The organism is Pseudomonas sp. AC211 (assembly GCF_979258055.1).
Map to the genome: position 1 here is coordinate 4,928,873 of NZ_OZ409830.1, position 115,343 is coordinate 5,044,215.

Below are 115,343 nucleotides of genomic sequence, written 5' to 3' on the forward strand. Positions count from 1 at the left end.
CAGGTCGGCAGGCACGCTGGCCTTGTCGTCCGGATTGGTGCCGACCTGTGTTTCGTAGTCGTTGGAGATGCCGTCGCCATCGCGGTCGGCATCTTTGTTGTCGCCGATACCGTCGCCGTCCTGGTCGCGGGTTTCGCTTGGGTCGTCGGGCAGTGCGTCTTGCTCGTTGGCTACGCCATCACCGTCACGGTCGCTGTCGAGCGCGTCGGGAATGCCGTCTTTGTCGAGGTCGGCCGGCACGCTGGTTTTATCGTCGGGATTGGTGCCCAGCTGAATTTCGTAGTCGTTGGAAATACCATCGCCGTCGCGGTCGGTATCGGCGTTGTCGCCAATGCCGTCGCCGTCCTGGTCTTTTGCTTCGGCCGGGTTGTCTGGGAACAGGTCGTCTGGGTTGCGCACGCCGTCGCCGTCGCGGTCATCGTCGAGGCTGTCAGGAATGCCGTCTTTGTCCAAGTCTGGCGGCGTGCTGGTTTTGTCGTTCGGGTCGGTGCCGGCCTGGGTTTCGTAGTCGTTGGAAATACCGTCGCCGTCGCGGTCGGTGTCGGCGTTGTCGCCAATGCCGTCGCCGTCGAGGTCACGGCTTTCGCTGGCGTTGTCCGGGAATGCGTCGGCCTCGTTGGCCACGCCGTCGCCGTCACGGTCGCTGTCGAGGCTGTCCGGGATGCCATCTTTGTCGAGGTCGGCGGGCACGCTGGCTTTGTCGTTCGGGTCTGTGCCGACCTGCGTTTCGTAGTCGTTGGAAATGCCATCGCCATCGCGGTCGGTGTCGGCGTTGTCACCAATGCCGTCGCCGTCGAGGTCGCGGCTCTCGGCTGCATCGTTGGGGAACGCGTCTGCGTCGTTGGCCACGCCGTCGCCATCGCGGTCGTCATCCAGCGCATCGGGAATGCCGTCTTTGTCGAGGTCGGCCGGCACGCTGGCTTTGTCGTCCGGGTTGGTGCCCAGCTGGGTTTCGTAGTCGTTGGACACGCCGTCGCCATCGCGGTCGGCGTCTTTGTTGTCGCCGATGCCGTCGCCGTCGAGGTCTTTGCTTTCGCTCGGGTCATTCGGGAACGCGTCGACAGTGTTGGCCACGCCGTCACCGTCGCGGTCGTCGTCCACGGCGTCGGGAATGCCGTCTTTGTCGAGGTCGGCGGGCACGCTGGTTTTGTCGTCAGGGTCTGTGCCGGCTTGCACTTCGTAGTCGTTGGAAATGCCGTCGCCGTCGCGGTCCGGGTCTTTGCCGTCGCCGATGCCGTCGCCGTCGAGGTCTTTGCTTTCAGTCGGGTCGTTGGGGAAGGCATCGACGTCGTTAGCTCACGCCGTCGCCGTCACGGTCGCTGTCGAGGCTGTCGGGAATGCCGTCTTTGTCGAGGTCGGCAGGCACGCTGGTCCGGTCGTCCGGGTTGCTGCCGGCCTGCACTTCGTAGTCGTTGGAGATGCCGTCGCCATCGCGGTCGAGGTCGGCGTTGTCGCCAATGCCGTCGCCGTCCAGGTCGCGGCTTTCGCGCGGGTCGTTGGGGAAGGCGTCTTTGTCGTTGTCTACGCCGTCGCCGTCGCGGTCGAAGTCGAGCGGGTCAGGAATGCCGTCGCGGTCGAGGTCCGGCGGCACGCTGGCTTTGTCGTTCGGATCGGTGCCCAGTTGGGTTTCGTAGGCGTTGGAAATACCGTCGCCGTCACGGTCGAGGTCGGCGTTGTCGCCAATGCCGTCGCCGTCGAGGTCTTTGCTTTCGGCCGCATCGTTGGGGAACGCATCAATGTCGTTGGCCACGCCATCGCCGTCACGGTCGCTGTCCAGCGCGTCGGGAGTACCGTCGCGGTCCAGATCCGGCGGCACGCTGGCCTTGTCGTTGGGGTCTGTGCCCAACTGGGTTTCGTAGTCGTTGGAAATGCCGTCGCCGTCGCGGTCGGCATCTTTGTTGTCGCCGATTCCGTCGCCATCGAGGTCTTTGCTTTCGCTGGGGTCATTCGGGAAGGCGTCAACGTCATTCGCCGCGCCGTCGCCGTCACGGTCGCTGTCCACAGCGTCGGGAATGCCGTCGCGGTCCATGTCAGGCGGCACGCTACTGGCGTCGTTGGGGTTGGTGCCAACTTGCTCTTCGTACTCGTTGGAAATGCCGTCGCCGTCGCGGTCCGGATCGGTGTTGTCGCCGATACCGTCGCCGTCCAGGTCGCACAGCAAGCCGAAGTCGACCTTGCTCAGTTGCGCCGCGTTATGGGTGGTGCGCGCCAGGGTGTCGAGCGTGACAGTGCTGGCGACCGCGCCGCCATAAAGCCGCGAAGCGTATTGCTGGGTGACGCTGCCCTTGGCGTAGACGAAACCGGCCAGGGTGGCGTTGGAGCCAAGGGTGACGTTGCCTTCGGCCAGCACCAGCAGGCGCGAGGCATCGCCGGGGGCTTCGTAAGCCGTGGCGTTCATCAACGCCAGCCACGGCAGTTCGAGGTTCTTCAGCACGTGCAGGCGCACGGTGCCGTTACCAATGGGCGTAATTTTCGACTCGCTGCCCAGGGTCAGTTTGTCGATCCAGTAATCGCCAGGTGCCAGTTCCAGGGTGCTGCGGTAGCCCAGTTCCAGCTCTTTGAGCAGGTATTCACCGGCCACATTGAAACGCACCTTGGCGGTGCCGTTGACGTTAAGGCGTTGCCACTCCTTGCGGCTGCCGTCGAGGGTCAGGTTGCCGGCGTAGACGACGTCTTGCTTGAAGGTGCTGCTGGTGGCACGGAAGCTCGGCATGGCCGGCACTGGCGCGGGGCTGAAGCTCGCTTGGCAATCTTGCGTGCCGCAGCTGCGCACGCTGGAGGCAAAGCTGTTATCGACGCGGTTGGTGGCCAGGTACGCCGACGGCGCATCGCGCAATTGGGCGTTCAGGGCAAAGCTGATACGCCCGCCGCTGCCGTGGGTTTGCAGGCCTTTGGCAAAGGACGCCACGCACAGGCTCGGCTGCACGGCCGGCGGCGCCACGGTGGGAATACTTTGCGCATTGAGCGGGTTACTGCCAGCGACGCGCTCGCGTTCGTCGTCGTAGCTGTCGCCGTCGGTGTCGTCGTCGAGCAGGTCGAGGATGCCGTCGCCATCGAGGTCCGCGCGTTCCTGGCACTGGGTATTCCAGCTGGCGCTGTTGATGGCGGCCATGCGCGTTTCGATGCGCGCGGCACTGCCAACGTCAACGCTGCGGGCATTCAGGGCGCCGGTCAGCCGTGCGGCAAACGCCGAGCGGTATTCGCCCTCGGCATACACCAGGCCGTTGATAACGCTGGCCGATTCCTGCACCACGTTGCCACGCACAAACAGTTGCAGCCCTTCCGGGCGCCCGCTGCCGTCGTCACCCGCGTTGATGCGCGCCTGATATGGCAGGTTCACGGCGCTGCCGACCATAATTTTTGCGGTGCCGCTGGCCACGCGCAGTTGGCTGTTGCTGGCCATGTCCAGCTGACCGATCCAATAACGGCCCGGTGCCAGGGTGACCTTGGCGCCATAGCCAAGGCTCAGACGCTCGATGTAATAGGCCTGATGACGCGGGTTAAAGCTGAGGGTGGCGGCGCTTTCCAGCTCGATGGTGCGGTAGCGGTTTACTTCGTCGCCGCCGGCTTCGCCATTGCCCAAGTAGCCCAGACGCAGGTCGTACTGGCCGCTGACGGCGGGCAATTTCAGGGTGAGCAAATCGCCGGCCGCCTGGCCGCTAGCCGTGCAGTTTTTGCTGCCGCAGCTGGGCGAGGCGAACGCGCTTTGAACTTTGAGGCTGTCTAGCGAAAGGCCGGGGTTGTCGGCGAGCTGGCCGCCCCACTGGAAGTTGATGCCCCCAGTGCCGTGGGTTTGCAGACCGGAGGTAAACACCGCCCGGCACGAGTCGGCGGCGTGCGCAGCGGCCGCGCTCAGGCACAGCAGGCCAACCAACAGTCGGCCACTTGCGCGCTTGCCCCCGAGCATCCCCATAACGTTCATCCTTGCCTACCGCTGTCCTTGAAAGTTGCCGGCTACGCGCCCGGCCCAGGTGTTGCTCGTCTAGTGCGAGCTGTACTGCACATCCACGCCTTCCAACGCCTCGCTGCTCAGGCTTTTAACGGCCTGTTTCAGCGCTTGCGGTGCCAGTTTTTCGCGAATCGCCCCGCTCACCTCAGCCAGCGGTTTTGCCGGCAACTGCTGCACGGCGGTCACGCGCACCAGCATCAGCTGGCCGTCTACATACAACGGCGCAATGCTGCCCGCCGCGGTGGGTTCCACCAGGCTGCGCAGCGGTTGTTCGAGCAGGTCGAGCTTCAGGCGGCTTTGCCGGTATTGCAGCGGCTTGCCGGCCTGACGCCAGTCGGCCACCAGTTTCTGCCAATCTTTGCTCTGCACCTGCGTGCCGCTAAGCAAGGTGATCAGCTCGGTACGCTGTGCCGGTTCCAGCTCCTGATCGCTGGCGATAATTTCGAAGCTTTTCTCGACGCCGCCACCAAACTCGTCCTGGTGACGGTTGTAGTAATCGGCCACCTGCTCATTGGTGACCGGCTGCGGATCGGCATGGGCTTGCAGGTAATTGCGCACCAGCAATTCTTCGCGATACGCCTGGGTTTTCAGCTCCAGTTGCTCACGCTCGCTGGCATCCAGCTCACGCTCGGCGAGCAAGGCCATGGCCCGGCTGCTAACCAGGCTTTCAAGAATCTTGCGTTCCACTTCTTCGTTGGCATACAGCGGCGCCGACTCGCCGAGCGTGCGCTCGATGGTCAGCTCCAGCTGGGCGCGGGTGATCGGGGTTTTATCCACGGTCACCAGCGTGGCCGACGGCTCGACCGGCACCTCGCTGAGTGCCTGTTTGCTGTCGTCGTTACAGCCGGCCAGCAGCACGGCAAGCGCCAGAGCGGCGCCGGCGTACTTAGCTGGATGCACGGTTTTCACCTGCTGGCTTGTCCGCTTCAGCGGCTTTCGGCGCTTCAGGTGCGTCTTTCTTCTCGATTTTCGCGGCAGCTTTCAAGCGCTCCAGCTCGGCGGCTTTGGCCTCCTGGCGCAGGCGATAACGAATGTCCCCCGCCACGCTTTCGAACGGCTGCTTGATCACCTGCGGGCCTTCCAACACCTTGACGATATGGAAGCCAAACGGGGTAACCACCGGCTCCGACAACTCGCCCGCTTTCATGGCGAAAATGCGTGTGCTGAACGCCGGATCGATAGCGCCTTCCTGCAACCAACCCAGGTCGCCGCCGTGCTGGGCAGAAAGCTGGTCTTCGGAATACTCCTTGGCCAGGGCAGTGAAATCTTCCTGGGAATTGGCCTTGGTATAAATGGCGCTGGCTTTGGTCAGCAGCGCCTGGCGCTCCGACTCGCTCAAGCCCGGATTGGTACGCACCAGAATGTGGGCGACGTGAATTTTCTTGGCCTGGAACTGATCAGGGTTAGTGGCGTAGTAATTACGTACCGCCTCGTCCGTCACGCGCTCTTTCAGGAACTCCTCAAAGTAGCGGCCGATCAGCATCTGCTTACGGAACTCCGCCACCTCGGCTTCCACCTGCTCGGCAGGCAACAGCTTCTGTTCTTCAATCTGCCCAGCCAGGCCCTCGCGCTCCAGATACTCATCCAGCTCACGGTTCACCAACTCGGCATTTTGCGTGGGCACGCGCTTGAACTTCAGGTACGCATCGAAGCGCTCCTGCGTCACCGGCTTGCCGTTCACTTCGGCAATCGAATCGCCACCCGAATCACATCCAGTCAAAGCCACGGCCACTACAGCAGTCACGAGGACCAGGCGTTGGAACTGCTTCATTCAAATCACCATTGTGTAAGGTCAAATTCCATTTATCGCGGTGTGCGATATACAGGGCAGCCACGCAAGGGGGCGTGAACTGGCTCACAAATCAGGTCTGCGGGACCTCAAAGGGCCACTTTGGTTCATTCTGGAAATCTTTAAACTTCACCGCCAGGCCTTTCGCATTAGCCGGCATGGCGCTCAAGCGCGTGACGTTGCCCGTTTTCATATCGATGAGGCCGAGGCTGCGACGGGTGATGCCGTCGAGCGTGTCTTCGATGAGGGCTAGGACGGCGTTGATTTGCGGCGCGGCGTCGAGGGCCAGGACTTTGGGTTGGGTGGCGAAGTCGGTGGAGAAGCTCAGGTTCACCAGCGGCACGAAGTCGCTGGTGGTATGCGAGTCGAAGCGGCTCAAGGTGCAGCCGTTAAGTACCAGAGGCAGACCGTTCCATTCGCTCAAGCCCGCGCCGCAGCGCAGATCTGCAGGCCGTTCCGCGTAATTGTTGGTTCCCCATTGGGTGCGATTTCCCAGAGACAGCACCTGAATCGGGTCGGCGCCTTCTTCCATCTCCCGCTCGACCAAGCGCAGCCAGTTCGACTGCTGTTCAATCACAGCGCTATCGAGCAATTCACCTTCGGCCTCGACAGTTTCTTCAACGTTCAGCGTCAAGCTGTCGAGGTCGAACGAACGAGCAGACAGCGTCTCGCTGTCGCTATCTACCAGCCACATGCCCGCATGGTTGTCGAAATCGACGCCCGCAAAGCGCTCATAGAAAGTCGTCACCTGGCTGCGCGTGCCCTGGAAGCCGTTTTGGCGCATGAATTTGATCTGGTCGCCGGAGTCGGCAAACGTATAGATGTCCATCAGCGGCATCGACTGCGCGTCAGTTGGGTCGCTTCCCAGGCGAACTTCCAGTTCGTCGTTGAAATGGTCGGCGTCGGTGTCCGGGTTGTTCAGTTGGGTACCGGCCTGCTGCTCGGCGCTGTCGCATAACCCGTCACTGTCCGCATCGGCGCACAGGGTGAAGTTGACGATGCGCGAGCGGTCTTCAGCGGCGATACCGTGCAAGCTGTTTTCGCCAAGGCTTTGTAGCACTTGGGTGGTGTTTTGCTGGGGACTATCCGGGTTCTCGAGCGCGTAGAAGTTCATCACCACGCGGTGATCGTTAGCTGGCACGTCAAAGCGGTAGCCGATAGTCCAGTTTGTGTAACTGTTGCTGGACACGATGTCGGCGTTCAAGCGTTGACGTCCCGCCGCATCGGCAAACACGTTGATTAGCGAGATTGGGCCAGGCTCGGCTTCATAGTTATTTTTGCGCTGGCGCAGCCAGGTGTCGGTGACGTCCAGCTGGTTGTCGCCGCTTGAGGTTTGCTGTTCGTAAGCCTGGCTCGAATAAACGTTGTCGCTGGTCAGGCGCTGTTCCGTGGTAATGACGTGGTCGGTCACGTTGTAAAACTTGTCCAGCACTCGCACAAAACCACGTCCGGAAGTGGGCACATAGAACTCGCGGCTGACTAGTAAGCCGCTGTCCAGCGCCACCAGCGAACTCCGCCAGATCGACTCGCCTGCTAGCTGAGTCAAACCACGCGGCATTTCGATGAATTGTGGATCGTAGTTTTCGCTGCTTTCAAACCTGTAGCCGGCCAGGCTCGCGGCGTTTTGCACCAAGAGCGGTCCGTTTTCAGGCTCGTTAAAGCTGAACTCACCTGTGCGACTAATGCGCACCTTCAGACCTGCTTCAGTCCTAGGCTCTGCGTAATAACCGTTGTAAATCTGTTGGGCGTCATCATTAGAGTTTTCGAGATCCGTCCCGTCCACGAACAGTTCGTCACCGTCACCGCGACCGCCGCCATCGCTGTCGAACGTTCTGGCTGCTTCAGCACCAAACGTGGCGATCTCGAACTGGTCCGGCAGGCCATCGTTATCGGTGTCCAGACGACGGGGGTGGGTGCCGTTGCGGAACTCTTCCACGTTGTCGACACCGTCGCCATCCGGGTCACTGTTAGCATCGCCAACGTCGTAGTCGATCTCGAACTTGTCGGACATGCCGTCATCGTCCGAGTCTGCTTTGGCCGGGTTGGTGTAGTAGCGGTTGACCTCGTCGAAATCAAACAAACCGTCGCCGTCTGAGTCGAGCTTCAGCGGGTCGCTGCCCAGTTCGACTTCTTGGCCATCGGTAAGGCCATCGCCATCACTGTCCGCCAACGTCGGGTTGGTGTGGTGCTCCTGCACTTCGGCGGCATCGGACAAGCCATCGCCGTCGGTGTCGCGGTTATGCGGATCCGTCCCCAGTCCCTGCTCTTGCAGGTTGGTCAGGCCATCTTCATCCGGATCCTGGCCTGCGATACCTTCTTCGGCGGTCAGGGGATCGAACTCGCTGTAAAGCTCGAAGCCATCCCACAGTTGGTCACCGTCGGTATCCGCCGCGTTCGGATCGGTGCCGAGGAAGATTTCGTTGAGGTCGGACAGACCATCACCATCGCTATCGGTACGGCCTGGCAGGTGCCCAAGTTGCACTTGGTACGTGCCGATTTCGGTCGGTACGTAGGTGATGGTCATTCCACCCAGATCTGGACGTCCTTCAAAACTTTCGCTGATCTGCTGGCCCAGGAACACTTGGTGCCCATTCGCCTCGCTCCAATCCACGCTGTAACTGCTTGGGTAAATACGCGACCACGTGAAGGTGACATCGCTGTAACCCCAACCACGCTCAGGCAGATTGTAGTAACGCGTTTCGATGCGACCATCGGCGTAGAACGTGACCTGCATATCCACCAGACCCGGCTCTTCAGACCCTTCCTCATACAACAACATGCCTATCCAAGAGAACATGAGGCGGTCGGCCTGTTGATCAACCAGGAAGCTGCTGGATTCGCCGAGGTAGGCGTTACTGCGAAGAGGCACGATGGCCACGCCATCACTCATGCGAATCTCATCGCCCTGCACTACCACACTTTGACCAGAACCAGGCACTGTGAAAATCGATTGGTTCGAGGGGTCATACGCAACGCCCTGGGCCTGAATCGGCTGCACCCAACTCTCATCAACCTTCAGCTCATACTCGCCAAGCTCGTAGCTACCAGCCCCCTCGATCGACACCGGAACAACCACTTCAACGGTTTCATCGAGCGCCGTTTTCTGAATGCGCACGAACCAGCTCGAACCCTGCTGCGGATCGATCTCTTGCGTTTCGAAGCGGCCGTCAGCATCGGTCACGACTGCGTTGCCGAAGTCCGTTTCCCAATGATCCAGACGCGTTTCAACGGTGACGCCTGCCATCGGTTTACCCAACTGGTTAACCACACGACCGGTAAACAGTGTCGGTGGCGCGTCATCGATATCGAGCTGCAGCGCCTTGCGAGCAGTATTGCCGTTGGTGTCAGTAGCCCGCAGCTCAAGCGTGGTGGAGCTGACGCCAGACGGAACGGTTACGCTGTAACTCAATTGGCCGCCTTGAGAGCTCTGCTCTACCAATGCGCCGTCTTGCCACAATTCGACCCGCGCGACGCGCCCATTGTCAGTAACGGACGCTGTGAGGTTCAGGCTGTAATTAGGGTAGTAAGGCCCTTCGGAACTGCTGAGTTCGATAACCGGCGCCGTAACATCCGCCACCTTCGGCTCATCATCCTGCCCATCCGGAATACCGTCGTTATCCCAATCGCCGTTGCTCGGATCGAGGCCCAGCGGGATTTCTTCGGCGTCTGGAAGGCCGTCGTTGTCGCTGTCCACCAGGCTCTGCCAGTTGATTAACTGGGCATGCTCTTCGACGGTCAGGCCAGTTTCTTCGAACGTGGTCGCGCTCAGTTCATTGAGCACACGCTGGGTTTCGGCACGGCTGTAGTTTTGCACGGCGTAGTGCATTAGCACCTGACGACTATGTGGCTGCAGGGTGAGGCTGTAGCTCATGCTGTAGTTATCGCCGCTCAAGCCGACCGAAACCGGTTTCACTTTGGCGTCGGACGAACCGAACAGGTGGCCCATGGCCGGGTCGCCACCGTTGTCGCCGTCGTCGGTGAGCAGGTAGTAGTCATCTGTGTTGAATACCCGGTCGCCGGACGAGGTATTGACCAACTGGGTGCCGCTGTCCGAACCGAGGTTGCCACTGATGGTGACAGGCACGGTCATGACGTTGTCAGTCGGGTTCTCGATCAATTCGAGGAAGCGCGCGTAGAGCTTGTCCGCCGGGATATAAACCTTGCGGCTCACGCGAATACCACCGTTCACGGTTTGCGCCGGCAATGTGACTTCGCGGCCGTTGAGACGCAGCTGGCCCTGCCCAACGCTTGGCATGCTTTGGTTGTTAACGCTCAGGTTCTGGCCACCGTCGTAGGCGTCGGACGTGCCGTCGCCAATGCTGCCGGTGCTGGTGACATCCCACCAATAGTTACCGCTGTACAGCACGTAACTGAAGCTGGTGCTCCCTTCATAGGTCAGCTGGCTCTCCGGAATCAGCCCCGTTGCTCGGCGCCCTTCCGCTTCCAGCACCAACGCCGGAACGTTCACCGACTCGCTGTCGGCCGGAATATCGACCTGTTTGCTGGCCAGCATCCGCTGAGCGCCGAACATCGCCGATGCGCTGACGTCCATGCGCGTGTCGCGACTCAGCACGCCGCTCAGGCGGTAGTGGCCGGTGCTATCGGTGGTGGCTTGAGTGGTCTTCACCTGCACGGTGGCGCCCGCTACCGGATTGCCGAGCTTGTCGAGCACTTGGCCGCTGAAGGTCAGGTCGGGCACCACGTTGACATCTACGGTGAGGTCAACCGTGCGCACGTTGTTATGGCTGTCGGTGGCGCGTACTTGCAGCAGTGTGTTTGCGGCATTCGGCAGCAGCACGGTGAAGGTTTGGCGACCGCCTGCGCTGCGGGTTTCGCGTAGCTCGCCGTCTTGCAGCAGCTCGACCTTGGTGACGATGCCGTTGTCGTTGACCAGTGCGGTCACGTCCAGCGGTTCACCGGCGTAACGGCGCACCACAGGCAGCGGTTCGAAGCTGACGTTGGGCGCGGTGGCGTCCGCTACCAGCGGCTCGCTGTCCTGGCCGTCCGGAATGCCGTCGGCGTCGCTGTCCGGGTTGTTGCTGTCGGTGCCAAGACGGGTTTCATCGGCGTCGCTCAAGCCGTCTTCGTCTTTGTCGTAGAAGGCGAAGAAGTTCACCACTTTGCCGGCCACGGTCGGGTCGAGGTTATCCAGACCCAGACCCTTGAGGCTTTGCAGTTTCGCGGCAGTCGCGAGGGCGGCGTCGGTGGAGCCTTCCAGGGTGGCGAAGTGCATGATCACGCGGCGCTCGCCGGCCGGGATGCGCAGTTGGTAATCGGCCTGCCAAAGGCGTCCGGCCTGATTCACGTAGCTGGTGCCTTGGCGACGCTGGGCGTTACCGGCCAGTACGTGCAGCAGAACAGGACGGCTGGCGTTGGCGGTATCGCGCAGGGCCAGGAAGTCATCGCTGGTGGTCAGTTGTGCGTCGCCGCTGCTGGTGACCACGGCTACCTGGCTGTCGTAGTCGGCGCCGTAGTAAGACTGCAGGCGCACGTTGGTGACCTGCTCCTGGCCCGTCGGGTTATCGATGATTTCCAGGTAGCGCACATACGCGCCGCCGGCACTTGGCACCAGCACGCGACGACTGACGACCAGGTTGTTTATGCGGCGTGCTTCGTAGTGGTACTCGCGACCGTTGGCGGATGTAGTGGCTTGCAGGTAGCGGTAGTTGTAATAGGCGTTGTCGACAATCAACTGGAACGCCCGGTTGCTGTTGATCGCGTTACCCGTGCTGGAATAACCGTCGCCGTTCTCGGCGAACGTGAAGCTGCGGTTGTTCTCGTCGTTCACGGACCGATATGGGTAAACCGTTGGACGGTCATCACCGGCTACCTTCGGATTGGTGCCGTCAACATAACGCTCATTGATGTCCTGACGGCCGCCCGCGTCGGTGTCCACCACCAACGGACTACTCGCGACGTTACCCGACACTTCCCAGCCGTCGAGCAATTCGTCGTTATCGCTGTCCGGATTACGCGGATTGGTGCCGGCCAGGAACTCGCCCAGGTTATTCAACCCGTCGTTGTCTGTGTCGGCGGCGGCGTCGATGCTTTGCAGGTTGTTATCGACCTCGAACTTGTCGGACATGCCGTCATCGTCGCTATCCACTTTCAGCGGATCGGTGCCGTGCACATTGACTTCAGCGGCATCGCTCAGGCCATCGCCGTCTGTGTCGATCAGCGTCGGGTTGGTGCCACGGCCGATTTCGTCGGCATCGTAGAGGCCGTCCAGATCCGTATCGGCGGTCAGCGGATTGGTGTGGTGAATGAGCACTTCATCGCCGTCGCTCAAGCCATCGCCATCGGTATCGGCTTGGCGCGGATGAGTGCCTGCTTCCTGCTCCTGCAGGTTGCTCAAGCCGTCGCCTTCGGTATCTACCTGCGCCTGGCCATCGCTGGCCTCGGCGTTGAAGCCATAGCGCTGTTCGAAGCCGTCGTTCAAGCCATCGTTGTCGCTATCGGCGTTGAGCGGATCGAGGCCCAATAGCACTTCGTCCAAGTCGACAATGCCGTCGAGGTCGCTGTCCACCAACGTGGTCCAGTTGGCGATGTCGCGCTGTTCTTCAACGCTCAGGTTCGGCTCTTGGTAATCGGCAGCCGACAGCTGATCGAGAATGCGCTTGGCTTCGGCACGGCTGTTGTTCTGCACGGCGTAATGCAGGATCGCCTTACGGCTGTGAGCCGGCACGGTGAGCCAATAGGTAACGGAGTAGCCGTTGGCATCACCCGTGAAGGCCATTGGCTGCACCGGGGCGACCTGACCACCGAACAACACACCCGAGGCCGGACGACCACCGTTGTCGGTGGCATCGTCGGACACCAGATAACGGTCCTGAGTATCCACCACGGTATCGCCGGACGAGGTCGCAGTAATACGGCGGCTGTCGTTGTAGAACTGACCATAGATACGCACCGGCACACTGATGGCGGTGTCAGTGGGGTTCTCGAACAGGTCGAGATACCGGGCATATGCCTCGTTCTGCGGCACATACAGCTTGCGGCTGACCTGCAGAGAATTCATCGCGCGGGCAGGTAGGGTCAACTCACGCCCGTTCTGGCGCATTAGGTACGGGTACGGCGCGTCGTTGGTGTAGTAGTTGCCGTTCACCAGCATGTATTGAGCGTTACTGAAGCTGTAGTTGGTGCCGTACTGCACGTTGCCGTAATAGGTGTAGAAGTCCCAGGTGTACTGGTTGGTTAGCGTCTTGCCTGAGCTCTGCTCGCGGCTGTCATGGGCCTGATGACGGCCTTCGATCGGCTCAAGCGCACGGCGACCTTGGGCGCTGAGCACCAGATCGGCAACGCTACTGGTGCCGCCGCGTACCGGTTCGAACACCGCGCTGATGGCGGTGACCGATTGGTTACCAAACACAGCCGTGGCCTTGACCTGCGGATCCAGCAAGGTGGTCACGGCGTTCAGCGTGTAACGGCCCTGGCTGTCGGTAGTGGCGGTATTGGCATCAGTTGAACCGCCACCACTGGCGTTGGCGAAATCGATTTCATCGACGAATATCCAGCTGCCGGTGCCTTTCAAGGCAACACGCACATAACGGCTCTGGATGTTCAGGCCCGACACATCTAGCCAACGGTGCGGGCCGGTTGCGGTGTTGCTGTTGTCGTTGCTGGAGCTCGGCGGCACAGTCAGCGTGCCGGCACTGACCCACGCATCGCCCAAGCGCTGGAACACTTCAACCGAGGGCAGCACCACGTTGTTCAGGTAATCCTGAGTCGCCCCTACGCTGATGCTGTCGATCAGCACCGAGCGGCCAAAGTCGTAATCGACGTTCACCACTTGGGTATTCCAGCCCAACCACTCATAAGCAGTGCCTTGGCCGAGGTCGATGTTGAAGCCGGCGCGGCCGAGCTGGTCATCGTTCAGTTGACGAGCGGTGTCATCGGCATAGGACGAATGCGCAACCTTGTCGAAGCTGTACGAAACCGGCACAACCGGGCCACGTGCAAAGTCGTTGACCAGGCGCACCTTGGCACCCGCCACTGGCGTGCCGTTGCCATCCACCACGCGGCCAGACACCTGCGTACCCGCATCGGCGCTGATGCTGAAACGCTGCACGGCGGTGCGGCTTTCGTTGCCGTTGGTGTCACGAGCGCTGACTTCTACCGTCAGCTCACTGCCCTGCTCCGGCACCACGATCACGTGTTCGTACGGACCTTTGGCGTAGCTGCCCGCTTCGGCGCCGTTTACGTAGAAGGTCACCGCTGTGACGCGTCCATTATCGGTAGCGCCGGCAACCAGGCGCAATTGCTGGCCATGCACCAGGCTGGAACCTGCAGCCGGCGCTGTCAGCGCAACCTGCGGTGGCAACAGGTCTTTGGCTTGTGGTTCGGCATCTTCACCATCCAGCAGGCCATCTTTGTCCATGTCGGCATCGAGCGGGTTGAGGCCTGCTTGCACTTCGGCGCCGTCGCTTAGGCCGTCGTTGTCGCTGTCCTTGATCTTAGGATTGGTCAGGGTGTCGAGAATCTCCTGCTTGGTGCTCAGGCCGTCCTGATCGTAATCCTGGGCCGCGTCGGCGGTGTTGCGTGGGTCGAGAATGTCTTCGTACGGGCCTTTGGTTTCGATGAAGTCAGAGAGCCCATCGTTATCGGTGTCGGGGTTGCCCGGCAGCGTGCCGTAGGTATTGATTTCTTCGTAATCGCTGATGCCATCGTCATCGCTGTCGGCTTTGCGCGGGTTAGCACCGTTGCTGATTTCCACGGCATCAGGCACGCGGTCCAGGTCCGTGTCTTCGCTCAGCGGATCGCTGTTGTGCTGGCTAACTTCAAGGCCGTCGTTAAGACCGTCTTCATCGCTATCAGCCTGACGAGGGTGAGTACCCAGCTCTTGCTCGCGCAGGTTGCTCAGGCCATCGCCATCGGTGTCGAGGTTCTGCTCGCCAGCCACCAGCGGGTTGAAGCCGTATTTAACTTCGAAACCGTCGAGCAGGCCGTCACCGTCGCGATCCGGGTTAAAGGCGCTGGTGCCATTGGCGTATTCGTAAACGTCTTTGAGGCCGTCGTTGTCGCTGTCTTTGAGGGTCAGCTCATGCATCAGCATCAGAATGTTCGGCTGCGCAACGGTGAACAGCGCATCGGTCTCGCCTGGACGCCAGCCATAGGTGGGCTGATAACCGAAGTAGACGTGACCTTGGCCATAGGCGTAACGCACGGAGGTGATGCGCTTGTCACCACGCGCCCCGCTGAAGGTCAGCGGCACCAGGTTTTGCGCAAGGCTGTCCAGGCGCATGTATGAGAAGCCGCCATAGGTGTTATTGCGGTATGGCCACCACGAACCGGCTTTGCCCTCGCTGAGCTCTGACCAGCGATACATCGGCACCTGGTTTTGGTAACCACCGACCCAAACAGTCTCCGCCACAGGCTGCCCCGGCACGTCGACCATCTCGCCGCTCGGGTTGTATTCCTCGTTGAAAATCAGCACCCCGCCGTTTTGCACGAAGGTGAAGACCTTGTTGCGGTAAGTCGAATAGCTGGTGTTGCCGTAGTACTGGCGCGAGCTGTCGATCATCAGCATGTCGATGGTCGACATGTCCAAGTTGGCGATGCTGGTCACCAGCACCGGCTCGTAACCGGCGCGTTCGATAATCTGTTCCTGCGAAGCCGAGCCGGTATTTTGCGAGGCATTGAAATACCCCACCCGCACCTTCGGCGACACCAGGGTAATCACACCCACATCCGTCGTACCGCCCCACACCGGCTCCACATCGGCGGACGTCGCGGTCACGCCCTGGCTGCCGAGAATGCCGTTGGCAATAACCTGCACATGGCCCGGCGCTACCGGTACGCCGGTAATCACAAAGCTGCCGTCATCGGCCGTGCTCGCGGTGATGCCCAGCGCTTCAACCTGCGCGCTGGCAATTGGCTGGTTGCTGCTGCCCAATACGCGGCCGATCACGGTGGTCAGCGGGTCGGTTACCAGGGCGAACGTGTGCTCGCCGCTGCTGCCCTGGTTGTTGTTGGTGTCGGTGGCGATCAGTTCCAGGCGCAGGCTGTCGGCATCGGCCGGCAGGGCCATGGCGTAGGTGAACGGCGCGCTGGTGAGCAGGGCAATCTGCGCACCGTTGAGGCGTACCGACACTTTGGTCACACGGCCGTTGTCTTGCAGGCTCGGAGTGATGACCAGGTTGAGGCCTTTGATCAGCTGTTTGCCCGGCGCCGGATTCACCAACGCAACGGTTGGCGCCTGGGTGTCTTTGACCAGCGGCTGGCTGTCTTCGTCGTCGCGCAGGCCGTCTGCGTCGGTGTCGGCTTTCAGCGGGTCGGTGTGCAGTTGATCGACTTCGGCGCCGTCTTTAAGGGTGTCGCCGTCGGTGTCCGGGTTGTTGATCAGGGTGCCGAGCAGCACTTCGCGGGCGTTGCTCAGGCCATCGCTGTCTTTGTCGCCGGTGCCGTCGTTGGCATCGCTCGGGTTGAGGCCCATGTCGATTTCCAGCTTGTCCGGAATGCCGTCGTTGTCGGTGTCTTTCTTCAGCGGCGAAGAGGCTGGAATGTTGCTGACTTCCTGGCCGTCGGTCATGCCGTCGTCGTCGGTGTCGGCGTTCAGCGGATCGGTGCGGTGGGTGCGCACTTCGGCGCCGTCAGACAAACCGTCGCCGTCGGTGTCGATCACGCGCAGTTTGGTGCCGGCGGTTTGCTCGTCAAGGTTGGTCAGGCCGTCGCCGTCGAAGTCTTCGGCGCCGTCTTCGATGCCATTGCCATTGCTGTCGGTCAGCGTTGGATCGAGGCCGACGGTTTCCAGTTCGAGCTTGTTCAGCAGACCGTCGCCGTCGAAGTCTGTCAGCGGGTCGAATACCTGAATCTCCAGCGCGTTGCCGATGACTACCGGCTTGGCCGGCGTGCCTGGCAACGTGCCGCTCAGGGTCAGCGGGAGCAGCGCACCGTCAACCACCGCACTGTTACCCTGGGTGAAGAACTCAGGCACGGTCACGGTACGGGTCGGGCCGTAATACCAGTTGAAACCCTGGCTCTGGCCGCCCAGCTCGGCGCGGCCGTTACTGATGGTCCACCAGTTGAGGTTGTCGGCCAGCAGCATCGGCACGGCATAGCTCTGGCCGGCCAGCAGTTTTACGGGTTCGCTGAGGTTGAATAGCGCATGCGGCGCGCACAGCTCGCCGCCCTGCTCGCGCACTTCGTCGTTGCGGGCGATGCCACGCAGGCCGGAGTCGCTGGTGTCGAAGTTGTAGCAACGGCCCAGTTGCAGCACAGGCTGCGCTACGAATGTGAGGCTGCGGCCATCGCTGCTAAGCGTGGCGGTGCCGTTACGCACGCCGGTGCCTTCGAGCAGTTTGATCGCGCTGCCGCTGTCCAGACGCACCGGTTCGTCGTAGTCGAAATAGGCGCGCAACGTAGTGCCATCGCGCGCTTCGATTACGCTGCGAATGATTTCCGGCGGCTGCAGGGTGAAGTTGATGCGGAACTGGCTGTCCAGATTCAGCTGCGGCAACACCGTAACCGGGGTGCTCAGGCTGACGGTGACTTCTTCGTAGGTTTCATCACTAATCGCCAGCCAGGCTTGACCCTGCACCAGCTCGACGGTAGCGGTGCCGGCCTGGCCGTTGATGGCCGCGGCGCCGGTTACTCGCGCTTGCACGCTGAGATTGGCCGGCTGGCCGTCAAGTTGAGTGATGGCGTTGCCGAAACGATCTTGCAGCAGCACTTGCAGGCGCACGTCCTGCTTCACGCCACGGGCGAGCACGTCGCCGCTGGCTTGTACACGGCCCTGGTCGTTGGCCAGACGCAGGTGGCTGGCGGCGGCCGGCAGTACGTCGAGCGTCAGCGCCGACACGTTATTGCTGATGCTGCCGCCGGCGTTATAGGTATAGCGAATCTGGTTACCGCTGCTGCTCACCGGCAGGTTGAAACGGCCGACGCTCTGGCCGGCTTGCAGGTTCAACTGGGCACGACCGTCTTTCAGGGTTACACGTACCAGCTCGACGGTCTGGCCGTTGGCGCTGGTGCTGGAAATCTGGATACCGGCGCCTGGCAGCACGTGGAAGTCGCTGGCCGGCAAGGTGAGCTGGAACACGCTTGCCTGGTCATTGCTCACGCTGTTCAACGCGTTGTCCTGCGCCTGCAGGCTCAGGCTCACGGTGCTGCCAGCCGCCATGGCGGGCAGGTAGCTGAGTAGCACGTGGCGGGTCGGACCGGCTACCACGCTGATGGCCTTCTCGGCACGGGCAATCTGGCTGAACTGCGGCAGGTCCGCCCACAGCTGGTACTCGCCGACGCTGCGGTCGGTGCCGAGTGGCAGGCTGGCATAGCCGCTGGCATCGCTGGTGCTGCTAGCGAGGTTTTCCACCGTGCCGTCGCTCAGGCGGCGCAGGCGCCATTGCACGGGCTGGTCTGGCACAGGGCGCGCGGCGGCGTCGAGCACTTGCACGCGGTACAGCGCTTGGCTTTGCACGGCGACGGTGGCTGGGTTGTCGCTGCCCTGTAGAGTCTGGAAGCGCACCAGGTTCGGCGACTGGGTCAGGGCCACGCTGTAATCTTGGCTCAGCACTTGCTGGCCCATGCGGTCGGTCAGTTCCACCTGAATGCGGAACTGGTCGTTGGCCAGCGCGGTATCCGGCATGCGCAGGTCGCGGGCGTAGCTGTTCCAGTAATCGCCGTTGGCGCAGCGGAAGTAATCATTAGCGCCGCGCAGGCAGCTAAACAGTTCCTGACGCACGTCGCCGACGCGCTGCACCACGCGCAGGGCCAGGCCGCCGGTGTCATCCAGCGCGTTGAGATTGCCCAGGTTCAAGCGCACCAGGCCGCCGTAAACGCCACGGGCCGGCAGGGTTACTTGCAGGGCTTGCGCATTCGGCGCTTGGTCGCGAATCACGCGCAGCGTTTGCGGCTGCGATTCGCTGACTTGGCCACGGCTGTCGGTGAGCAGCACTTTGAATGGCTGAGTCAGGGTCGTAGCCACGCGCTCGGTACGCTTGTCCTGCACGCTGAAGCTGCGGCCGTTAATAGCCAGGCCACTCACATCGTAGTGATCGGTAAAGCCATTCCAGACCAGATCCACTGCTTTCAGGCCGACGTCGTCCTTGGCCGACAGCTGCACGTTAAAGGTGCTGCGCTCGATGATTTCCCCTGGCAGAACGAGGCCGGTTACTTCGGCGAAGGCGTCATCAATCACCGTCACCCGCAACTCAGCACTGCTGGCATTGCCCGCCTGATCGCGCACTTCAATGTTGTACACCTGCTCGCCCACGGCGCTGGCGGCGTCCTGGTAGGTGAGTTGGTTTTTGCCGAAGGCCACGGCAACCACTTGGCCGTTGCGCAGCAGGGTGGCTTTGTCGAGGGCGCCGTCGGTGTCGGCCATTTGCGCTTTGACGGTGAACGGGTAGCCACGCACGGCTTTCTTGCTGTCGATAAAGACGGCGCTGCCTTCGTAGCTCAGGGTTACGGTCGGTGCTTTGTTGTCTTGGTGGCGGTAGAAGCGTTTGGCCGCCGACTCGGCGCTGTTGCCGAATACGTCGACGGCGCGGGCTTTGAGGTACTGGCCGCTGAAGCTGGTGTCCAGTGCCACGCTGGCTTGGAACGGTTCGGCTTTGCGCACTGCTAGGCGTTGCCATGGGCCATTGACGTTGGCCGAGAGCAGGAATTCCACTTGCGCCAGCGGCTGTTGGCTGTCGGTAATTTGCGCGCTGACGGCCAATGGCAGAGGCAGCCAGGAATGTTCGTCGGCGGTGAGGCTGACGCTGAATGGGTTGGCCACGCCGTCGCCTGGCATCAGGAACAGGTCGCGGGCAGTGGATTCGCGCAGCACGCCGTAGACGTCTTCGGTGCGCAGGGTCAGGGCAAAGCCTTGGCCGCCCGGCAGGCTGGCGGGCAGGCGCAGGCTGGTGGTGGTCAGGCCTTGCTTCAGCGCGCCGACTGGCTGGCCGTTGATGCTGAAGGCGGCGCCACGCAGGGCGTCGGTGTTCAGGCCGATTGCCAGCGCTTGCGCCGGGGTCAGGCGGCTGCTGCCCAGTGGCGACAGCACGGCGGCATCGGCAGCGCCCAGGCCGTAGGGCAGTTGGAACAGCTGCACGCCCTGGGCGCCTTGGCCGACGGCCAGGCGGTTGTTTTCCACGCTGAGGGCGGTGGTGCGCTGGGCCAGCAGCAAGGTGCTGTTGGCGACAACGGCGCCGGTGCCCGGCTCGATGGCATCCAGACGCACACCATGGGTTTGCGGTTGTTCCAGCCACAGCAGGTTGCCACCCAGGTACAGCTGGCTGACGGTGGCGCCGATCAGCAGTTGGCTGCGTTGCTGGCTGCGCAGGTCGTAGCGCCAGGCGCTGTCGCCGAGCAGGTAGAACAGGGTGTCGCCATTGAAGGCCAATTGACGCACTTCACCGCCCAGTTGCCCGCTCAGTTCACTTACTGGCTGCTGCGCGTCGCTGCGTAGGTCAACGAGGAATACGCGTCCGCTTTCGCTGAGCACGGCGGCTTGTTGGCCACGGGCGGAAAGCTGACGCAGGTTCTCTTGAGCGGTGATCGACAGGCTGCGTTTGCTGTCCAGGTTGCTCAGGGACGCCAGCTGCAGGCTGCCGCCGCTGGCGATGATCAGGTAATCGCTGGACACCGCCAGGTCGCTGGCGGCAATGCCGGTAGACACGGTGCGCGCGGCCAGGGTGCTGCGGTTCAGGGCCTGCACTTGTTGTTGCTGGTCTTGCAGCACAAACCAGGTGTTGCCGGCGGCTGCCACTTTGCTGGCTGCTCGGGTAAAGGCGGTTTCCGGGTAGAGGCTGGATTGCCAGGTGCCGGCGGCGTCCTGACGCAACACCTGGGCGCCGAAGTTATCGGCGGCCACCAGCAACTGGCCGTCGCGCAGGGCCAGGCTCTCTACGCTGCCACGGGTTGGCGTCGTGGCGCTGCGGCTGTCATACAGGCTGACGAAACCGTCGCTGCCGCGAACCGGGTTCAGCACCTGGCCTTCGCTGCCGCCGAGCCACAGCTTGCCGCTGGCCCACTGCGCGGCGTCGACCGAGGCGGCCACCAGCGACCAGTTGCCGACGCGCTGTTGGGTGGCGGTGTCGATCAGTTGGATGCGTTGCGGCGACAGCGCCAGCACCTGACCTGGCAGAGCGAACAGGCGCTTGGCACCCGCGCCGATCTGTGTGGCGCTGCCTTTCAGGCTGGCGTCCAGGCGCCACAGGCGGCCGGCGTTATCCAGCACCTGCAGGTGGTCACCGGCGCGCACCACGTTGAGCAGGCCTTCGCCGGTAAAGGTGGCGAGGGTCTGGCCGCTGGCGGACAGGCGCAGCAGTTGGCCGCTGGTGAGCACCAGGAAGCCGTCGCCATCGGCGAGCAGGCCGCGCACTTCGGCGCTAACGGTCTGGGTGCCGGCAGCTTTCAGTTGATTGCCGAGGGCGTCGAACCAGTAGAGGTCACGGGCGCTGGCAGCGAGTATGCGTTCGCCCTGCACGGCCAGGTGTTGCAGCGGTGCGGCAACGGCGACGGTGCCGGCGGTTTGCAGGCCGTCGGTTGGGTCGAGCAGGGTCAGGCCGAAGCCTTTAACGCTAAGCAGCAGGTATTGCTGCAGGTAATCCATGGCGGCGATGTCGCCTCCCAGGCGCTGACGCAAGCCTTGGGCGTCATGCAAGTCGGCACCGCGCGCCAGCCAGTAACCGCCCACTTGCGGCAACAGCACGTCGAACGGCACGCGCACGGCATCGCTTTGCAGGTGCCAGGCGTCAATCACCGGCTCGCTCCAGCGCTGCTCTTGCTGGTTGCCCAGTTCGTCGTTGATCAGCGCGCGCACGCGCAGCTCTTTCAGATTGGCTGGCAGGCGTAGGCTGAGGCTGTCACTGCCGCTGGCGAGCAACTGGTCGCTGCCGTTCAGGGCTTCCAGGCTCAGGCGATAACGCGCGGCATCGACGCCGCTGAGGCGCAGCTCAACCTGGCTGCCGGCGTACAGCACGCTCGGCAGGCCGCTCAGCACCGGTTGCGGCAACTGCTGGGCCGGCGCCACGCGCAAGTTCAGTTGCTGCTCGCTGAAGTGGAAGTCGCCGCCGAAGTAGGCACGGGCGCGCAGGCTGAAACTTTCCTGCACGCTGACTTGCGGCAGACGCAGGCTGAACTGGCCTTGCTGGCCGGCGATCAGCAGGCGTTGCAGCGGCTGGCCGTTGAAGCTGAGCAGTTGCACCTCGACCCACGCCGGCACTTCACCCACTTGGTAGCCGAGGTTGAGCGTGCTGCCTTCAGCGAAAATCTGGTTATTGCCGGCGCCGCTCAGGGTCAGGCTAGCGCCCGGCTGGTTGGCTTGGGTAAGTAAATTGACGGCGCGGCTACCGGCGGCGTCTTGCCATTGCAGGCTGGCGGTGTCGGTGCTCGGCAGGCTCAGCCAATGGAAACTGTGGCGCAGGCCGGTGACGGCGCGTTGTGCTTCGCCGTTGGCGCTCAGGCCGGACGCGGAACCGTCACTGCCGGCTGCAAAGTGCGCGGCCAATGGCAGGCGGGCGCCAGCGGTCAGCAGCGCACCGTCGTCCGGGCTCAGGCTGGCGGTTTGGGCGGTGTTGGCGGCCACAGTCAGGTCGAGCTGCTGGTTGCCGGCGTGATCGTTGAGGTTCAGCTGGAGCTGGGTGGCGCTGCTCGCCACGATCCACGCGCGGCCTTTGGCAAACGGTTGCGCCAGGTAGCTGTCCAGCTCGCCTTGATACACATACGGCTGCGCCGCCAGCAGTTGGCCCTGGCTGTCGCGGAAGCTGACGTCAGCGCCGCCCAGCGCCGCCTCGGCAGCGGCCGGCAACCCACCGACCAACACGCCGAACGGCAGGCGCACGGCCTTGGCAGTGAGTGCGGCGCGCGACGGTGCGGCGACGGCCAGCGGCTCGACCGCCAGTTGCTGGATGTCGTCGCGCTGTTGCAGGGAAATCAGGCGACCGGCCACAAAGGCCATGGCCTCGCGCTCGTTGCTCAAGGCGCCGACGCGCTCGGTGCCGCGCCAGGCTTGCCAGGCGTTGCCGTAGAGGTCTTCGCGTACGTTCAGCCAGCTCAGCTCGCCGTCGAAGAGCACCTGGCTGACCGCGCCACCCACTGGCAATACGGTGGCCGCGCCGAGGGTGTCGCCGCTGACGGTCTGGCTGCTGACTTGCGTGGCGGTCCAGCTCAGCAGGCGCTCGCCTTGCAGGGCGAAGCCCGTACGGTCGGCCAGTGCCACGCGGGCGCTGCGCACCAGTTGCGGCAGGTTGCTGTCGTCCAGTTGCAGCCATTCCAGGCCTTTGTTGGTGAGCACTACCAAGCGCTGACCGTCGACCTGAACCTGGCGAATTTCATCGCTGAAGCTCACGCCAATTACATCGGCGAAGCCGGCGCTGCCCACCGAATAGGCGCCCACTTGCTGGCCATGACGGACGAACAGCAGTTCGCCGCTGCCGCCCAGCAGGGTGCCGGCAATGGCTTGCTCGGTGCCGGTCTGCCAGGCGTTGGCCTGCCAGCGCCAGACGCGCAAGTAATCCTGACCGTCGCGGCGTACCTGAGCGGCGAGCAGCGCGCCGGTGTAGGTGAGCTGGCGAATCTGGCCGCTGTCACGACTTTCCACCAGGCCATCGAGGGTGCGAATGCGGTAGCCGTCGCGCTGCTGGTTTTCGGCCCATACCGCGCCTTCGACATGGCCCGGCAACGCGGTCAGGAAGCTGGCGCGGTAGCCGGTGTCGATCGCGTCGCGACGGTTTTCGGCTTGCAGGTAAGCAAGTTTTTCTAGGGTGCGGCTGGCGTTTTTCTCGTGGCCGGAACGGTCACGCAGCACAGCGTCAAGGCGCAGCGCGGTGCCTTGCAAGCGGCTGTTCCACACCTGGCGCGCGGCGCTGAACGCCAGCACGGCCGGGCTGGTGGCATCGCTTGGGTCGAACAGGTTCAGCTGCGAGGTGCTGTTGAAGTCGCCCATGGTGGCCGGAGGCGGCACTTGCAGCCACAGCTGCGAGCCGGCCAGCAAGGTGGCGGATGGTTGCAGGTCGACGCCGATTTCTTCGCTGATGCCGGTGTCGGCATGCAAGTTGAGAATGCGTTGGCTACGCAGCGTTTGACCCTGCCAGGTGGCTTGCAGACGCAGCACCAGCACGCCATCGGCGGCCACGGCTGGCATCGGCACGCTGAGCTCGATTACTTCGTCGCCCGTAGCCGTGCGGCTGATGCTGCGTGGGGCTGGGTTGCTCGCGTTCTGCGGGTCGCCGGCGATGTCGAGGTACAGCGTGGCCTGTTCCAGTTTGCGCAACCGCACACGCACCGGCACGGTTTCGCCGGCTTGCACGTGCTGACCGTCAGCAGGCACCAGGAAGCCCAGCTCCGGCGCGCCGGTCTGGCTGTCATACGGTTGCAGCGTGACGGTAGCCGGCGCGCTGGCCAGGCCGTTGAGGTCGATGGCGCGGGCAACGATACGCAGCGGCTGCGTGGCATCGCTGGCCACCGGCACACGCAGACCGTTCGGGTCGGTGAGGCGCTGGCAGGCGGCGGCATCGCTGAATACGTCCGGCGCCTGGCTGTTGATGCACGCTTCAACGTGGTCGATGCCGTAGCGGTCGTAGCTGCGCAGCAGCACCTCGGTCACTTCACCACGCGGCACGAACTCGCCATCCAGCGGCGCGATGATCGACAACTGCGGTGGCGTGCGGTCGCTGAGCAAGTCGTAGCTAACCGGGAAGTAGCGGTAGCTTTCCTGGCCGGTGAGGCCAAAGCCCACGCGCAGTTCGGCGGTGAGGCTGGCTTGGTCTTTTGGCGCGCCTGGCAGTTCGCTCAAGCGTGGGTGCAGGTAGTTGAGGCTGACCAAACCGGTGCTGCGGTCGAAGCTGGCGGCGGCGTAACGGCCGTCGAGCACGCGAATTTCGGCACTGCGTACCAGGTCCAGGTCGCCCACAATCTGGAAGCGCAGGTCGGCTGGCGTGCTCTCTTCAACCGGCGTTGGCACGGTGCTGAACTGGCCGAGGGTGAGGTCGGGCGCGCTCACTTGCGCATCGAAACGGCGCTCGCTGGTGTTGCGGCCGTCACTGGCACGCAGCAGCAGAGCGAAGCCTTGGTACTGGCCTTGGATGTCGAGGTTGAACTGGCCTTTCTGGATGCTGATCCAGTCGGTTTTCCAGGTCTGGCCGCCGTCGGCCGACACGCGATAGGCAAAGCCCAGTTTGTCGCTGGCCTGCACGTTGTCCACGGCGCTGACGCTCAGGGCGTAACGGCTGCCGAGTTTCAGTTGGGTGGCGGCGGTCAGCGGCTGGCCGCCAATGTTCACAGCCAGCGAATCCTGACGCGGCGCCAGGCGGTCTTCGGCCTGGTAGCTGCCGCTGTAGGTGCCGGCCTGAATCAGGGTGTTGTCGCGGGCCACGTTGCCGGCCGCGTCGCGAACGCCGGTCAGGGTCACTTGATAGAGGGCGTTGGCTTCCAACACGGCGTCGGCGCGCAGGCGCAGTTCCAGGCGATTGCCCTGACGAATCACCGCACCAAAGCGGCTGCTGATGTCTTCGCTTGGCTGCGCGTGGGTGTCGTAGTCCTTGAACACTTTGCTGACGCTGAAGCCCTGCACGTTCAGCGGCTCGTCGGCTTCCAGCACCAGCGCTTGCGAGGCACCCAGGGCGCTGATCAGGCGCACGCTTGGCGCGGTGTCGTCGATAGCGGTCAGCCATTGGCTGGCGACGCTGTCCACGCGCTCGCCGCTGGCTTCGCGCACTACCGCAATCTGGTACTGCCAGCCCGGCTGGCTGCGCGGGGTGACGAAGTTCAGCACGTTGTCGCCGAGGGTGAACGGCACTTTGTTGCTGGCGCTTGGGATGATGCCCTGGCCGGCCGGGAACCAATGCACGCTCAAGCCTTCCGACAGGCCCTGAGCCTGCACGGTAATCGGCGTGCCGCCAGCATCGCTAACGACCTGGCCCTGCACATGTGCCGACACCACGCTGTCGATGGCCAGCGGTGTCACCACCGACAACGCCGTCGGCAAGACCGCGCGCTGCTGGCCGAAGCGCACGTTCACGCTGTACAGACCGGCCTGGTCCATTTGCAGGCTGAAGCTCAACTGGTCGCCGGCTGCGTTCACTTGCAGCTGCTCGCGGCCGAGCACGCGCTCGCCCACCTGCAGTTCATCGATCAAGTTCAGCTGACGGCCGCGCAGCACGTAGGTACGGGCCACGCCGGTAACGCTGCGGTTCGGTTGCAGACCATCGAGGCGCACTTGCGCGGCGCCGAAGAAGTCCACGGCATCCACCAGCCACGGCAGGTCGATGTGCACTTCAGCGCCTTTGAGCCAGTCCAGCGGCGCCTGGCTGACTTGCAGGCGATACAGACCGGCCGGCTGGTAAGCGGCTTGTTGGCTGATGGCGCGCAGTTCACGGCCCAGCACCTGGGTGCTGGTGGCCACGGTGTCGCCGGCCAGACCGGTAACGGCCACTTGTGCTTCGCGCCAGGCGTAGTCGGCGCCGGTAAAGCGCAGGCCCACCGGTTCATCGGCAACGGCCAGGGTGTCTGGGTTCAGCGCCCAGGTGTTGTTCAGCGGGATGGCGGCGTTGAGGTAGTTACCGGCGTTGCGCCATTCCAGCAGGTCGCCATGCAATTCCAGCTGCGCCAGGCTGCCGACTTCCGTGCTGCCGACGGCCAGGCTCGCCACTTCACGGGCGCTGAGCTGACGCTGGGCGTCGAGATCGAGGTCGAACACTTGCACGCGGCCAGCGTCCAGCCAGGCCAGCAACTCGCCTTGTGCCGTCAGTTGGCTGATACGGCTCGGCAGGTCGAATTCGCCGAGCACCGGCTCGCCACGGCCGCGCAACAGCGCCGCGCGTTGCAGCACTTGCAGGGTGTCGCCGCCTTGCAGATAAACACGGCTGCCATCGAGCCACAGGCGTTTAACGGTGCTAAGGCCATGGCTGTGGGTGCCAAGCAACTGGCTGCCGTCACGGGCGCTGCGCACTTCCAGACGGTCGCCGAACAGCAGGTAAGCGGCGCGCGAATCGAGGGCGATATCCACGAGGCCAGCCGGATTTTCCAGCGTCAGCTCACGCAGTTCAGGCCCTTGCACCTGGCCCTGGAATACACGGTTGCCGGCTTTGAGCAGCAGCACATCGGCGGCCAGGCGCACGCTCTGGAAATCAATCTGACGGGTGTTGGTCAAGGCCGGCAGCGCTTGTGGCGCGTACAGGTTGCTGAGGTCGAACACCTGCACCTGCGCGTTGCTGCCCAGCAGCGCGGCGTAGCTGTCGCTCAGGGCGATGTCGCGCAATTCGCCAGCGGCTTGCCACTTGGCCAGCAGCTGCGGCGTGCTGCCATCGCGCAGGCTGGAAAGCTGCACGTCACGGCCATTGGCGGTGAGCAACAGGTCGCCGGCGCGGCGGTAGAACGCCACGTTGTTCAGTTGTTTTTGCACCGGCAATTCAATGCGCAGGCTCGCGTCGCTGGCCACGTCACCGCTAAAGCCGAGGTTGCTGACTTCCACCAACAGCGGGCCGAGGTGATCTTGCGGCACGCTGAAGCTCAGCAGGTCCGCACGCTCCAGGCGCACCTGGGCGACCTGCCGGCCATTCACCCGCACCACCGTGGCTTCGCCGAAGCCGCGACCTTGTACGCCAATCACTTCGCCGGCGTTGTAGATAAAGCGTTTGCTCTGCGCCGCCAGGCTGCCGCTCAGGCGGTCGTACAGACCAACCTGGTCGATACGCGGATCGGCCACATAGGTAATTGCCGCGCCCCGGAACAGCGACTGCTGGCCTTGTTGCAGGCGCACGCCGACCGGACGGTTGCTGTCCGGGCTGGCCAGCAGACCCGGCAGGCGGAAGCGAATCAGGCTGTCGTCGCGGTACAGAATGTCGCCGGCCGCCACACGCTGGCCGCCCACTTCGATGGTGGCGGTGGTGCTGAAGTCGTGGCCACTCAGGCTGATTTCGGTACCGCCGCGCCAGCTCGCCTGCCGCGGCGAAATGCTCACCAGCTCCGGTTGCAGTTGGTCGTCGCTGACGAAGCCAAAGCGGTAATCGGCGCCCAGGGTTTTGCCTTGCTGGTCGCGCAGGTCGCCGCTCAGGTTGACCTGATACTGCTTGCCGCTTTGCAGCGCGGCGGTCGGACGCAACACCAGACGGCCAACGCCCACTTGCGCCACCTGGCTCGGCACCGGCGCACCGTCGAGCAGCAGTTGCACCAGCTGGTTGCCCTGGTCGCGCAGCTGCGCGTTGTCGAGCAGGCGGTTGAATTGCACTTCAATGCCGGCGTCTTTGGCCAGGCGGCCAGAGGGCTGCGGCTGCTGGCTGAGAATGGTCAGCGTCTGGTACGCCAGGGTGTTGAGGCTACCGCCCAGGTAACTGGCGGCGTCGAGACTTGGCAGCGGGTTCTCTTCAGGCGTGCCGTCGATGTAAACGAAGGCGCTGCCGGCGTACAACGCCTGGCTGCCCAGCGACAGGCTGTTGACGTTGCCGACCACGCTGAAATAGTCGCGCAGGCCAATGGTTTCCTGGGTGCGACCATTGAGCCACGACGATACGTCGAACAGCTGCACATCGCCCTGGCCGCCAGCCACATACAGGGTTTGCCCGGCCAATTGCAGTTGGCCGGCGAATAGGCTGCCGCGGCTGACCAGGTAGGTGAGTTTGAGATCGGCCACCGGCGTGGCGTTGCTCTCGCTGTCCAGCGCGAACAACTGCACCGTGGCGCTTTCTCCGCTGGACACCATCAGGCCCTGGCTGCTGATCAGCAGGTCTTCCGGGGTAAAGGCATTGCCGGCCTTATCGCGGGTGGCAACGCGGCGCAGCACGCGGAATTCGCCGCTGGCCAGTTCCACTTCCAGCAGTTGGCGCTGGGCCGGCAGGGTCAGCCACAGGCTGGAACCGTTCAAGCGCAGACGACCCGGCGCACCGCCCAGTTGGGTCGCGCTGATCAGGCCCAGATCGACCAGTTTCAGTTCGTTGGTGATGCGGTACTGGCGCACGCCTTCTTTGCTGCCGACGTAGAGCAGATCGTCGCGTGTGGCCAGAGCGGTGATGTCGCTGGCCAGCTCGAGTTCGGCCAGCTTGTTCGGTTCGGCTGGCAGGGTCAGGTCGAACTGCAGCAGCTTCTTGCCGCCAGCCGCGAACAACTGGTGGTCGTTGATCGCCAGGTCGACAAAGCCGGTGCTGCCCAGGCCGTTCGGCGCTTCGTAGTGGAACGGTTTGAGCTGACCGGCGAAGTCGCGGTTGACGATGACCGGGTGCACCGGGTCGCTGATATCGGCGACCAGCAAGCGCGCGGCGTTACTGGTGACGCGGGCGACGCGGCCTTGGCCGTCAACCTTGTCGAAGCTGCCGCCGGTTACCGCGTAGAGCAGCTGGCTGCTGCCGTCGTCAAGACGGGCGATGGCCGCCACGGGGCTGGCCATGTCGCCCGGGAGGTTCACCGAACCGGTCGGCACGCCGGTGTAGAAATACTCGACGGGCGACACGCTTTGCTCGCCGTCGAACAGCGGGCTGGTCACTGCCACCTGGGCTTTGCCAAAGGTGCCGGCCGGGGCACGCACTTCGGCTTTGTTGCTGCTGAGAATCTTCAGGTCGCCGGCCAGCGCGCCCGCGAAACGCACCTGCATGTAATGGTTGAAACCACGACCGTACAGGGTCACCAGATTGCCGCCCTGCGGCGGGCCGGTTTGCGGTTGCAAGTCGTCGATTTCAATTTGCGGCAGCACGGTCATGGCGCCTTGGCGCAAGTACGCCAAGCCCTGATCCAGGCGCTCGACTTTCACCGCCAGGCTGGCGCTGACGCCGCCCAGTTGCAGATCCGGCACGGCCACGCGCAGTTCGGTGTCGCTGACGCTTTGAATCTGTTGCGCTTGCAGACGGGTTTCGCCCAGCCACACGGCCAGTTGCTCCGGCGCGACGCCGAAGCCGCTGCCTTTGATCGACGCGATTTCGCCACCCACCGCATGGAAGTAGTGCAGCCCGGCCGTGGCGCCAACGATGCGCTGCACCTGGCTGATCAGCGGCCGCACGCCGGTGATGCGTTCCAGTTGCAACACAAACGCCTGGCGCAGCGCATGGCCAGCCAGGTCGGTGAGGCCGGTGCTGACTTCAATGCGAATCGGGCCCTGGTAAGCGCCTTTGAAACGCAGCGCCAGCTGGCCCCCGCGCAGAGTGTTGGTGCCGGTCATTTCGACGGAGTCGGCCGGCAGCGCCTGGCCGCCGTTGCCGGTGATGCGAATGACCTGGGCCAAATGGGCCGGATCGGTGTTGATCAGGTTGTTGAAGGCGATGGTTACCGGCTCGTTCAGGCCCAGCACCGCGCCATTGCCCGGTGTGCTGGAGGCGACGGCCAAGTACGGCGAGGTGTTGATCTGCACGCCTTTGCCGTTGCCCTGCATGATCTGCCCGCCAACGCTGAGCAGTTCACCGTTGGCATTCTTCTGCTGCCAGTAAATGGTCTGGTATTGGCCTTGCGCGTCCGCTTCGAGCAGCAGGTAGCTGTCGCCGGTACCCACGCTGATCAGGCCTTGCTGCACTTGCAGGGTCAGGCTGCCGATGGCGGCCGAAACCGAATCGGCCTTCACAGTGCCGCGCTCGATGGCTTGCACGCGGTAGTCCAGCTGGGTGCCGAAGTCTTTGAAGCTGGCCAGATACAACTGCTTGTCGCGCAGGTACAGCACGTACAGCTGACCGTTGAGCCATTGCACATCCACTGGCGCGCCGAGCAGATCGGGCTTCAGGCTGCCGTCGAAGGCGATGCTGGGTAGCGGCGCCTGGGCGCCGAGTTCGTTGCGGCCAATCGGCAGGAAGCGGATGTAACCGGTGCCCAGGTCGTTGGCAGCCGCCACCGCCAGTGCGCCGCGCTCGATGTTCACCGCCAGATCAACCGCACGATGGTTCGGCAGGGTCAGGCTGGACACCAGCAGCGGCTTGTTCAAGTCGTTGATGTCGACCACGCGCACGCCGTCGTGGTCGTTGGCCAGGTAAACCAGGCTGTCGAGCACTTCCAGGCCCAGCACCGGTTCGGTGAGGCGCAGCTGCGACAGGCGAATCGGACGCTCCCACAGGCCGATGTCGTAAATCTCAAGGCCGGCGGTCATCAGGAAACGGTTGCTGGAGGTGGGCTGCGCACCGGCTTTCACGCCGACAAACAGGCGGTCACCGACCACTTGCGCGGCGCCAATCTGCATCGGCGGATAGTTCGGCAGGACGATGCCCAGGCCCTGCGGCAGGGTGTACGACAGCGAGCCAACTTTTATTTCACGGGTCGCGGCGCCGCTTGGAATGCGCAGGAACACGTCGTAGATATCCGGATCGATCACACCCGGCAGCACAAAGCTGAATTGGCGCTGAGTTTCGACGTTGTCGCGTAGATCGATGCTGACGTTGCCCGGCTCTTCCACAATCGGGCTGCGGCCGGTGTAGATCTCGGTGGCGCCATGACGGGCGCGCAACACCACTTTGGTGCCGGGCATCAGCACGTCGTGGCCGGCAGCGATGGTCACTTTGGCGCCGCCTTTTTTGCTCGCCGAATCCGGGCTGAGGCGGTAAATGACTTCCTCCAGTGCCTTGTCGGCACCCACTACCAAGGCGCCGAGGGTATCGCTGCGCAGACCGTTGTCGTCCAGACGCAGGTGCCATTGGCCAGGCGTCAGCGGCAACAGGTCGAGGGCGTGCGGAGCAATTTCCAGACGCTCGGCGCTGACCCATTGCAGCTCGATCGGGTACTGGTTGATAAAGCCTTTCACGCCGCTGGAGAAGCCGCTGCCGTGAATCACCACGCGGTCTTGCGCGCCGCGATGGAAGCTGGCGTTTTCCAGGTATTTGACTGCCGGTTGGCTGGCACCGCTTGGCGCTACGGTGAAGTCCACCTGGTACGGCGCCCACAATCCGGCACCGCGCAGGTTGCGTGCCTGTTCAACGCGAACCCGCAATTGCGCGCCTGGTGTTGGGGTAAAGCGCAGCGTAATGCGGCTGGCGGACTGGCCGTCGCCGTTCAGCGCTTCCACGGTCGGTGTGGTCAGCGCCGCCGCGCCGTTTTTCAAGTCCAGCAGGCGGATGCTGCCGGCGGCGCGCAGCGATTCCAGCGTCACCGGTTCGTTGAAGGTCAGTTGCAGCGCCTGCTCGCCCGCCGGCATCACGCCGCCCTGCTTGACGCTGGCGTCCAGCACCAGCGCACCCGGCAATTCCAGCAAGGTCAGGCCGCCTGTGCCGGAGCCGGCCACCAGACGGTTATTGAACAGATCCAGCGCTTCGATGCGCTCCTGGTTACCGGCGGACACCACACGCGGTTGCAGCGGCTCGCTGAGGTCCACCACCACCACGCCGCTGTCGGCGGACACAAACAACAGGCTGCCCGCCAGACGCAGGCGCACACCACGGCCGGCGCTGGCTTGCAGGGTCTGGTCGAGACTAAGCAGCACGCGCTCTTCAGGCTCGTCGCGGTTGATGATTTCAACGCCACGACTACCGACGGCGGCGATCAGGTAACGGCCGTAGGCGACGATGTCTTGCGGGTTGGCAACAAAGCTGTAGCTGCGCGTTTGTGCCGGGTCGAACAGGTTCAACGCTTTGATCTCGCCAGCTTTGCCGTCTACCGGCACGCCGAGCGATTCGGTCCAGCCCGGGCAATTGATCCACGCCGCGCCTTGCACCAGACCGCCGCTGAACAGCCAGCCATCGTTCAATTGCAGCAAGGCGCCGCCGGCCAAGCCAGCCGGACCGGCTACGCGTACTGGGTCTTCGCCGTTCTGGTAGTTCAGGCCGAACACTTCACCGGCCGCGCCAACGCCAATTCTGAAGGCGCAAGTTTGCGCATCGGGTGGATCGACCGTTACGCCCGACGAGGCCGCGAACAAGCCCGGGCCTTGTTTGACCAGACGGCTGATTGGCGTGTCGAGGTTTTCTTCGTGGATGGTTTGCAGGCCGTTCTGCTCATCCAGATTCAGGCGCGCCACGCCGCCGAGGCCGCTGGCCACGTACAGGCGTTTGCGCCAGGTGTTCTGTTCCCATTCCAGGGTCGGGCTGACACGCAGCGAGTCGAAGCCAACTTTGAAATCCTGCGCGGCCTGACGGTCGAGAATCTCTTGTTCTTCTTCGGTCGGCTCGGTGGCGTTAAGGCCGTCCAGACGCTTGGCGATAACCATGGCTTGAGATTTCAGGCTCAGGCGCGTGGCGTCGCTTGGCAGTGACGGCGAGCCGCCGACCAGCACCGGCTTGCTAGCGTCCTGCACCGAGAACGAGGCGGCGCGGTACAGCTCCGGCAACCAGCCACCGGCCGCCAGGTTCTGCCTGCCGTAACCGTTGACCATATAGCCGCCGTTAGTGATGGCCACGCCAGTTTGCTGGTCGATCCACACATCGCTCGGGAAGATCAGCGACGGGTGCAATTCCGACTGCTTGCGCAGGCCGTAACCGAAGCCGCGAATGCCGCTGAGGCTGGCTTGATTGCCGTACCGGTCTTCGCCTAGCACATCCACTTTGCCCGGCGCGCCGCGCGGGGAAGTCACGCGCATGCGGTTGCTGGCGAGAACTTCGATGCGGCCGACCGGCAGCCCGCCGAAGCGCACTTTCAGGCCGTCCATGACGGTATTGCCCGGTTCGAAACCATCACCGCTGAGGGTCACCGTGGTGTCGCCAGACACAGGCCCCCACAACGGCACCAGGGCGTCGAAGCGAATCGGCGCGTCCACCAGCAAGGCGCCTTCGAGCACCGCTTGTTGCCACAGGCCGTCGCGTTGTACTTGCAGGGTCAGGTTGTACTGGCCGGCGCTCGGCAGGGCCGGCACGCTGACTTTGAGAATGGCCGGCGCGCTGGCGTTATCGCGCGTCACGCTTTCGATACTTAGGGCGCGGTCGCCGGCATACAGGCGAACCTGGGCAAGGTTGGCCGGCAAGCCAAGGGCGCTCACGGTAATCAGGCTGACGGTGTCGCGCGCCATGCGGCGCGGCGTTACCGCTTCAATCGACAAGGCATCGTTGCGCGCACCACGGAAGGTCAACGCCACGCGCTGTTCCTGGGCCAGACGTTGCAGCACCACGGTGTCGGTGGCGCTGACCGGTTTCACCGAGGCGATACCCGCTTTGGCCACCAGGGTCAGGCGCTCACCCGCTGGCAGCCGGTCGGCGGTGCTCTGCGCCAGCAGCAGCTTGGCGTCGTTGTTGCTGATGGTCACGCTCACCGGCAACGCCTGGCCCTGGCCGTCGAGCAGTTGCAGCAGGGCGTTGTTGGCCGGGTGCAGATCAATGGCTTTGTTGAAGCGGGCGATCACTTGCACGCTGCCGTCTACCTGACGGTCGAGAATGCTGTTGGCCGGATCGACGCCGATCAGTTTCAGCAGCACGTCCGGCACCACTTGCAGCACGCTGCCCTGGGCATCGACGCCGCCGGAATGGGCGGAGTAATCGCCGGCCACCACACTTTCCACGCTGCCGCTTGCAGCCATGCTGCGGCCGGCCACTGGCTTGAGCGGATTGGTCACGTCGACCATTAGCACGCCTTTATCGCCGCGTGCCACGTAGAGGGTGTTGCCGTTGAAGTCGAGGTCGTAGACGTAGCCGATGTCGTTGATACGCGCCACCACAGTCGGCGCGCTCGGGTCGAGCAGATCGACCACCGCCACGCCGCTGGCACCGGCGGCCACGTATGCGTAGCGGCCTTGCAGTGACACGCGGGTACCCGGCAAGTCCAGCGCGCCGAGGCGCTGCAGGCCCTGGCTGGCGTTCTGGCGGTACACCTGGAAGCCGCCGCTGCCGATGGCTTCTTTGCTCAGCAGACGGTTGCTGCGGTAGTCGAAGCTGCCGCCCACGGCGACCACCAGACCGGCCGCGCCGGCATCGGCGTTTTGCGTGGCCACATCGAGCATCGGCAAGGCGGGTGCTGCCGGCAGGCTCTGCACCAGGTAGGTTTTGTTCGGCAGGAACGAGTCAACAATGCCCAGGCCTTCAGCGCCCATGGCGAGCAGTACGCGGGCGTTGCGAACGCGCAGGCCGCGCACTTCGGTACCGGGCAATTCCAGGCTGCCGATGAGGGTGGTTTTCGCCGGGTCGAGTTCATCAAAGGCCACGGTGAACAGGCGCGCGGCATCTGGCGTGCCGGTGCTGCCCAGGCGCACGGCCGTGACATAAACGCGGTCGCTGCCCTTCTCGAAGAACGGCTCTACGCCGACCGCGATAAAGCCAGCCGGCAAGCTGATGCGCGAAACGATGCGGTCATCCGACTTGTCGCCATTGCGGTCGATCAGGCGCAGCAGGTCGTCCGGGTTCAGCGGCTTTGTCGGGTCGGCGGTGTAGTTGCCGGCGTTGAGGTCGTACACCAGCACGCCGTTGTCGCCCTGGGCCGAGAACAACAGGCTGCCGGACGGGTCGAGCGCCATGTCGTAGACGCGGCCTTTGTCGCGAATCTGCGACTGCGGCGGCTGCTGGTAGGTGAAGGCCTGGGTCAACGTGCCCTGCTGGCCGTTGTTCAACTGCACGCGTACGTCGACGGTGCCAATCGGCCCGGCCGGGGCCACCACTTCCAGGGTTTCGGCATCCAGCACTTTGTACTGGGTGGCCGGAATATCGCCGAAGTGCACGGTCATGGCGCCGGTTTCACTGCGGAAACCCTGGCCTTTGATCTGCACGCGGGTGCCGCCGTTGAGCGAGCCCAGCGCCGGGGTCAGGCTGCGCAGCAGCAACGGTTCAACGAACTGCACGGCGCCGACTTTCGAGGCCTTGCTGCCGTTGCCGCTGACCACTTCGCAGCTGGCGGCGCCCGGCAGACTGGCCGGTGCCTGTACGCGATAACGGGCGGTGCCGTTGGGCAAGGTTTCGCTCAGGGAGCCCGTGGCGGCCTGGCCGGACACGCTGAATTGCACCTGGCCGCTGGCACCACGCAGCACCACGTCCAGGTCCCCGCCGCCCACATCGAGCATGCCGGGGGCGGTGCTGACGATGGCCACCTGCGCACCGCTGCCGTTACCGGCGCGGAACTGAATGCTGTGTTCCAGCAGGCCACGGCTGCGGCGGCTGGCCAGGTCACCCTTAAGTACCAGGTGATAACTGTGGTTGGCTTGCAGCGCCTGCGCCGGCTGCACGGTGAGCGTGCGGCCATCGCTGCTGCGTTGCAGGGTGAACGGCAGTTCGCTGGCTGGCTGGTTGTTTTGCGCGTCGTGTTGCAGCACCAGGTATTGGCGCAACTGCGCGTCGTCCATGGCCGTCAGCGGACGGGTAAACCGCAGCGTCAGCGAGCTGTCCAGTGGCACGCCGTCGGTCTGGTCGGCTGGCGTCGAGCTCACCAGTTCCAACGTCAGCAAGTCCACCAGGTTCAGGTGCGAGCGGGTTTCTTCATCGGTGTAAATGGTGAACGCTGCGATGCCCTGATCGGTGAGCACCATCGGGTTGCTGCGGTACGGTTTGAGCAGCAGCCCGGTGCTCGGCTGCTTGATGCAGAACGGCAGGCTAAGGGCGTCGAGCAGGTTGATGTTGTCGGCGCGGCTGAAGTCATAGAAACCGAGGTAGCCGATTTCGCCTTTTATGCAATCGCTGCGGTCGCTGGCCGCCTGGGTCAGGTTCAGCGCGGCGCTAGCGTGAGCGCGAATGCCACGGCTTTCGCCCGGTACGCTGAAACCGCCAGACAGATAGCGACCTTTCTCGCGGATAAACGCCGGACGGCTGGCGTCGTACAGGCTCAAGCCATTGCCGGTGACGAACTGACTGCCGTCGGCGGTCAGGCCGCTGAAGCCGGCGACGCGGTTGTCGCCCAGCTGCGGCAACGACGGTTTGCTCAGGTCAAAAAGCACGCGGCTGGCACCGTTGACCACGTGCAGGGTGTCGCCGATAACGCTGATGTCGGTGACGTTGTTCAAGCTCTGGCTGCGGCCATCGACCGTGGCGCTGGTCAGGCGACGGACCACGCTGGGGCGCAGCGGATCGGCGACGCTGACAATCACCACGCCTTCGGTGCCGGCGTTGATGGCGAGCAAGCCCTGATGCGCCACCACTTTTTCGGCCACGGTATTGGTCGGCAACGGCAGGCTGTAAAGCACGCCACGGTCTTTGCCTGGCGGCTGTTCGGTGAGCACGTCCGGGTCGCGGATTTCGCGGTCGAACACCAGCAGCACACTGCGGCTTTCGTATTCGGTGTCCAGGTACGGGAAGGTGTAACCGCGAGCGGCGACGTACAGGTGCTTGTCGGCCAGGGCCATGGCGCTCGGTTGCAGATCCTGCGGCAGGTTGTAGTAACCCAAACCATGACGCGGCGCGGCCTCGGCGACTTTCGCCGGGTCGTATTTGACCAGGCTGATCCAGCCCGGCGCGTAATAGTGTTCCAGCTGTTCGAGGTTCAGCAGCGCGCTGGGCGATGGCCCTTTCAGTTCGCCACGGCCGAGCACATACAGCATGTGCAGGTCGCTGTCGGCGGCCAGGTCGACGATGTTGCCCGGCGGCAGTTTCAGCGGGTCGGGCACATAGTCGGTGAGGTCGCCGTTGGCGAGGGTGGCGAGGCGCCTGTCGATTTCCGCCATGGTCATCGGCGGCTCGGCTTCGAGGCTTCGGTCCAGTTGCAGGCGACCGTAGAACAAGGCGTTGCGCTGCACGTAGCGCCGGCCCAGGTCGTCGGCCAGTTCGATGTCGATAAAGCCGCGATAGCCGCCGTCTTTCTCGTCACGCAGGTCCGGCGCCAGCAGGCTCATGCGCTCAGCGCTGTAGAGGCGCAAGTCGTCAGAACCCACTTTGAATGTTTTCGCCGTACCCGGCTCACCGCTCTTATACGCGGTGAGGGTCATGCCAGCGTGGAAGCCTTTACCGACCAGTTCGACGCGGTCGTTTTTTCCGGACTGCGCCACACGCACCACGGCTGGCGTGAGGTGGGAAATGCTCAGCTCATCGACGAACACGAAACCGCCAAGCACGGTGTCGCTCAAGCCGGCGTCGGTGGTCACGGTGACGGAGGCCGGGCCCGGATAGTTGGGCACGGTTTTGGCGTAGAGGGTGACGATGCCGGTGTCCGCATCGGCGACGCGGCTTTCCACCACCAGCGGCTCGCCACCCACCGACAGGCGCGGTTGCTCGCCGAAATTCGTGCCGCGCACCACCACTTGGGTGCCGCCGCGCACATCGCCGACGTTCACACAGCCATGGCGCTCGGCGCTTTCGCGGGTGCAAATGCTGATGATGTCGGGGTACAGCGCATCGGCCGACGCGGTGCTGAAGCTGAACACGTAATCGGAGGCCAGCGCCTGGCCGGTCACTGGTTTCAGGCCTTGCTTGAGGCGCACGTAATAACGCTGACGCGGCAACAGGTTCTGGCCGTCTTTGCGCACCAGCTGAATGCGGCGCTTGGTGGTGTCGGTGCCGCGCGGCGCGACCGACAAATCAAACTGGGCGGTCACGTCACGGCCAATCTGCGCATCGCCTTCGAGCACTTGCACGTAGTCGCCGAGCACGGTGTCGCCCGGCAGCACGGCCGACAACTCAATGAGAATTTGCGGCAGCTGGGTGCTGATATCGGTTTCGCCCACTTGCGGGCTGTGTTGCAGCACGGTCAAGGCCGGCAGGTCGATGCGGCCGATACCGCCTTTGCCGGCCGCCACCTGAATAGCGCCACGGGCCAGGGTCACGCCACGGACGGCGAAATTATCCACCGTGGCGTTGCGCTGCACCATCACCGGCACGCTGGCGTCCAGGCCGTTTTGGCCGACGCGGGCGAGGTCGAGAATCTGCACCAGGCTTTGCGACGGTTTGTCTTCCTGGTCGGAGAGCAATTGGGTGACGTACGCCAGGTTGCCGGACACATGCACATCGTAAAGGCCATCGGCGGCCTGGTCCGGGCGGTGCGGGGCGATTTCCACCACCTGCGCCACGCGCGGCTGGTCCGGCTCGCTGATGTCGATACGGCTCAGGCGCGCGCTGTCGCCGCTGCCGGCCATGTCGGTGACGTAAAGCTGATTGCCGACCAGATTGAGGCGGTTGGCAATGCCCAAGGTGTCGACCTTGGCCACGATCGGCATGGCCGGCGTGCTCAGGTCCGCGACCACCACGCCCTCTTCCGAGGCGGCGATATAGGCGTAATGGCCGCGCACTTTGACGTCGCGGGCGAAGCCGTTCGGTTTGATGTAACCCACGTGATACGGCGCGGTCATGTTGGTGACGTCGATCACCTGCACGCCGCCGTTGCCGTTGGCCACCAGCGCCAGGTTGCCGCTGCGGGTCAGGCCGTACACGTCCGGATAGGGCATGTCGACGCGACCGAGCAACAAGTACGGCAGACCAAATTGGCCGTCGCCATTCTTCTGGCCGAACAGCAACAGTTCGCCGGCATTGTTATCAAGATACAGGGCGCCGGTGCCTTCGCTCGGGGTGTCGCCGCCGTGCCAGTCTTTCTTGATTTCGCTGGTCAGTTGATCGACGAACTCGCAGGCGTCGCCGCCATCCCGGCAGCTGCCGCCGGCCATGCCGGACTTGCTTGCCAGCACAATGTTTTCATCGCTGACCAACTCACCAATGCTGCCGCTGAAGATTTCCGCCGCGCCGTTGAGCAGCGGCGAATAGGCGAAGAAATCACCGGAGCCGTTGCTCTGCGCTTCGTCTACCGCATCGAGAATAAAGATATCGGTGCGCGCCGGGGCATTGCCGGCCAGCGCCTGGGTTTTGCTCAGCAGGCCAAGGCCTTGCTCGATGCGCAGCGGGTCGACGGTGGACCACGCGGCGATCATGGCGCCGGCGCGGTCCAGCGCGCGGTATTGGTCCACGGCGCTGTAATGCACCTGTTTGGCGGCCGCCTGCTCGCCCGCTTGCGGCGCCACGTAACGGCGCTCGCTGAGCGGCCAGCCCATCTCGTGATAGGTGTCCTGGGTAACGGTGTGGTTGGGCGTTACCACTTTGGTCAGTACGTGCAGACGCTCGTTACGCAGGCCCGTGCGGCGCAACACGTCGCCCTGGCTGAAGTCGGCCCAGTAGATGAAGTAGTGCTTGTCCGGGTCGCTGACCGGCGTGGTATCGCCCGCGCCACGGTTGTCGTCGCGGAACAGTTTCAGCGGGTACTGATCGGCCACTTTCCATTCGCCGGCTTCGGTCTGGTACTCGCGGGTCCAGAGCATGTTGACGTCGGTAATGGCACCGCCCATGTCTTCGACCGACACCACCGCGCGCAGGCTTTCGCCCATGGTCAGCACGTCTTTATTGATAGGCGTGAGCACGGCCAGACGCGGCACCACGGTGTCTTCGAGCTTACCGACGCGCACCACTTGCGACTCGCCAGCCTGGCCGAGCACGTCATAGGCGATGGCCTGCACGGTGAAGCCGTTAACCCCGGCTGGCGCTGCGATCAGGGCGCGGTACACGTGGTCCTGGGCGTGGCTGCCAACCTGCTGGCCGTAGCTCTGCTCGGTGCTGGTGACCGGCACACCGTTGATATAGAAGGTGACGTGGTCGATGCCTTCAGGACCGAGGTCGTCAAAGGCTTCGACGAACACTTCGACGTCGTCACCGTCGATGACCACGGCGTTGTCGTTGTCCGGTTTGACGATGCGCGCGGTCGGCGCCTTGTCGGCTTTGATTTTGATGCTGCCGGGCAGGTCGACAAAGCTCGACTCATAGCCGTCGAGGTCGCGGGCCTTGGCGCGCAGGCGCAGCACCTGGTCGACGCGCCCGGTCGGCACCTTGAACTGGAACTGGTACGGCGCGGCAGAATCTTCGCCCAGCGCCTGGTACTTCGGCTCGGCGCCGACCGGGCCGATGGCGTAATACAGGGCGGCGGCGTCTACGCCCACTTCGGCGTCGCTGGCTTGCACCTGCACGACGATGCCACGGCCTTCAGTCAGCTCGGCGACCTCGCCCATGGCGAAGCCGCGTGCGTCCAGCAGCTTGATCGCGTTCACTTCCGGCGCCTGGTTGCGCAGCAAGTTAACGCCGATGGTTTCCTTGGCTTCGTTGCCGCTCGGGTCGCGGGCGGTGATGCGCAACTGCAGCGGCAGGCTTTCTGGCAGGTTGTCGGTGCGGCCCAGGTAATCGGCGATGCTGCCCAGCGGCAGGCTGCCCATATACGGCGCGCTGAGCAGCAGGCGGTCGACCACGCGCTCGCTGTCGGCAAATTGGCCGTCGGCATTGCGGTCGGCATACAGGCCCAGGCTGATAGAGCCGACACGCACGTTGTCGGTCACTTCCAGCTGATACGGCAGGTTGCGTTTTTCGGCGACGCTGGCGCCGGTGGCCAGCGGCAGTTTCACCGTCAGTTGCGGCGCTTTGTCGTCTTTGACCACGCGCACTCTCACCGGCTGCGGCGTCGACACGCTGCGGCCTTTGCCATCGGCGCGACGCTCAATGGTGCTGGCGGTCAGGTTGAGATCGGTGCCGGCCTGGCCGTAGGGCACTTCAACCAGGAATTCGTACGGGAACACCATGTCGGTGAGGCTGCGGTCGCCGCCTTTGTAGCCGCCGAGGTTGAGCACCACGCGGTCAACGCCCACGTCATCGACGGCGTTGACTTCTACCAGCAGCAACTGGCCTTCGGTGGTTTCGCTGTTGTCTTTCGGCGTACCGATGGCCACGCTCGGCAACTGGTCGCGGATGATTTCCACGTCCAGACTTTCTTCGGCGCGGTGCGCGTCGAGGTCGTTATGGGCCACGCCATAGGTGTCGACCGCTTCGATGCTCAGGTGAATGCGGTTGGCTGCCGGATTGGCGGTGTCGAACGCCGGCACCGGCACCATGAAGTTGTAGGGCGAGGTGCGCAGGCGCTGGATATACGGAGTTTGGCCGTTGCCATAGGTGGCAACCAGATTCACGTATTCAATGCCCACGTCATCGAAGGCTTTTACGTTGACGTACAGCGGATTGCCTTCCACCACTTTGGCGCCCGGCACTGGCTCGGCCACATCCAGGGTCGGACGCTCATCCGGGCGCACCGGATAACCAATTTCCCACGCCTGGCTGTTGGCGACGTCGAAGGCCTCGACGCGCACCAGCACATCTACCCGCTTGACGTCGGCGGTGGACAAACCGAAGCCCTGCAAAATCGTGAACAGGCGTTCTACGTGCAGCAGCTGGTTGTATTCGGGGGTGTCGATATTCAGCGTGGTGACCGGCTCGTAGTCATCGGCCGGAATGCCGTCAACGCTGCGCACCAAGGTGAACGGCAGCTTCAAGTAGGTGCCGTCGTTTTTCAATACGCCGTAGGAGCGCGACAGGGTCAGGCGGTTGACCTTGACGTTATCGTAGGCCTGGAAGGCCACGGTGAAATCGCTGTCTTCCGGCGCGCCAAAGCCGACCGTTGGGCGCTTGATAAGCGCTTCGGGTTTGATGGCGTCGGCCATCACTTTTATCTGGCGGTCGAACAGGCCAACGGCGCCGTCCGAATCTTCGATCTGCGCGGTGAGCTTCAGCGTTTCGTTGTGGCGGATGAGCCCTTGCGGCACTTCCAACACAAAGGTGCGTTGCAGTGCGTACGGGCTGTTACGGCGGCCGTAGTCATCGGCAATGCTGGCGTCGTAGTTGGTTTGCAGGCTGTCGTGAATGGCGGCAAAGGCGGCATCGACCACCAACTCACCACCGGCGGCGACGTTGCTGGCGGTAGACAGCACGGGCAGCGGCACGCCATTGGCGAACACTTTCAGGCGCGAGTCGGTGAGCAGACGGTCATCGGCGGCCACCAAGCCAACGCGAATGCGGAAGGTGCCGGCGACAATTTCCTGGTCTTCGGCCGGTGCGGTAATGCGCACTTCGGGCACAACGTTGGTCAGCGGGTGAACGAGGAAGGTACGTTCGCTGAGGTTGCCGTAGGTGTCGGTCAACTCCAGGCGGTATTCGGTAGGTTCGGTCTGGTCGAACAGCACTTCGGTTTTGTCGTCGGCACTCAGCGGCGGCGCCACCGGGCAATTGACCTGGAAGCCACGCTCATACACCACGGCCGCCACGCTGCCGTCGCGCTTCAGGCGCAGGATGCGGTAGCTGGCCAGCCCGGCGTCATCGCGCAAGGTGGTGTCGAGGCGGAAGCGCTCGTTAATGCGTACCCAGAACTCGCCGTAGTTGATGCGCGCCGGGTCGGTCAGGGCTTTTTCGTAATGACCGTTGACCCAATAGGTGTTGAAGCCGGTGAAGCTCAGCTGCGGTTTTTCGTTGGCTTGCAGCGGGTAGACCAGGCTGTGCTCGCTGCTGCGGCCGCTGAAGTCTTCGGCGATCAGGGTCAGCTCCAGCTCACCGCTGCTGAAATTCTTCGGCACGCTGTACGGCACTTGCCAGGTGGTCTGGCCATAGCTGACGCCCAGGTCGTGCACGGTGCGGCTGCGGTTCTCCAGCAGGCGCAGGCTTTTCAGCGCGAGGCTGTCGTCGCTGAAGCCCAACTTGAGATCCAACTGCTGCATGGGAATGGCCACGCTGCCGGCCACCGGACTGATCAGACGGGCCGTCGGCGCTTGCTCGTCGACAATCAGCGCCTGTTGCAGCAACGCGCTCAGGGTTTGTTCGCCGCGTTCGTGGGAGAGGCGGTCGGCGGCGTGGCCCAATAGGGTGACGCTGGTGCCTTGGGCTTCCACCGGAATCGGCATCAATGCGGCGAAGTTCGCCTCGGCATCGTTTTGCGAACCGCTGCGTGCCAGTTGCAGGAAGGCGGTTTGCGCGGCGGCATCGGTGCCGTCTTGCAGCAACAGCGTTAGGGCAAAACGGCCCGGAACGCGCGTGCCGCTGGCCATGGCGACGTCGGCGGCGGCCGATTCCTGGGCAATAAATTGCAGCTCACGAATAAACGTCGGCGCGCCGCCGCGTGGGCGCAGCACCAGGCGAGTGGTGTCGTCGGTGACCAGAGCTTTCAGGTCGAGCAGGCCATTGACTGCCTGCACTTCGCGGCTGGCTGGGCGCACCTGGCAGAGGTTGCGCGAGAAGGTTTCGGCTTCCCACAGGCTCGTTTGCGTGCCGATTTTCAGGCTGCGCGGCGCGTTGGATTCTTCGCCGCCCTGAGCAATAAGGCGGCCATTGGCGATGGTAAGAAACGGCTTCTCGTTGTACAGCAGCGCGCCCTGCCAACTGCCCGCCTCGGGATAGGCAAAGGCAATTTGCGCGAGGTTTTCATCGCGCTCGTTACGCAGCGTAAGGCCCTTGGCGGCGCGGCTGCCGGTGAGCTCACGCAAGGAGCTGATAAGGAGCAGGTGGCGAATGGCATTCTTGTCTACGTCGTCGCTGACGTTGAGGCTGCCCCGCAGCGGCTGGCCGCGCTCTTGTTGGGTCGATGGCGAGCTGTCACGCCACGCCAGTTTCGGCGGCTGGTCGGCTTGAATCAGCAGACGGCGGGTTTGCACGCTGGCGTTGCCGAGCAGATCGGTGGCGGTGACGGTCAGCGTCAGCGCAATCGGTTCGGCTTGCGGGCGGTAGCGCTGGATGTCGATCAGGGTTTGCTGACCGGCGACCGGCACGTTGACGTCGGTGTCGCTCAGGCCACTGGCCTTGGCCAGCACTTCGTTACGGCCCTCGTCGTCGAGCAGACGCACTTCATAGGAGGCAACGGCGGTGTCGTCTTTGAGGCTGACTTGCAGGCCTGGTTTCCTGCCGGTCGAACAGGCGCTCGGCGGGTTCCTGAATATTGATCAGCGGGCCGGCTTCGTCGGCCAGCACCTTCACGATTGATCGGCGGCGAGCGGGTTTCGTTTACGCCACGGTCGCGGGCACGCAGCACCAGGTGCAGCACTTTGCCGGCGTAGCGGCGGCTGAGCTCCGGGGTCAGGCGCAGACGCGATTCGAAGTCGGCGTAGAAGCGCTGGCCTACCAGCACCGCGCCCAGCGTGCCGGGGTTGGGCACTTTGACGGTTTCGACGCGGTCCATGCGGCTGAACAAGGTCCAGGCCACGGCGTGTTCTTCTTTGCTGATCGGGTCGATAAACACCGCGTCGATGGCGTCGACGTATTGGTTGTCGCCGGCACTGCCTTGCAGCTCGAAGCTGGCGCCTGGTTGCAGGCTGAACTCGCCGGCCGGCTTGTTCAGTTGCAGGGTCGGCGCTTCGGTGTCGTCGATGATGTCCAGCTCGAACGACGCTTCGGTCACCTGCCCAGCGCTGTCGGTGGCCCGGGCGCCCATCTGCGTGTCGGCGCCGGCTTTGTTCGGCACGCGCAAGGCCGCGCCGATGTAGCCGCCCGCGCCTTTTTCAAGCTCAGCGCCGGTCACGGTTTTCAGCACCTGGGTTTGCCCACCCTGGCGCTGGAAGAATTCCAACTTGGCGACTTTGCGGTCGTCGGTGGCCAGTACCTGGGCGGTGAAGGCCTCGCCCTCATACAGCCGCGCACCCGGCGCCGGCGCTCGCACGCTGACGACCGGGGCAAATCTTGCTCAGCGGGAAGCGCCACAGCGTAGGTGCCGCTTCGTTGTTGTACTGGTCTTTACCTTGCAGCTCGATCACCAACTCTTCGCCGTCGCTCGGCACGGTAAGCTCGAACTGATCGTCAACGCTGGCGGCTTGTTGCTCGGCGGTAAGGGTGCGGCTGTGCAGCACCGTGCTGCCACTGAGGGCACGCAGGCTGACCAGCTTGGTGTCATCGACGCCCCGCAGTTTCACCGTCACCTTGTTGCCGGCATACAGCGGCGCGCCCTGGATGGGCGAGGTCACGGCCAGGCGCGGGCCGAGGGTGTCGGCAAGGATATTCACGGCCAGCTCTTTGCTGTCGCCGGTCTGGCCGCCGTCGTCCACGGCGGCCACTTTCAGGCGCAGCTGACGCGGCTGATTGCCGAGGCTCAATGGCTTGAGGTCGATGCTCAGGCGGTTGACAGTTTCCGGGCCGGGCGCGAGGCCGCCGGCTTGGTCGACGCGTTTTTGCCACAGCGGCGCGCTGCCGTTTTCGGCCCACAGACTGGCTTCGAGGGCATGCACGGCGCGGTCGTCGCGGGCCACCACATCGACATTCAGGGTGTCCTGGCTGTAAATGCTGCCTTGGGTTGGGCTGAGCGCACGCACTTCCGGTTTGTTGTCGTCGCCAACGCCGATCAGCACTTGCAGTTCGCTGTCGTTGCCGGTGCCGTCAGTGGCCACGGCGCGAATCGGGTAGCGGTCGTAGCGCACGCCATCAAGGTGCTTGAACGCAGGCGCCGCGACCACTTTGATGCTGGAGTACGCCTTCAGCGCGCCCGGAATCTGCTGCACGGTGAGGTCGCCATCAACGCTGCTAAGGCGGTCGTTGAGGTTGCCGGTGAGGTAGTAACCGACGCCGGCCTGCTTGGCCACGCCGAACAATTCCAGACGCTCGACGCCGACGTTGTCATAGCCGGTGAGCTTGAGCACGAAGGTGCTGTTTTCTACCACGGGCGCCAGATCCTGACCGGCGTCGCTGACGCTGATGGCCGGCGAGGCCAAGTTGAGCACCGGGTCTTCTTCGTCTTTGCCGAGGGTGACGTTCACCGCCGGGCTGCGCGCGGTCTGGTTGGCGGAGTCGGTGGCCACCACATGCAGCACCAGCGGCGTTTCGCTCTCAACACCCGGCGGCGCCTGGTACACCATGCTGTACGGGGCGCGCAAGTCGCTACCGACCAGCTTGTCGTTCACATAGAAATCGACCTGGCGCAGGCCCAGGTCGTCGGTGGCATTGGCGCGAAATTCCACCGGCTGGCCGGAAACCAAATGAGCGCCTTCCACCGGGTAACTCATGGCGACTGTCGGCGCCTGATCGCCTTTGACTGGAATCAGCAGCGGCTCGGACTGGTTACTTTGTTGGTGCAGGTCAACCGCTTGCGCGCGCAACTCCAGGGTACGGCCGAGCCAGTCGGCCTTGATCGGCAACTGGAAGGTGTGTGTGGTGCTGCGCAGGCCAAAGGCGTTGCCGTCGTAGTTATCGACCACGTGACGATAGGAGCCGACCTCCTCGCCGTTCACCAGCAGGAACATGTCGGTGCCGCCGTCGAGCGTGTCGTCGCTGGCTTCCACGGTGACCGACAAGGTCTGGCCGACGGTAGCAATGCTCCCGGCTGCTGGTTGAGTGATGCGGGCGATGGGGCGCTGGTTTTCCAGCACGCGAATCAGGCGCGCCGGCGCATCGGTGACGCCGCCGTTGGAGGCGTGTACGCGGGCCGACAAACCGAGGCTGGTTTCACGCACGGAAATTTCCGGCACTTGCAGGGTTACCTGCCAGATTTCGAACAGCTGCTTGGTATTCGGATCGCTTTCCAGCGGCCGCTGCTCGAACGCCGGGAATGAGGTTTCGCCGACCTTCCGGCCATCGAAGAAGTATTCCACCAGGCTTATGCCGCTCTGGTATTCCACGTCCGGCAGAATGCCAAGGTTTACCGCGATTACGGCGCGCAGCGGACTGTTCTCGATGACGCGCTGGGCGTCGACCGGGTTTTCAAAGAGGAACGCCGGCACCTGCGGATTGCTTTTTAGCGACCACTTTCACCGGGCGTTCAGGCGTGCTGGTGCTTTTGCCGGTGGCGTCGAAGGCCACCGCGCGCAGGCGCAGGGTGCGGCCCTCCAGCTCCTGCTCAACCGGCAGGCTGAGGGCAAACGGCGGCGGAAGTCGGCGACCGACCAGGGCATCGTCGAGCCAGAATTCCACGCTTTTCACGCCGACGTCATCGCTGGCGGCAGCGCTGAGCTCCAGCACCGAGCCCACGGCGATGGTGGCCTCGGGCTGCAGCTCGACCGTTGGCGCGGCGTCTTCGGCGGCAACCGGCAGGTCGACACCGATTAGCGGGTAGCGCTGCAGATTGGCATGCAAGGTCAGCGGGCTGGTGGTCGGGATTTGCGCACGCGCCAGCAGCTGGCTTTGTTCGTTGCGCTCCAGCACGCCTTCGCTGCCGGTGGGCAATTTCAGCTCAACGGCCAGGCTGTCTGCCAGCGGTGCTTCACTGCCGTCGTCAAACACGGCAATCAGCGCCGGCAGGCTTTGGAAACCGTTCAAACGCGGCAGCACCAGCGGCTGACCGGCGGCTTGGCCTTCGTAGCGCAGGGCGGTGAGCTGGCGGCTGAAGTCGACGATCACCGGCAAGCTGATCTCAGCCAGCCCCGGGTAGCTCACATAAACAGAAACCGCCTGGCCGGCGGTTTCTTGCAGGGGATACACAACCCCCTCAGCGCTGACCCAGACTTTGTCCGGGTCGCCGGAGCGGTAACTGATGCCGCTACCGAGCCCGGCCAGTGGCGTGACGCCGCGGAATTCGAAGTCCACTTCCGGCACCAAGCGCGCCGATTGCAGGGCATCGCTGAACAGCAAACGGTCAGGGTGTACGGCGATGGAGCGGGCGGCTTCGTCGACGTTGTCGCCGATAAAGCGGATGTCGGAATAACTGTTTTGGTTGCCGGAGGCATCCACCGCCACGGCCTGCACCATCACCAGGGCGTTGCGCGCCACTTCATCGGCCGACAACCGCTGGTCGAGGCGTTGACGCAGCGTGTAGGAGCTCTGTCCGTCCGTGCGTGGGAACACCCGTGCGCCCTGGGGCATACGCAGAAACGCGGTGGCCTCCGCACGGCTGACCACGCCGCCCGCCGCGCGCAAATCGGAGGCGCGCAGGCCCGTGAGGGTGAAGCTGACGTAACTGAGGTCGATGTCGTCGGCGGCATCGAAACTGGCGACCAGAAATTGATCGTCGCCGCTGGATTCAATGGCCAATTGCGTCAGCTCCAGGCTCGGCGCTACGCGCTCTTGCTGGAAGCTTTCGCTGTAATCCTGCGTGGTGCCGTCGGCGAACTTGAGCTTAACGGCCGGTTGCAGTGCGCTGGCGCTGTCGATGCGGAAGGTGAAGGCGCAGCTGTTCGGGGCATCGCTTTCGCGAGCCGCGTCGATCGGCAACAGGCGTTGGGAGGTGACGACAATGGAGACTTCGGCGAGCTGCCGACAATCGGTAACGGCCAGCACATAGTCGCTGGCGCTCCCCGACGAACCGAGGGCGGTGGCGCTACGAATATCGACTTCTACCGAGGCAAACGCGTCCGGCGTTGCCAGCGCAAAAAGCGCGACAAGCAATCGGCGAAACCCGTAGAAGCGGCATCCGTGCAGCATATTCGTCGATAAGTTCCATTTAATTTGTGCATCTAGCACAAGGCTGTTGATAGACTCAGCCTTTACGATGGCGAGATGCTATACAGGCGCTTTGGGTATTTCAAGCCCGATACAAATACCTAAATCGCATAGCCAGAGAAAATGTGAACCAGCGCATGGAAAATAGCGAAGCGACCAACGGAGTTATCCGCTGTCTTTGCACGTAAACATTGTGCCGATAGTATTGCCGCGCCATTACAGGGACGATTTCATGGCCACCTTAGTTGCCCGCCTTAACCAACTTCTCGCCGTCCGCTCAATTCGCTTGAGTGCACTGCTGGCGTTGGCTATTGCCATGTTGGCGACGCTCGGCTGGCAAACTAGCCAATTTATTCGCGGCGTGAACACGCAAGCGCCAGTTGCCAGCACGGAAAATAGTGAGGCAACTAACGAAAGCGCTCCGGTAAAACCCGGAAGTTCGCTGTTAAGTTTATTTGGCGCTAAAAACGCAGACGCCGATTTAACCGCGCAAACACTTGAAAAACTTCCGGAAAGTAATCTTAACCTGCAAGTCTCGGCGATCTTTTTTATGGCCCGCGCTGAGCAAAGTTCGGTGATTCTGGAAGACGGCGACCGCACGTTAATGCTTAAACGCGGCGAGGAAGCCCGGCCCGGCATTGTTGTGCAGAACATCGAAAGCCATCGCATCACCTTGAAACGTAACGGAAAACTCGAACAAATCAGTTTCAAGGGTTACGGCGAGATGCCGGGCGCAGCGCCAGCGACAACGTCTGAACCGGCGGCCTCGCAAGTCAGCGCGGCACTGCCCGATATACAACCCGATAACACCGACATGGTTGCTCAGGCGCCCGTGGAAATACCCCCTGCACCACCTGCCGCCGTAGAGCAGAACTCACCCACTGCCTATCAACAATATATCCAGCGCAAACTCGCGCAAGCCAAGTAGTAGAGTGCCCAACGTGTCGATCCGAGCCGTTCTGAAACTGCTGTTGCTCGTCTGTGTATGCGCCAGCCCATTTGCCTGGGCAGAGGAAGCCGCGCCAGAACCTGGCAACGAAGTGCGGATTAATATGCAGGACACCAATATCCGCTCGTTTATTGAGTGGATTGCCAAAGCCACAGGCAAAAACTTCATTATTGATCCGCGGGTTACCGGCAAAGTTACGGTCATTTCCAATGAAGCCATGGCGCCCGAAGAGGCATACCGCGTCTTTCTTTCGGTGCTGCAAGTGCATGGTTTTTCGGCGATTGAATCGGCCGACGCGGTGAAGGTGATTCCCGACGCCAACGCCAAACAGACCGGCGTGCCCTTGGTAGACGACAACGACCTCAACGACGACCAGCTCGTGGTTCGGGTCATTCGTACCGAGCACGTGCCCGCCACGCAACTGGTCAACATTCTTCGGCCAATGGTGCCGCAGGTCGGTCATTTGGCCGCCTACCCCGACAGCAACGCGCTGATCATTTCCGACCGTGCTTCAAACATTAACCAGCTGCTCAAGCTGGTGGCAGAAATAGACCGTGCCGGTCAGTTCGAGATCGACGTCATTCCGCTGAAGTTCGCCAACGCCAAAGAATTGTCGGCCATGCTCGGCACGCTGGTGCCGCAGACGGCTGGGCAGGAAGGCGCGTCGAAAATGAGCGTGTCGGTGGATGAACGCACCAACAGCATTCTGATTTCTGGCGACCCGAGCAAACGCCAGCAACTGCGCTCCGTGCTGGCGAACCTCGACCGCCCTGGCAACATCATCCGCGACACCCAAGTCATGTACCTGCACTATCTGAAGGCGTCTGAGCTCGCACAGATTCTGCAAAACGTCGCCACCAGCCTGCAGAAGCAAGACAAAGACGTAGGCATCAGCACTGCCGACATATCGATTCAAGCCAACGACACCACCAACGCCCTGATCATCAGCGCTCCGCCGGCAATCATGAAGACCATCGAAGGCGTGGTGAAACGCCTGGATATCCGTCGAGCCCAGGTGCTGGTCGAAGCGGTGATCGTTGAGGTGTCGGATAACAAGGTCAACGAACTCGGCGTGCAGTGGAAAACCTCGGAAGCGGCGCTTGGCGGCGACGGCCTGTTCGGCGGCTTCAAGTCGTCGCTCAAGGGCAACACCATCGACAGTTTTCCGACCAACCCGATCAAGCTCGACGCCGGCCTCAGCTTGGGCTTTTACAGCAACGGCTCGCTGCAAGCGCTGGTGCGTGCGCTGTCGACAGACGATTCGATGAATATTCTGTCGACGCCCAACCTGGTCACCCTGGACAACGAAGAAGGCAAAATCGTCGTTGGCCAGAACGTACCCTTCGTGACCGGCAGTTCCACCAGTGCCTCGAACCCCTCGACCAACCCGTTCCAGACCATCGAGCGTCAGGACGTGGGTATCACGCTGAAGATCAAGCCGCAGATCAACGAAGGCGATTCGGTGACGCTTAACGTTTACCAAGAAATTTCCAGCGTCACCAACGACACCAGCGCCGCCGACATCGTGACCAACAAGCGCTCCATCGAAACCCGCGTGTTGATCAAAGACAACATGACGCTGGTGCTTGGCGGACTGATCTCGGACGAGGTTCGTGACTCCGGCGACAAGGTGCCGTTCCTGTCGAAAATTCCTTTGATCGGCCGCCTGTTCCGCAGCGACCGCAAGGAAGTGGCGAAGAAAAACCTGATGGTGTTTATCAAGCCCACCATCATCAACGACTTCGACCATGCCAACGAGCTGACCGAGGGTAAGTACAACTTTATCCGCGAACGTCAGCTGCGCTATGCCGACGAAGAAATCCCCAAGGGCGTACCCACCTTGCCAGAGCGGGTTAACAGCATCGAGAAAGAGCTGAAGGTGTCGCCACCTGAATTGCCTGTGATTACTCAGTAATCGGCCTGGCTGGATAGGTGTTTCCAGGGATCCCCTTTAGCCGCAGCTCTACCGCGCCCGCGTCAAACACTTCCGATACCGCTCATCCACCCGCTTGGCAAACCAGGCAGTGGTGAGCTTGCGGGTGATTTTCGGGCTTTTGAGGGTAATGCCCGGCAGCACCGCGCGGGCTACCGGCTTACCAGCGCGTCTGTCGGCGAGGGCGAACAGGTCGGCATAGAGGTCGGTGTCTTCGAAAGCGAGGCTGTCGCCTTTTTCCAGCGCGCGGCGGATGGCGGTGTCGCTGATGCCCAGTTGTTTGCCGAGCGTGCGCACGGCTTTTTCGGTGGAGCTGGGCAACAGCGAGCCGGCCACCAGCAAGTCGCCATCGAGTTCCAGCTCAATGCCGGTCAATTGGCTGACGGCGCGCTGAAAAGCGGCGTTGCGGCTGGCGTACCAGCCAGCATTGAAGTCGGCGAAGCGGTACAGCGGCTCGGGATAGTTGGCCGGGTAGCCGAGCAAATGGGCGATGCCGAAGTACATGCCGCCGCGCCGGGTGAACACTTCCTGGCGCAGCGTGCCGGTGTGGGAATAGGGGTAGCCGCGCGCGTGTTCTTCGGCAAAAGCGATGCTGACCTGCATCGGCCCGCCGGTGTGCACGGGGTTGAAGGTGCCAAGCAGTTGGGCGCCCAGAGGCACCATGTCGATGAAGTCGTCAAAGATGGCGCTGAGCTGGCGTTCGCTGCGGGCGCCGGCCAGACGTTCGCTGTAGCTCTTGCCGGTGGGTGATTTCAGTTGCAGCGCGGCGCTGACAACGAAGCCTGGTATATGCAGCCGCGAGGCGCGTCGGTCGATTTCCTGGCGAGCGATTTTGCCCAGCCCCGGTACGGGCGGGTCCGCTTGATAGGTGGACTCCTGCTCGGTTACCGCCAGCACCGAGCACAGGTTGCTGTTGTTGGCGTCCAGCTTCTGTGTGGTGAACGCCACCTGAATGTCCGTCGCCCAGCCCTGGCGGTCGTTCACCGTGGCGGGCATCAGCTTTACTACCTTGGCCTGTATTTCGCTGGGGCTGGGTTGCGGCGGTTGCACGGAGCGCGAGCCGCAGCCAGTAAGGGCGAGCACGGCCAGCAGCAGAAGCCAGTTAGCAAACGGCGGAAAACGGGACATGAAGGAAGCCTTAGCGGTGGGTCGGTTAAGTAATAGGCAGCGCCGCAGTGAAGACAAGTACCGCGCTGAGCGGTTCGCTCATTTCGCAGTGCGGCGCAGCACATACACGGTGCACGTTCGTCGGTTTGGCCAACGGGAATTCGGGTTGCACCTTTCTTCAAACGCCGCAAAAGCGATCCGTTTTGTAGCAGTGAAAACGCCGTAATGCCTGGGGTGCACCGCGCGAGTGCATAAAGGTAACGCCTCGCTACACGGCGTGGGCAAAGGCCTACACGGCTTTAAGAGAAAAAGGTTGCGCCTGGTTGCACCTTTGACTTCCAGCGGGTTTAATCCACGCTGAATTTTTGCACACCGCGCCGCCTGACCGAGCGCTTCGGTTGCCTCTCTCTGGCACGCACTTTTAGGAAAAAACCAATGGCCACCACCACCCTTGGCGTAAAACTTGATGACGCCACCCGCGAGCGTCTCAAGCTGGCAGCACAGTCGATCGACCGCACGCCGCACTGGCTGATCAAGCAGGCGATCTTCAATTACCTGGAGCAGGTAGAAGGCGGTCCTGACGCCGCCCGAGCTGTCCGGTGTCGCTGCCGCCCTGGGTGAAGAGCCGCTGGAGGCACTGACTGAGCAAGGCTTGCAGTGCTTCCTGGATTTCGCCGAAAGCATCCTGCCGCAATCGGTACTGCGCGCCGCCATCACCTCGGCCTATCGCCGCCCTGAGCCCGAAGCGCTGGCCATGCTGCTGGAGCAGGCGCGCTTGCCGAAGGAGCAGGCCGAAGCCACCAACAAGCTGGCCATGGGCATCGCGGAAAAGCTGCGTAACCAGAAGAGCGCGGGCGGTCGTCAGGGGCTGGTGCAGGGTCTGCTGCAAGAGTTTTCGCTGTCGTCGCAAGAAGGTGTGGCGCTGATGTGCCTGGCCGAAGCGCTGCTGCGCATTCCGGACAAAGCCACCCGTGACGCGCTGATCCGCGACAAGATCAGCAACGGCAATTGGAGTCAGCACCTGGGCAACAGCCCGTCGATGTTCGTCAACGCCGCTTCGTGGGGCCTTCTGATCACCGGCAAGCTGGTGGCCACGCACAACGAAGCCGGCCTCGCTACGTCGCTGAATCGCCTGATCGGCAAAGGCGGCGAGCCGCTGATTCGCAAGGGCGTAGACATGTCCATGCGCCTAATGGGTGAGCAGTTCGTGACCGGCGAAACCATCGCCGAAGCACTGGCCAACGCCACCAACATGGAAAGCAAAGGCTTCCGTTATTCCTACGACATGCTCGGTGAAGCAGCGCTCACCGATGCCGATGCCAAGCGCTATCTGGCCTCGTACGAGCAAGCGATTCACGCCATCGGCAAGGCCTCCCACGGCCGTGGCATTTATGAAGGTCCGGGCATTTCCATCAAGCTCTCGGCGCTGCATCCACGCTATAGCCGCGCGCAGTACGAGCGGGTGATGGATGAGCTGTATCCGATTCTGTTGAGCCTCACGCAACTGGCCAAGCAGTACGACATTGGCCTGAATATCGACGCCGAAGAAGCCGACCGCCTGGAACTGTCGCTCGACCTGCTCGAGCGCTTGTGTTTCGACCCGAGCCTGGCCGGCTGGAACGGCATTGGCTTTGTGATTCAGGCGTACCAGAAGCGCTGCCCGTATGTGATCGACTACGTGATCGACCTGGCCAAGCGCAGCCGCCATCGCCTGATGATTCGTTTGGTGAAAGGCGCCTATTGGGACAGCGAAATCAAGCGCGCCCAGGTCGACGGTCTGGAAGGCTATCCGGTGTACACCCGCAAGCCGTACACCGACGTTTCCTACATTGCCTGCGCGCGCAAATTGCTCGCGGTGCCGGAGGCGGTTTATCCGCAGTTCGCCACTCACAACGCCCATTCGCTGTCGGCCATCTACACCATTGCCGGGCAGAATTATTACCCCGGCCAGTACGAGTTCCAGTGCCTGCACGGCATGGGCGAGCCGCTGTATGAGCAGGTTGTGGGCAAGGTGGCCGATGGCAAGCTGAACCGACCGTGCCGCATTTACGCACCGGTGGGCAGCCATGAAACCTTGCTGGCGTATCTGGTTCGCCGCCTGCTGGAAAACGGCGCGAACACCTCGTTTGTAAACCGTATTGCCGACCACAGCATCTCCATTAAAGAGCTGGTGCTCGACCCGGTGGTGCAGATCGAGCAAATGGCCGCTGCCGAAGGTGGCCTGGGCCTGCCGCATCCGCGCATCGCCCTGCCGCGCGCCCTGTATGGCGAAGCGCGCCTGAATTCCGAAGGGATCGACCTGGCCAACGAACACCGCCTGGGTTCGTTGTCGTCGGCGCTGTTGAGCAGCACCAACAACCGTTACGTGGCGCTGCCGATGCTCGGTTGCGACACCCCGGCGCCGAGTGAGGCCGAAGCGGTGAAAAACCCGTCTGACCATCGCGACACCGTGGGCCACGTCAGCGAAGCCAGCGAAGCCGACATCAAGAGCGCCATCCTTTGTGCGGTGTCCAGCGGGCAGATCTGGCAAGCCACCACGCCTGACGAACGCGCCGCTGTGCTGGAGCGCGCCGCCGACCAGATGGAAGCCGAGATGCAGCAGCTGATGGGCTTGCTGGTTCGCGAGGCCGGTAAGACCTTCGCCAACGCCATCGCCGAAGTGCGTGAAGCGGTGGATTTCCTGCGCTACTACGCCGCCCAGGCGCGCGACTTTTTCAGCAATGACAGCCACCGCCCGCTGGGTCCGGTGGTGTGCATCAGCCCGTGGAACTTCCCGCTGGCGATTTTCTCCGGTCAGGTGGCCGCCGCTTTGGCTGCCGGTAACACCGTGCTGGCCAAACCAGCCGAACAAACCCCGCTGATCGCCGCACAGGCCGTGCGCATTCTGCTCGAAGCCGGCGTACCCGGCGGTGCCGTACAGTTGCTGCCCGGCCGTGGCGAAACCGTGGGCGCGCGGCTGATTGCCGATGAGCGCGTGCGTGGCGTGATGTTCACTGGCTCTACCGAAGTGGCGGGCATCATCCAGCGCAACATTGCCGGGCGCCTCGATGCCCAAGGCCGCACCATTCCGCTGATCGCCGAAACCGGCGGCCTGAACACCATGATTGTCGACTCTTCCGCGCTCACCGAGCAGGTGGTGGTCGATGTGGTCAGCTCCGCGTTCGACAGCGCCGGTCAGCGCTGCTCGGCACTGCGTGTGCTGTGCGTACAGGAAGACGTGGCCGATCGCGTGATCGATATGCTTAACGGCGCCATGGCCGAATACGCCCTGGGCAACCCGGAGCGACTGAGCACCGACGTTGGCCCGGTGATCGACGCCGAAGCCAAGGCCGGCATCGAAGCGCATATCGAGAACATGCGTGAGAAGGGCCGCAAAGTGTTCCAGGCCGCCCGCGCCAAGGGCGACGAGATCAAACGCGGCACCTTTGTGATGCCGACGCTGATCGAGCTGGACAGTTTCAGCGAGCTGCAACGGGAAATCTTCGGCCCGGTGCTGCACGTGGTTCGCTACCAGCGCGCCAACCTCGCTAGCTTGCTGGAGCAGATCAATGCCAGCGGTTATGGCCTGACCCTCGGCGTGCACACGCGCATCGACGAGACCATCGCCCAGGTGGTGAACACCGCCAAGGTCGGCAACCTGTATGTGAACCGCAATATCGTCGGCGCCGTGGTTGGCGTGCAGCCGTTCGGCGGCGAAGGCCTGTCGGGCACCGGCCCGAAAGCCGGCGGCCCGCTGTACATGTACCGCCTGCTCTCCACCCGCCCGCAAGACGCGGTGGCCAAGCAACTCGGCCAGGCTGCCAGCGCGCCACAGCGCCCGGCCGAGCAGAGCAAAGCCGCCCAAGCGTTTGGCGAATGGCTGGCGCAAAAAGAGCCGAGCCTGGTTGCCGTCAACCAGCAATACAACGAACTGGCGCAAAGCGGCAGCGTGCACGTGTTGCCTGGCCCGACCGGTGAGCGCAACACCTACAGCCTGCTGCCGCGCGAACACGTGCTGTGCCTGGCAGAAGACAGCACCGATTTGCTGGTACAACTGGCCGCCGCGCTTGCCGTGGGCAGTCAGGTGATCTGGCAGGAGCAGCCGCTGACCAAGGAGCTGTTCAACGGCTTGCCCAAAGAAGTGCAGAAACGCATCCGCCTGGTCAGCGACTGGAGCACCAGCGACGCCAGCTTCGACGCCATCCTGCACCACGGCGACTCCGACCAGCTGCGCGCGGTATGCGAAGCGGCAGCGCAGCGCAAAGGCGCCATCGTTGGCGTGCACGGCTTGAATAAAGGCGAAACGGATATCCCGCTGGAACGCCTGCTGATCGAGCACGCGCTGAGCATCAACACCGCAGCGGCCGGCGGCAACGCGTCGTTGATGACCATCGGTTAAGTGAAAAAGTGGGTGGCGCTGAAAGGAAGGCGAAAGCTGCTTTCAGCAAAATTCACGCTTGAACCCCGCGGCCTTCGGGCCGCCCCCAGACCTTTGCTTTAAGGGCCTGACCCTGACTGAAGCGGCGCTCACCGAGCCGTTGCCAACGTCACGCGCGGCGCATCCATTTGCGAGGGCTACCCGCCCAGCGACGCGCGCTTTCCCTAGAGCACTTCGGTGCCCTGCGCCGGCTTATCCAGCCGGTGCGGGATTTTAGGTTCCCTGCCCTATTCGATCTCGAACAAGCCATTGCTGATCGGCCCCACCGTGAGCCGCTGGCGAATGTCTTCGTCGATACGCGGGTCATCCGGGCGATACAGCATCACCTGGCGATAGGCGCTCACGCGGTTTATCTCTTCGCCCAGGTATTCCCACACAACCCTGGTGCAGGCTGGCGTTCGGCGGTCGCCGCTGGACACGCCGGTTTTCAAACCGTTGAGCCGGGTGATGCGGCTTTTGTAGCTGGGAATCAGAATGGTCTGGCTCATTTCGTTGAGCGTCAGCGACTCATAGTCGATGAGAAACACGCGATCTTGCAGGTGAAAAGCGGCACCCAGGTAGCGGCAGCGCACCCAATCTTCGGCCTGCACATTGGCGCTGGCCGAGCGTTCTTGGCGTTCCTGGCGCTCGAACAGAAACGTGCCGCGCTCCTCGCGCAGATGCACCAGCGACAGCAGGATCGATCCCGGCACCGACATGCAGTTGGAGTATTCAAAGTAGTAGCCGCAATAGCGCGACAGGCTGGTGGCGTGTTCGCGCAGTGGTTGCAGCAAGTTGGCCAGCGGATCGTTGAGGGGCGTGTTGTGGCTGTCGGCCAGGCGGGCGCCGACCAGACGAGCAAATTGTTCCGGCGGCAAGCTCAGTTCGTACTCTTCAACGCCGAAGAAATCACCGATGCGTTTGCGGTTGTAGCTCGTCGGCTGGCTTTGCCCGCTGAGGTACTTGTTGAACTGCGCGCGGTTGATCGACAGCAGCCGGCAAACCTCGGCGATAGAGCGGTAGTGGCTGCACAGCAGTTTCAGATTAGTGCCCAAATTGTCCGACACAACGCGGCCCTCCGGTGATGCGAGCGGCGCGATTGTAGCATCAACTCGCGCCACATCGAGTCGATCCGCGAAATTGCCTCCACGCCAAGCCGTGGCCAACCATGCGCGACACGTTTTTTGCTGCCCGCAATATCCAGAAACGTGTGCCTGTTTCGCTGCACCTTTTTCCACTGCGCAGGGTTGCTCACAACCCGCCGCTGCATTCGAACAATAAGAGTCGAGGAAACCTCCCATGCTTGAAATGCTCAATGACTTCCTGTCCGGCAAGCTGCTGATCGTACTGATCGTCGGCCTGGGCAGTTACTTCACCATTCGCTCGCGCTTCGTTCAGTTCCGCCATTTCGGCCACATGTTCAGCGTGTTCAAGCAGTCGTTGCGCAGCAGCGGCGGTCAACTCAGCTCGTTCCAAGCCCTGATGCTCAGCCTCGCTGGCCGTGTGGGCGCGGGCAATATCGCCGGTGTCGGCATTGCCGTGACCCTCGGCGGCCCCGGCGCGGTGTTCTGGATGTGGGTGACCGCACTGGTCGGCATGTCCAGCAGCTTCTTCGAGTGCTCCCTGGCGCAGCTCTACAAGCGTTCCGACGGTGACGGCCTGTATCGCGGCGGCCCGGCTTATTACATTCAACACGGCCTCAAGCTGCGCTGGATGGCCATGGTGTTTGCCGTGTTGCTGCTGGTGACTTACGGCTTCGCCTTCAACGGCCTGCAATCGTTCACCGTGACCCACTCGCTGCAAAACGCCTTCGGCTTCCCGGTGCAGTACACCGGCATTGGTCTGGCGGTGTTGCTGGGTCTGGTGTTCATCGGCGGTATCAAGCGCATCGCCTCGGTGTCCGACCTGCTGGTGCCGGTGAAAACCCTCGCCTACATCGGCGTGACCTTGTACGTGATCTTCACCCAGATCGACCTGGTGCCTGGCATGTTGGTCACCATCGTGAAAAGCGCCTTTGGCCTCGAACCTGCGTTCGCCGGCCTGCTGGGCAGCGCGATCGTGATGGGCGTGAAACGCGGCGTGTTCGCCAACGAAGCCGGCCTGGGCAGTGCGCCCAACGTGGCGGCAGTTGCCAGCGTTGAACACCCGGTTGCGCAAGGCGTGGTTCAGGCGTTCAGCGTGTTCCTCGACACCTTCGTAATCTGCACCTGCACCGCCCTGCTAATTCTGCTCTCCGGTTTCTACACCCCTGGGTTCGAAGGCGACGGCATTGTGCTGACCCAGAACTCGCTGGCCGCCGTGGTCGGTGATTGGGGCCGCATTTTTGTCAGCGTGGCGCTGAGCCTGTTCGTATTCACCTGCATCCTCTACAACTACTACCTCGGCGAGAACGCGCTGCAATTCCTGCTCGGCAAAAGCCGTGTGGCCTTGCTGACCTATCGCGGTCTGGTACTGGCGCTTATCTGCTGGGGCTCGATGCAGAACCTCACCACCGTATTCGCCTTTGCCGACATCACCATGACCTGCCTGGCCTTCGTCAACCTGATCGCCCTGGCGATGTTGATCAAAGTCGGCCTGCGGGTAATGCGCGACTACGACGAACAGCGCAAAGCCGGCGTCGCCACCCCGGTGTTCGACGCACGCAAGTTCGCTGATCTGGATCTGGACCGCGACGCCTGGCCGACCACCCCTCAGGCCGCTGCGAGCAGCGAAGCCGTTGACGGACACCTGGCTGCCAGCCACCGTTAATTTGCTGTAACGGTTTGACGCAATGCCGCGCCCGCGGATGCTGGCGCGGCATTCTTGTCTCTGGGCTCAGCGCGGTATGCTGCGACCGACTTATCGCGGCTAAAGCCGCTCCTACAGCGTGTGCGTATCGTAGGAGCGGCGTTAGCCGCGATGCTTTCCAATAACAACAAAGGAATCCGGCATGAAGCTTTTCGTGCTCTATACCGGCGGCACCATCGGCATGCTGCAAACCGCTCAAGGGCTGGCTCCGGCCGGTGGCTTCGAGGCGCGAATGAGCGAACACCTGCGCAGCCTGTCGCCGCGTGTAGACATCGACTGGCAGTTCCACGAACTGCTGCCGCTGCTCGACAGCGCCAATATGAGCCAGGCCAACTGGCTGGCCATGCGCGACGTGATCGTTGAGGCCGTCAGCGGTGGCGGGTTCGATGGCGTGCTGGTGCTGCACGGCACGGACACCCTCGCCTATAGCGCCGCCGCATTGAGCTTCCTGCTGCTGGGCCTGAGCGTGCCGGTGGTGCTCACCGGCTCCATGTTGCCGGCCGGTGCCGAGGGCAGCGATGCCTGGGGCAATCTGCTCGGCGCCATGCAGGCGCTGCAGGCCGGCGCCGAGCCGGGCGTGCACCTGTACTTCAACGGCAAGCTGATGCACGGCGCGCGGGTGAGCAAACTGCGCAGCGAGGCGTTCGACGCCTTCACCGAGCAGCCCCGCCACCGCGTCGGCGAGCGGGCCGGGGCGCTTCCGGCTTTGTTGGCGTACGACGTGAAGCGTCAGCCGGTGAATGTCGCCGTGCTGCCGCTGTATCCCGGCGTACTCGCCAGCCATGCCGAAGCCCTGCTCGCCACCGGCGCGCAAGCGTTGTTGCTCGAATGTTACGGCGTCGGCACCGGGCCTTCGGACAATACTGAATTGCTCGCTGTGCTAAAGGCTGCGCATGAGCGTGGCGTGGTGCTGGCGGCGATCAGTCAGTGTCCGCAGGGGCATGTCGAATTTGGCGTGTATGCGGCGGGGAGCGCACTGGTGAGTACCGGATTGATATCGGCCGGCGGCATGACGCGGGAGGCGGCGTTGGGCAAGTTGTTTGGCTTGCTGGGCGCGGGGTTGGGCCAAGGGGATGTGGAGCAGTGGTTTGGGTTGGATTTGTGTGGGGAGCGGGTTTCTTAACACTGCTACACCGACATTCGCTCCAACGCCGTCATCCGCCCCTCCACCGTCATTCCCGCGAAAGCGGCGGTCCGACGATTCGGAATCCAGAATTGTGCAGGAGAGCGGGGTTGCCTGAACAATCACCGCGCCGGATTGCCGGACCACTGGATTCCCGCTTTCGCGGGAATGACGGAGTAAAACGAAAGTTTTGCGTTGGATTTTTGCGGAAGCGGGTTTCTTTAGACCGGTACACCGACATCCGCCCGAATACCGACATCCGCCCCCAACACCGTCATTCCCGCGAAAGCGGGAATCCAGGTGCGGTGATTGGGCAGACAGCTCCGTTCTCCTACACGATTCTGGATTCCCGCCTTCGCGGGAATGACGGAGATAAAACGAAAGTTTTGCGTTGGATTTTTGCGGAAGCGGGTTTCTTTAGATCGGTACACCGACATCCGCCCGAATACCGACATCCGCCCCAACACCGTCATTCCCGCGAAAGCGGGAATCCAGGTGCGGTGATTGGGCAGACAGCTCCGTTCTCCTACACGATTCTGGATTCCCGCTTTCGCGGGAATGACGGTGGTTTGGTTTCAAGCCGCCGCCCCCCACCACAAAAAGGGGAGCCCTGCGGCTCCCCCAATGGGACGTGCTCTTTCTAGCCGATCAAGCCTCAATCTCCACCAGCACCTCACCCGGATTCACGCGGTCGCCCTTGGCCACGTGAATGGCTTTAACGGTGCCAGCAATCGGCGCCTGCACTTCGGTTTCCATTTTCATCGCTTCCGTGATCAGCACAGCCTGGCCGGCTTTGACCACGTCGCCCTCTTTCACCAGCACATCAACGATATTGCCCGGCATGGTGGTGCTGACATCGCCCGGTGCGCTGGCGTTTTTGCGTTTGCTGCCGCTGCCACCGCCGACGAAGTCGTTGAGCGGTTCGAACACCACTTCTTCCGGCATGCCGTCGATGGACAGGTAGAAGTGGCGCTTGCCGTCGGTTTTCACGCCGACGCCGGTGATGTCTACCCGGTAGCTTTCGCCGTGTACGTCGATGACGAATTCAGTCGGCACGCCTTCGCCGCCCACGCTGGCCACACTGCCGGCTTCGGGAATCGGCAGCAGCACTTCCGGGGTCAGGGTGCCGGCGGCGCGTTCTTCGAGGAATTTGCGGCCGATGTCGGGGAACATGGCGTAGGTCAGCACGTCTTCAGCCGACTTGGCCACCGCGCCGATTTCTGCGCGCAGTTTGTCCATTTCCGGCTTGAGCAGGTCGGCCGGGCGCACGTCGATCAGTTCTTCGTTGCCGATGGCTTGGCGACGTAGTTTCTCGTCAACCTGGCCCGGCGCCTTGCCGTAGCCGCCTTGCAGGTAGAGCTTCACTTCGTTGGTGATGGTTTTGTAGCGCTCGCCGGCCAGCACGTTGAAGAACGCCTGGGTGCCGACAATCTGCGAAGTCGGGGTTACCAGCGGCGGGTAACCGAGGTCTTTGCGCACGCGCGGAATCTCGGCCAGCACTTCGTTCATGCGGTTCAGCGCGCCCTGCTCTTTGAGCTGGTTGGCCAGGTTGGAGATCATGCCGCCCGGCACTTGGTTGACCTGCACGCGGGTGTCCACGGCGGTGAATTCGCTTTCGAACTGGTGGTACTTCTTGCGCACGGCGTAGAAGTACAAGCCGATTTCCTGCAGCAGTTCCAGGTTCAGGCCGGTATCGTATTCGCTGCCTTTAAGCGCTGCGACCATCGACTCGGTGCCTGGATGGCTGGTGCCCCAGGCGAAGCTGGAGATGGCGGTGTCGATGTGGTCGGCGCCGTTTTCGATGGCTTTGAGTTGGCACATCGCAGCCAGGCCAGCGGTGTCGTGGGAGTGGATAAATACGGGCAGTGATTGCTCGGCTTTCAGCGCTTTCACCAACTCGCCAGTGGCGTAGGGCGTGAGCAGGCCGGCCATGTCTTTGATCGCTACCGAGTCGCAGCCCATGGCTTCCATCTGTTTGGCCTGGGCCACGAACGCCTCGATGGTGTGCACCGGGCTGGTGGTGTAGGCGATGGTGCCTTGGGCGTGTTTGCCGGCCGCCTTCACGGCTTCAATGGCCACGCGCAGGTTTCGCACGTCGTTCATGGCGTCGAAGATGCGGAACACGTCGATGCCGTTGACCGCCGCCTTGGCCACGAACGCCTTGACCACGTCGTCGCTGTAATGGCGGTAGCCGAGCAAGTTCTGGCCGCGCAGGAGCATTTGCAGGCGCGTGTTGGGCAAGGCGGCGCGCAGTTGGCGCAGGCGCTCCCATGGGTCTTCTTTGAGGAAGCGTACGCAGGCGTCGAACGTGGCGCCGCCCCAAACTTCCAGCGACCAGTAGCCGACTTTGTCGAGCTTGTCGCAGATGGGCAGCATGTCTTCGGTGCGCATGCGGGTGGCCAGCAGCGACTGGTGGGCATCACGCAGGATGGTGTCGGTTACATGGATTTTCTTGGACATGAATGTGTTCCTCACAGGCCTGCGTGGGCGGCAATGGCGGCGGCGATGGCCAGGGCCAGCTCTTCGGGTTTGCGCTTGACGGAGTAGTTGGTCAGTTCAGGGTGGCTTTCGACGAAACTGGTGTTGAACTGGCCGCTGCGAAATTCCGCGTTACGCAGAATTTCCTGGTAGTACGCGGCGGTGGTTTTCACCCCTTGCAAGCGCATGTCGTCCAGAGCGCGCAGGCCACGGTCCATGGCCTCTTCCCAGGTCAGCGCCCAGACCACCAACTTCAGGCACATGGAGTCGTAGTACGGCGGAATGGTGTAGCCGGTGTAGATCGCCGTGTCGGTGCGCACGCCCGGGCCACCGGGCGCGTAGTAGCGGGTGATCTTGCCGAACGAGGGCAGGAAGTTGTTCTTTGGGTCTTCGGCGTTAATCCGAAATTGCAGGGCGAAACCGCGGTACTGAATGTCTTCTTGCTTGACCGAAAGCGGCAGGCCCGAGGCGATGCGGATTTGCTCGCGCACGATGTCGATGCCGGTGATTTCTTCGGTGATGGTGTGCTCCACCTGGACGCGGGTGTTCATCTCCATGAAGTACACCTCGCCCTCGGCGAGCAGGAACTCCACGGTGCCGGCGTTCTCGTAGCCCACGGCCTGCGCGGCGCGCACGGCGAGGTCGCCGATGTAGGCGCGCTGTTCGGGCGTTAGTTGCGGGCTGGGGGCGATTTCAATGAGCTTCTGGTTGCGGCGCTGAATCGAGCAGTCGCGCTCGTACAGGTGCACGGTGTTGCCAAAGCTGTCGGCGAGAATCTGCGCTTCGATGTGCTTGGGATTGACGATGCACTTTTCCAGGAACACTTCGGCCGAGCCGAATGCCTTGGTGGCTTCGGAAATAACCCGGGGAAACGCCTGTTCGAGTTCCTCGCGGCTGTTGCAGCGGCGAATACCGCGTCCGCCGCCGCCTGAGGTGGCCTTGAGCATCACCGGGTAACCGATGCGGTCGCCTTCGGTGAGCGCTTCGTGAATGTCCGCCACGTTGCCTTCGGTGCCTGGCGTAACCGGCACGCCGGCCTTGATCATGCTGCGCCGCGCTTCGGTTTTGTCGCCCATGCGGCGAATCACTTCGGCAGACGGGCCGATGAACTTGATGCCGCGCTCGGCGCAAATATCGGCCAGCTCGGCGTTTTCGGAGAGGAAACCGTAGCCGGGATGCAGCGCATCGCAGCCAGTTTCCACCGCCAGGTTCACCAGCTTGCGCGGATTGAGGTAACCGGCCAGCGGCTCCTCGCCAATGCTGTGGGCTTCGTCGGCGCGCTTGACGTGCAAGGCCATGCGGTCGGCATCGGAATAAATCGCCACGGAGCGAATGCCCATTTCGGCGCAAGCACGCACGATACGGACGGCAATCTCGCCACGGTTAGCGATCAGAATTTTCTTGATCACGGAGCTGGCCCTCAGCCGGTTGAACGGGGCAACGCCTGAAGCGTCAACGTCCCGACACCCTAGACCCGCGCAACGATTACCCAAAATGATTAATTATTGGGTTAGGCATAAGTAACGGCTTATAGTTGGCCGACCCGACAACCCGCAAAAGGCCAGACGCCATGCGTAAGTCATTGCTGCGTATGACATTACGTCAGCTTCAAGTCTTCCAGGCAGTGTGCGAAAGCAAGTCCTATAGCCGCGCCGCGGAGGAAATTTCTCTGACGCAGCCAGCCGTTTCCCTACAAATTCGTCAGCTGGAAGCGCTGATAGGTCAGCCACTTTTCGACTACATCGGTAAAAAGCTCTACCTCACCGAAGCCGCCGAAGCGCTGTTGCGCGCCAGCAGCGACATTTTTGGCCGGCTGGAAAGTCTGGATATGCAGCTCTCTGACTTGCAGGGCTCGCTGCAGGGGCAACTCAACCTGGCGGTGGAGTCGAGCGCGAAGTATTTCGTGCCGCATCTGTTTGCCGCGTTCAAGCGCCAGTACCCGGAAGTGAATTTGCAGCTGGTGGTGGTTAACCACGCGCAAACCATCCGCCGCCTGAGCGCCAATCGCGACGATTTGCTGATCATGTCGCAGGTGCCGCAAGACATGTCGTTGGAGTTTTACCCGTTTCTCGACAACCCCATCGTCGCCGTCGCGCCGCCGGATCATCCGCTGCTCAGGCACGCCACCCTCAAGCTGCAAGACCTGTGTGCGTGGCCGCTGCTGGTGCGTGAACCGGGCTCGGGCACGCGCAAGTCCATCGAAGATTACTGCCACCAAAAGCGCGCGCACTTTCAGCAGACCATAGAGCTGGGCTCGATGGAGTCGCAACGCGAAGGCGTGATTGCCGGACTGGGCATCGCCTTGCTCTCGCGCCACGCCGTGCGCCGCGAACTGGAAAGCGGCGCGCTGCGCGAATTGCCGGTGACTGAGCTGCCGCTGATGCGCAGCTGGTGCCTGGTGCACCCGCGCGGCAAATACCTGTCACCGGTGGCGCAAACGTTCTTCGCCTTTATTCGCGCAGAACGCGCGCAAATCAGTGGCTTGGCGGCCCGCTTCGGCGCGGTGCCTGGCTAGCGGCCAGGTAATTGGCGGCGACCAGATCGGGATAATCCGACAGCTCCAGCTGCAGGCGACGCTCTTCGGTGAAGTCTTCGATGGCGCGGCGATAAGCCATGCGGCGCTGGTCTTCGAGCTGGCGTTTGGTTTTCGCGGCAGAGGAGGCGTAAGGCTGTGCTTCATCCAGATAACGAGTCATGTGCGTGCTCCCATCGTTGGATTCGGGAGTACCAGACTGGGCGGGGGAAAGCGACAGTTGTGTGCAGGCGGGATGAATTTCGTGTGACGGCGGGTGAAGAGCATCGCGGCTAAAGCCGCTCCCACAGATTGCGTGAACTGTGGGAGCGGCTTTAGCCGCGATGCTTTAGAAGCGCTCAATCAGCCCGCGCATCATCTGCCGATTTCAGCGACTTAGGCGACAAGCGCAAGCTGCGCAGACTGCGCTTCACGCTCTTGAGGTGATTGACCAAGGTTGGCCCGCGCGCCATGGCAACGCCCATGGCCAGTACGTCGATCACCACCAAGTGGGCGATGCGCGAGGTGAGCGGCGTGTAGATTTCGGTGTCTTCCTGCACGTCGATGGCGAGGTTGACGGTGGACAGTTCGGCCAACGGCGTCTGGCTCGGGCACAGGGTGATGAGCGTGGCGCCGGTTTCGCGCACCAGGTTGGCGGTGATCAGCAAATCTTTGGAGCGGCCTGACTGCGAGATGCAGATGGCCACGTCGGTGGGCTTCAGCGTGACCGCCGACATCGCCTGCATGTGCGGGTCGGAATAGGCCGCAGCGGTGAGCAGCAGGCGGAAGAATTTGTGCTGGGCATCGGCGGCCACCGCGCCGGACGCACCAAAGCCATAAAACTCCACGCGCTGCGCTTGCGAGCAGGCGGCGATGGCGTGTTGCAGGGCTTTGGGGTCGAGCTTTTCGCGCACTTCGATGAGCGTGTGCAGCGTGGTGTCGAAAATTTTCAGGCTGAAGTCGGCGACCGAGTCATCTTCGTGAATGGCGAACTGGCCGAAGCTGGCGCCAGCGGCCAGGCTTTGCGCCAGTTTCAACTTCAAGTCCTGAAAGCCGGTACAGCCGATGGCACGGCAGAAGCGCACGATGGTGGGCTCGCTGATGCCAACGCTGTGGGCCAGATCTGCCATGGAGCTGTGCATCACGGCTGCCGGGTCGAGCAGCACGTGATCGGCGACTTTCAGCTCCGATTTTCGTAACAGGTGACGCGACTGGGCAATGTGTTGCAAGAGGTTCAAGGGATTGGCTCTTTTGATGAGTTATGATCGGCCGACGCCGGGTTGTAGCGCGCGTGTAGTTATACTACATGACCTTCCCGACGCCCAGCCAAACCATACGCGGCGGGCAAAAAGCTATTTTCACGCCGCCAACCGAGCGCCGTCGTTTTCACACCGTCTGCTGCACCCCGGAGGGTCATTTGCTTTCCATTCCTTGCGACATGCTGGTATTCGGCGGCACCGGAGATTTGGCGCTGCACAAGCTTCTGCCCGCGCTCTATCACCTGCACCGCGACGGCCGCCTGCACGAGGGCACGCGCATTCTCGCCCTCGCCCGCAGCCCCATGGCGCGCGTGGCGTATCAGGCACTGGCAGAACGCCGCTGCCGGGCGCAGGTGGCGCGTGCCGATTTCGATGCAGCGACCTGGGCGAGCTTCGCCGAGCGCCTGGATTACTTTCCCATTGATGCCTCGCAAAGCGCCGATTTCGGCCGCCTGGCCCGTCACCTTGGCCCAGCCGGTGATCGCGTGCAGGTGTATTACCTGGCCACCGCGCCGAACCTGTTCGAAGACATCGCCCGCCACCTGAAGGTCGCCGGCCTGGCCGGGCCCAACGCGCGCATTGTGTTGGAAAAACCTATCGGCCATTCCCTCGATTCGGCACGGGCGATCAACGCAGCCATTGGCGCGGTGTTCGATGAGTCGCGGGTGTTTCGCATCGATCACTACCTGGGCAAGGAGACGGTGCAAAACCTGATGGCGCTGCGTTTTGCCAACATCCTGTTCGAGCCGCTGTGGCGCAGCGGGCATATCGATCATGTGCAAATCAGCGTGTGCGAAACCCTCGGCGTAGAGAACCGCGGCGCCTACTACGACCGCTCCGGGGCGATGCGCGACATGGTGCAAAACCACTTGTTGCAGTTGCTTTGCCTGGTGGCGATGGAAGCCCCGGCGCGCTTTGACGCGGAGTCGGTGCGCGATGAAAAACTGAAGATTCTCCAGGCCCTGAAACCGATTCAAGGCATGGATGTGCACGACAAAACCGTGCGCGGCCAATACACCGCCGGCAAAATCGGCGGCCAGGAAGTGCCGGCGTATTACTTCGAAAAAAACGTCGATAACGACAGCGACACCGAGACCTTCGTGGCCCTGCAAGTGGCCATTAATACCTGGCGCTGGGCCGGCGTGCCGTTCTACTTGCGCACCGGCAAACGCCTGGCGAAGAAGACCTCGGAAATCGTCATCCACTTCAAGCAGGTGCCGCACCTGCTGTTCGACAACACCCAACCCAACCGCCTGATCATTCGCCTACAACCTGAAGAGCGCATCAGCCTGCAACTGATGGGCAAAACCCCCGGCAAAGGCATGCGCTTGGCACCGGTCGAGCTGGATTTGAACCTGGCGCAAGCCTTCCGCCAGAAACGCCGCTGGGACGCTTACGAGCGTTTGCTGCTGGATGTGATCGAGGGCGACTCGACGCTGTTCATGCGCCGTGACGAAGTGGAAGCGGCGTGGAAATGGGTCGACCCGATTCTCAAAGGCTGGCAAGACAATTACCAGGATCCACGGCCTTACGCCGCCGGCAGCAATGGGCCGGAGCAGGCGCAGAGTTTGTTGGAATTGCAGGGGCGTAAGTGGGCGGAGTGACTCGCCTTTTGTGCTGAAAACCCATCGAGGCTAAAGCCTCTCCCACAGGCACTGCACGACCCTGTGGGAGAGGCTTTAGCCTCGATTTTTTTGAGCTATTGCTTCACCAAATCCGGAATCTGTACCGCCAACTTGGTGTTGTTCAGCGGCGCCCGAATAAAGCCGCGCTGGGTACCGTCCGGGCCGAGGATGACCAGGTTGCCGCTGTGGTCGACGGTGTAGTTCTCTTTGCTGGTATCACCGGGAATAAACGGAATGCTCACGGCATTGGCGAGCTTTTGGATATTCGCCAGATCGCCGGTCAGGCCGAGAAATTGCGGGTCGAAATAGCCGAGGTATTTCTTCAGCTGCTCCGGCGTGTCGCGGTTCGGGTCGACGCTCACCAGCACCACTTGCAGGTTGTTGCGCGCCTCTTCTGGCAGCTTGGTTTTCAGTTCGCGCAGTTGCGCCAGGGTGGTCGGGCAAATGTCGGGGCAAAAGGTGTAGCCGAAGAACAACAGGCTCCATTTCCCTTTCAATTCGTTGACCGGCACCGCTTCGCCAAGCTGGTTGGTCAGACTCAGGTCGGGCAGGTTGCGGCTTTGCGGCAACAGAATGATGCCGGCATCTATCATCGCGGCGGGGTCGCCGTGGCCTTTGCCACTGAGCACGCGGTTGACGGTGAGGCCAAATACCAAGGCCACGACGGCGACGAGAATTGCGACGGTGATGTGCTTGCGGGTCATAGGAAGGCAGCTCGGCAGATCGAAAGGCAAACGGTACCCCATCCGGCCGTGTCACCGAAACCGCCAAGCGTTTCAGGGTTTGCGTTGTTCCGGGCGCGACCAGATCCACGCCGCGCCGCAGCCCATGCCCAACGCGGCAAACGCCACGGACGGCAGGTGGCTGACCGTCAGCAGCATGACCAACAACGCCACCACCATGCTCAGGCTGGCGAGCAGTTTGGCGCGGCGGTTGATGACGCCGCCGTCGCGCCAATTGCACAGCAGCGGACCGAATAGCCGGTGGTTTTCCAGCCAGGCCGCCAAGCGCGGCGAACTGCGCGCCGCCGCCCACGCCGCCAGCAACACGAACTCGGTGGTGGGCAAACCGGGAATCACCACGCCCAACACCGCCAGCGCCAGGCTCACATAGGCCAACGCCAGCCACAGCTGGCGCAGCGGCCGGCGTGGCGCAGTGCCGCTGCAAGCCTCAGGCAAAGGTGCGTTCCAGGTGATCGGCGAAACGGTTGAAGGCGGCGATGGCCGCGGCCTCGGCCTGGCGTTCCTGCTCGGCGCCCAGCACCACACCATCGAGCGCGGCAACGAAGTGCTTCCACCCTTGCGCGCGACCGCCTTCCGGTTCGCCCAGGTGACGGGCGCCAAAGCTGTCGCTCAGTTGTAACGCCTCGGCACGTTTAATCAAAAACGCCGCGCCCAGCTTCGAGCCTTCCGACACAAACACCCAGCCCAACGCGGCGCCCAGACCCAGCTGCTGCGCGCGCACGCTGTCATCGCCTGTAGGTACGGCATGACCGAGGTCAGCCAGGTCCAAGCGCGTTTGTTCGATGCGGCCACGGCTCGGCAAGTCGTCAACGATCTGCGCCAGCTGAGCATGGCGGTAGAGGTTTTCCAGGTCGTACTGGAACAGGTATTGCGCGGCCACGAACTTGGCGAAGTTCTCGCGGCTGCCGAACGGGTCGTGGCTTTTTACTAAGGCATCCAGGCGCGCGTGCGGCTCGTGGGTAAGGGCGTTCAGGCGTTGCGAACGCAGGGCGTGGTTCAGTGGCGATGCTTGAGCAGTCATGGCGGTCTCGACGAAGTGAACACGGTGTCCGTGGCTTCAAGAAGACGCGGCAGGCGCGAAAATCCTCAGGGGGACCGGCAAGTATTTTTCCCCGTGAGCAATTCGCGCCCAGGCCGCCGTCACCGCTCAAGCAAAAAGTAATGATCCACCAGCAGCGCGATAAACAGCAGGAACAGGTAGTAGATGCTGTATTTGAACGTGTTGATGGCGGCGTGCGGTTTGCTGTCGTGGTACAGCACCCAGCTCCATTGCAGAAAGCGCGCGCCCAGCACCACGGCGCAGGCCAGGTAGAGCAAGCCGCTCATGTGAATCACGTAGGGCATCAGGCTCACCGCCAGCAGCACCAGGGTGTACAGCACGATATGCACCTTGGTGTAGTGCTCGCCATGGGTGACGGGCAGCATGGGGATGTCGGCCTTGGCGTATTCGGCCTTGCGGTGAATGGCCAAGGCCCAGAAATGGGGCGGCGTCCAGGCGAAAATAATCAGCACCAACAGCAGCGGTTCGGCGCTGATATGACCGGTGACCGCGACCCAACCCAACAGCGGCGGCGCGGCGCCCGCCAGGCCGCCAATGACGATATTTTGCGGCGTGGCGCGCTTGAGAAAGCCGGTGTACAGCACGGCATAACCGAGCAGCGACGCCAGGGTCAGCCAGGCGGTCAGTTCGTTGGTGAAGGCCAGCAGAATCACCAGCCCGCCCACCGACAGCGCCATGGCAAACGTCAGCGCCGCTACGGGCGAAACCCGGCCTTCCGCTAACGGCCGTTTGTGCGTGCGCGCCATGACGGCATCGATGCGCCGATCCACCACATGGTTGACCGCCGCCGCCCCGCCCGCGCACAAGGCGATACCCAAGTTGCCGAACACCAGCACCGTCCACGGCACCCCGGCACGCGTGGCGAGGAACATGCCGACCAGCGAGGTGATGAGCATCAGCACCACGACCTTGGGCTTGGTCAGTTCCAGGTAGTCGCGCCAAAGCGCTTGGCTGTGAGCTTGGCTGAGTAGCGTGGCCATGGCGTCTCTCCTTCTTGTTTTTATCGGTCAGGCCGCCGACTGGCTAACCCAATTTTTTGTCGCTGCGCGCGCCGGGTTGGCGACCGCACGCAGCCTGTAATTCACCAGCACTAGCGTCAGCAACAACAACGCGCCGCCGGCGTTATGGGCCACTGCCACCGCAAGCGGCAGGTGCAGCAACACGTTGCTCACGCCCAGGCTGATTTGCATGCCCAAGGCCAGCACCAACAAACCGGCCAGGCGGCCATGACCACCGCGTTGCAGGTGCCAGGCGAGTATCAGCAACACCACGGTGACCAGCATGGCGCCGAGGCGGTGGGTGAAATGAATGGCGGTGCGGGCGTCGCTGTCGAGCTGACCGCCGAGATAATTGGGGCCGATGTGCTGGCTGAGGTGAAAGCCGTTGGCAAAATCCATGGCCGGCCACCACTGGCCGTGACAGGTGGGCAAATCGATGCAGGCCACCGCCGCATAGTTGGAACTGACCCAACCGCCGAGGGCAATTTGGCCAATCACCACCAGCAAGCCCAACGCCGCCAACTGCCGCAGCCGGGCGGGAATCGCGGGCAGGCTCGGCATGCGCCCGGACAAGCGCAGCGTCAGCAAAAACAGCAGCGCCAAGGTGGTGAAGCCGCCGAGCAAATGCGCGGTCACCACTTGCGGCCAGAGCTTGAGGGTGACGGTCCACATGCCAAACGCGGCCTGCGCCACCACCACGCCCAGCAACAGCAACGGCAGTTTCAGCGGTTGCTGCGGCTCGGCGCGCCGACGAACCGCGAGCACCGCCAGGGCCAGAATCAGCAGGCCCAGGCTGCCGGCGAAGTAGCGGTGGATCATTTCGTTCCAGCCCTTGTGGGCCTCAACCGGCGCGTGGGGGAAGTTGGCCTCGGCATGGGCCAGCTGCGCCTCGCTGGCGGGCACGCTGATAAAGCCGTAGCAGCCCGGCCAGTCCGGGCAACCGAGGCCGGCGTGGGTCAACCGCGTGTACGCGCCGAGCAGCACCACGACCACTGCCAGAACAGTGGCGAGCAGGGCGAGACGGAATCCGGGTTTGGCCATGGGACGATCCTTAGCTCAACCAATATTCGACAGTTTCAGCAGCAGGCGCATGTCGTTGAGAATCGCCTTGCCTTTGGTCTTGGCGTCATAGCGCAGCACCAGATTGCCGTGGGGGTCGATCAGCCATAGCTGCGGCGCGCTGCCGGTGGCCGGGCTGGCTTTGCTGTAGGCCTGAGCATCGAGGCCGTAGCGGTCCAGGCGCGGATAGTCACGCGCCAGCTCGGCGTTATAGGCCTCGCTGACCGGTTGTGTCGTGGCCAGGCCATGGGTGGCGCGCGAGGCTTCCCGGCCGAGGCCAATTTGAATTTGCCGGGCCAGGTACACCAGCTGCCGGCAGTCGTCTTCACAGCTGCCCGGCGCCGTCACCAGAATTTGCCAGGTGGTTACATCGCTGCCGAGCACACCGAGATCGGTGCGGTTTTGCCCATTGCCGATCAGCTCGCCGCTGTAGTTGCGCCCTTCCGGCACCCAGAAGCGGAACTGGTACATGGCGGTGGCGAGCACCATCGGCCCGACAGTGAGGGCCAGCAGCAACAGCAGTTGCAAACGACCACGACGGCGCACAGGTGCATGGGGCATTGGCATGGCTGGATTCATGGTTGTTGTTCTCCCAGAACAGGCTCGTGTTTGGCGGTGGCGTGAAAGCCGAAGTAAACAAATAAACCCAACAGCGCCGCCGCCAGGGCAAACCATTGCACGGCGTACGCCTGGTGCCGCTCGGGGCCCATAGCGACCACGGGCCAGTCGGCCTGGTAAGCGGCAGCGCTCGGTTGCAGGCGGACTTCATAGGCCAGGCCGGCGCGGCCCAGTTGCGTCCACAGCGCGTGTGGGTGCACCGCGTTTACCAGCAGCGGCCATTGGTTACTCGGCGCGTCGGCTTGCAGTTGAAAGGTTTCGCCGGGCGGCACGTACACCCAGGCATCGAGGTTTTGCACGGCCGCGGGCGTGGCGAATTGCGCGGCGTTGCGCCGGTCCGGCCAGGGCAGCCAGCCGCGATTGACCAGCACCCACAAATCACTGGCCTGGTCGTAAAACGGTTGCAGCAGCTCGACGCCGACCTTGCCGTCGCGGGTGCGGTTGTCGAGCAATACGCTGTGTTGGTCGTCGAAGTGGCCGCTCAAACGCACCCGGCGATAAGCCGCATCGGGCGTGGTTTCCAGTTCCAGAATGCCGATGGCCTCGGCGCCGCGACGGGCCTCGTAGCTGGCGAGCAACTGGCGCTTTTCTTCAGCGCGCGCCAACTGCCAGAAGCCCAGCCACACCAGCAACGGCAGTAGCATGGCCACCACCAGTGTCGGCAGCCAGCCGGGGCGAAACCGCCTCATCTGGCGAGCCCGGACAGCGGCAGGTGACTGGCTATACTCCACAGCATTCCCCTTCCCCATTGGCGAGACTCACACCATGCTCAAAGCGGCAATCGTGCTCATGCTCTTGGCCACCATCGTCAGCCTGTTCAGCGGCCTGTTCTTTCTGGTCAAAGACCAAGGCAATTCGTCGCGCGTGGTCAACGCCCTCACCGTTCGGGTGGTGTTGGCGGCGTTGACCGTGGCCCTGATCACCTGGGGCTTTTACAGCGGCCAGCTGGTCAGTCACGCGCGGTGGTAAGTGCGCCTCAGAGCACGTACACGAAAATAAACAGCCCCACCCACACCACGTCGACGAAGTGCCAATACCAGCTGGCCGCTTCAAAACCGAAGTGCTGTTTCTCGTCCAGATGCCCTTTCATGATGCGCAGCAGCATGATGGTCAGCATCAGCGTGCCGATGGTGACGTGGGCACCGTGAAAGCCGGTGAGCATGAAGAACGTGGCGCCATAAATACCCGAGCCCAGCGTCAGCCCCAGCTCGTGATAGGCCTCAACGTATTCGGTAACTTGCAGCGCCAGAAAGCACACGCCGAGCACAATCGTCAGCCCCAGCCAGCCCTTCAGCGCGGCGCGTTTGCCGTGGCGTAACGCGTGGTGAGCCAGGGTGACGGTGACGCTGGAACTGATCAGCAAGATGGTGTTGATCAGCGGCAGATGCCACGGGTCGATAACCGCTTTCGGGGCCGGGTACAGCTTGGGATCCGGCGTGTTGAGCATCGGCCAGGTGTACTCGAAATTCGGCCACAGCATGTTGGCGATGCCCTTCGCACCTTCGCCGCCCAACCACGGGCCGGACCAGTAACGCACGTAGAACAGCGCGCCAAAAAAGGCGATGAAAAACATCACTTCCGAGAAGATGAACCAGCTCATGCCCCAGCGGAATGAGCGGTCCATTTGCGCGCTGTAGAGCCCCGAGCGGCTTTCTTTGATCACCGCGCTGAACCAGCCGAACAACATGTACGCCACCAGCAAACCGCCGATGCTGAAGATCAGCGGGCCGTGGGATTCAGGCCGGGCGGCCTTGAGGTCGTTGAACCAGGTGCCCAGGCCGTACATGGTGACGAGCATGCCGATGGTGGCAATGATCGGCCACTTGCTCTGCGCCGGAACGTAGTAATGCTCGTAGGTGGAGTTGGGGCTCTTTGGCAGGGCCTCGTCGTGCGTCGCCATTTTATTGTTCTCCTTGTTTTACACCGCTTACTTGGCCGCGATCGGCGCATGGCGAGCAGTGATGTCGAACAGCGTGTAACCGAGGGTCAGGTGGAAGACATCCTTGGGCAGATCACGGTCGACGATGAAGCGCACCTTCATTTCTACGCGTTCACCGGGTTGCAGCACTTGCTGGTTGAAGCAGAAGCAGGCGGTCTTGTGGAAGTAGGCCGCTGCCTCGGACGGCGAAATACTGGGAATGGCCTGCGCCGCCATGGGTTTGTCCGTGGGGTTCTGGGCGATAAACGTCATCTCGTTGACCGCCCCCGGATGCACCACCAAATCGCTCGACACCGGGCGGAACTCCCACACCATGTCGGCCGCATTGGTGGCCATGAACTGCACTTTCACCTGCCGGTTTTCATCCACCAGTTGTTGCGCGCCAGCGTACTGCCCGGAGGTTTTCCCGTTGATGCCAAACGCTTTGCACATCACGTCGTAAATCGGCACCAAGGCAAAGCCGAACGCGAACATCACCACCACCAACAGCAGCAGGCGGGTGACCAGGGTTTTGGTCGGCAAGCCGTCGCTCATTGCAGACTCACTTCACTTCCGGTGGCGTGGTGAAGGTGTGGTACGGCGCGGGCGACGGAATGGTCCACTCCAGCCCATCGGCACCGTCCCACGGCTTGGCCGGCGCCGGCTTGCCGCCACGAATGCACTTGATGACGATGAACAGGAACAGGAACTGCGTGGCGCCAAAGCTGAACGCCCCGATGGACGACACCATGTTGAAGTCGGCGAACTGCAGGTTGTAGTCCGGAATCCGTCGCGGCATCCCGGCCAACCCCACAAAGTGCATCGGGAAGAACGCCATGTTCATGCCCACGAAAGACAACCAGAAATGCAGCTTGCCGAGGGTTTCGTCGTACATGTGGCCGGTCCATTTCGGCAGCCAGTAGTAGGCCGAAGCGAAGATGCCGAAGATCGCGCCGGGCACCAGTACGTAGTGGAAGTGCGCCACCACGAAGTAGGTGTCGTGGTACTGGAAGTCCGCCGGGGCGATGGCCAACATCAGCCCGGAGAAGCCGCCGATGGTGAACAGAATCACGAAGGCCACGGCAAACAGCATGGGTGTCTCGAAGGTCAGCGAGCCCTGCCACATGGTGGTCACCCAGTTGAACACCTTCACCCCGGTGGGCACGGCGATCAGCAGCGTGGCGTACATGAAGAACAGCTCGCCCACCAACGGAATGCCGACCACAAACATGTGGTGCGCCCAGACGATAAACGACAGGAAGGCAATCGAGGCCGTGGCGTACACCATGGAGGTGTAGCCGAACAGCGGCTTGCGCGAGAACGCCGGAATGATCGAGCTGACGGCACCGAAGGCCGGCAGAATCATGATGTACACCTCGGGGTGGCCGAAGAACCAGAACACGTGCTGGAACAGCACCGGGTCACCGCCACCAGCGGCACTGAAGAAGCTGGTGCCGAAGTGAATGTCCATCAGCATCATGGTCACGCAGCCGGCCAGCACCGGCATTACCGCAATCAGCAGAAACGCGGTGATCAGCCAGGTCCAGACGAACAGCGGCATTTTCATCAGCGTCATGCCGGGGGCGCGCAGGTTGAGAATGGTGGCGATCACGTTGATCGCGCCCATGATCGAGCTGATGCCCATCAGGTGAATGGCGAAGATAAAGAACGTCACGCTTTCCGGCGCGTAGGTGGTGGACAGCGGCGCGTAGAACGTCCAGCCGAAGTTCGGTCCGCCACCGGCGGTGAACAGCGTGCTGATCAGCAAGCCAAAGGCGGCCGGCAGCAGCCAGAAGCTGAAGTTGTTCATGCGCGGCAGGGCCATGTCCGGCGCCCCGACCATCAGCGGAATCATCCAGTTGGCGAGGCCAACGAACGCCGGCATCACCGCACCGAACACCATCACCAGGCCGTGCATGGTGGTCATTTGGTTGAAGAAAGCCGGTTCGACAATTTGCAGCCCTGGTTGGAACAGTTCGGCGCGAATCACCATGGCGAACGAGCCGCCAATCAGAAACATCGCAAAGCTGAACCACAGGTACATGGTGCCGATGTCTTTGTGGTTAGTGGTCAGCACCCAGCGCATCAGGCCCTTGGCGGGGCCGTGATGACCGTGGTCGTGGTCGGCGTGCCCAGCATGGCCAGGCTCAATCACTGCACTCATGATGGGTCTCCTATTCCTTCGCCTGTTTCAGGGCCAGCACGTCTTTGGGGGTGACCATGTCACCGACGTTGTTGCCCCATGCGTTACGTTCGTAGGTGATCACTGCGGCAATATCCACTTCCGACAATTGCTTGCCGAACGCCGCCATGGCCGTGCCCTGTTTGCCGAAGAACACCGTGTGCAGGTGCTCTTCTTTCGGCCCGGTGGCCACCTTGGAGCCCTTGAGCGCCGGGAACATGGGCGGCAGGCCCTGGCCTTCAGGCTGGTGACAGGAAGCGCAGGTGATGTGGTAGACCTTGTCGCCGCGCTCAACCAATTCTTCGCGCGTCCATTCCTTGCTGGTCAGCTCTTTGAGCGCCAGGGCTTCCTGCTTGCGCTCATCCAGCCACTTGGCGAAATCTTCTTTGGATTTGACCTCGACCACGATTGGCATAAAACCGTGGTCTTTGCCGCACAGCTCGGCGCATTGGCCACGGTAAATGCCGGGCTTGTCGACCTTGGTCCAGGCTTCGTTGACGAAGCCTGGAATGGCATCGCGTTTCACCGCCAGGGCCGGCACCCACCACGAGTGGATGACGTCGGCGGCGGTGATCAGAAAGCGCACTTTGGTGTTGGCAGGAATCACCAGCGGCTGATCCACTTCCAGCAGGTAATGCTCGTCTTTGGGCGCCTGGTTATGGATTTGCTCGGTAGGCGTGGCCAGGTTGCTGAAGAACTCGACCTCTTGCCCGAGGTATTTGTAGTTCCACTTCCACTGATAGCCGGTGACCTGGATATCCAACTCCGACTCGCTGCTGTCGTAGATTTTGATCAGGGTCTTGGTTGCCGGAACGGCCATCGCCACAAGGATGATGAAGGGCACTACGGTCCAGAGAATCTCGACCGTCGTACTTTCATGGAAGTGTGAGGCGACCTGGCCGGTGGAACGGCGGTGGACCAGCATCGACCAGAACATGGCGCCGAATACCAGCACGCCGATGACGGCGCAGATCAGGAAGATTGTCATGTGCAGATCGAACACGGCGTTACTTGTAGCCGTTACACCCTGCGTCATATTCATGGTCCAGGCAGCGTTTGCCTGGCTGAATACCGACCACAGCAGGAGGCCCATCCAAACTCGTGGATGTCGCATCATTGCGGGTTCCCCTTATCGTTCTTGTTATCCCGCCGGCTATGCCTGCGGCCAAGGAAGCGTCTGCTAGAAAACTGACTTAGCTGTCGCACCCTCGCCTTGCCGTGGCTCAGTCCGGGTTCATCAGGTCATGTGTTTCGAATCAGCCTTTCGAGTCGGAGTATAGCCAGCGACTTGCACCTCGCAATGTCGAGGCAAAAATCGCCGCAACCGGCCAGGCCTTGTGCTAAAGCCCCCGGTTCTATTGGCTTGGAGAAAGGTGTAACGCCAGCGTTATAACGGGCTAGCATAAAGGTTTCGTAATTATGACAATCCGGTCTTAACACCCGCTCGCTGCCAGCTAATGTCTCTGTCTTCGACCTGTTTCATCCGTGAACGGGGCTGTCCATTTACCCATGTCCTTTGTTTGGGAGCAGTCATGAAAACCGCCGCACTGCGCGAGCTGATCCAGCGCGCCCATCAACACGAAGCCGATAGCGCCAACCTTGCCAACCTGCTGGAACAAAAAATGCCCGAGCTGCACCACACCATTCGATTACCCGAAGGTGATGGCAAGCAGGCGCTGGTGCGTTTTGTGAAGGCTTATATCGATCAAGTGCCAGACATTTTGGACGCCGCCAACCAAGTGGCGCGGGATGCAGGCATAGAGGGGCAGATCAAACCGGTGCTGAAAGTCGCCGAAGCGTTTTTCCTGGAACCGTCAGCGCTGATGGACGGCCACGAAGGATTGGACGGCATGCTCGACGAGGCCTACCTGGCCCACCGTCTGGTTGAAGAAGTGAACGACCGTTACATCACCCATTTAGGCCAGCCACTGATTCCGCTGGACACGACCCTGGCCAACGTAATCGCCCACCAACTGATCGGCGAACCCTTCGCCAACGAGTTGGATGAAGTGGTTCACCGCGCAGTGGATGGCATGCTCGAAGCGAGCATTTTCGAACAGGAGTCGGTGCAGGCTTACCGCAGCCGCCTTAGCAACCCCATCACCCATGCTGCGTGGAAAAAAGTGGCCGTGTTTTCGCAGCAACTGGGTGTGGAGTTGCAAGGGTTGGGGTGAGCGTTATATGGACCCGTTAGGCGATCTCGATCACGGGCACGCCATTGACGGCGCTGGATACCGTGGCGCCGCTGCTGCGATCCAGCAGAATTTCTGCGGTGGCCCAACTTGGCGAGCCTGCCAAGAGCAGAGACAGCACCAAACGTTTAAGCGAATAAACGGGCGCAATCGAAGGAAGTGAAATGGCCAGGGTGGCTCGCTGCTGCCCGGGCTTGCGCTGGGCGGTGGAGATTTCGGCGACGGGGATAAGAAAGCCCAGGGGCTTGCTGAAAATAAGGCGAAAGCAGTGTTTGTTCATGGCCGCGACCTGGATTAAAAGTCGGACCAGCGTAGGTGTCCGCTGCAGGAAGCTATGCAGGAAAAGCCTCTGTACCCTCAGGCACGCTTTCCCTTTTTTACGCGACAAAAAAGCAATGGCGTTGCCGAAACCTTCGGCTCGTCCTTTCCACTTAATGCTGATTCCAACGGGAAAGAACGCGGTCGAAACCGCGTTCTTTCCGTTCCGATTAAGCGCCGGCCATACGATAAACGCTGATCAAGACCTCATGTTCACTGACACCATCAATGGAGCCAACGAAGATGTAGTCGTTGAGCCAGGCGTGCTTGCCCGGTTGGGTTTTAAACGAGGGCACGGTGCGGCAGTAGAAGTCGGTTTCTTTCATGTCTTTGAATTCGAGACCTTTGGCTTGTTTGGCCAAGCCCGATTCGTTCAAACGCCAGATGCCGGCGTTGTCGATGATGATGATTTCGCCGTCATCGGTTTTCAGCCGGTACAGGGCGTTGATGCGGGTGACGCCGTCTTCGCGCATCACCGACATGTCGGCGCCGCCGGGCACCACGGTGCCTTTCATGGGTTTGCCGTCGATGTCTTTGCCCACAAAAGTACCGCCGGCAATGGGGTAGTTCACCCGGGTGCCGTCCGGGCCTTTACCCATTTCTTCGCGCGGGCCGAGCTGCACGTTGATTTGCAGCACCAGCTCGTTGGTCAGGCGATTGGCGATCTTCTCTTTAAGCTCGGCGGCCTGGCCGGCAGTAGCGGCTAGCAGCAAGGCCAAACCGGTGCAGGTGTGCAGGAATGTGCGGGACAATTTCATGGTTTACGCTCCTTCAATTTCAGAAATTAAAGCGATCGGACGCCACCGTCCGATCGCCGTTGGGATTCACTTCAGGGGATCAGGTCGGCACGGCTGTTTGAGCAAGGTGTCGCAGGCCGGCAGGGCGCTCGGAATGTCGACGCCGGTCAGCTCGCCCAGCACCAGCCGCGACGGATGTGCGTCGTCGTGCAGCACGCTGTTGCGGCTCGGGATGGAGAAGTAGTCAAAGCCATAACCACCGGTGCGCGACGGCGCGTCGATCCAGATCCGCAGCTGCGAGCCTTTGCGGAACGGGTGGGAAAACGGCGGAATTTCCATCCGGCCCAACGTCGGCACATTCGGCAGCATCGGTTGCACGGAGTCCGGTGTGTCGAGCAGCCACGGGCGAAGCGCGGTGGAGCGCGCGTCATCGAGCTTACGCGCCGACATCCGCAGCCAACCGCGCTGCACATACACTTCCTGGCCGTCGGGGCGCACTTCGGTGACGGTGACTTGTAGGTCGGTATCCGGTGCCAGAAAGGTGGTCACCCACAGGTCTGCGCTCGCGGTGCCGTAGCTCAGAAAATCACGCGTCAGCGGCGCGCTGGTGTAAGCCAGGCTGCCTTCGCGCCAGATTGGATGCTGCGGGCCCCAGGCGTTGTCCTTGAGGAAGGTGTTCACGTCTGGTCCGGGGATCGGATAGTTGTAGCCATCTGGCGCACCGCTGCCTTTGCCGTTTTCAATCAGCTGACCTTTTTCGCTGAGGGCGAAGGTCACCGGCTTGGGTTTCAACGGGTAGCTGTCGCGCTCGATGGTCCAGGTCGGCCGTGCAGTTTCGTTGGGCTCATGGCGGCCGTTGCGGTTGTCCGCCACCGTTTCCTGCCACATTTCCAGACGTGGCGTTTTCTCGAAACCGTTGTTTTCACCTTTGACGAAATGGTCGAGGAAGGCCCCCAGTTTTTGCGGAAACGCTCGGACTCGTACAGGTTGTGGCCGCCGCTGGCTTGCACCATCCACAGCTGTTTGGGGTCGAGCCGCTCTTGGTAGTAACCCTCGCGCGCCAGCACGGCTTCGTCTTGCCAGGCTTGCATGGACAACACCGGCACCTTGATCTGCGCCGCGCGGTCTCGCGGGCTGCTGCGCTGCTCGGTCCACTCATCACGTAGCGGGTGGCGGAGCAGGTTGTACATCAGCGAGGTGCCGACCACCTTGGCTTGGTTTTCGGCCACTTGCGCCAGGCAGCGCTGGTCATGCTCTGCCTCGGCGCTGGCTTTCACCGCTTGCCAGCGCTGGTCGACGAACCAGTGCCAGGTGGTGGTGAATTCCTGGTTCGGCACGCCGCCAGGCGCCCAGCTGTCGCCTCGGGCGTCGCCCAGCACCATGCCGGGGGCGATGGCTTTGAGGTGTTTGGGCTGCTCTTCGGCGGTCATCAGTTGCGACATGCCGGCCCACGACCAACCGAACATGCCGATGTTGCCGTCGGACCAACTTTGGCTCGCCGCGAATTCAATCGCGTCGCGGCCGTCGGTGCCGTATTGCGGGCCGAGAAAGTCGAAGGTGCCTTGTGAGCAACCAGTACCGCGGGCCTGCACGCCCATGACGGCGTAGCCCTTTTCGACCAGCTCTTTGTCCATGGCGACCGAGAAGGTTTCGTTGTCACCCAGATACGCCGGGCCGCCGATGCTGCCGGAGTCGTAGCCGCTATAGCGCACCAGCACGGGGAATTTTCCCTCGGCTTTGGGCAGCAGCACGGAGTAACGCAGCTCTGTGCCGTCGGCGGCTTTCAGGTAGCCGGTCACGCGCTTGCCCCAGAACGCCTCGAAGCTGCGATCGGACGGCGGCATGCCTTCATCTTCAGGCGCCTGGGCCATGGCCACGCCGTGGGTGCCAAGCAACAAGGCCAGGCTCAATGCGCCGCAGCGCAGCGGGTGTTTTAGATAGGTCGAGTACATAAGCAAACTGTCCCGCTGTGATTAAAAGTTTTTGGAAACCGACGCCACGACAGTGGCCGAACACTCGCCGGCGCGCCCAAAGGCTGACATGCACTCAGCCTGCGACAGGTCGGTGTCGATGTAGGTGGCTTTCCAGTCGAGGCCAAACATCTTCTTGCTGAGCGCCACGCTCCAGTCGTAGTAGGTGCTGCGATAGTCGCCGCTGCCGTCGCGGTAGGCCATTTCATCGTGGGTATCGCTGTAGCCGTAACGCACGTTCAGCAGGGTCTGGTAGGGCATCGGCTGAGCGTATTCCACCCAGGTGATGATCCGGTCGTTGTCGCGCTCGGGAATCTTGATGCCCAGCGGCGCCAGCTCTTTGGCCAAAGCCTCCAGAGCCGGCGGGTTTTGCAGGTCGTTGGTGTATTTGAAACCTGCGGTGGCGCCTTTGTAGCTGAAGGTGCCGACCCACTCGTGGAAGTTCACCCAGCTGTCTTTCGGGTAGTCGTAGGCGACATACGCCAGTGAGAACCGCGTGTTTTCGCTGAGGGGCCGGGCAATACCGACGAAGTAGTCGAATTCGCGGCGAGTGTCGGTACCGAAATCGACGTTACTGGTGAACACGCCGGCAAACACGCCGGACGGTTTGTGAACCAGATTGGCGACGGTTTGCAGCACCGGGTCGCCCTGGGTCAGAGAGAAACCGCCGACGCGGTAGTCGCTCGCGGCGATGACGGTTAAATCCAGCATTACCTCGGGGGTCAGGTCGATGGCGTGGCTGGTGACTGAAAAACTCAGAGCGGCGCTCGCAAGGCTCCACTTGATAAGGGTGTTCATGTGTTTCTGCTCCGTTTTGTTGTGATTGATGTGGCAGAAAAAACCGCTGGCTCTTGTTGTTTTGGGTGCAGCTTCGCGATGGTCATCGCTGCGCTTTGTGGGGCGCTTTTATGTTTTTTTGGGCAAAACGACCCCGTCGGCTCGAAAGGCTCGAGTCGAAATTTTTCTTGTACGAAGGGGCGTCGCTCGGTGTTGCAGGTGAGGTTGCGGGTGTTGGGTGGTGACGTTCTCCGTTGCAGGTTAAGAAGCGTGTCGATGCAGCTTGAACTCAGGCATCTGAGCGAATCCTGTTCCACAGCCTGGTCAGCAACCGCTGCGCGGCAGCTTTTTCGGCGGCTCGATCTGGAACAGCAAATGGCGGTCGGCCTCGGGTACGAACAGGTTTTTCTCCGTCAGCAGCTCAGGGTTGATCAGCGGCGTGCTGGCTGGATTGGGATTGGGGTAGCCAATCTGGTTGGTGATGCGCGCGATCACTTCCGGTTGCAGCAGGAAGTCGATAAACGCATGGGCCTGTTTGGTGTTTTTTGCCGTGGCGGGAATCACCATGTCGTCCGACCATTGCAGCGTGCCTTGGCGCGGCAAGGCCATGCGAATGTCGATGCCGTTGTTCGCGGCCAGCGCCATATTGCGCGCCGCCAGCATGCCGCCCGACCAACCCAGCGCCAGGCAGATATCGCCATTGGCCAGGTCTTGCGGGTATTTGGCCGAGTTGAAATAGCGCACATAGGGACGGATGGATTTCATCAAGGCTTCGGCCTTGGCGTAATCCTCAGGCTTGTCGCTGCTGGGGTTCAGGCCCAGGTAATGAAGGGCGATGGGCACGACTTCGTCGGGGCTGTCGAGGATGGCCACGCCGCACTGGCTGAGCTTGGCGATGTTTTCGGGTTTGAACAGCAGGTCGTAGTCGCGCATGTCGACGTCTTTGCCCAACACCGCTTCGACCTTGGCTTTGTTGTAGCCGAGCAGCGTGCTGCCCCACAGGTAGGGCACGGCGTAGCGGCTGCCCGGGTCGAGTTGCTGACGCTGCGCCATAAAGGCGGGGTCCAGTTCTTTGAAGTGCGGCAGTTGCTCGCGGTCCAGCGGTTGCAGCGCCTTGGCATTGATCAGGTTGGGCAACTGGCTGCTGCTGGGAAACGCGACGTCGTAGCCAGCCGAGCCGGTGAGCAGCTTCGCCTCAAGGGTTTGCGGGCTGTCGAATACGTCGTACAGCACGCTGATGCCGGTCTGGTCTTTGAAGTCTTGCAGCACGTCTTTGGGCAGGTATTCGATCCAGTTGTAGATACGCAGCTCGCCACCGATCTTCTCGGCATTGGCGGCCGCCGTAACGCCGCTGAGCAGCAGCCCGATCAAGCAATTTTTCAGCACAGGGTTCATGGCACTTCCTCGAAGCGGTTACAACGCGCGGGCCAGGGAACGGATGAGGCGCAGAGTGTCGACGTCCAGCACGCTCTCGGCAATGGGCAGCGACGATTGCTTGACGATGACCACCTGCTGGGCGAAGTCGACATACAAAATTTGTCCGTGAATACCCACCGCCAGCAACGCCTCCTGGGGGTACACATACCACTGGCTTTTGTAGGTGGCGCCGGGGCTCCACAGGGCGAAGTTTTCATTGGCGGCGTAAATCGCCGGGTCGCCGCCTTGCAGAACGGAGTCGATAGCGGCCGCCGGAATGAGTTGCCGTCCCTGAACCTCGCCCTTGGCCAGCAGCAGCGCACCGAAGCGTGCCATGTCCCGTAACGTGGCATTAAAGCCGGCGCCGGCGACGTTGCGACCCCACGGGTCTGCCACGAAATAGCCGTCGCGTTCGCAGCCAAGCCCTTGCCACACGTCGCGCAACTGTTCGGCGCAGCTGCGCCCGCTGGCCCGCTCCATCACCCAGGCCAGGGCTTCGGTGGTGGCGGTCACGTAATGGAAGAAGCCGCCGTGTTCACCGTTCTTGCGGGTTGCCGGCAGGTATTCGTAAAGCGACTGGCTGACGGTGAGGCCGGGCGGCGGCACGGTCAGCCCGCAGGCGTAGCCGAACTGCGAGCTTCCCGAGAGCGGGTCGTCATAGACCTCGTCGTAATCGATGGCGACAGCCATGTCCAACAGTTGGCGCACCGTGGCGTCACCAAAGGCGCTGCCGGTGAGTTCCGGCACATAGTGGCTGGCCAAGGCGGCGTCGCGCAGTTGCCCGGAGCCGACCATGGCTTCGGCCAACACGCCAATCAGCGATTTGGTCACCGAAAACATGATGTGGCGTTTGTGCGACTGGTGGCCGTTGAAGTAGTGCTCTTGCACCACGGCGCCGTTTTTCATCACCAGCCAACCATCGGTGCAACTGGCTTCCAAGTGTTCTTGCAGCGTGACCAGTCGACCCGCAGCGCTTTCGAAGCGGAAGTAGTCGATGGCCTGCGGCGCACTCAACAGCGGCGAACAGGGCGACGCGCCGCGTTCGACGGTGATACTCGGGCGGATGCGCCCCAGGTTGTGAAATGCCCAGCGGTTGTGGGGTGGGGTCATGAAGTTGTGCCACGTAACGCGGTGCTCGGCAGCGGGCGGGAACCCTTGCATCAAGGGCGCAGCGGGCGGCGCACCGTCTTCATAAGCACCCAATAAAGCCTGGGTGAATTCGCTGTTCATGGGGCATGTCTCGTCGTTGGCGATGACATGTTTTATTCATATAAATTTTTATAGTCAACTAAAAATATTGACCGCAATCTAAATTTGCCTAAAATCAGCCACTTATCAAAGCGTGCTCAGGAGACCTCGGCGTGACGGGATTACGGCAGCGACAGAAAGAACAGCGCAGGGAAGCGATAGTCGCGGCGGCGTTGGCGCTCTTCGAGACACAGGGCTTTGCTGCCACGACGGTAGAACAGATAGCGGTACAAGCCGGCGTGTCGACGCCCACGGTGTTCAATTACTTCGGCAGCAAACAGGAAATTCTCCTGGCCCTGGTCGAGCACGCCGACAAGCAAGCCATCATCGATGCGCGCTCGCAGATTCCCGATTTTGATAACGCTGTGGACGCGATGTGCCACCTGGAATCGCTAATCGTGCGGCACGAACTGAAAGTGTTGCCACCGGCCATTTGGCGCGAGCTGCTGCCATTGGGGCTGCTCAACGAACCTGCCGGCCAATTCACCGACATGAACGCCGGGCTGATCGTTGAAATCGCCAACCTGTTGCGCGAGCTGCAAGGCAAAAAAATGCTCCGCGCCAGCGTGGACGTCGACTTCGTCGCCTACTTCCTCAACGACTACAGCTCCATGCTCTTCATGCGCCTGGTGCAAGCCGACGTGCCCGACTTCGACGCCCACGCGCAGCGTATTCGGCAGATGACGCAGACGCGTTGTTTGATGGGTTGAAGCCTTGAGCGAAGCGGAGATTTAGTCGAGGAGCCCGCCAAAACGAGGCAACATTTTTCACTTGGTTTGTACGGTCATTAAAGAAAATGACTTTTCGCGCCATGGCTAGAGCTCCCGTGCTGCGGGCGTTTTGCGCTTTTTTTAGAGATAATGCTCGAGGCCTTTGAAGATAAACCCGCTTTGTAACACCGCGTCTAATGCTTCATGCCCACAAAAAAGCCCGCTCATCACGAGCGGGCTTCTTCATTTCCCAACACTCAACTGCAGAGCATTAGAACGCCGGAACGATGGCGCCTTTGTATTTCTCTTCGATGAATTTCTTCACTTCCGGAGTACGCAGGGCTTTGGCCAGTTTCTGGATGCCGTCGGAGTCTTTGTTGTCTTCACGGGCAACCAGGTTGTTGACGTAGGGGAGTCGCTGCCTTCGATAACCAGCGCGTCTTTTTTCGGGTCGAGCTTGGCTTCCAGCGCGTAGTTGGTGTTGATCAGGGCCAGGTCAACTTGGCTCAGTACGCGCGGCAGAGTGGCTGCTTCCAGTTCGCGGAACTTCAGGCCTTTCGGGTTTTCGCTGATGTCTTTGCTGGTGGCCAGGATGTTCTTGGTGTCTTTGAGCTTGATTAGGCCAGCTTTGTCGAGCAGCAGCAGGGCACGGCCGCCGTTGGTGGCGTCGTTGGGGATGACCACGGTGGCGCCTTGTGGCAGCTCGTCGAGCTTTTTGTATTTGCTCGAGTAAGCGCCGAAGGGTTCTACGTGAACGCCAACCACGCTAACCAGGTGAGTGCCGCGGCTTTTGTTGAATTCATTCAGGTACGGTTGGTGCTGGAAGAAGTTGGCGTCCAGACGCTTTTCGGCAACTTGTACGTTGGGTTGCACGTAGTCGGTGAAGACTTTTACTTGCAGGTCTACGCCTTCTTTGGCCAGGGCTGGCTTCACGAATTCAAGAATTTCGGCGTGGGGCACGGCGGTAGCGGCAACGGTCAGGGTTTCGGCGTGGGCGGAAAACGCCGCAACGGTGGCCAGGGCAGCGAGCAGTTTTTTCATCTCTGGGTTCCTTGTGGGATGCAGTGTTGGCGGCTAGTGGCCGCACTCGTTTAGTGACGGTTTATTCGAACGAATTGCAGTTATTTTTTGCAGCGCTATTTGCGGGAAAAGTGCACCACCAGCTTGTCGCCAACGGTTTGCAGCACTTGCACCAACACCAGCAACAAAATGACGGTAACCACCATCACATCCGGCTGGTAACGCTGGTAGCCGTACACGTACGGCCAGGTCGCCCAAACCACCGCCGCCAATCAGACCGGACATCGCGGTATAGGAGACCAATGTAATCGCGGTCACGGTAATGGCCGCCACAATGCCCGGCAGCGCTTCTGGCAGCAGGGCGTTGACGACAATTTGCCGAGTCGTCGCGCCCATGGCCTGGGTGGCTTCGATAATGCCGCGGTCGACTTCACGCAGCGCGGTTTCCACCAGGGCGCGCGAAGAATGGGGTGGCGCCGACTACCAGAGGGGCGGAATGGCCCCGGCCACGCCTAGCGAGGTGCCCGTAATCAGCACGGTCAGTGGAATCATGACGATCAGCAGAATGACGAAGGGCACCGAGCGCAGCACGTTGACCACCAGCGACAGCAGGGCATAAAAACCCTTTTGCTCGAACATTTGCCGAGGGCTGGTGAGAAACAGCAGCACGCCAAGCGGCAGGCCGAGAATCACGGTAAACAGCAGCGAACCGCCGAGCATGCTTAGGGTATCGAGACTGGCCTGCCAGATTTCCGCCCAGTCAACGTTGGGGAGTAAGGCTTCCATCAGCGCAGAACCTCCAGATGCACGTCACTGGTACCGAAGCGCGCCAGCGCTGCGTCGATGTCACCGCCCGTCAACGCCAGGGTGAGCTGGCCGTAAGGGGTGTCTTTGATGTGGTCGATTCGGCCGGCAAGAATGCTGTAATCGACGCCGGTTTCCCGCGCCACCACACCCAGCAGCGGTGCGTAGGTTGCCTCGCCCTGGAATGTCAGCCGCACGATGCGACCGGTTACGTGGGCAAAGTCGTCGCGCTGCTCATCTTCATCAATCTGCTCGGCTTCCATCACGAAACGCTTGGTGGTTGGGTGCTTGGGGTGCAAGAACACCTCGGTGACCGGCCCGTGCTCGACGATAACGCCGGCATCCATCACCGCCACGCGGTCGCAGACGCGGCGGATCACGTCCATCTCATGGGTAATCAGCACGATGGTCAGCTTCAGTTCGCGGTTAATCTGCGCCAGCAATTCCAACACCGAGGCGGTGGTTTGCGGGTCTAGCGCGCTGGTGGCTTCGTCGCAAAGCAGAATTTTTCGGCTGTGTCGCCAAGGCGCGAGCAATGCCCACGCGTTGCTTCTGACCGCCCGACAGCTGCGCCGGAAATTTCCTGGCGTGATCGGTCAGGCCAACCCGCTCAAGCAATTGGTTAACACGCTGCTCGATGGCACTGGAAGACAGCTCGCCTGCCAGCTTCAGCGGCAGGGCAATGTTGTCGGCCACGGTTTTCGAGGACAGCAGGTTGAAGTGCTGAAAGATCATGCCGACCTGCTGACGGAAGCGGCGCAGGCCATTGGCGTCGAGGCCGGTGACGTCTTCGCCGTCTACCTCGATTCGCCCGCCCGAAGGCTCTTCCAAGCGGTTGATCAAACGCAGCAGGGTACTTTTGCCGGCGCCGGAATGGCCGATGATGCCAAACACTTCGCCACTGGCGATGCGCAGATCGGTGGGCTGTAAGGCGGCGATGTCGCGGCCGTTGACGCGATACGCCTTGTGGACGTGATGAAAGTCGATCACTCGTTAAACCTTTTGGGTCTGGCGGTCTGCCGGATAGGCATAAGTGGCGCTAGTCTACCCGGCGCTCTATAGACCGCAAAAATCTTTGTAATCCTATGGTTATAGCTTTCTGCTCTAAGCGAGCGAAGCCGTTGCCACAGTCTAGAAGGTGCTGCGGTGGAAGGTAGTGCGCTGTCGCCCGGCCGCCTGGAACACCAGCCGGGCGCTGGCCTCATTCCTTGGCTTGCGGAGTGAGCAACAGGCGCGGCACTTGCTCCAGCTTGACGGCTTGGGACAGGCGTGGACTGTAGCTCGGATCGAGGCGCTTGATCCGCGCCAGCAACAGGGACGCAACCCAGGGGTAGTCCTTGTTCTGGCGTACTTCGATGCGTACGTCGCAGTCGAAGGCCACCACATCGGCGGCCACGGCATCGAGCAGACTGCGCAGGCGCTCGTTGTCTTGGTTGTCCAGCATGGGCATCGGCACCACGCTGGAAGCGGCGCCTGGGTTGATGACGCGAGCGCTGGGTTTGGCAGGCGCGACAACCGGCTCGGCCGCCGGGGCAACTTCGGCCGTGGCCGTGGCGGCTTTGCTTTGGCGCTCGGCGGCCAGGCGTTGTTGGCGTACTTGTTCGGCTTTTCCCGCAGCTTCTTTGGCGGCGGTCTGAGCGGCGGCGCGGGCGCGAGCCTGGTCAGCGGCCGAGAGTTCTGCGGCACGCGCCTGGGCGATGGAATTATCCAGGCCTTTGGTCAGCGCTGGCGCTTGCGGCATCAGGCTGCGGGCGTGGCTGAGGGCTTTGGTGGCGGTGTCGAGATCGCCTTGCTGCAGGGCGTCGTTGCCTTGTTTCAGGTAAGCATCGGCCAACTGGCGCTGATACTGCTCCAGGCGCGTGTCGCCCTGGGCACGCGGAGCGATGGTGGCGAGCTGGCTTTCAGCAGCGCCAAGCTGACCGTCGTTAAGGCTCTGTTCAACCTGGCGGAAGGCCACGATCAACTCGTCCGGCGGCAGGCTGGCCACTTTCGGCGCCGCGCTTTGGCATGCGCCTAACAGCAGAGAAATCGCCAGAACGGGTAGATAACGGGAGGCGAACGGCTTCATCTATGCAGGTCTCGGGGTGCGCAAAAACCGGCGAGTTTACACCGCCGGGCGCGCCTGGGCGACAGGCGGCTTCAGGCGTGGCGACGGGGCAGGGCGAAGCTGAGCAGAAACAGCGCAGCGGCGCTGACAACGATGGAGGGGCCGGCCGGCGTGTCTTTGAACCACGACAGCGACAACCCGGCGCACACCGCCACCAACCCCAACACGCTGGCGCCGCCCGCCATTTGCTCGGGCGTGCGCGAATGGCGCTGCGCAGCGGCCGCCGGAATGATCAGCAACGAGGTGATCAACAGCACACCGACGATTTTCATTGCCACTGCAATCACCACCGCAATCAACAACATCAGCGCCAGGCGCAGGCCGGCCACCGGCAAACCTTCCACCTTGGCCAGTTCTTCATGCACCGTAACGGCCAGCAGCGGCCGCCACATCAGGCTTAACGCAACGAGCACCAACGCGCTGCCGCCGAGAATCCAGGCCAGGTCGGCGCTGCTCACGGCCAACAAATCGCCGAACAGGTAGCCCATCAGGTCGATGCGCACATCGTGCATAAAGCTCAGTACTACCAGCCCCAGCGACAACGTGGTCGGCGCCAGAATCCCCAGCAGCGTGTCGGATGCCAGCGGTTGGCGCTGCTGCAAGGTCAGCAACAACAGGGCGAGCAGCACGCAGCCCACCGTAACCGCCACGGTTGGGCTGACATCCAGCAAAAAGCCCAGGGCCACGCCGAGCAACGCGGCGTGGGACAACGTGTCGCCGAAATAGGCCATGCGCCGCCACACCACAAACGAACCCAGCGGGCCCGCGACGAGCGCCAGCGCGAGACCGGCAAGCAATGCGTTAACGAGGAAATCAGGCATGGTTGCAGCCGTCTCCGTGTACATGCGGCTGCACCTGACCGTGGATGCGCAAACCGTTTACGCCGGACGCGTCGGTCACCACGCCGCCGTGCAGGTCGTGGGCGTAGTCGTGGTGGTGGTGATAAATCGCCAGGTCCTGGGCGTCCTTTCCAAACAGCTCGGCGAAGGCGGGATCGCCGCTGACCTGCTCGGGATGCCCGGAGCAGCAGACATGGCGGTTGAGGCATACCACTTGGTCGGTGGTACTCATGACCAGATGCAAATCGTGGGAGACCATCAGCACGCCGCAGCCGTGGCGGTCGCGCAGGCGGGTGATCAAGCGGTACAGGTCGGCTTGGCCGGCCACGTCTACGCCTTGCACGGGTTCGTCCAGCACCAGCAGCTCGGGCTTGCGCAGCAACGCACGGGCTAGCAACACGCGCTGCAGTTCGCCGCCGGAAATGTTCTGCAACGGGCTGTCGATCACCTGGCTGGCGCCCACTTCTTCCAGCGCGGCCAGCGCGGAGGTGCGGTCGACCTTGGGCACCAGGCGCAGGAAGCGCAACACGGTGAGCGGCAGTGTCGGGTCGACGTGAAGTTTTTGCGGCATATAGCCGATGCGCAGTTTCGGCTTACGCCAGACGCTGCCCACTTCGGTTTTCAGCAAGCCCAGCACGGCGCGCACCAGGGTGGTTTTACCTGCGCCGTTGGGGCCGATCAGCGTGACGATTTCGCCGGGCTGCACGCTCAGTTGCACGTCGCTGAGCACGGCTTGCCCGGCAAAGCTGACGCCCACGCCATCAAGGCGAATTAAAGCCTCGCTCATGACTTTTTCTGACAGCCGGAGCAGACGCCGACCACTTCCACGGTCTGGCTTTCAACGGTGAAACCCACGTCGCTGGCGCCGGCGACGATGGCCTGGCTGATGGCGTCGTTGGACAGCTCAATGGCGGCGCTGCAGGTGCGACAGATCAGAAACTGACCTTGGTGCGCGTGAGCAGGGTGGTTGCAGCCGACGAAGGCGTTGAGCGAGGCGATGCGGTGCACCAGGCCATTTTCAAGCAAGAAATCCAGGGCGCGGTACACGGTCGGCGGCGCGGCGCGGCGGCCGTCCTGCTCGGTCAGCACGCCGAGAATGTCGTACGCACCCAGTGGCTTATGGCTTTGCCACACCAGCTCCAGCACACGACGGCGCAAGGCAGTAAGGCGCAAACCGGCGCGCTCGCAAATAGCGTCCGCCTCGGTGAGGGCGTTGTGCACGCAGTGGGAATGGTCGTGGGGGCGTGAAGCCAAAGGTGTGAAGATCATTGGGCGGCGACGGCTGGTGAGAGAGACGTTATTCTATAACCCTTTTCCCGGCGAGTGTGTTCCCGTGTCGCGTTTCCTTGTGATCTTTCTGCTGTTTTTTTGCGCAACCGCCCAGGCCGATGTGCGCGTTCTCACCAGCATTAAACCGCTTCAGCTGATAGCGGCCGCGGTGCAAGACGGTGTAGGCACGCCCGAAGTGCTGCTGCCGCCTGGTGCCTCGCCGCATAACTATGCGTTGCGCCCTTCGGACGTTCGACGCGTGGCTGAGGGTTCAGTTGCTTTACTGGATCGGCCCTGACATGGAGAGCTTTCTGCCGCGCGTACTGAAAAGCCGCAGCCTGCCCAGCGTGGCGGTGCAGGACTTGCCAGGCCTGAGCCTGCGTCATTTCGGCGAAGGCCATGACCATGCCGACGAGGCCGACCACAGCGGCGACACCGATGAGCACGATCATGATCACCAACCCGGCAGCCTGGATGCGCATTTGTGGTTGCTGCCGGCCAACGCACGGGTGATCGCCGAACGCATGGCCGCCGACCTGAGCACGGCAGACCCGGCGAATGCCGCGCGGTACCAAGCCAACGTGAAGGCGTTTACCGAGCGGTTGGGCGCGCTGAATGCACGCCTGAAACAGCGCGTGGCGGGCGTGGCGGGCAAGCCATATTTCGTCTTTCACGAGGCCTTTGACTACTTCGAGTCGGCCTACGGCCTGAAGCACGCCGGGGTGTTCAGCATTGCCAGCGAAGTGCAGCCGGGCGCCCAACACGTGGCGGCTATGCGCGAGCGACTGCAACAGGCGGGTCCGACCTGCGTATTCAGCGAGCCACCGCTACGCCCACGCTTGGTCAACACGCTGAGCGCAGGCTTGCCGGTGCGCCTGGCAGAGCTGGATGCATTGGGCGCGAAGGAAATCGCGGTAGACGCCCACGGGTATGAGCGTCTATTGGAAACCTTGGGCGACGAGCTGGCGGGTTGCTTGGAAGCGCTGTGAGCTACAGCGCAAACGGCAGCGACAGGTGCACATCCTGGCGCTGCGCCAGGCGGCGGCGGAACTCGTCGGGGTTGTGGATAAGCACATCCTGACCGGCGAACGATTCGGCTGCGATCAGCCGCGAAATCCAGAAGCGCAGGCACGCCACGCGGAGCATCACGGGCCACAACTGCGCTTCGTTCGGCGTGAACGGACGCAGCGCCGCATACGCACCCAGTAAGGCTCTGGCGCGCGGGCCGTCGAGCTCGCCGCTGGCGTTGGAGCACCAATCGTTCACGGCGATGGCGACGTCATACAGCATGGGTCCCGAGCAGGCGTTGTAGAAATCGATCAAACCCGCCAGCGTCGTGCCGTCGAACAACACGTTGTCGCGAAACAGGTCAGCGTGCAGGTTGGCGCGGGGCAACTCGAAAATCGCGTGGTAGTAGATTTCAACGTCTTTTAACGCGTCGGCCATCAGCGCTTGGTCGGCCATATCGAGTTTGGCCAGCAGTGGCGCACCGTCGCTGCGCATCCAGTCCAGTCCACGGTCACTGCGGCGTTCCAGTACCTTGCCGCGCGTGGCGTTGTGCAAGTTGGCCAGCAGCGTGCCCACTTCCGCGCAGTGGTGAGCATTGGGCTGCTCAACATGTTTACCGGCCAAGCGCGGCTGCAGCAGCGCCGGTTTGCCGGCCAGGCTGCGCAACGCCTCGCCATCGCGGGTGCGCAGGGCGTAGGGCACCGGCAGCCCAGCGTCGTGCAGGGTGTCGAGCAGTTCGATGAAAAACGGTAAATCGCCAGTCGGCCCGCGCTCGACGAGCGTCAGCACGAACTCGCCCTGCTCCAGGCTGACAAAGAAATTGCTGTTCTCGCTGCCGGCGCTGATGCCTTGAAAGTCGCGCAGCTGGCCAAGGCCGTAAGGCGCTACAAATGCTTCCAGCTCAGGACGGCTGAGGGGGTGAATACCGACATCGAGAACCTGCCAACTGCTTATAAGGAGGGTGGAATTAGGCGCCGCTTACCATTTGAAGATTTCCCAGGCGGGAATCAGCATGTCTGGATTGTCGGAGCGGATGAAGTTGCCGTCGCTGCCATCGGCGCGTACCAGGAAGTAGGGCTTGCCGCCTTTTGGCGTGACCTTGATGGCGTACAGGAAGCCGTTTTGGCGGTACTCCTGAATGGTCTTGTCGCCGTCTTGGCGGATGGTTACGTCCGGATCGCCGCTCACCGGTTCGTCTTCGGCGTAAGCGTTCAGCGAGCCCGCAGCGAGCAAGCCGGCCAGCAGTAAGCTAGAAAGAGTGCGCATGGTAACCTTGTCCCTTTGTTGTCAACGGTGCGGCCATTCTAACAGGCCGCCGCGAAACTACTGACGTGGCATTCAGACGCCCAGGCTTGGCCCTTTGCTGAACATTGCCCCGCGCACCGTTGCTCGCTACATTTTTCAGCTGTCCGTACACCACGGCCCGTCTTATAGGTTGATTCCGCGCATGTCTCAGACTCCTCTCGTCCTCGTAGACGGTTCGTCCTACCTTTACCGTGCTTTCCCACGCTTTGCCGCCGCTGACCACGTCCAAAGGCTTGCCCACCGGCGCCGTTAAAGGCGTGCTGAACATGTTGAAAAGCCTGCGCAAGCAGTACCCGCAAAGTCCGTTTGCGGTGGTATTCGACGCAAAGGGCGGCACATTTCGCGACGAGCTGTTTGCCGATTACAAAGCTAATCGCCCGTCCATGCCGGATGACCTTCGCGTGCAGATCGAGCCGCTGCATGCCAGCGTGCGCGCCCTTGGTTATCCGCTGCTTTGCGTGGAGGGCGTGGAGGCCGATGACGTTATCGGTACGCTGGCCCGGCAATGCGCTGCCCAAGGCCGCGACGTGGTCATTTCCACGGGCGACAAAGACATGGCCCAGCTGGTTTGCCCGCACGTTACGTTGGTCAACACCATGTCGGGAAGCGTCTACGACATTGATGGCGTTAAGGAGAAATTTGGTGTCGGTCCTGAGCTGATCATCGATTACCTGGCGCTGATGGGCGACAAGGTCGACAACATTCCTGGCGTGCCCGGCGTTGGCGAAAAAACGGCCGTTGGGCTTCTTGTAGGTGTTGGGGGCGGTCTCGACGTGCTGTACGCCAATCTCGACAAAGTACCGGAGCTGCCCATTCGCGGCGCCAAAGCGTTGCCAGCCAAGCTGCTTGAGCACAAGGAGATGGCCTTTCTTTCCTATCAGTTGGCGACGATCAAGCTGGACGTGCCGCTGGATATCGAAATCGAAAGCCTGCACCCCGGCGAGCAAGACCGCGTAGCCCTGGCGGCGCTGTATTCGCTACTGGAATTCAAGAGCGGTTTGGACGAACTGGCGCGCGACGCCAAGGCCGCCGACATTGCCGCGATTCGCTCCGGCGGCGCCACGGGCGGGCTGTTCGATGAGCCTGCCAATGTGGGGGCAGCAAACGCGTTGGCAGAAAACACGGAGCCGGCGCCAGCAGTGAGCGCTAATTACGAAACAGTGCTCGAGGCCGAGCGCTTTGCGGTATGGCTGGAAAAACTGCACAAGGCCGACCTGATTGCCTTCGATACCGAAACCACCGGTCTTGATGCTCAGCAGTCGCAGCTGGTGGGGCTTTCGTTCGCCGTGCAACCCAACGAAGCGGCCTACATTCCACTGACCCATTCGTACATGGGCGTACCGGCCAGCTTGATCGCGATTTGGTGCTGCGCGCGCTCAAACCGATTCTGGAAGATCCGCACAAAGCCAAGGTCGGCCAGCACGCGAAATACGACATCAACGTGTTGGCGAACTGCGCCATCGGCGGCGACCCGGACCAGGGCATCCATGTGCGTGGGCTGAAGTTCGACAGCATGCTCGAATCCTATGTGCTCGACTCCGTGGCCACGCGCCACAACATGGACGCGCTGGCGCTCAAGTACCTCGATCACACCACCATCGCGTTCGAAGAGATTGCCGGCAAAGGCGCGAAGCAGCTGACCTTCGACCAGATTTCCCTGGAGCAAGCAGGGCCTTACGCGGCAGAAGACGCCGACATCACCCTGCGTCTGCATCAAGCGTTGTGGAAAAAGCTGGAAGCAACGCCGACTCTTGCCAAGGTACTTAACGACATCGAGATGCCGCTGGTTCCGGTGCTCGCGCGCATCGAACGCAACGGTGCGCTGGTGGACGCGAATCTGCTCGGCATTCAAAGCCATGAGCTGGGCGAGAAAATGGTCCAGCTGGAGCGTGAAGCGTTCGCCATCGCCGGCGAAGAATTCAACCTGGGCTCGCCCAAACAACTGGGCGTGATTCTGTATGAAAAGCTCGGCTTGCCAATTCTGAGCAAAACCGCGAAAGGTCAGGCATCCACTGCGGAAGCGGTATTGGCCGAGCTGGCGGAGCAGGACTTTCCGTTGCCCAAGGTGCTGATGCAGTACCGCTCGATGAGCAAGCTAAAGAGCACCTACACCGACCGCCTGCCGGAACAGATCAACCCGCGCACCGGGCGTATTCACACGTCTTACCATCAGGCGGTAACGGCGACCGGGCGGTTGTCTTCGACCGATCCGAACTTGCAGAACATTCCGATTCGTACGGCGGAAGGGCGCCGCATTCGCCAGGCCTTTATCGCGCCGCCGGGCTATCAGTTGTTGGCGGCGGACTATTCGCAAATTGAGCTGCGCATCATGGCGCACCTGGCTCAAGACGAAGGTTTGTTGCATGCCTTCCGCAACGACCTGGACGTACACCGCGCCACCGCAGCGGAAGTGTTTGGCGTCGAGCTGGAACAGGTCACCATCGACCAGCGCCGCAGCGCCAAGGCCATTAACTTCGGGCTGATTTACGGCATGAGCGCGTTTGGCCTGGCCAAGCAGATCGGCGTCGACCGCAAGCAGTCGCAGGCCTATATCGACCGCTATTTCACCCGCTATCCGGGCGTATTGGCGTACATGGAGCGCACCCGCGAGCAGGCCAGCGAGCAGGGCTATGTCGAAACGCTGTTTGGGCGCCGTTTGTACTTGCCGGAAATCCATTCCAAGAACGCCGGTTTGCGCAAAGGCGCCGAGCGCACGGCAATCAACGCGCCGATGCAGGGCACGGCGGCCGACATCATTAAGCGGGCGATGGTGAAGGTGGACAACTGGCTTACGGAATCCGGGCTGGATGCCAAAGTTATTCTGCAAGTGCACGACGAATTGGTGCTCGAAGTGCGCGAAGACCTGGTCGACACCGTGAGCGCGGAAATTCGCCAGCGTATGAGCGAAGCCGCTGAGCTGGATGTGCCGCTGTTGGTTGAAGTCGGAATCGGCGCTAACTGGGATGAAGCGCACTAGAAAGGGCGTCTCGGGCATTTTTCTGCTGCGGCATAACGCCGCACAGAAATGGATAGCTAGTAAGCTAACGGAATTACCAAGACATTTCTTATTACTAACCGGTTTTAAGGGGCCGGTGAACTTTCCACAAATGGGGGCGGTCAGAGTTACTGAATGGCTGATGAAGCCCTTCGGTGCTCCTATGTTGTGTTAAGTGTTGGCAGATATCTGAGCCCCGCCCTAGCGGTTCAGACCCTTAAACCCCGAGCCTCCTCCCTCCCCATACGAAGCTCGGGGTTTTTTTGCCTGCGATTTACTCGGCCACCACCGTGTCTTCCAGCTCCATCCAGCGAGCCAGCACGGCCTGGGCCTCTTCAATACCCTGACGCTTTGGCGCTGAGAACAGCTGAATACTCACCCCGTCGCCCCAGCCTTTGCGCAGGTCTGTCTGCACTTTTAGCAATGCATTCTTGGCGGCACCGTAGGCCAGCTTGTCGGCTTTGGTCAGCAGGATATGCATAGGCATTTCGCTGGCTGCGGACCAGTCGAGCATCAGCCGATCAAACTCGGTGAGCGGGTGGCGAATGTCCATCATCAGCATCAGCCCTTTCAGGCTTTCGCGGCTGCCCAGGTAGGCTTCGAGGTGGCGCTGCCAGTGCAATTTCAGCGGAATTGGCACCTTGGCGTAGCCGTAACCGGGCAGGTCGACCAAGCGGCGTTCTTCGTCCAGACGGAAAAAGTTCAGCAGTTGCGTGCGGCCCGGCGTCTTAGACGTACGGGCGAGAGCGGCGTGGGTCAGCGTGTTGAGGGCGCTGGATTTACCGGCGTTGGAGCGACCGGCAAAGGCCACTTCGTAGCCTTGGTCGTCCGGGCATTGATCAACTTTTGCGGCGCTGATCATGAACGCAGCCTGTTGGCACAGACCGATGATGGGGTTTTTAGCTTGCATCGAATTTTCCGGTGAGGGCGGTGCCAGTAGGTGGCCCGGCGTGCGGTGTCGTTTCCGTTTCGGTGACGCCAGTATATAATGCCGCAGATTTTGTGTGCGCTTTGTCCGGTATAAGGGCAAGCATTTGCAGGAAGGATTTACCGATTTCGCTCAACAGAATGCGGAACGTTCCTCACTGATGAGGTTGATCTGATGAAGTTGTTACTGCTCACAGCCACTACCCTGTTGTTGTCCTCCATGGCTCACGCAGCCCAGGACCCGGAAGCGGTATTCAACCGTTCCTGTGGAGCCTGCCATAATGGACAACTGCCGATGGCCCCTAAAAAAGGTGACACGGCTGCTTGGACCCCGCGGTTGGCCCAAGGCATGGATACGCTGGTGAAGCATGTAATCGATGGATTTAACGCCATGCCGCCTCGCGGCTTGTGCACCGACTGTAGCGCTGAAGACTTCCAAGCCATCATCCACTGGATGAGCAAGTAAGCCACGCGTTGATTCTCTCCCTTTAGCCGTAATTGGATTAGCTGATGAACAAAGTACTCGTGAGTCTGCTGTTGACCCTGGGCATCACCGGTATGGCTCATGCCGCAGGCGACGCCGCTGCAGGTCAAGGCAAAGCAGCTGTATGTGGCGCTTGCCACGGTGCCGACGGCAACAGCCCTGCGCCAAACTTCCCGAAACTGGCAGGCCAAGGCGAGCGCTACCTGCTCAAGCAACTGAAAGACATCAAATCCGGCGACCGCGTGGTGCTGGAAATGACCGGCATCCTCACCCCCCTGAGCGATCAGGACCTGGCAGAACATCGCTGCCTACTTCTCCAGCCAGAAAATGAGCGTCGGTACAGCCGATCCGAAACTGGTGGCGCGCGGTCAGGAAATCTTCCGCGGCGGCAATTTGGAAACCGGCATGCCAGCGTGCACCGGTTGCCATTCGCCAGACGGCGCCGGCAACGCAGCCGCTGGCTTCCCGCATCTGGGCGGCCAACACGCCACTTATGTCGCCAAGCAGCTGACCAATTTCCGCGAAGGCGAGCGCACCAACGACGGCGATAACATGATCATGCGCGGCATTGCAGCTAAGCTGAGCAACAAGGATATCGCGGCGGTATCCAGCTACATCCAGGGCCTGCATTAATCGCGCAACGGTAATATCCGGTACGCATTAGCGGGCAGAAAAGGGTGGCGAAAGCCACCCTTTTCCGTTGGAGCCGCCCGTACAATGTTGGCCCCCAACCGGGAACCCGCCGTCGGGCAATCGGTCGAAATCCAGCTCGCTATCGGGCGAGTTTTATCCGCCAAGGAGTAAAGCATGCGTAACCTGATTTTCAGCGCTGTCCTCGCCACCGCGAGCCTGATCGGCATGACTGCGACCGCCACCGCCGCGCAGCCGATCGAAGCCGGCAAACAATATGTCGAGCTCAGCAGCCCTGTTCCGGTTTCCAAGCCCGGCAAAATCGAAGTGGTTGAACTGTTCTGGTACGGCTGCCCGCACTGCTACCACTTCGAGCCCACCATCAATCCATGGATCAAAAAGCTGCCTGCCGATGTTCACTTCATCCGCATTCCAGCCATGTTCGGCGGCGTGTGGGATGCCCACGGCCAGCTGTTCGTGACCCTCGAGTCCATGGGCGTTGAAGAAAAAGTACACGGCGCCATTTTCGACGCCATTCAAAACCAAGGTAAAAAGCTCGCCAAGCCTGAAGAAATGGCTGATTTCCTCGCCACTCAGGGCATCGATAAAGACGAGTTCCTCAAGGCTTACAACTCCTTCGGCGTGAAGAGCCAGGTCGAGAAAGACAAGAAGCTGGCCTTGGCTTACCAAATCAGCGGCGTACCGACCATGATCGTCAACGGTAAATACCGTTTCGACATCGGTTCGACCGGCGGCCCGGATCAAGCCCTGCAAGTGGCTGATCAATTGATCGCCAAAGAACGCGCAGCGAAGTAACGCGCCATGCTCCGTCGCTGGGGTACGCCACGGGTAGCCGGCCTGCGTGATGCGCGGGTCAACGCCCAATGCGACTCCAGCGGCTTGCCGGCAGACGGGCGTTTGCGTCTGCTGAGCTTCAATATTCAGGTTGGCAACAGCACCGAAAGTTATCGCCACTACCTCACCCGAGGCTGGCAACATCTGCTGCCGCACCAAGGCCGTTCCAGCAACTTGCAGCGTATCGGCGCGCTACTGGCCGACTACGACTTGGTCGCCCTGCAAGAAGCCGACGGCGGTAGCCATCGCTCCGGCTATATCAATCAGGTCGAGCACCTCGCTCAGTTGGGCGCTTTCCCTTACTGGTATCAGCAGCTCAATCGCAACCTCGGGCGCCTGGCCCAACACAGCAACGGCGTGCTCAGCCGCTTGCAACCCACCGTTATTGAAGACCATCCGCTGCCCGGCCCGCCTGGACGAGGCGCCATCTTGCTGCGCTTCGGCGAAGGTGAAGACGCGCTGGCGGTGGTGATGATGCACCTGTCGCTCGGGGCGAAAACGCGCGTGCGGCAGCTGGCCTATATTCGTGAACTGATCGGCGAATATCGCCATCAGGTTTTGATGGGCGACATGAACACCCACGCTTCTGATTTACTGCTGCACTCACCACTGCGCGACCTTGGACTGCTGGCTCCCCAAGTGGAAGCCACGTTCCCGAGTTGGCGCCCGCAGCGGTGTCTGGACCATATTTTGTTGAGCCCGAGTTTGACCCTGGAAGCTGTGCGCGTGCTGGCCCAGCCGATTTCCGATCACTTGCCGGTGGCCGTCGAAATCCGCTTGCCCGATAGCCTGTGCAGCCAGCCGGATAGATCCAACACTTCCCTCGCGGAAATACCCCATGAGTGACGACGCGCAGCGCTGGAAAGAGAAGTACCTCAGCAGCCTCGAGCAACAGGAAAAGCTCGAGCGCCGCTGGGATATGCGTCTGGACTTACTGCGCCGCGGCTTGGTGCGCAGCTCGCTGGCGGCCGAAGGCACTGACAAGGCCGTTGACCAATGCATGTCCGAGCTACGGGAAATTGTCCGTCGTGACGACATGGACGCCGGCCTTTCCGCGCTGATTCCGCGCCTGGAAAAAGCCGTGCTCGACTCCGAGCAGCGTCGTGTGGAACGCGCCAGCCAGGTCACCGGAGCGCTCGGCGGGCTGGTCAGCCAATTGCTCAAACTCGACTTGCCCAGCGAAGTGCGCAAACCGCTGAAAAAATTTAACAAGCAGATAGAAAACCGCGCCAGTCAGGTTCGCGAGTTGCCCGCGCTGTTGTCCGAACTCAGCAGCCTGCAACGCCAGGCACTCGATGTGCTGGAAACGCCTGAAGCCGCTCGCCCAGGCTTACTGCAGCGCTTGTTTGGCGGGCGTGATGGCGGGGCGGACGAAGCGCCCGAAACACCCAGCGGTACAGCGCCCACGCCAGCGCCGCAATCAGTCCAGCACCCGATTCCTGCCCCCCGTCCAACCAGCAGCGCCAGTGGCCGCTGAGCCGACGCCCGCGTTGACGCCAACGCCGGCATCGGAGCCCGCTGCCGCCGCCGTTACAACCGCGCCCGCTCCGGCAGCCGTGCCAACGCCAACGGCTCAACCCCTTGAGCCGGCGGCCGTGCCTGCAACGGCAGCGGGCAGTGAAGCGGCCACAGTGGCCATTAACGAAGCGCTGGCAGCACGGCGAAGCGCGCGCGGCTCGTCCCTGTCGACGCTCGACAGCCTGCCACTCTCGGCATCACTGCTCACCGACGGTGCCACCGTTTCGGCCGCCATCCACGCCACCGTCGAGCAGGAACTGGCAGACCCCGACTTCGCTATTCCGCCGGAACCCGAAGCCGGCTACAGCGCCATTGCCAGCCATGTCGAAGCGACCTTGCTTGGGCTGCTTGATGATTTGCCCGTGCCGGAACACCACAAGCCGCAGGCCGAGTCGCTACGTGTGCGCATTCAGGGTGGGCTGAACCTGTACGAACTCGTGCCGGTGCTCGACGATTTCGCCGTGCTGATGTTGGCCGTGGCCGACCTCGGCCAGCGCGAATTCGAAGGCTACCTGGCGCAACTCAACCAGCGCCTGGCCACGTTCCAGGGTGGTTTGCAGGATGCCCACCAGGGCTACTCGGAATCGATGGCCGCCGCGCGCGAGCTCGACACCGAGTTGCGCCAGCAGGTCGACGGCCTGCACAACAGCGTGCAGGAAGCCACCGACCTCAGCAGCCTGAAACACCTAGTGGAAAACCGCCTGGACGGCCTGCTCAGCACCATGTCCGCAGTACCAGTCGCAACGCGACGAGCGCGACCAGGACGTGGCCGGCCGCCTGCAAACGTTGGTTGAGCGCGTGGCGAGCATGGAACAAGAAGCCAAGGGCTTTCGCGACCACCTTGAAGAGCAGCGGCAAAAAGCGCTCACCGACCCGCTCACCGGACTTCCAAACCGCGCCGCCTGGACTGAGCGCCTGGACCTGGAAGTGGCGCGCTGGCAGCGCTACGGCGGCGAGTTGCTGATGGCGGTGTTGGACATCGACCACTTCAAACGCATCAACGACAACTACGGCCACCTGGCTGGCGACAAGGTGCTCAAAATCATCGCCGGCGAGCTGAACAACCGGCTGCGCAAAACCGACTTTATGGCGCGCTTCGGCGGCGAAGAATTCGTCTTGCTGATCCCCTCAACGCCCATCGTCGGTGGCCAGCAACTGCTCGAAACCCTGCGCGCCGCCATCGAAGCCTGCCCGTTTCACTTCAAAGGCGAACGCGTAACCATCACCGTGTCGGCTGGCCTGACCGAGTTTGTCGAAGGCGATCGCGTGGACGAGGTTTTCGAACGCGCCGACCAGGCGCTGTACCGCGCCAAACGCGGCGGGCGCAACCAGGTACACGTCGCGGCAGAAGGCGAAAAGAAACAAGCCTAGGCCTGTAACTGCGCCGCCAATTTTGCCACTGCGGCTTGGCGCTCCGGTTGTTGCAAGCGAGCCTGAGGGTTGAGCGACGACCAGCGCGGATGCGCCCGCGCTTGGCGCAGCACCGCAGGTAACGTGCCCTTGCGCCAGCCGCCGTCCTGCTCGGCCTTGACCTCAATCGCGGTGGTCGCCGCATGGCCGCGGGCGCTCAGTGCATCCAGCAACTGGCGCTGGCGCACGGCCAACAACCGAAGCACGCCGTCATCCACGCTCAGCTCACGGTTGCCCTTGAGCTTGCCCAACAGCCGTTCGCCGTAGTTGCGCGCGGTTTGCAGGCCACCGCCGGCCAAAGCGCCCAGCACCGTGGCGGCGCCCAGAGTGATGCCACCGACCATCAAGTCGATGCCGGCGCCCGCTGCGGCACCGGCGGCCATCCCACCGCCTACCTGAATACCCAGCTGCTTCAGGGTTTCAGGGTTGAATAAATCGTCACTCCAACGACCGTCGAGCAGCGGCAAATCGCTGGCCCGGGCATCGTTTTGGCGGAAGGCATACAGACGCAGCAGCGCCTGCACGCAGGCTTGTTCGCGCTGGCGAATGCTCTGGTGCAACGCCTGCACCTGCGCCTGTTCGTCGTTGCCGACACTGCGCCGGCATGCCGCGCAATCAATCAGCAACTCAGCGATCAGCCGCACGCCGGCCGCGTGGCGCGCACGGGCTTGGGCTTCATGGTCATCAATCAGGCGTTGCAACTGCGGCCGGGATTTCTCCAGCAGCAGCGCCAGGCTTTCATACAACCGGCGCTCACCGTCCAGCGGTGGCGCCACCGTGTCAAAACGCACCAGCGCGTGCAGTCCCAGGCGCGCCAACGCCTCGCGCCACTCTTCTTCGCGCTGCTGCGCGCAGGTCACAAAATTGAGCACCGGCAGCAACGGTTTGCCGCAGCTGCCAAGCACCGCCAACTCATCGCGGTATTTGGCCAGCACCGGCTCGCGGGCGTCGATTACATACAGGCCGGCATCGCTGGCGAGCAGTTGCCGCAGCACCTTGGCTTCCTGCTCAAAACGTTGTCGCGCCTCACTGCCTTCCAGAAAACGCGCCAGGCGGGCCGGGCCGTCCAGACGTTCGCCGGGGCGATCGAGGCGTTCCAGGTAATCGAGCAGGGCGATGGCATCTTCCAAACCCGGCGTGTCGTACAGCTCCAACAACGCCTGACCGTCCACGGATAAGCGCGCGCCTTCCACGTGCCGCGTTGTGCTGGGTCGATGGGACACCTCGCCGAATTCCACGTCGCGGGTGAGGGTGCGCAGCAGCGAGGTTTTGCCGACGTTGGTGTGGCCCACCACCGCCAGTTTCAACGGCGATTCACGGCGTTCACTCATCGGTCTGCTCCAGCCAGTGCAACGGCGCACCTTGTCGCCAGTTCAACTGCAAGGCGTCCAGCGCGCTGTGCCAGTCTTCCAGGCGCTGGCTGTCCAGCGCTTCGCCAGGCTCGGCGGCCAGCAACCAAATTCGAGTGTCGCCCGCATTTCGGGCCAGCTCAGCCAATAACGCCAGGGTGCCGCGATCCGGCGACCGGCGTGGGTCGCACACGATGGCCAGGCGTGATGGCGGGAAGCGGCTCAGTTGGTCGAGCAGGTGCTGGCGTTGTTCGCGGCTGTCGATCACGCCAGCATCCGCCACGCCTTTGGGAACGGTGGGCGGCCAGGGGCGACGGGGATCGAGTTCGACCGCCACCAACACCGCGCCCGAACCGGCGCTCGTTAGGGAACCTGCCTGCGGGGTGGGCAAGTGCTCCGGCGCTTCATCGGTCACGCCCAGCCGTTCGCTGCTCGGCTGCAAGCGATCACGCAGCAAGCTGTAACCGGGCAACCCAAGGTCCAGACTCAAGCGCGCGCGCCCTTGCCGCCAACGCCACGCGCAAAACAGCGCCAACATGGCGCGCGGTACCACGCCGTAGGCGATCAGCACACCCAGCAGCCACACCGCCCACGCTTGCCGTGCGCTTTCTTCGGCCACTGCATCAGCGCCACTGGCGCGAATCACCTCAACCGCAGGCGTGCTGAAGCCAAGCCAATGGGGAACGCTGCCCAGCGCCTGGATTACCGTCACAAAGGTGTCGCTGGCCAACAGCGTGGTTTCCCACACAAAACCATAACGCCGGGTCGCCAGCAACGCCAACAAGCTGCCCAACGCGCTGAGTAACAGCAGCAACCACATGCCATGCACGAAAATCCCCAGCGCCCAGCGGTTCAGCCGTTGACGCTGCAACAGCACCAGCAACGCCGGGGCCAGTTGCACCGCTTGCGCGTCTCGGGCGAATTTTTCGCTCAGCCATAACCACAATCGGCCCAGGCTCGCGCCGCCGCTCCCGGCGAACACCAGGCCAACGGCCCAGCCGATCAGGGTTAGCAGATGAAGGCCGAGCAAACTGCCCAGCGCCCAGAATAAGTTCACCGGCCGCTGCCCATCGCCTAGGGCAGCGAAGCCCAAGCCGGCGCCACTAAGCACGGCCAGCGCCGCCAGCAGCCAGACGGCCAGCACGGCGCCCTGGCGCCAGTGCAGCAAGGCGGCGAGCATGCCGTCGCGCTGCGCAAGCCATAGGGCGCGGGTTTCGATGCGCTGTTCCAGCGGGCCACCCGCGCTGACCGCCTGGCGATTGGCCTCGCGGTCTTCCAACGGGCCGGCCTGTTCTTCGCGCAGCCGCACGGCCTCGGTCAGCCACAGGCGCTGTAAAGGTGAGAGGGAAGGGAGCGGTGATTTCAATGCGGTCATGCACAAACTCATGGTCGAAGAAGTCGGCCGCTCAGGAGGCAGCCGGGTTTGAGAATAACCGCTCAGGCTCGCCCCATCATCCGTTTGCTTTTTTTCCCGGGTGCGAGCCGTTATCCTCGCGGCCATGAATACGACCCGCCCCCTCTGCCTGATCGCTGCCCTCGCCGACAACCGTGTGATAGGCCGCGACAATCAACTGCCCTGGCATTTGCCGGCCGACCTCAAACACTTCAAAGCCATGACCCTCGGCAAGCCGATCATCATGGGCCGCAAAACCTGGGACTCCCTGGGCCGGCCGTTGCCAGGTCGGCTGAATCTGGTGGTCAGCCGCCAGGCCGGTTTGACCCTCGAAGGCGCCGAAGTATTTGCCTCGCTGGAAGCAGCCATCGCTCGCGCCGAAGAATGGGCCAGCCGCGAAGATGCCGATGAGCTGATGCTGATCGGCGGCGCCCAGCTCTATGAACAAGGCCTGGCATTGGCCCAGCGCCTGTACCTGACCCGCGTGGCCCTGAGCCCGGAAGGCGATGCCTGGTTCCCCGCGTTCGACGAAGCCGCCTGGCACCTGGCCTCCAGCATCGAGCACGAAGGCAGCGGCGAAACGCCGGCCTACAGCTTTGAAGTGTGGGACAAACGCTAGCCCGCACCGCCTGCTTCACTGACTACGCTGATTAACGCTGCCTCGTCCGAGGCGGCGCGCTGCTATTTCCGAGGTTTTCCCATGCAAGACAACACGTCCGGCTCCGTCGACATCGACCCGGCCGAAGTCGAAACCGTGGCCAAGGTGTTTGTCCGTCATCCGCTCTGGGAGGACGGCCTGGCAATGATTTCCGGCACCGCCATGGTGGCGCTGGGCATCGCCTTCTACGCCCACGCCGGCTTGCTGACCGGCGGCATGGTCGGCCTGGCATTTCTGCTCAAGTACAAATTGGGCGTGGCGTTCGGCTTGATGTTCTTCCTGCTCAACCTGCCGTTCTACCTGCTGGGCATCTGGCGCATGGGCTGGAGTTTCACCTTGCGCACCGGCTGCGCGGTGGCGTTGGTGTCGGTGTTGGCGGAGCTGACGCCGCAGTGGGTGTCATTTGCTCACCTGAGCCCGCTGTACGCGGCGGTGTTCGGTGGGCTGGCGATGGGTTTGGGCCTGCTGATGCTGTTTCGTCACCGCGCCAGCCTGGGCGGGGGTGAACATTCTTGCGCTGTTTTTGCAGGAGCGCTTCGGCGTGCGGGCGGGGCTGGTGCAGATGGGCGTGGACGCGGTGATCGTACTGACTTCGCTGTTCGTCATCGCCCCCGACAAGGTGGCCTTGTCGGTGCTTGGCGCGCTGGCGCTAAACCTGGTTCTGGCGATCAACCACCGGGCCGACCGCTACACCGGCGTTTCCTGAACGAGCGTTAGTCGGCCGCCAACTGATGGGCGCCTTGCTTGGAACGCTTGTAGGCCATCGCAGCTGCCGACACCGGCGATACGCGGCCCGTCTCGACCCACGTTTTCAGGCGCCCGGCATCGGCAATGTGGGTGTACTTACCGAACGCATCGAGTACCACGAACGCCACCGGGCGGTTGTTCATCATGGTGCGCATCACCAGGCAGTGACCGGCCTCGTCGGTAAAGCCGGTTTTGGTCAGCTGGATGCTCCAGTTGGCCTTGTAGATCAGGTGGTTGGTGTTGCGAAAGCCGAGGCTGTAATTGGGCTTTTTGAAACTGGCGGTGGTTTCCGGCGTGGTGCTCAGTTGGCCCAGCAGCGGATATTGCTGGCTGGCTTTGAGCAGCTTGACCAAGTCATTGGCGCTGGACACGTTGCGCTCCGACAAGCCGGTCGGTTCGGTGTAACGCGTGTGGGTCATGCCCAACGCGCGGGCCTTGGTGTTCATGGCGTTCACAAAGGCCGTTACGCCGCCCGGGTAGTGATGGGCCAGACTCGCGGCCATGCGGTTTTCCGACGACATCAGCGCCAGCAGCAGCATTTCGCGGCGAGTGGCCAGGCTGCCTACCTTGACCCGCGAAAACACCCCGCGCATTTCTGGCACGTCCTGGATCTTCACCGGCAACACTTCGTCCATCGGCAACTTGGCGTCGAGCGTGACCATGGCGGTCATCAGCTTGGTCACCGAGGCGATAGGCACCACTTTGTCGGGGTTGCTGGAATACAGCACTTCGTTGGTTTTCAGGTCCACCAGCAGGGCGCTGCCGGAGGCCAATTCCTGAACCTTGACCGGCGTTTTGCCTGCCGGTCTGGCAGGAATTTTCTCTGCCGCTGCGGCGACGGTGCTGAAGGCAAATAAGGTGCAGAACAACACGCGGGCGAGGGCGGGGCGAATATTCACAAGGACGGTCCACATGGCAGATGAAATGGAAGCCAGGGCAGTCCTTGCCGGCCCGCGCAGTATAGGAAAGGCCGGTGCGGTATGGAATGCGCTGTGATGCAGTTCATCAAATGCGATCAGAAAATTCCTATTCCTGATCTTTCAGTTCGGCCTGCAGCCAATCCACAAACGGCTGCAACAAACGCGCCCGCCGTTTGCGCTCAGAAAGCACGGCGTAATAACCGAACCGTGACTGCGCCTGGCCTTCAATCACCCTGCACAGCACGCCTTGGTCCAGCAGCTCGTCCACCAGGTGGCTCCAGCCAATCGCCACGCCCTGGCCGGCAATGGCCGCCTGGATCAGCAGCGTGTAGTTGTCGAAACTCAGCGCCGCCGGGCCCACTGGCTGATTAATACCCAGGGCCTGAAACAGCCCGCTCCAATCAAACCAGCGGCTGCTCATGTCCGGCTTCAAGTGCAGCAAGGGCAAGCTCGCCAATTGCTCTTTGGCCAACGGCAGGGTACGGCCTTCCAGCAAGCGCGGGCTGCAAATGGGAAACACTTCTTCGCTGAACAGGCGGCTGGCTTCGGTGTGCTTGAAGCGGCCATCGCCAAAGGTGATGGCGATATCGATGTCGCTGCGAAGGCTCGTCATGCTGCGGTCGCTGGTGATCAGGCTGACGTCCAAGTGCGGGTTGGCCTGACGAAAGCGCGGCAAACGCGGCATCAACCAGTACGCGGCGAAGGCGAAATCGGTGGAAACCTGCAGCACCTCGTGCTGGTTTTGCGCGGTGATGGCAGCAACGCCCGCGTCGATGGTTTCTAACCCCTGCTGCACATGCAAGAGCAGCACCTGCCCGGCGTCGGTCAGGGTGATGCCACGGTGAATCCGGTTGAACAACCGCACCGCCAGCTCTTTTTCCAGGCGCTTTATCTGTTGGCTAACCGCCGGCTGCGTGGTGCCCAGTTCGGCAGCGGCGCTGGTAAAGCTCAGCGACCGTGCCGCCGCCTCAAACACGCGAAGCAAATCCAGCGACACGCTCACGCCCAACGCTCACATAAGCAACGGTTATCCGAAACATGCCTGGCCATGCGCTTTACCCCTGAATGCGTGAGGCAGAAGATCGAGCCATCACTATCGCATAACCGATCCGCATAGGATAAGCCTGCCACATGAAGCGCCCGAACATCCTTTTCATCATGGCCGACCAGATGGCCGCGCCCCTCCTGCCCCCTGCACGACCCGGCATCGCCAATCCAAATGCCGCACCTCAGCCGACTGGCCAGCGAGGGCGTGGTGTTCAACTCCGCCTACTGCAACAGCCCGCTCTGCGCACCGTCGCGCTTCACCCTGGTGAGCGGTCAGCTGCCGTCGAAAATTGGCGCCTACGACAACGCGGCCGACTTCCCCGCCGACGTACCGACCTACGCGCACTACCTGCGCCGCTTGGGGTACAAGACGGCACTGTCGGGAAAAATGCACTTCTGCGGGCCCGATCAACTGCACGGCTACGAGCAGCGTCTGACCAGCGACATCTACCCCGCCGATTACGGCTGGGCGGTGAACTGGGACGAACCCGACGTTCGCCCCAGTTGGTACCACAACATGTCCTCGGTGCTGCAAGCCGGCCCTTGCGTGCGCACCAACCAGCTCGATTTTGACGAAGAGGTGGTGTTCAAGGCGCAGCAATACCTGTTCGACCACGTGCGCGAAGCGCCGGAGCAGCCGTTTTGCCTGACCGTGTCGATGACTCACCCGCACGACCCGTACACCATTCCGAAAAAATTCTGGGACCTATATGACGACCAGGACATTCCCCTGCCGCGCCACCCCCGCGCACAAAGCGAGCAAGACCCGCATTCGCAGCGGCTGATGAAAGTGATCGACCTGTGGGACAAACCGCTGCCCGACGACAAAATTCGCGACGCCCGCCGCGCCTACTTCGGCGCATGCAGCTACATCGACAGCAACATCGGCAAACTGTTGGAAACCCTGGAAGCCACCGGCCTGGCGGACAACACCGTGATCGTGTTCTCCGGCGACCACGGCGACATGCTCGGCGAGCGCGGGCTCTGGTACAAAATGCACTGGTTTGAAATGGCGGCCCGCGTGCCGATGGTGATCCACGCTCCCGCGCAGTTCGCTGCCGGCCGGGTGAACGCTTCGATCTCGACCGCCGACTTGTTACCGACCTTTGTCGAACTGGCGGGCGGGCAGCTGCAACACGACTTGCCGCTGGACGGCCGTTCGCTGCTGCCGCATTTGCAGGGCACCGGCGGCCACGACGAAGTGTTCGGCGAATACATGGCCGAAGGCACCAATAGCCCGCTGATGATGATCCGTCGCGGCCCGTACAAATTCATGTACTCCGAGCAAGACCCCTGCCTGCTCTACAACACCGAGCAGGATCCCTTCGAGCTTGAAGAGTTAAGCGGGTCGGCCGAGCACCAGACGGTGTTCCAGGCGTTCCTTAATGAGGCGCGCAGCAAGTGGGACATTCCCGCGATTCACCACCAGGTGTTGGCCAGTCAGCGCCGTCGTCGCTTCGTAGCCGGCGCGCTGAGCCTGGGCACCCTCAAGAGCTGGGACCACCAGCCGTTTACTGATGCCAGTCAGCAATACATGCGCAACCACATCGACCTCGACGACCTGGAGCGCAAAGCCCGTTTTCCGCAACCACCTGCCCACACTAAAAACTAAATCCAAGGGGACGCCATGAACATTTTATCCACCAAGTTATCCACAGCCTTGCTCACAGCGGCCGGCGCGCTGGCGCTGACGATTGGCCATGCGCAAGCGGCCGAATCGTGCGACACCGTGCGCATGGCCGATCCGGGTTGGAGCGACATCGCCGTGACCAATGCCGTGACCAGCTTTTTGCTCGATGGCATGGGCTACAAAGCCAAAATCGACACGCTGGCGGTGCCGATTATTTTTGGCGGCATGAAAGATGGTTTGGTGGATGTGTTCATGGGCAACTGGATGCCCGCGCAGCAAGCCCACTACGACAAATTTGTAAAACCGGGCGATGTGGTGCAACTCAGCAAAAACCTCGAAGGCACAGAGTTCACGCTGGCTGTACCCGACTACGTGTATGCCGCCGGGGTGCATGATTACGCCGACCTGGCCAAGTTCGCCGACAAGTTCGACCAGAAGATTTTCGGCATTGGTGCAGGGGCGCCGGCTAACCAGTCGCTGCAAGAAATGATCAGCAAAAACGAGTTCGACCTGGGTAAATGGAAGCTGGTGGAGTCCAGCGAACAAGCCATGTTGTCGGAGGTGGCGCGGGCCGTGAAACGCGAGCGCTTCATCACCTTCCTGGGCTGGACCCCGCACCCTATGAACGTGCAATTCAAGATGAAATACCTGAGCGGCGGCGAGAAATATTTCGGCGCCAGCGGCAGCGTCTACACCCTGACCCGCAAAGGTTATGCACAGGCGTGCCCTAACGTCGCCAAGCTGCTCACCAACCTGACGTTCACCCAGGAAATGGAGAACAGCATCATGGCCAAGGTGGCCAATAAAAAAGGCAGCAATGCCGAAGCGGCCAAGGCCTGGATCAGTGCCCATCCCGAGGTATTGAACGGCTGGCTGGACGGGGTGAAAACCAAAGATGGCGGTGAGGCCCTGGCGGCGGTGAAGGCCAAGCTTTAATACGCGCCTCGTCCTGTAGGAGCTAGCTTGCTAGCGAACCGCGCCATCGCCGGTTTGCTGGAAGGTGCAATCCCATGCAATAGCCTGGATCCCCGCGTTCGCGAGGATGACGGAGATTTGGAGTTGGGGCCGTGTAGGTAAACGCCATCTCCACCCCGTCCACCGTCATCCTCGCGAACGCGGGGATCCAGAATTGTCAGTCATGCACGCAAGGTGAAACCTGCCCCGCGCCCTCACTGCAAAGCCAACTCCCCGGGCGCAGTGTGCCTGTCATGACTGCTACCCTTTGGCCAAACCCTTGTACCGAGATGTAGATGCGCTGGCCCAATCGCTTGATGCTTTTTCCCTTTCTCGCCTGGTTGCCACTCCAGACCAGTCGCTCGCTTCGCCGCGACTTTCTCGTCGGCCTTAGCGGCGCGGTACTCGCCCTGCCACAATCCATCGCCTACGCGCTGATCGCGGGCCTGCCTGCCGAATACGGTTTATACGCTGCCGTAGTGCCGGTGGTTATCGCCTGTTTATGGGGTTCGTCGTGGCACCTGATTTGCGGGCCAACGGCGGCGATTTCCGTGGTGCTGTTTACCAGCGTCAGCCCGCTCGCCGTGCCCGGCAGTGACGACTATGTGGAGTTGGTGCTGCTGCTGACCTTTCTCGCCGGATTGTTCCAGTGGTTGTTGGGGCTTTTGCGCTTCGGCTCGCTGGTGAATTTCGTCTCTCACTCGGTGGTGGTCGGTTTCAGCGCAGGCGCGGCGCTAGTGATCGCCCTCGGCCAGTTGCCCTATTTATTGGGCATCGACCTACCCAGCCAAGCAACCGGCTACGACAGCCTTACTCACCTGATTCAGCTGCTGCCAAACGCCGACCCTGCTTGCGTAGCAGTCGCGCTGATGACGTTGCTCAGCAGCCTGGTCACACGCCGCGTTTGGCCCAGAGCCCCGGCGCTGCTGGTCGGCATTGCTTTGGGCAGCCTCGTTGTCGCCGCGCTGCCGACGTGGTTTGCCGGCGTGCCCCTGGTGCCGGCCTTCACCGGCTCGTTGCCGCCCTTCAGCCCGCTAAGCCTGGACCTCGCGACCATAATCCGGCTGCTGCCTACTGCCGTGGCGTGCGGCATGCTCGGTCTGGTCACCAGCCTGTCGATCGCACGCACTCTGGCCAGTCGTTCTCAGCAAATGCTCAACGCCAATCAGGAAGTGCGCGCGCAAGGTCTGTCGAACATGGTGGGGGCGTGGTTCTCCGGTTATCTGTCGGCGGGCTCGTTCACCCGCTCCGGCCTGAACCTGCAGGGCGGCGCCAGCTCGCCGCTGGCCGGCGTGTTTTCGGCCTTGTGCGTGGCCGCGTTCGCGCTGTTCGGCGCGAGGCTGATCGCCCACATTCCGCTCCCGAGCATGGCCGCCAGCATTTTGCTCATCTGCTGGGGCTTGATCGATTTCGCCGGTATTCGCGCGCTGTACCGCGTCAGCCGCTCGGAATTTGTAGTGATGCTGCTGACCCTGGCCGCCACGCTGTTGATGGAGCTGCAAACCGCCATTTATGCCGGGGTGCTGGCCTCGCTGTTTTTCTACCTCAAGCGCACGTCGCAACCCCGGGTACAGCACTGGTTCGAAGGCGATGAAGAAATTCTGCGGGTGGAAGGCTCGATTTTTTTCGGCGCCTGCCATTTCCTGCAGTTGCGCCTGCAACGCAGCAAGGGCAAGCGGGTGGTGATCGAGGCGCAGCAGATCAACTTTATCGACTACGCCGGCGTCACCATGCTCCACCAGGAAGCCCATCGCCTGCGGGCGCAGGGCCGACGCCTGTGCCTGCGCCGGGCCAAGACGCAGGTGGTCGAGGAATTGCTCAAGCTTGAAGGTGAAGCGGACTGCCCCATCGAGTTCGAGCCGGCTGTTTAACCGAGCTGGCTGCGCAGTTCGGCCAGCACGCTGGCGCTGTCCGGGCGGACGCTGCGCCAGAGGAAAAACGCTTCCGCCGCCTGCTCCACCAGCATGCCCAACCCATCCAGGGTGCGCGCCGCGCCGTGGTCGCTGGCCCACTGGTTGAAGGGCGTGAGGCCTTTGCCATACATCATGTCGTAGCACACGGTATGGCCCGGTTTGATCAGGCTTGGCGAGATGGGCGGCAGCTCGCCGCCGAGGCTGGCGGACGTGCCGTTGATGATCAGGTCCACCGGCACTTCCATCCAATCAAACCCGCACGCCGCCACTGGGCCAAGGTCGGCAAAGGCCTTCGCCAGCGCCTCGGCTTTTTCCACGGTGCGATTGGCGATTACCACCGAATGCGGATGCTCAGCCAACAACGGCGCCAGCACGCCGCGCGCCGCGCCACCCGCTCCCAGCAGCAAAATGCGTTTGCCCTCAAGGCTCAGGCCGGCGTTTACCGTGAGGTCGCGAACCAGGCCGGCGCCGTCGGTGTTGTCGCCGAGCAGCCCGCCGTCGTTCTGTTTGCTCAGGGTATTCACCGCACCCGCGCGCTGCGCCCGCGGGGTCAGGCTGTCGGCGAGCTGGTAGGCCAGCTCTTTGAACGGCACGGTGACGTTGCCGCCACGGCCGCTGGTGAAGAACTCGCGGGCAAACGCGGTGAAGCCGTCCAGCGGCGCAAGCAGCGCTTCGTAGCTGAGCGATTGGCCGGTTTGCTCGGCGAACAAGCGGTGAATCTGCGGCGACTTGCTGTGGCCAATGGGATGGCCGAATACACCGTAACGGTCCATCAGTTAGCAGCCTCGCCCAACCAGTCGCGATCTTGCAGGAAGTACTCGGTCAGGCGCGCTTCTTCGCTGCCGGGCGCGGGTTTCCAG

General features: G+C 62.3%; 59 protein-coding genes and 11 pseudogenes (2 of these 70 running past the window's edge). 22 read left to right on the plus strand and 48 right to left on the minus strand.

Annotation, left to right across the window (positions count from 1 at the left end; genetic code table 11):
- From ACZZZP_RS23090 to ACZZZP_RS23125, 8 genes are all read right to left on the minus strand, one after another.
- Positions 1–1,233: the beginning of a thrombospondin type 3 repeat-containing protein gene (locus ACZZZP_RS23090; protein WP_463536981.1), read on the minus strand. It extends 3,537 nt beyond the left edge of the window; only the first 1,233 of its 4,770 coding nucleotides appear in the window; its start codon is at positions 1,231–1,233; the stop codon falls past the left edge of the window.
- Positions 1,234–1,291: 58 nt separating this feature from the next.
- Positions 1,292–3,913: a hypothetical protein gene (locus ACZZZP_RS23095; RefSeq protein WP_463536871.1), complete on the minus strand. Its 2,622-nt coding sequence runs from the start codon at positions 3,911–3,913 to the stop codon at positions 1,292–1,294.
- A 69-nt stretch (positions 3,914–3,982) separates the two neighbouring features.
- Positions 3,983–4,849, minus strand: coding sequence for a peptidyl-prolyl cis-trans isomerase (locus ACZZZP_RS23100; RefSeq protein WP_463384261.1), 867 nt, complete (start codon positions 4,847–4,849; stop codon positions 3,983–3,985).
- On the minus strand, positions 4,836–5,720 hold the full coding sequence (locus tag ACZZZP_RS23105; RefSeq protein ID WP_463384262.1) for a peptidylprolyl isomerase: 885 nt from the start codon (positions 5,718–5,720) through the stop codon (positions 4,836–4,838). Before ACZZZP_RS23105 ends, ACZZZP_RS23100 begins: the two co-directional genes overlap by 14 nt.
- A 91-nt stretch (positions 5,721–5,811) precedes the next feature.
- Positions 5,812–44,076 carry an IPT/TIG domain-containing protein gene (locus tag ACZZZP_RS23110; RefSeq protein ID WP_463536872.1) on the minus strand — a complete coding sequence of 12,755 codons (38,265 nt, stop codon included), beginning with the start codon at positions 44,074–44,076 and terminating at the stop codon, positions 5,812–5,814.
- Positions 44,019–44,885, minus strand: coding sequence for a hypothetical protein (locus ACZZZP_RS23115; RefSeq protein ID WP_463536873.1), 867 nt, complete (start codon positions 44,883–44,885; stop codon positions 44,019–44,021). The genes ACZZZP_RS23110 and ACZZZP_RS23115 overlap by 58 nt, the downstream gene beginning before the upstream one ends.
- Positions 44,851–46,932, minus strand: a complete 2,082-nt coding sequence (locus tag ACZZZP_RS23120; RefSeq protein ID WP_463536874.1) for an Ig-like domain-containing protein — start codon at positions 46,930–46,932, stop codon at positions 44,851–44,853. The genes ACZZZP_RS23115 and ACZZZP_RS23120 overlap by 35 nt, the downstream gene beginning before the upstream one ends.
- A complete protein-coding gene (locus ACZZZP_RS23125) occupies positions 46,913–48,532 on the minus strand; it encodes an Ig-like domain-containing protein (RefSeq protein WP_463536875.1) in 1,620 nt (539 codons plus the stop codon). Before ACZZZP_RS23125 ends, ACZZZP_RS23120 begins: the two co-directional genes overlap by 20 nt.
- 286 nt (positions 48,533–48,818) lie before the next feature.
- On the opposite strand from ACZZZP_RS23125, the gene ACZZZP_RS23130 reads away from it, so the two are divergent.
- Both ACZZZP_RS23130 and gspD read left to right on the plus strand, forming a co-directional pair.
- Positions 48,819–49,514, plus strand: coding sequence for a type II secretion system protein N (locus tag ACZZZP_RS23130; RefSeq protein WP_463384264.1), 696 nt, complete (start codon positions 48,819–48,821; stop codon positions 49,512–49,514).
- A 13-nt stretch (positions 49,515–49,527) separates the two neighbouring features.
- The gene (gene gspD, locus ACZZZP_RS23135) at positions 49,528–51,450 is read left to right on the plus strand and encodes a type II secretion system secretin GspD (RefSeq protein WP_463384265.1); all 1,923 of its coding nucleotides are present in this window, start codon (positions 49,528–49,530) and stop codon (positions 51,448–51,450) included.
- A gap of 48 nt (positions 51,451–51,498) precedes the next feature.
- Here the strand turns inward: gspD and ACZZZP_RS23140 are convergent, their stop codons facing one another.
- Positions 51,499–52,596: a DUF1615 domain-containing protein gene (locus ACZZZP_RS23140; RefSeq protein WP_463536876.1), complete on the minus strand. Its 1,098-nt coding sequence runs from the start codon at positions 52,594–52,596 to the stop codon at positions 51,499–51,501.
- Between the two features lie 414 nt (positions 52,597–53,010).
- Here ACZZZP_RS23140 and putA point away from each other — a divergent pair.
- Positions 53,011–56,953 (plus strand): annotated as a pseudogene (gene putA / locus ACZZZP_RS23145) (trifunctional transcriptional regulator/proline dehydrogenase/L-glutamate gamma-semialdehyde dehydrogenase).
- 266 nt (positions 56,954–57,219) lie between these two features.
- Here the strand turns inward: putA and ACZZZP_RS23150 are convergent.
- Positions 57,220–58,038 carry an XRE family transcriptional regulator gene (locus ACZZZP_RS23150; protein WP_122492207.1) on the minus strand — a complete coding sequence of 273 codons (819 nt, stop codon included), beginning with the start codon at positions 58,036–58,038 and terminating at the stop codon, positions 57,220–57,222.
- Between the two features lie 232 nt (positions 58,039–58,270).
- On the opposite strand from ACZZZP_RS23150, the gene ACZZZP_RS23155 reads away from it, so the two are divergent.
- Both ACZZZP_RS23155 and ACZZZP_RS23160 read left to right on the plus strand, forming a co-directional pair.
- Complete coding sequence (locus ACZZZP_RS23155) at positions 58,271–59,719, plus strand: alanine/glycine:cation symporter family protein (protein WP_463384268.1); 1,449 nt, start codon at positions 58,271–58,273, stop codon at positions 59,717–59,719.
- Positions 59,720–59,900: 181 nt separating this feature from the next.
- Positions 59,901–60,881: an asparaginase gene (locus ACZZZP_RS23160; protein WP_463384269.1), complete on the plus strand. Its 981-nt coding sequence runs from the start codon at positions 59,901–59,903 to the stop codon at positions 60,879–60,881.
- Positions 60,882–61,529: 648 nt separating this feature from the next.
- On the opposite strand, the gene oadA is transcribed toward ACZZZP_RS23160, so the two are convergent.
- Complete coding sequence (oadA, locus tag ACZZZP_RS23165; RefSeq protein WP_463384270.1) at positions 61,530–63,341, minus strand: sodium-extruding oxaloacetate decarboxylase subunit alpha; 1,812 nt, start codon at positions 63,339–63,341, stop codon at positions 61,530–61,532.
- 11 nt (positions 63,342–63,352) lie between these two features.
- A complete protein-coding gene (locus ACZZZP_RS23170; protein WP_122449841.1) occupies positions 63,353–64,768 on the minus strand; it encodes an acetyl-CoA carboxylase biotin carboxylase subunit in 1,416 nt (471 codons plus the stop codon).
- Between the two features lie 161 nt (positions 64,769–64,929).
- On the opposite strand from ACZZZP_RS23170, the gene ACZZZP_RS23175 reads away from it, so the two are divergent.
- Positions 64,930–65,874, plus strand: coding sequence for a LysR family transcriptional regulator (locus tag ACZZZP_RS23175; RefSeq protein ID WP_463384271.1), 945 nt, complete (start codon positions 64,930–64,932; stop codon positions 65,872–65,874).
- Here the strand turns inward: ACZZZP_RS23175 and ACZZZP_RS23180 are convergent.
- Together ACZZZP_RS23180 and hexR are read right to left on the minus strand one after the other, a co-directional pair.
- Complete coding sequence (locus tag ACZZZP_RS23180; RefSeq protein WP_122449843.1) at positions 65,834–66,055, minus strand: PA3496 family putative envelope integrity protein; 222 nt, start codon at positions 66,053–66,055, stop codon at positions 65,834–65,836. The genes ACZZZP_RS23175 and ACZZZP_RS23180 overlap by 41 nt on opposite strands.
- 175 nt (positions 66,056–66,230) lie before the next feature.
- Positions 66,231–67,109 (minus strand): transcriptional regulator HexR, encoded by an 879-nt coding sequence (gene hexR, locus ACZZZP_RS23185; protein ID WP_122492212.1) that lies wholly within the window; start codon positions 67,107–67,109, stop codon positions 66,231–66,233.
- 200 nt (positions 67,110–67,309) lie between these two features.
- Here hexR and zwf point away from each other — a divergent pair, with 200 nt between their 5' ends.
- Positions 67,310–68,734, plus strand: a complete 1,425-nt coding sequence (zwf, locus tag ACZZZP_RS23190) for a glucose-6-phosphate dehydrogenase (protein ID WP_241000496.1) — start codon at positions 67,310–67,312, stop codon at positions 68,732–68,734.
- Between the two features lie 95 nt (positions 68,735–68,829).
- On the opposite strand, the gene ACZZZP_RS23195 is transcribed toward zwf, so the two are convergent.
- The 7 genes from ACZZZP_RS23195 to ACZZZP_RS23225 form a co-directional block, all read right to left on the minus strand.
- A complete protein-coding gene (locus ACZZZP_RS23195) occupies positions 68,830–69,459 on the minus strand; it encodes an SCO family protein (protein WP_463384272.1) in 630 nt (209 codons plus the stop codon).
- A gap of 72 nt (positions 69,460–69,531) precedes the next feature.
- Positions 69,532–69,933, minus strand: a complete 402-nt coding sequence (locus ACZZZP_RS23200; RefSeq protein WP_463384273.1) for a YbaN family protein — start codon at positions 69,931–69,933, stop codon at positions 69,532–69,534.
- On the minus strand, positions 69,926–70,519 hold the full coding sequence (locus ACZZZP_RS23205; protein WP_463384274.1) for a biliverdin-producing heme oxygenase: 594 nt from the start codon (positions 70,517–70,519) through the stop codon (positions 69,926–69,928). Before ACZZZP_RS23205 ends, ACZZZP_RS23200 begins: the two co-directional genes overlap by 8 nt.
- A gap of 119 nt (positions 70,520–70,638) precedes the next feature.
- On the minus strand, positions 70,639–71,538 hold the full coding sequence (gene cyoE / locus ACZZZP_RS23210; RefSeq protein ID WP_122492217.1) for a heme o synthase: 900 nt from the start codon (positions 71,536–71,538) through the stop codon (positions 70,639–70,641).
- Between the two features lie 27 nt (positions 71,539–71,565).
- Entirely contained in the window at positions 71,566–72,597 is a 1,032-nt protein-coding gene (locus ACZZZP_RS23215) for a COX15/CtaA family protein (RefSeq protein WP_463384275.1), read from the minus strand.
- A 15-nt stretch (positions 72,598–72,612) separates the two neighbouring features.
- The gene (locus tag ACZZZP_RS23220; RefSeq protein ID WP_463384276.1) at positions 72,613–73,194 is read right to left on the minus strand and encodes a hypothetical protein; all 582 of its coding nucleotides are present in this window, start codon (positions 73,192–73,194) and stop codon (positions 72,613–72,615) included.
- Positions 73,191–73,922, minus strand: coding sequence for an SURF1 family protein (locus ACZZZP_RS23225; RefSeq protein ID WP_463384277.1), 732 nt, complete (start codon positions 73,920–73,922; stop codon positions 73,191–73,193). The genes ACZZZP_RS23220 and ACZZZP_RS23225 overlap by 4 nt, the downstream gene beginning before the upstream one ends.
- Positions 73,923–73,998: 76 nt before the next feature.
- Here ACZZZP_RS23225 and ACZZZP_RS23230 point away from each other — a divergent pair, with 76 nt between their 5' ends.
- The gene (locus ACZZZP_RS23230) at positions 73,999–74,202 is read left to right on the plus strand and encodes a twin transmembrane helix small protein (RefSeq protein WP_122492452.1); all 204 of its coding nucleotides are present in this window, start codon (positions 73,999–74,001) and stop codon (positions 74,200–74,202) included.
- A 7-nt stretch (positions 74,203–74,209) separates the two neighbouring features.
- Here ACZZZP_RS23230 and ACZZZP_RS23235 read toward each other — a convergent pair whose 3' ends face one another.
- The 4 genes from ACZZZP_RS23235 to coxB are packed head-to-tail and all read right to left on the minus strand — an operon-like array spanning position 74,210 to position 78,450.
- Positions 74,210–75,133, minus strand: coding sequence for a cytochrome c oxidase subunit 3 (locus tag ACZZZP_RS23235; protein WP_463384278.1), 924 nt, complete (start codon positions 75,131–75,133; stop codon positions 74,210–74,212).
- A gap of 27 nt (positions 75,134–75,160) precedes the next feature.
- The gene (locus tag ACZZZP_RS23240; protein ID WP_463384279.1) at positions 75,161–75,706 is read right to left on the minus strand and encodes a cytochrome c oxidase assembly protein; all 546 of its coding nucleotides are present in this window, start codon (positions 75,704–75,706) and stop codon (positions 75,161–75,163) included.
- Between the two features lie 7 nt (positions 75,707–75,713).
- A complete protein-coding gene (gene ctaD, locus ACZZZP_RS23245) occupies positions 75,714–77,315 on the minus strand; it encodes a cytochrome c oxidase subunit I (RefSeq protein WP_463384280.1) in 1,602 nt (533 codons plus the stop codon).
- Positions 77,316–77,325: 10 nt separating this feature from the next.
- Positions 77,326–78,450, minus strand: coding sequence for a cytochrome c oxidase subunit II (coxB, locus tag ACZZZP_RS23250; RefSeq protein ID WP_463384281.1), 1,125 nt, complete (start codon positions 78,448–78,450; stop codon positions 77,326–77,328).
- A gap of 415 nt (positions 78,451–78,865) precedes the next feature.
- On the opposite strand from coxB, the gene ACZZZP_RS23255 reads away from it, so the two are divergent.
- The gene (locus ACZZZP_RS23255; protein ID WP_463536877.1) at positions 78,866–79,507 is read left to right on the plus strand and encodes a hypothetical protein; all 642 of its coding nucleotides are present in this window, start codon (positions 78,866–78,868) and stop codon (positions 79,505–79,507) included.
- Positions 79,508–79,523: 16 nt separating this feature from the next.
- Here ACZZZP_RS23255 and ACZZZP_RS23260 read toward each other — a convergent pair whose 3' ends face one another.
- The 7 genes from ACZZZP_RS23260 to ACZZZP_RS23290 all read right to left on the minus strand — a co-directional run bounded on the left by ACZZZP_RS23260 (position 79,524) and on the right by ACZZZP_RS23290 (position 85,973).
- Complete coding sequence (locus tag ACZZZP_RS23260; RefSeq protein WP_463536878.1) at positions 79,524–79,913, minus strand: ESPR-type extended signal peptide-containing protein; 390 nt, start codon at positions 79,911–79,913, stop codon at positions 79,524–79,526.
- A gap of 100 nt (positions 79,914–80,013) precedes the next feature.
- Positions 80,014–80,601 (minus strand): DUF3237 domain-containing protein, encoded by a 588-nt coding sequence (locus ACZZZP_RS23265; RefSeq protein WP_122492227.1) that lies wholly within the window; start codon positions 80,599–80,601, stop codon positions 80,014–80,016.
- Between the two features lie 66 nt (positions 80,602–80,667).
- A complete protein-coding gene (locus tag ACZZZP_RS23270; protein ID WP_463536879.1) occupies positions 80,668–81,453 on the minus strand; it encodes a CocE/NonD family hydrolase C-terminal non-catalytic domain-containing protein in 786 nt (261 codons plus the stop codon).
- Positions 81,369–82,532 (minus strand): CocE/NonD family hydrolase, encoded by a 1,164-nt coding sequence (locus ACZZZP_RS23275; protein ID WP_463536880.1) that lies wholly within the window; start codon positions 82,530–82,532, stop codon positions 81,369–81,371. The genes ACZZZP_RS23270 and ACZZZP_RS23275 overlap by 85 nt, the downstream gene beginning before the upstream one ends.
- A gap of 21 nt (positions 82,533–82,553) precedes the next feature.
- Complete coding sequence (locus ACZZZP_RS23280; protein ID WP_463384285.1) at positions 82,554–83,348, minus strand: TorF family putative porin; 795 nt, start codon at positions 83,346–83,348, stop codon at positions 82,554–82,556.
- A gap of 303 nt (positions 83,349–83,651) precedes the next feature.
- On the minus strand, positions 83,652–84,722 hold the full coding sequence (locus ACZZZP_RS23285; RefSeq protein WP_463536881.1) for an extracellular solute-binding protein: 1,071 nt from the start codon (positions 84,720–84,722) through the stop codon (positions 83,652–83,654).
- 18 nt (positions 84,723–84,740) lie between these two features.
- Positions 84,741–85,973: a serine hydrolase domain-containing protein gene (locus ACZZZP_RS23290; protein WP_463384287.1), complete on the minus strand. Its 1,233-nt coding sequence runs from the start codon at positions 85,971–85,973 to the stop codon at positions 84,741–84,743.
- 131 nt (positions 85,974–86,104) lie between these two features.
- Here ACZZZP_RS23290 and ACZZZP_RS23295 point away from each other — a divergent pair, with 131 nt between their 5' ends.
- On the plus strand, positions 86,105–86,701 hold the full coding sequence (locus ACZZZP_RS23295; protein WP_463536882.1) for a TetR/AcrR family transcriptional regulator: 597 nt from the start codon (positions 86,105–86,107) through the stop codon (positions 86,699–86,701).
- A 271-nt stretch (positions 86,702–86,972) separates the two neighbouring features.
- On the opposite strand, the pseudogene ACZZZP_RS23300 reads toward ACZZZP_RS23295, so the two are convergent.
- The 7 genes and pseudogenes from ACZZZP_RS23300 to ACZZZP_RS23330 form a co-directional block, all read right to left on the minus strand.
- Positions 86,973–87,742: pseudogene (locus tag ACZZZP_RS23300) on the minus strand (MetQ/NlpA family ABC transporter substrate-binding protein).
- Positions 87,743–87,837: 95 nt separating this feature from the next.
- Positions 87,838–88,507, minus strand: a pseudogene (locus ACZZZP_RS23305) (methionine ABC transporter permease).
- Positions 88,507–89,515 (minus strand): annotated as a pseudogene (locus tag ACZZZP_RS23310) (methionine ABC transporter ATP-binding protein). The pseudogenes ACZZZP_RS23305 and ACZZZP_RS23310 overlap by 1 nt, the downstream one beginning before the upstream one ends.
- A gap of 211 nt (positions 89,516–89,726) precedes the next feature.
- Positions 89,727–90,593 carry a PA5502 family lipoprotein gene (locus tag ACZZZP_RS23315; protein ID WP_463536883.1) on the minus strand — a complete coding sequence of 289 codons (867 nt, stop codon included), beginning with the start codon at positions 90,591–90,593 and terminating at the stop codon, positions 89,727–89,729.
- A gap of 71 nt (positions 90,594–90,664) precedes the next feature.
- Complete coding sequence (gene znuB, locus ACZZZP_RS23320) at positions 90,665–91,453, minus strand: zinc ABC transporter permease subunit ZnuB (protein ID WP_463384290.1); 789 nt, start codon at positions 91,451–91,453, stop codon at positions 90,665–90,667.
- The gene (znuC, locus tag ACZZZP_RS23325) at positions 91,446–92,258 is read right to left on the minus strand and encodes a zinc ABC transporter ATP-binding protein ZnuC (protein WP_463384291.1); all 813 of its coding nucleotides are present in this window, start codon (positions 92,256–92,258) and stop codon (positions 91,446–91,448) included. The genes znuB and znuC overlap by 8 nt, the downstream gene beginning before the upstream one ends.
- The gene (locus ACZZZP_RS23330; RefSeq protein ID WP_122492239.1) at positions 92,255–92,740 is read right to left on the minus strand and encodes a Fur family transcriptional regulator; all 486 of its coding nucleotides are present in this window, start codon (positions 92,738–92,740) and stop codon (positions 92,255–92,257) included. The genes znuC and ACZZZP_RS23330 overlap by 4 nt, the downstream gene beginning before the upstream one ends.
- Positions 92,741–92,804: 64 nt before the next feature.
- Here ACZZZP_RS23330 and znuA point away from each other — a divergent pair.
- A pseudogene (gene znuA, locus ACZZZP_RS23335) lies at positions 92,805–93,729 on the plus strand (zinc ABC transporter substrate-binding protein ZnuA).
- A gap of 1 nt (position 93,730) precedes the next feature.
- Here the strand turns inward: znuA and ACZZZP_RS23340 are convergent.
- Together ACZZZP_RS23340 and ACZZZP_RS23345 are read right to left on the minus strand one after the other, a co-directional pair.
- A pseudogene (locus ACZZZP_RS23340) lies at positions 93,731–94,680 on the minus strand (homoserine kinase).
- Between the two features lie 46 nt (positions 94,681–94,726).
- Positions 94,727–95,014, minus strand: coding sequence for a DUF2782 domain-containing protein (locus ACZZZP_RS23345; RefSeq protein WP_122492242.1), 288 nt, complete (start codon positions 95,012–95,014; stop codon positions 94,727–94,729).
- 181 nt (positions 95,015–95,195) lie between these two features.
- Between ACZZZP_RS23345 and polA the strand changes: the two are divergent.
- Positions 95,196–98,030 (plus strand): annotated as a pseudogene (gene polA / locus ACZZZP_RS23350) (DNA polymerase I).
- Between the two features lie 292 nt (positions 98,031–98,322).
- Here polA and yihA read toward each other — a convergent pair.
- A complete protein-coding gene (gene yihA, locus ACZZZP_RS23355) occupies positions 98,323–98,958 on the minus strand; it encodes a ribosome biogenesis GTP-binding protein YihA/YsxC (protein WP_122492243.1) in 636 nt (211 codons plus the stop codon).
- Positions 98,959–99,150: 192 nt separating this feature from the next.
- Here yihA and ACZZZP_RS23360 point away from each other — a divergent pair, with 192 nt between their 5' ends.
- The 5 genes and pseudogenes from ACZZZP_RS23360 to ACZZZP_RS23380 all read left to right on the plus strand — a co-directional run bounded on the left by ACZZZP_RS23360 (position 99,151) and on the right by ACZZZP_RS23380 (position 103,833).
- Positions 99,151–99,441, plus strand: a complete 291-nt coding sequence (locus tag ACZZZP_RS23360) for a c-type cytochrome (protein ID WP_463384294.1) — start codon at positions 99,151–99,153, stop codon at positions 99,439–99,441.
- Positions 99,442–99,485: 44 nt separating this feature from the next.
- Positions 99,486–100,092 (plus strand): annotated as a pseudogene (locus ACZZZP_RS23365) (c-type cytochrome).
- 174 nt (positions 100,093–100,266) lie between these two features.
- Complete coding sequence (locus ACZZZP_RS23370; protein ID WP_463384295.1) at positions 100,267–100,905, plus strand: thiol:disulfide interchange protein DsbA/DsbL; 639 nt, start codon at positions 100,267–100,269, stop codon at positions 100,903–100,905.
- A 6-nt stretch (positions 100,906–100,911) separates the two neighbouring features.
- Positions 100,912–101,790 (plus strand): endonuclease/exonuclease/phosphatase family protein, encoded by an 879-nt coding sequence (locus tag ACZZZP_RS23375; RefSeq protein WP_122492247.1) that lies wholly within the window; start codon positions 100,912–100,914, stop codon positions 101,788–101,790.
- A pseudogene (locus ACZZZP_RS23380) lies at positions 101,783–103,833 on the plus strand (GGDEF domain-containing protein). Before ACZZZP_RS23375 ends, ACZZZP_RS23380 begins: the two are co-directional and overlap by 8 nt.
- Here ACZZZP_RS23380 and ACZZZP_RS23385 read toward each other — a convergent pair.
- Positions 103,830–105,203: a GTPase/DUF3482 domain-containing protein gene (locus ACZZZP_RS23385; RefSeq protein ID WP_122492249.1), complete on the minus strand. Its 1,374-nt coding sequence runs from the start codon at positions 105,201–105,203 to the stop codon at positions 103,830–103,832. The pseudogene ACZZZP_RS23380 and the gene ACZZZP_RS23385 sit on opposite strands and share 4 nt — an antisense overlap.
- The gene (locus ACZZZP_RS23390) at positions 105,196–106,596 is read right to left on the minus strand and encodes a DUF2868 domain-containing protein (protein WP_463384297.1); all 1,401 of its coding nucleotides are present in this window, start codon (positions 106,594–106,596) and stop codon (positions 105,196–105,198) included. Before ACZZZP_RS23390 ends, ACZZZP_RS23385 begins: the two co-directional genes overlap by 8 nt.
- A 124-nt stretch (positions 106,597–106,720) precedes the next feature.
- Between ACZZZP_RS23390 and ACZZZP_RS23395 the strand changes: the two genes are divergently transcribed.
- Entirely contained in the window at positions 106,721–107,233 is a 513-nt protein-coding gene (locus tag ACZZZP_RS23395) for a dihydrofolate reductase (protein WP_463384298.1), read from the plus strand.
- An 81-nt stretch (positions 107,234–107,314) separates the two neighbouring features.
- Positions 107,315–107,978 (plus strand): annotated as a pseudogene (locus ACZZZP_RS23400) (YitT family protein).
- Positions 107,979–107,985: 7 nt separating this feature from the next.
- Here the strand turns inward: ACZZZP_RS23400 and pbpG are convergent.
- Both pbpG and ACZZZP_RS23410 read right to left on the minus strand, forming a co-directional pair.
- Entirely contained in the window at positions 107,986–108,933 is a 948-nt protein-coding gene (gene pbpG, locus ACZZZP_RS23405) for a D-alanyl-D-alanine endopeptidase (protein ID WP_463384300.1), read from the minus strand.
- 112 nt (positions 108,934–109,045) lie between these two features.
- The gene (locus ACZZZP_RS23410; RefSeq protein ID WP_463384301.1) at positions 109,046–109,942 is read right to left on the minus strand and encodes a choline sulfate utilization transcriptional regulator; all 897 of its coding nucleotides are present in this window, start codon (positions 109,940–109,942) and stop codon (positions 109,046–109,048) included.
- Positions 109,943–110,070: 128 nt separating this feature from the next.
- On the opposite strand from ACZZZP_RS23410, the pseudogene betC reads away from it, so the two are divergent.
- The 3 genes and pseudogenes from betC (at position 110,071) to ACZZZP_RS23425 (ending at position 114,441) form a co-directional block, all read left to right on the plus strand.
- A pseudogene (gene betC / locus ACZZZP_RS23415) lies at positions 110,071–111,598 on the plus strand (choline-sulfatase).
- 15 nt (positions 111,599–111,613) lie between these two features.
- Positions 111,614–112,552 carry a choline ABC transporter substrate-binding protein gene (gene choX / locus ACZZZP_RS23420; RefSeq protein WP_463384303.1) on the plus strand — a complete coding sequence of 313 codons (939 nt, stop codon included), beginning with the start codon at positions 111,614–111,616 and terminating at the stop codon, positions 112,550–112,552.
- Positions 112,553–112,866: 314 nt separating this feature from the next.
- Positions 112,867–114,441: a SulP family inorganic anion transporter gene (locus ACZZZP_RS23425; protein ID WP_463384304.1), complete on the plus strand. Its 1,575-nt coding sequence runs from the start codon at positions 112,867–112,869 to the stop codon at positions 114,439–114,441.
- Here the strand turns inward: ACZZZP_RS23425 and aroE are convergent.
- Both aroE and hemF read right to left on the minus strand, forming a co-directional pair.
- Positions 114,438–115,256, minus strand: a complete 819-nt coding sequence (gene aroE, locus ACZZZP_RS23430) for a shikimate dehydrogenase (protein ID WP_463384305.1) — start codon at positions 115,254–115,256, stop codon at positions 114,438–114,440. The genes ACZZZP_RS23425 and aroE overlap by 4 nt on opposite strands.
- Positions 115,256–115,343, minus strand: the final stretch of a protein-coding gene (gene hemF, locus ACZZZP_RS23435; RefSeq protein WP_463384306.1) for an oxygen-dependent coproporphyrinogen oxidase. 833 nt of this gene lie beyond the right edge of the window; the window shows 88 of its 921 coding nt (coding positions 834–921); its start codon lies beyond the right edge, outside the window; its stop codon occupies positions 115,256–115,258. Before hemF ends, aroE begins: the two co-directional genes overlap by 1 nt.

Bases quoted from the DNA above. Each gene is read 5' to 3' on its own strand.
- ACZZZP_RS23140 (WP_463536876.1), bottom strand. From the start codon at position 52,596: ATGTCCCGTTTTCCGCCGTTTGCTAACTGGCTTCTGCTGCTGGCCGTG.
- pbpG (WP_463384300.1), bottom strand. From the start codon at position 108,933: ATGTGGACCGTCCTTGTGAATATTCGCCCCGCCCTCGCCCGCGTGTTG.
- ACZZZP_RS23370 (WP_463384295.1), top strand. From the start codon at position 100,267: ATGCGTAACCTGATTTTCAGCGCTGTCCTCGCCACCGCGAGCCTGATC.
- ACZZZP_RS23235 (WP_463384278.1), bottom strand. From the start codon at position 75,133: ATGGCGACGCACGACGAGGCCCTGCCAAAGAGCCCCAACTCCACCTAC.
- ACZZZP_RS23155 (WP_463384268.1), top strand. From the start codon at position 58,271: ATGCTTGAAATGCTCAATGACTTCCTGTCCGGCAAGCTGCTGATCGTA.
- ACZZZP_RS23180 (WP_122449843.1), bottom strand. From the start codon at position 66,055: ATGACTCGTTATCTGGATGAAGCACAGCCTTACGCCTCCTCTGCCGCG.
- ACZZZP_RS23290 (WP_463384287.1), bottom strand. From the start codon at position 85,973: ATGAACAGCGAATTCACCCAGGCTTTATTGGGTGCTTATGAAGACGGT.
- ACZZZP_RS23265 (WP_122492227.1), bottom strand. From the start codon at position 80,601: ATGAAATTGTCCCGCACATTCCTGCACACCTGCACCGGTTTGGCCTTG.
- ACZZZP_RS23275 (WP_463536880.1), bottom strand. From the start codon at position 82,532: ATGTACTCGACCTATCTAAAACACCCGCTGCGCTGCGGCGCATTGAGC.
- znuB (WP_463384290.1), bottom strand. From the start codon at position 91,453: ATGCCTGATTTCCTCGTTAACGCATTGCTTGCCGGTCTCGCGCTGGCG.
- ACZZZP_RS23175 (WP_463384271.1), top strand. From the start codon at position 64,930: ATGCGTAAGTCATTGCTGCGTATGACATTACGTCAGCTTCAAGTCTTC.
- ACZZZP_RS23160 (WP_463384269.1), top strand. From the start codon at position 59,901: ATGAAGCTTTTCGTGCTCTATACCGGCGGCACCATCGGCATGCTGCAA.
- zwf (WP_241000496.1), top strand. From the start codon at position 67,310: ATGCTGGTATTCGGCGGCACCGGAGATTTGGCGCTGCACAAGCTTCTG.
- ACZZZP_RS23195 (WP_463384272.1), bottom strand. From the start codon at position 69,459: ATGACCCGCAAGCACATCACCGTCGCAATTCTCGTCGCCGTCGTGGCC.
- ACZZZP_RS23330 (WP_122492239.1), bottom strand. From the start codon at position 92,740: ATGATCTTCACACCTTTGGCTTCACGCCCCCACGACCATTCCCACTGC.
- cyoE (WP_122492217.1), bottom strand. From the start codon at position 71,538: ATGGCCACGCTACTCAGCCAAGCTCACAGCCAAGCGCTTTGGCGCGAC.
- ACZZZP_RS23255 (WP_463536877.1), top strand. From the start codon at position 78,866: ATGAAAACCGCCGCACTGCGCGAGCTGATCCAGCGCGCCCATCAACAC.
- ACZZZP_RS23220 (WP_463384276.1), bottom strand. From the start codon at position 73,194: ATGAATCCAGCCATGCCAATGCCCCATGCACCTGTGCGCCGTCGTGGT.
- ACZZZP_RS23205 (WP_463384274.1), bottom strand. From the start codon at position 70,519: ATGACTGCTCAAGCATCGCCACTGAACCACGCCCTGCGTTCGCAACGC.
- ACZZZP_RS23280 (WP_463384285.1), bottom strand. From the start codon at position 83,348: ATGAACACCCTTATCAAGTGGAGCCTTGCGAGCGCCGCTCTGAGTTTT.
- ACZZZP_RS23225 (WP_463384277.1), bottom strand. From the start codon at position 73,922: ATGAGGCGGTTTCGCCCCGGCTGGCTGCCGACACTGGTGGTGGCCATG.
- yihA (WP_122492243.1), bottom strand. From the start codon at position 98,958: ATGCAAGCTAAAAACCCCATCATCGGTCTGTGCCAACAGGCTGCGTTC.
- choX (WP_463384303.1), top strand. From the start codon at position 111,614: ATGAACATTTTATCCACCAAGTTATCCACAGCCTTGCTCACAGCGGCC.
- ACZZZP_RS23385 (WP_122492249.1), bottom strand. From the start codon at position 105,203: ATGAGTGAACGCCGTGAATCGCCGTTGAAACTGGCGGTGGTGGGCCAC.
- ctaD (WP_463384280.1), bottom strand. From the start codon at position 77,315: ATGAGTGCAGTGATTGAGCCTGGCCATGCTGGGCACGCCGACCACGAC.
- ACZZZP_RS23285 (WP_463536881.1), bottom strand. From the start codon at position 84,722: ATGAACCCTGTGCTGAAAAATTGCTTGATCGGGCTGCTGCTCAGCGGC.
- ACZZZP_RS23130 (WP_463384264.1), top strand. From the start codon at position 48,819: ATGGCCACCTTAGTTGCCCGCCTTAACCAACTTCTCGCCGTCCGCTCA.
- ACZZZP_RS23240 (WP_463384279.1), bottom strand. From the start codon at position 75,706: ATGAGCGACGGCTTGCCGACCAAAACCCTGGTCACCCGCCTGCTGCTG.
- oadA (WP_463384270.1), bottom strand. From the start codon at position 63,341: ATGTCCAAGAAAATCCATGTAACCGACACCATCCTGCGTGATGCCCAC.
- ACZZZP_RS23375 (WP_122492247.1), top strand. From the start codon at position 100,912: ATGCTCCGTCGCTGGGGTACGCCACGGGTAGCCGGCCTGCGTGATGCG.
- ACZZZP_RS23395 (WP_463384298.1), top strand. From the start codon at position 106,721: ATGAATACGACCCGCCCCCTCTGCCTGATCGCTGCCCTCGCCGACAAC.
- ACZZZP_RS23425 (WP_463384304.1), top strand. From the start codon at position 112,867: ATGCGCTGGCCCAATCGCTTGATGCTTTTTCCCTTTCTCGCCTGGTTG.
- ACZZZP_RS23345 (WP_122492242.1), bottom strand. From the start codon at position 95,014: ATGCGCACTCTTTCTAGCTTACTGCTGGCCGGCTTGCTCGCTGCGGGC.
- ACZZZP_RS23360 (WP_463384294.1), top strand. From the start codon at position 99,151: ATGAAGTTGTTACTGCTCACAGCCACTACCCTGTTGTTGTCCTCCATG.
- ACZZZP_RS23095 (WP_463536871.1), bottom strand. From the start codon at position 3,913: ATGGGGATGCTCGGGGGCAAGCGCGCAAGTGGCCGACTGTTGGTTGGC.
- ACZZZP_RS23315 (WP_463536883.1), bottom strand. From the start codon at position 90,593: ATGAAGCCGTTCGCCTCCCGTTATCTACCCGTTCTGGCGATTTCTCTG.
- znuC (WP_463384291.1), bottom strand. From the start codon at position 92,258: ATGAGCGAGGCTTTAATTCGCCTTGATGGCGTGGGCGTCAGCTTTGCC.
- ACZZZP_RS23105 (WP_463384262.1), bottom strand. From the start codon at position 5,720: ATGAAGCAGTTCCAACGCCTGGTCCTCGTGACTGCTGTAGTGGCCGTG.
- ACZZZP_RS23215 (WP_463384275.1), bottom strand. From the start codon at position 72,597: ATGGCCAAACCCGGATTCCGTCTCGCCCTGCTCGCCACTGTTCTGGCA.
- aroE (WP_463384305.1), bottom strand. From the start codon at position 115,256: ATGGACCGTTACGGTGTATTCGGCCATCCCATTGGCCACAGCAAGTCG.
- coxB (WP_463384281.1), bottom strand. From the start codon at position 78,450: ATGATGCGACATCCACGAGTTTGGATGGGCCTCCTGCTGTGGTCGGTA.
- ACZZZP_RS23230 (WP_122492452.1), top strand. From the start codon at position 73,999: ATGCTCAAAGCGGCAATCGTGCTCATGCTCTTGGCCACCATCGTCAGC.
- ACZZZP_RS23390 (WP_463384297.1), bottom strand. From the start codon at position 106,596: ATGACCGCATTGAAATCACCGCTCCCTTCCCTCTCACCTTTACAGCGC.